Genomic DNA, 110,880 nt, shown 5'->3' on the forward strand with positions numbered 1-110,880 from the left:
GTCATGTTCTGGCTATGACGATCAATGAGTCTGGAGCCTAACCATAGGTTACTCTGGCATTGTAAAGTATAAAAACAACTTATGCTTGTCTATACTTTTGAATTGTAGTGACCTTCAAAGCCTTTTCGCCATGCGTTTCAACGGCCTGCCGCCACAGCGCAAATTCTTCTTCTGACAAGGCGTACCGTTCCAGCGCCTCTGCCTCGGTGATCAGACCATGAATTACCGCGCGCACCACCACCGCTTTGCGACTGGCAACCCAGCGCCGTGTGTCAGGCCCGGGCAAATCGGCGCGGGTCAGAATGCTGCCATCCGGCAGGGTCACCTGACGCGGGCCATCAACACGTTTGAGATACATGGCCATGTCTTTCCATCTTCGTCCTTATTTGGACTGACCGTGCCCGATCAGACTTAAGTCAAGGTGAAGGCTGCGCGACAGAAGGGGTTGAGACTGCCGCGTATTTTCCTATATTACGCGCCATTCGTGAAAGGTTTGATCATGCTGGACCACCCGCTCAATTCGCTGGGGCTGCCAAAGCCGCCGTCCGCCACGCGGGTCGTGGTGGCGATGTCGGGTGGTGTCGATTCCTCGGTTGTGGCCGCGATGCTGAAGGACGAGGGCTATGACGTGGTCGGCGTCACGCTGCAGCTTTATGATCATGGCGCGGCACTGGCGAAAAAGGGGGCCTGCTGTGCGGGGCGCGACATTCACGATGCCCGGCGCGTGGCCGAAACCATGGGCTTTCCGCATTACGTGCTGGATTACGAAAACACCTTCCGCGAAGCCGTGATGGAGGAGTTTGCCGATGCCTATCTGGCGGGCGCCACCCCGGTGCCGTGCATCCGCTGCAATGAGCGGGTGAAGTTCAAGGATCTGCTGGCCACCGCCCGCGATCTTGATGCCGATTGCATGGCGACCGGGCACTATATCCAGCGCAAAGCCGGTGCGGCCGGTCCTGAACTGCATGCCGCTGCCGATGCAGGCCGTGATCAAAGCTATTTCCTGTTCTCCACCACGGCAGAACAGCTGGATTACCTGCGTTTTCCCCTTGGCCATCTGCACTCCAAGGCCGAAACCCGCGCATTGGCGGCGAAATATGGCCTGATGGTGGCAGACAAGCCCGACAGTCAGGACATCTGCTTTGTGCCCAATGGCAATTACGCGGCAGTGATCGAAAAACTGCGCCCGGGTGCCGCCGATCCGGGTGAGATTGTCGATCTGGAGGGCCGCGTGCTGGGCCAGCACCGTGGCGTGATCCATTACACCATCGGCCAGCGCAAAGGTCTTGGCATCGGGGGTCTGGGCGATCCGCTTTATGTGGTGCGGCTTGATCCCGAAACACGGCGCGTCATCGTGGGGCCACGCGAATCGTTGGCCACCCGCACCATCCCGGTGCGCGAGGTGAACTGGCTGGGGGATGTGCCCTTTGATGCGCAGCCCGAATGGCAAGTGCATGTCAAGGTCCGCTCCACCCGCCCGCCGCGCCCGGCGGTGATCCGGCCGCTGTCAGCGACCGAGGCCGAGGTCGAACTGCTGGACCCCGAAGATGGCGTCAGCGCCGGGCAGGCCTGTGTGTTCTATGCGCCCGAGGGCAGCCGGGTGCTGGGCGGCGGCTGGGTCTGGCGGGGGCGCTGAGTTTTTACAGATAATTCGTCCTATTCAGCCGCCTGAGCCGCTTCCGCTTCCGCCTCTGCCGCCTGAATTTCGGCGGCCTTGGCCTCGACCAGCTCGACAATATGGTCGATCATCGCGTCATTGCCCAGCTTGTGGCTTTGCTTGCCGGCCAGATACACCATCCCCGACCCTGCCCCGCCGCCGGTGAAACCGATATCGGTCATCAGCGCCTCACCGGGACCGTTGACCACGCAGCCGATGATCGACAGGCTCAGGCTGGTCGTCACATGCGCCAACCGGTTTTCCAGCGCGGTCACCGTCTTGATCACATCAAACCCTTGCCGCGCGCAGGACGGGCAAGAGATGATCGTCACCCCCCGGTGCCGCAGGCCGAGCGATTTCAGGATCTCGAACCCGACCTTCACCTCTTCGACCGGGTCCGCTGACAGCGACACCCGGATCGTGTCACCGATGCCCATCCACAACAGGTTGCCCAGCCCGATGGCCGATTTCACCGTACCCGACTGCAGCCCCCCGGCCTCGGTGATCCCCAGATGGATCGGCGCGTCGGTCACCTCGGCCAGCTGCTGATAGGCCGCCGCCGCCATGAACACATCCGACGCCTTCACCGAAATCTTGAATTCGTGAAAATCGTTGTCCTGCAACAGCATGATATGGTCCATGCCGGATTCGACCATCGCATCCGGGCAAGGCTCGCCGTATTTGTCCAGCAGGTGCTTTTCCAGTGACCCGGCATTCACCCCGATGCGGATGGAACAGCCGTAGTCTTTCGCCGCCTTCACCACCTCGGCCACGCGCCGCGCGTCGCCGATATTGCCGGGGTTGATCCGCAGACAGGCCGCCCCCGCCTCTGCCGCCTCGATCGCGCGTTTGTAGTGGAAATGGATATCCGCCACGATCGGCACCGGGCTTTCCGCGCAAATCTCGCGCAGGGCCGCCGTGCTTTCCGGGTCGGGGGTCGAAACGCGCACGATATCGGCCCCGGCAATCGCCGCGCGCCGGATCTGGTCCAGCGTGCCCGCCACATCGGTGGTCAGCGTATTGGTCATGGTCTGCACCGAAATCGGCGCATCGCCTCCCACAAGCACCTTGCCGACGCGGATCTGGCGCGAGGCCCGGCGATAGATGTTGCGCCAGGGGCGGACGGAATTCAGGCTCATCTTGCGGGGCTCCTCAAAGACCTGTGCCTTGATAAGGCTACAAGGCCGCCCCGGCAATGCCAAGGGCGGCCTTGTCAGCGTTGATTGACAGAGTCTTGTAACGGTGGGATGCGCGCTGTTGCCCGATTATTGCGACGGCGCGGCAATAACCTGCGACGCATCGGCCATACTGACGATGGCAGCCAGATCGGCATCGCGGTTCAGATCGGCGACAGCGAAGCTTTCGGTCAGCGCTTCGGGCGACAGGGCGACGTTCTTGACCACCTGCGCACCGGGGGCAGCCGGACCATAGGTCTGGCCGTTCACCGCAAAATAAACCGACCCGGAATTGCCCGCGCGCAGAACTGGCGGCTCTTCCAGTTGCGGCACGGCCCAGCGTTCGCCGGCATCCAGGATCTTTTCGAACAATACCGTGCCATCGGCCGAAGACACCCGCACCCAGGACGGGCGCACGGCCAGAATCTCGACCCCCGGCTGCGCATTGGCAACCACCTGAACCAGCTTGTCCGTGGTGCCCAAGGCTTCGGCCAACGCAGCCTCCACCGCCTCGGGAGAGGCCGCCGCCGCCGCCAGACGCGGGTTGATCGCCGCAATCGGGCCATCGCGCGAGGTCAGAACCGGCACATCAAGCGCCTGCGGACGATACAGGCGATCCATCTGTTCGGCCTGTTGCTGAACCGGATCGGCGCCGGCCAACTCGGTTGCCGCCACCGGGGCCGACCGCACCAAGGGAGCCGAGCCGCTGACATTGCCCAGCGGATCGATTTCCGCCACCACCGTCGGGGCCTGATCCACCGGCGACAGCTGCACGCGCTGCACTTCCTGCAGCACCGACCAGCCGCCATACCCAATTGCCCCGATCAGCGCGACCAGCACCAGAAGCGATCCGACCGCCCCCGGTTCCACCTGCGAAAACAGGCTTTCGCTGCGGGGGATGAAGGTGGCGTTCGGATTGGCGAGCGGGTCGCTGAACACCTGCGTGCTGCGGCTGCGCGCGGCGGTCATCCCCGAAGACGAGGCTGCCGCACTCATCCCATGCGCCACTTCGAAATTCGCTTCCTTGGAAAACCGGGCAAAGGCCATATCCGGGTCCATCCCCAGATAGCGCGCGTAGGACCGCACGTAGCCGGCGACAAAGCCTTGAGTTTCAAAGGCAGAGATATCGGCGTTTTCGATGGCGGCGATGTAGGCGGCCTTGATCTTCAACTCGCGCTGCACATCCAGCAGCGATTTGCCCATGGTGGCGCGTTCGCCCCGCATAAGGTCGCCCAGCAGCAGATCGAAGTCATCAAAGCCCTTTGGCCCCTCTGTCTCCGGCATCGAAGGTTTCGCCCTCCGCCCGATCATGCGCGCTGCCCCATGACTGTCCCCAAGTCCCTCTAGCCGTTTTTACCACGACTCATTTTGTTCGTATTAGGGATTCGATAACACAGCACAAGGTCTTTTGCACCTGCGAGAACGCCCCTACGCGGATACCTCGGCGCGATTTAGCGCACAGTGCCGCCAGAGATGATCCATAGCCGTTACCAAAGCATTAATTTCCACAGAGTCATGCACAGGCGATGGTGTAAATCTCAGGCGTTCGGTGCCGCGGGGCACAGTGGGATAGTTGATCGGCTGCACATAGACGCCGAACTGATCTAGCAGCATGTCAGACAGCATCTTGCAATGGGTGGGGTCGCCGACATGCACCGGCACAATATGCGAGCCATGGTCGATGATCGGCAGGCCCAGCCCCTTGAGGCGCATCTTCAGAGTTTTCGCAAAACTTTGCTGCAAATCGCGCAGTTTTTGCCCTTCCGCGGTTTTCAGAAACTGCACGCTCGCCGCCGCCCCGGCCGCAACCGCGGGTGGCAGCGACGTGGTGAAAATGAACCCCGGCGCATAGGACCGCACCGCATCGACCATCTTCGCACTTGCAGCAATATAGCCGCCGAACACGCCGAAAGCCTTGGCCAGCGTGGCGTTGATGATGTCCACCCGGTGCATCTGGTTGTCGCGTTCGGCCACCCCGGCCCCGCGCGGGCCATACATGCCAACGGCGTGCACCTCGTCCAGATAGGTCAGAGCGCCGAATTCATCCGCCAGATCACAGATCGCCGCAATCGGGCCGAAGTCGCCGTCCATCGAATAGATCGACTCAAACGCGATCAGCTTGGGTGCCTCGGGATCATCCGCCGCCAGCAGTTCGCGCAGATGGGCCACATCATTGTGGCGGAAAATCCGCTTCACCCCCCCGCCGCGCCGCACGCCTTCGATCATCGAGGCATGGTTCAGCGCGTCGGAATAGATGATCAGGCCGGGGAAGATCTGGCGCAGAACCGACAGGGTGGCATCATTGGCGATATAGGCACTGGTGAACACCAGCGCCGCCTCTTTGCGGTGCAGATCGGCTAGCTCTGCCTCCAGCCGTTTGTGATAGACCGTGGTGCCAGAGATGTTGCGCGTGCCGCCCGATCCGGCCCCGGTAGCCTCAAGCGCCTCGTGCATCGCGGTCAGCACCACCGGGTGCTGGCCCATGCCCAGATAATCATTGCCGCACCAGACGGTGATATCTTTCTTGCTGCCATCAGGCCGGGTCCAGACCGCATGCGGGAACTGGCCGTTCTGCCGTTCAATGTCGATAAAGGTGCGGTAGCGCCCTTCATCATGCAGGCGTTGCAGGGCGATATCGAGGTCAGTGTCATAGCGCATGGGTCTTCTCCGTATCCCCCCTGCCTAAGGGTTGCAGGGGGTGTTGCGTGCAGATCCGCCTGACAATCAGGCAACGGGCTGCGGCTTGCCTTGATGTGCATCAAGCCGGGGGCAAAGGGAAACAGGGCAATTTGACGCCCCTGCCGCCCGGACGCGCGCCATCACGGGCCGCGTCACGGCGCCGGCGCGACGTCCAGCACCACCACACAGGGTTCTTGCCCCACGCGCGCCTGATCACAGGCGGCCAGGGCCGCTGCGCGTGCCGCCGCCGCATCGGGCAGATCGCCAAGGGCCACGGCCGAGGGCACCGGCGATCCGTTGCGCACAAACCCGTCCTGCGGCGAGACGGCAAGTGCCGCATGGCCCGCGCGACTGGTCACGAACAGCGACAGCGCCTGATCATTCGTGGCCACCAGCCGCAGCGTGGTCAGCTCTTCCGGCGTCAGGAACGGGTGCAGATACAGGTTCACCGCTGATCCGGCGCTCACCCCGGCCTCAACCGGAACGCTTGGTGCCTGAACCTGCGCCTGTGCCATCATGCCGGCGAAAACCAATCCGCCCGCCAGAATGCCTGCTTTTGTCATGGCTGTGCTGCCCATATATCCTCCAGCACCGGACAGTCCCTGCCCGGCTATGTCAAAGTCCCCCGCTGCGATTTAGCGCAAAGCCAGCCCTCTGGACAGTGCCTTGCATCCTGTTAACGTCCGTTTCAAGTTCACATTAAGTAGAGAAATGGAAAGAAATCATGTCTCTGGACACAGTCCTTGCCCGTATCGACGCCGATCTGGACCAGTCGCTGGACCGGCTGCTCGATCTGCTGCGCATTCCGTCCATCTCGACCGACCCGGCCTATAAGTCTGATTGCACCCGCGCCGCCGACTGGTTGGTGGAGGAGTTGGCATCGCTGGGATTTGACGCCTCCAGCCGCCCGACGCCGGGGCATCCGATGGTGGTGGCCCATGGTGGCACCGGCGACAAGCACCTGCTGTTCTACGGCCATTATGACGTACAACCGGTTGATCCACTGCATCTGTGGGACCGCGACCCGTTCGATCCGCAAGTGCAGGACACCCCCAAGGGCCGGGTGATCCGCGGGCGCGGGGCATCGGATGACAAGGGCCAGCTGATGACCTTTGTCGAGGCCTGCCGCGCTTGGAAAGCGGTGCACGGCACCCTGCCCGGCAAGCTGACGATCTTTCTGGAAGGCGAAGAAGAATCCGGCTCGCCCAGCCTGATTCCCTTCATGCAGGACAATGCGGCGGAGTTGCGCGCCGACGTCGCCCTGATCTGCGACACCGGCATGTTCGAAGACACCACCCCCGCGATTGTGACCATGCTGCGTGGGCTCTTGGGCGAGGAACTCACCATCCACGGCCCCGACAAGGATCTGCATTCGGGCAGCTATGGTGGGGCCGCGATCAACCCGATCCGGGTGCTGTCGCGCATTCTTGGCAATCTGCACGACGCGTCCGGCCGCATCACCATTCCGCATTTCTATGACGGCGTGCAGGAACTGCCCGATGCCATCCGCGCACAATGGCAGTCGCTGTCTTTTGACCACGCGAAATTCCTTGGCGATGTCGGCCTGTCAGTCCCGGCAGGCGAGCAGGACCGCACGCCGCTTGAAATGCTGTGGTCCCGCCCGACGGCGGAAGTGAACGGCATCTGGGGCGGCTATACCGGCGACGGGTTCAAGACCGTGCTGCCGGCGCAGGCCCATGCCAAGATCTCGTTCCGTCTGGTGGCAGGACAAGACCCCGACGCGCTGCGCGACCACTTCCGCGCCTGGGTGCAGGCGCAACTACCCCCCGATTGCCGGGTGGAGTTCAATGGCCATGGCAACAGCCCCGCAGGCGTCATGTCGGTCGAGGCCCCGGCCTTTGATGCCGCGCGTCAGGCGCTGTCAGATGAATGGGGCAAACCCGCCGCCTTTGTCGGCTGCGGCGGGTCAATCCCGATTGCGGGGTATTTCAAGACCTATCTGGACATGGATGCCATGCTGATAGGCTTTGGCCGCGACGATGACCTGATCCACAGCCCCAACGAGAAATATGATCTGGAGTCGTTCCACAAGGGCATCCGCTCGTGGGCGCGGGTGCTCGACCGGCTGGCATAGATCTGGCGGACAGGCCGGGGGGCTGTCTGCCCCCCCGGCAATTGGGTTCTCGTGCCGATGGCGAAGCCAATCGGCACCCCCGAGGATATTTCAAGACTGAAAATGGAGGCGGGCTGTGAACATTTCCATTCGGAGCGCCACTGCTGGGGACGAAGCGGCGTGGCGTGGGTTGTGGCAGGATTACCTGACATTTTATGAGGTGACGCTGCCCGACGAAGTCACAGCAGCAACTTGGGCGCGCTGTCTGGACCCGGCGCACCGTATGCAGTGCCGACTGGCGTTTGACGGGGCCGAATTGCGCGGCTTTGCCATTCACCATGCCCATTGCTCGACATGGGTGGTGGCAGAGGATGTCTATCTGGAAGACCTGTTCGTAACAGCCGACTCGCGCGGTCAGGGCGTGGGGCGGGCGCTGATCGAAGATCTGGTCGCCCTTGGCAAAGCACAGGGCTGGCACCGGCTGTACTGGCACACCCACCGTGACAATGCAGTGGCGCGGCGACTGTATGACACGTTCTGCGAAGAGGATGGCCACATCCGCTATCGCGTGACGCTATAGGTCGCCATAGCTGCCGGCGCGGGTAAAGCCGCTGTCTTCCCGAAACCGCAGGCCCGGACCGTCACTGTCCACCTGCGCGCAGATCGGGCGCTTGCCGGACCAGATTTCGCAATACAGGTCGCCGTCGACCCGCCACTCGCCCCAGCCCCCGGCCCGGACCGTGCGACCGTCGTCGAGGAAGTATTGCGCCACGCCATCGGGGAACACCACAAGGCGAGAGGTCAGCGCGTCGGCGATCTGATCCCCGGTCAGCTGCTGCCAACCGTCGGCCAGCACCACCCCGGGCCAGAGCATCAGGATCATCGCCAATTCCCGCATCTGGCCCCCTTTGCCTTGCGTCACACACGTCCGCAGTTTAAGGGGGCCGCGCACCCCCTTTCCAATGATAGGTTCGTGATGATCCCGCGTTATTCCCGCCCCGAGATGGTTGCCCTGTGGTCTCCGGCCACGAAATTCCGCATCTGGTTCGAGATCGAGGCCCATGCCTGCGACGCCATGGCAGACCTGGGGGTGATTCCGAAGGCCAATGCCGAGGCGGTGTGGCGCGCGAAGGATGTGGAATTCGACGTGGCGCGGATCGACGAGATCGAGGCGGTCACCAAGCATGACGTCATCGCCTTCCTGACCCATCTGGCCGAACATATCGGGGCCGATGATGCGCGTTTTGTGCATCAGGGCATGACCAGCTCCGACGTGCTGGACACCACGCTGAACGTGCAACTGGTGCGCGCGGCGGACCTGCTGCTCGCGGGCGTCGACCGGGTGCTGGCGGCGCTGAAGGCGCGCGCGCTGGAGCATAAGGACACCGTCCGCATCGGCCGCAGCCATGGCATCCATGCCGAACCGACCACGATGGGCCTGACCTTCGCGCGGTTCTATGCCGAAATGGCGCGGGGTCGTGCGCGGCTGATCAATGCCCGCGCCGAAGTGGCGACGGGGGCGATTTCCGGTGCTGTTGGCACCTTCGCCAACATCGACCCGCGCGTCGAGGAACATGTCTGCGCGCAACTGGGCCTGACGCCCGAGCCCATTTCCACCCAAGTCATCCCGCGCGACCGGCATGCGATGTTCTTTGCCACGCTGGGGGTGATCGCCAGCAGCATCGAGAACATCGCGACCGAATTCCGCCACATGCAGCGCACCGAAGTGCTGGAGGCCGAAGAGTTTTTTTCCCCCGGTCAGAAGGGGTCGAGTGCCATGCCGCACAAGCGCAACCCTGTGCTGACCGAGAATCTGACAGGCCTTGCACGGCTGGTCCGCATGGCCGTGGTGCCCGCGATGGAGAATGTGGCGCTGTGGCATGAACGCGATATCAGCCACTCATCCGTTGAACGCGCGATCGGGCCGGATGCAACCATCACGCTGGATTTCGCCCTGCACCGTCTGGCGAATGTGGTAGAAAAACTGGTGGTTTACCCGGAAAACATGATGCGGAACATGAGCAAGTTCCGCGGTCTGGTGATGAGCCAGCGGGTGCTGCTGGCGCTGACCCAAGCGGGCGTGTCGCGCGAAGACAGCTACCGTCTGGTTCAAAGAAACGCCATGAAGGTCTGGGAACAAGGCGCTGATTTCAAAACGGAATTGCTGGCCGACCCCGAAGTTCTGGCCGCCCTTTCCCCGGCGCAGATCGAAGAAAAATTCGATCTTGGCTATCACACCAAACATGTCGACACGATTTTTGCCCGGGTGTTCGGGGCCTGACGCCTGAAAGTCCGGCAGCTCACGAAAGTGTGACCGGCGGGGTTATGCCCCCGCCGGCATGCCTTCTTGATGTGCTGCAATCCGTGCTACCCTTGGATTCCAGACATTTTACCATGGGAAGGACGCCTGATGAAAACAACGCTTACCGCCGCCGTCATCGCGCTCATGCTGCTGCCATCGGTAGCGATGGCCCAATGCTCCGGGGCAAAAGAGATCACCGCCTCCTCTTGCAAAGAGGGCATGACCTGGGATCAGGCCAAGGGCGAATGCACCCTGACGCCCACCACCTGAACCGAAAACCACGGTTGGCTGTAACCCGGCGTTAATTCTGGCGTGACACTCTGTCTTGGCAGGATCACCAGAACGGGACACATCATGCCGGACGACTTTGGCCATGCTCTGGCGCGCATCACCCCGGTGCAGCGCGCCGTTTCTTTCGGCGGTTCGTTGGGCGAACGCCGCCCCCCCACCGCGCGCGAAAAGGCGGCGATCATCGTGCGCTTGATGCTGGCAGAGGGCGGGTCTTTGCCGGTCACCTCGCTGCCAGACCACATGCAGGCAGCGCTGACCGAACAGATCGGCCAGATGCGCCTGGTGGATCGCAACACCCTGTCACAGGTGGTTGAGGAATTTCTGTCCGAGCTGGAAGAGGTGGGCCTGTCGTTCCCCGGCGGAATCGACGGCGCGCTGACCATGATGGATGGCCATATCAGCGCCACGGCGGCCAGCCGCCTGCGCCGCCTTGCCGGGGCGCTTGGCAATGGCGACCCGTGGGAGCGGCTGACCACCCTGCCGGTTGACCGGCTTTTGCCGGTGCTGGAGGCGGAGAGTGTGGAGGTGGCCGCTGTCATGCTGTCCAAACTGCCGGTGCCAAAGGCGGCCGAACTGCTGGGCCGCCTGCCGGGGGACCGGGCGCGCCGGGTGGTCTATGCGGTGTCGATGACCGGCAAGGTCGGCCCCGACACCGTGCGCCGCATCGGCCAGTCGCTGGCCATGCAGTTGGATGCGCAGCCCGCCAGCGCCTTTGACGCGGGCCCGGTAGAGCGGGTGGGGGCCATCCTCAACATCTCTACTTCGGCCACGCGCGATGACGTGCTGACCGGGCTGGATGCCGAAGATGCCGCCTTTGCCGAACAGGTGCGCAAGGCGATTTTCACTTTTGCCCATATCCCCGCCCGCATCATGCCGCGCGACATCCCCAAGGTCGTGCGCATGATTGATCTGCCGGTGCTGGTGACGGCGCTTGCCGCGGCACAGACCAACCCGCGCGAAGCCCCGGCGGTGGAGTTCATTCTGGCAAACATGTCGCAGCGCATGGCGCAATCCATCCGCGACGAAATGCAAACCCGTGGCAAGGTCAAGGACAAGGACGCCGAAGAAGCGATGACAAGCATTGTCACCACCATCCGTCAGCTGGAAGGGGCCGGTGAAATCGTCATGAACCGCGACGAGGAGTGATCTGCCCTCCTGACCACGGGGCCAAGGCCACGGCCTTGTGAACCCCGGACAGGCAAGATAGCGTCCGCCGCAAAAGGACGCCTCATGACCCTGCCCCCGACAGCCCTGCCCACAATCAAAGACACCAAAAGCGGCATCTTGTTGATGGTGCTTGCCATTTTCTGCTTTGCAGCGATGGATGCCGTGGCCAAGGGGCTGATCGCGCGCTATCCGGTGCCGCAGGTGATCTGGGCGCGCTTTGCCGGGCAGGTGCTGATCGTGGCGGTGCTGCTGGGGCCGCGTCTGCCTGCCATGCTGCGCACCCGCTGGCCCCTGCTGCACCTGATCCGAGGGGTGTGTCAGCTGGGTGCGATCGGCTGTTTCTTTTCGGCCCTGCCCCATATCGGGCTGGCCGAAGCGACGGCGCTTGGTGACCTGAACCCGGTGCTGATCACGCTGGGGGCGGCGCTTTTCCTGGGCGAACGCCTTGGGCCGCGCCGGATTGCGGGCGTGGTGGCCGCACTGATCGGCGCGCTGATCATCATCCGCCCTGGCCTGTCGGTGTTTACCCCCGCCGCCCTGCTACCGCTGGCTGCCGCCGTGTTCTATGCCATCAGCGCCCTGCTGACCCGCCATCTTGGCCCGCAGGAAACCGCCTGGACGCCGCTGATCCTTGGCGCGTTGTTCGGCATGGCGGCCACAAGTGTCACCCTGCCCTTTGTCTGGGTGCCGGTGCCGATGGCCGACTGGCCGCTGTTCGCGCTGATCGGCGCGCTTGGCACCGCGGCCAACCTGTTCCTGATCCGGTCGTTCACGCTGGCGCAGGCGGGATCTGTCGCACCTTTCGCCTATGCCGGGCTGATTTTCGCCACCGGCTGGGGCTATATCCTGTACGGTGAGGTGCCTGATCTGCCCACCATCATCGGTGCGCTTGTGATCGTGGCGGCGGGTCTTTATGTCTGGCACCGCGAAACCCGGGTGCATGGCGCATCCAAGACCCAGTAAACGGACCGGATGACCGAACCTGACGCCCACATATCTGGCACCTGGCGGCAATGGCTGACCGACCGCAGCATCCGCGCGGTGCTGTGGCTGCTGTTGGCGCTGCCCTACCGCTGGCGCGTGCCGCTGTGTGGCTGGATCATGGCGCGTCTGATTGCGCCCATGGCCGGCTGGCCACAGCGCATCCGTGACAACCTTTCGCACACCCTGCCCGACCTTCCCGAAGACCAGATCGCCCGCATGGTGGCCCGCGTGCCGGAAAACATCGGGCGCACGGTGATCGAGATCTATTCGGGGGCCGAATTCATCGCCCGCACCACCGAACTGCCGCTGACGGGAGGCGGTGTTGCGGCGCTGGAGGCAGCGCATGCCGCCAGCCAACCCGTCATCCTCGCCACCGGGCATTTCGGCAATTACGATGCGGTGCGTGCGGCGCTGATCGCGCGCGGCTACAAACTTGGCGCGCTGTATCGTCCGATGTCGAACCCCTGGTTCAATGATCATTATGTGCAGGCCATCGGCACCATCGGCCAGCCGCTCTTTGAACGCGGGCGGCAGGGCATGGGGCAGATGCTGAAACATCTGCGCGCAGGCGGCATGCTGGGCATCCTGCCCGATCAGCGCATGCACAAGGGCGTCAAGCTGACCTTCTTCGGGCAAGAGGCGCTGACCGCGCTGTCCGCCGCCGACATGGCGCTGAAGTATAACGCGGTGCTGATCCCGACCTATGCCATCCGCCAGCCGGATGGCTTGTCGTTTCAGATCATCGTAGATCCCCCGATCCCGCACTCGACGCCGGAAATCATGACACAGGCGCTGAATGACAATCTGGAACGGCTGATCCGGCAATATCCCGAGCAGTGGTTCTGGATCCACCGCCGGTGGAAGCCGTAAGGTCTATTTGGCTTGCGCCGCTGCCAGCACATCTGCCGGGCCTTCGGTCTGAACCACCACCACCACCGGATCGGGGCCAGAAACCTCAGCCGTCATCTCGAACGGGGCCTGCCCCGGCCAGTCGGCCACCGACTGCCAGTCGGTGACGATATTGGTATAGGTCACCTCGCGCCCCTCATTCTCGCCCCGGCCGATGGCCACGGTGGCTTCGGGCAGATAACGGATCACCTGAATGCGTGCCGGTTTGGTCAGCGGCGGGTCCGCCTCGGCGCGAATGACAATCTGATCACCGTCACGCGTCACCGTAAGCCGCACCGGGCTGGCCTGCGCCTGATGCCGGCGGATCGCCGCGGCCACCTGCACCGGATCATTGCCCTCTACGCGGTCCAATCCCCCGACAATCATCTGCGGGGTGTAAATCATCCGGCTGCCAACCGCCTTGGCATAGGCTTTTTGCCGCTGGGTGAAGGCAGGGCTGGCGAAGGTATCGCGCCAGCCGATGTAATCCCAATAGTCCACATGCAGCGACAGGGCGATGACATCGGGGCTTTTGACCAGTTCCACCATGAATTCATCGGCGGGGGGGCAGGAAGAACAGCCCTGAGATGTGTAGAGTTCCACCAGAACCGGCGACGTCTGCGCCTGTGCTGCACCGGCAATGCCGATCCAAAGCCCGAAAGTCGCGCTGACCAATAACCGCATCGTCACGTTGTCATCCCCAAATCTGCCCTTTCGTTCTACAGACAGGACCCGTGCGCTGCCAATCAAGGTTTTGCGAGGGCAAGACCATTTCCCATCACGGTTCTGTCGTGCCAAGATGCAATCAAGTTGACTGAAACGAGGACTGGATTATTGGCATACAATTGTATACAAAGCCAGCGATTCCCCGGCCCATGCGGCTGGACACGACCTTAAGCCATTCCCAATCCAATAGCCAAGAGGCCCAAAATGACCGTCACCGTCGGACATGACAGCCAGAAAACCCGCAAATCCCTGACAGCAGGCGGCCAGACCGTCAGCTATTATTCGATCCCCGCCGCTGAAGCGGCTGGCTTGGGCGAATTCTCCAAACTCCCCGCCGCGCTCAAGGTGGTGCTGGAAAACATGCTGCGGTTCGAGGATGGCAAAACCGTCTCGGTCGACGACATCAAGGCGTTTTCCGACTGGGGCAAGATGGGCGGGCAGAACCCGCGTGAGATTGCCTATCGCCCCGCCCGCGTGCTGATGCAGGATTTCACCGGCGTTCCCGCCGTGGTCGACCTTGCCGCGATGCGCGATGGCATCCTTGGCCTTGGCGGCGACGCGCAAAAGATCAACCCGCTGAACCCGGTCGATCTTGTCATCGACCATTCGGTGATGATCGACGAATTCGGCACCCCGCGCGCGTTTCAGGCCAACGTGGACCGGGAATATGAACGGAACATGGAGCGGTATGTCTTCCTGAAGTGGGGTCAGAACGCATTCAACAACTTCCGCGTGGTGCCGCCGGGCACCGGCATCTGCCATCAGGTGAACCTGGAATATCTGGCGCAGACCGTCTGGACCGATACCGACCAGCACGGCAACATGGTGGCCTACCCGGATACGCTTGTCGGCACCGACAGCCACACCACCATGGTCAACGGCCTTGCCGTTCTGGGCTGGGGTGTCGGCGGGATCGAGGCCGAGGCCGCGATGCTGGGCCAGCCGGTGTCGATGCTGATCCCCGAAGTGGTCGGCTTCCGCCTGACCGGCCAGATGATGGAAGGCACCACCGCCACCGATCTGGTGCTGAAGGTTGTGCAGATGCTGCGCAAACATGGCGTGGTTGGCAAGTTCGTCGAATTCTACGGCGACGGGCTGGACCGTCTGCCGCTGGCAGACCGCGCCACCATCGCCAACATGGCGCCGGAATATGGCGCCACCTGCGGTTTCTTCCCGATCGATGACGAAACCATCCGCTATCTGCGCGGAACGGGGCGTGAGGAGTCGCGGATCGCGCTGGTCGAGGCCTATGCCAAAGAAAACGGCATGTGGCGCGGCGCGGACTACGCACCGATCTACACCAGCACGCTGGAGCTGGACATGGGCACCATCGTGCCCGCCATCTCGGGCCCGAAGCGTCCGCAGGATTATCTGCCGCTGACCAGCGCCTCCACTGCGTTTGGCGAATACATCCGCGGCATGCGCAAGGCGCCCACTGTGCCCAAGATGGAAAAGGCCGAGATGACAGCCGAAGGCGGCGCGCCCGCCCCGGCCCCGGAGGATATTCCCGGCGATCACCTTGGCATGTCGACTGCATCGGTCGAAGGTCAGGACTACACCCTGCGCGACGGGTCCGTGGTGATTGCGTCGATCACGTCCTGCACCAACACGTCTAACCCTTACGTGCTGATAGGCGCCGGTCTGGTGGCGCGCAAGGCGCGTGCGCTGGGTCTGAACCGCAAGCCATGGGTGAAAACCTCGCTCGCCCCTGGAAGCCAGGTCGTGTCGGAATATCTGAACGCCGCTGGCTTGCAGGAAGACCTTGATGCCGTCGGCTTCAACCTTGTCGGCTATGGCTGCACCACCTGCATCGGCAACTCCGGCCCGCTGGCGCCCGAAATCTCCAAGGCGATCAACGATGGCGATCTGGTTGCCACCTCCGTGCTGTCGGGCAACCGCAACTTTGAAGGCCGGATCAGCCCCGATGTGCGCGCCAACTATCTGGCATCGCCGCCGCTGGTGGTGGCTTATGCACTGGCCGGCGACATGAACATCGACTTGACCACCGAACCGCTGGGCACCTCCAAGGACGGCAAGCCGGTCTATCTGAAAGATATCTGGCCCACCAACAAGGAAATCGCCGACATCGTGCATGCGGTGGTGACGCGCGAGGCGTTCCAGAAGAAATACGCCGATGTCTTCAAGGGTGATGAAAAATGGCAGGCCGTGAAGGTGACGGATTCGGAAACCTATGACTGGCCGACATCATCGACCTACATCCAGAACCCGCCCTATTTCAAAGGCATGTCCAAAACACCGGGCGTGATTTCGAACATCGACGGCGCGCGTGTTCTAGCTCTGCTTGGCGATATGATCACCACCGATCACATCTCGCCCGCCGGGTCGTTCAAAGGATCAACGCCGGCTGGCAAGTATCTGACAGACCGTCAGGTTCCGACATCCGAGTTCAACTCCTACGGCTCGCGGCGTGGCAACCATGAGGTGATGATGCGCGGCACCTTCGCCAATATCCGCATCAAGAACGAGATGCTGGATGGGGTCGAGGGCGGCTATACCAAAGGCCCCGATGGCGCGCAGACCAGCATCTATGATGCCTCGATGGCCTACCAGGAGGCTGGCACCCCGCTGGTGATCTTTGGCGGCATCGAATACGGCGCAGGCTCAAGCCGCGACTGGGCGGCCAAGGGCACGGCGCTGCTGGGCGTCAAGGCGGTGATCGCGGAATCGTTTGAACGCATCCACCGGTCGAACCTCGTCGGCATGGGGGTGATCCCGTTCGAGTTCACCGAAGGGATGACCCGCAAATCGCTGAACCTGACGGGGGATGAAACCGTCAGCATCCACGGCCTTGACGGTGATCTGAAACCGCTGAGCCTCGTGCCCTGCACGATCACCTATGCCGATGGCACCGCGAAAACCATCCAGATCAAGTGCCGCATCGACACCGAGATCGAGATTGAATACGTCGAGCACGGCGGCGTGCTGCATTACGTGCTGCGCGATCTGGCGAAGGCCTGATCAGGGCGCTTTTCTGGGGTCTTTACGGATCAAAGACCACGTGAGACGCAGATTGAAAAGCCCGGACCGCAAGGTCCGGGCTTTTTGGCCGCAGTGCCGCGGACAGGAACGTTTGGACGGTCTTGTTAACTCCTTGTTCAGACTTTGCCGGCAATGCTGATGAGTGTTGTAACCAGTGCCAAAAGTTTTTTCATGCCATCCCGCTCCCCCCAGATCGCGCCGCATCATGCGCCAAAGGCCCGAAAGACGCACGGCGCCATGTGCCTGCCGTGGGGAGAGCTGATGGTGTTTGTGCTGTTGGGACTGATGCTGTTGGAGTAAGCGGCGGGTGTCAGCCCGCCGCTTGCGCGGCCAGGGCTGCGGCCAGGGCGGGTACGAACCGGTTTTCGTAATCGGTCCCGATCAGCGGCCCGATGAACCGCATTGCCACCGTGCCATCGCCACGCAGGATGAACGTCTCTGGCGGCGCGGTCACGCCCCATTCCACCCGGTTGCGACCCTGCGGATCGGTTGCCACGCCAAAGAACGGGTTCCCTTCCTCGGCCAGATAGGCAATCGCCTTGGCGTCATCATCCATGATGTTGATGCCTGCCACCCGCACCCCATCGGCCGCCATCTGCATCAGCACCGGATGTTCCGCCCGGCAGGGCGGGCACCAGGTGGCGAAGAAATTCACCACCGTCACCTGGCCCGTGCGTAAATCGGCATCGGTCAGCTGCGGCACACCTGCAAGCCCGGTCACCGGCACCACCGGAGCGGCGCGATCCTGAAACGCGGTCGGCATGTCATTGGGGTTCTTCTGCATCATCTGCACGTAAAACGCCCCGGCCAGCCCGGCAAAAATCAGCGGCGGCAAGGCCATCAACCACTTAGCCATTTGTCTTCGCCTTTCCCTGCCGCGCCTCAACCTCTTGCAACTGCCGCTTGACCCGTCGCCCCTGCCACAGGGTCAGCGCAACCACCGCCGCCACCAGCACAATCGTCGCCCCATAAGATGACAGCACCGCCACCGCATAGCGGCCCAGATCGGGGATCATGCCAGACGCTCCTGTGCCAGCAGCGCAGACAGACGTCGCGCGCGAATCTCGGTTCGGGTTCGCATCAGCACCAGCGCCACGAACAGCAGCACAAATCCCAAGATGCACACCACCAGCGGCACGTAATAAGCCACGTCGATCGGGTCTTTTTCGCCCACCTTCAGAATGGTCGAGTCCTGATGCAGCCCCTGATTCCAGAACTTCACCGCATACCGCGACAGCACCGCAAAGACCGACCCGACCATGCACAGCACGGCTGTCAGATCGGCAGCGGTATCGGGGTCATCCACCGCCTGCCACAGCGCGATATAGCCAAGGTAGAACAGCGCCAGAATCAGGAACGCGGTCAGGCGCGGGTCCCAGGCCCACCAGGTGCCCCACATCGGCTGCCCCCACAGCGCGCCGGTCACCAGCGCGATCAGGGTGAATGTCAGCCCCACAGGCGCCGCTGCCTTGGCGGCAAGCGCGCTCACATGATGGCGCCGGATCAGCCAGATCAGGCTGGCCACCAGCATCATCACCCAGGCATTGATCGCCATCATCGCGGTCGGCACATGCAGGAAGATGATCTTCACCGTGGACCCTTGCCGGAAGTCATCCGGCGTAAAGAAGAACCCCCAGATCAGCCCGGTCACCAGGCTGACCACAGTCAGCCCGACCACCACGGGCAAAACCCGGGCAGATACCTGCATGAACCGTTTTGGATTGGCATATTCCCAGACTGACATCAGGCTGCCCTACCCTCTCTTGCGAACCGTCTCAAGTCACACTCCCGTCAAAGCTCAGCGAAGATTGACGCGGAGCGCCGCCGCCGCCGCAAAGGGCAGCAGCGCCACCGCCCCCGCGGTGATTCCCGCCAGCAGCAACAGCGGCACCAGCGCTTCGGCCCCGGTGGCCCCGCGCTTCACCACTTCCGCGCCAAAGATCAGCGTCGGCACATACAAGGGCAGCACCAGCAGCGACAACAGCAGCCCGCCGCGCTTGATGCCCACCGTCAGCGCCGCGCCAAAGGCCCCGATCACCGACAGCGCCGGTGTACCCGCCGCAAGGCTGACCACCAGCCACAGATAACCCGGCCCCGGCAGGTTCAACAATACCCCCAGCATCGGGGCACACAGCGTCAGCGGCAGGCCCGTCACCAGCCAATGGGCAAGCGCCTTGACCGCCACCACCCCTTCCAGCGGAATGGGCGAAGTCGCCAGCAGGTCCAGCGAGCCATCCTCGAAATCCAGCGCAAAGATCCGGTCGAGCGACAAAAGGCAGGCCAGCAACGCCCCCACCCACAGGATACCGGGCGCAATCTTCGCAAGCGTCGCCGGTTCAGGCCCCACCCCCAACGGCACCAGCACCGCCACCAGCAGGAAAAACGCAAGGCCCAGCCCAAAGCCCCCTCCGGCGCGGAACGCCAGCCGCAGATCGCGGATCAGCAGGGCATTCATGTGAACGCCTCGTCAAAGCCGCCGCCGGTCGCGACCGGAGCCTTGGCCTTGAATGGCCCGAGGTCCAGCACCGCAGCCTCGGTCAGCCCCAGATCAATATGGGTGGCGATCAGCACCATACCGCCCGCCCCCAGATGCGCCCGCACCACGCCCGCAAACAGTGCCACGGATGCGGTATCAAGCGACACCGTCGGCTCGTCCAGCACCCAGATGGCGCGTCCCGTCACCAGCAGCCGCGCCAGCCCCAGCCGCCGCTTCTGCCCGGCCGACAGGTTGGCCGCCCTTCGCGCACGCAGATCGGTCAGGTTCATCTGCGCCATCGCGTCCGTCACCCCGCCAACCCCGTGGATCGCGGCCCAGAACTGAAGATTCTCCTCCACCGTCAGCACCGCTTTCAGCCCGTCGGCATGGGCGGCGTAGGTCAGGCTTTCGGGCGGCGCGCTGATGCTGCCAGCCACTGCCGGCTGCAACCCGGCCAAGGTGCGCAACAGCGTGGTCTTGCCCACCCCGTTCGGTCCGCGCAGGATCAACGCCTGCCCGGGCTCCACCGAAAAGCTCACGCCCTCCAGCACCGTCAGGCCACCGCGCGCCACCGCCAGATTGTCCACCACCAGATCCATGCCCCCAGCCCTATCCCAAGCCATGCGACACGAAAAGACCCCGTAACGGCCTGCGGCACCATGGCAATCCACTGCTCCCGGCCTTACGTTGCTGCAAACACACAAAGGATACCCCATGCAGACCCACCCTTTTGGCCGCACCGGCAGCACGACCACCCCCATCGGCTTTGGCGCCTGGGCCATCGGCGGCACCTGGGGCGAGGTGACGTGGGAGGATGCGAAAGCCACCCTGAACGCCGCCCTTGATGCCGGAATGACCTTCATCGACACCGCCGATGTTTACGGCGATGGCCGCAGCGAACAGATCATCGCCGAGGTTCTGGCGGAACGCGGTGGCGCGCGCCCCTTTGTTGCCACCAAGGCTGGCCGCAGGCTCGATCCGCACAGTGCCGAAGGGTACACCGGCGCAAATATCGAAGCCTTCATCGACCGAAGCCTGAAGAACCTGAAGGTTGACTGCCTCGATCTGGTGCAATTGCATTGCCCGCCGACGCCGGTCTATTCCGACGCCACGATGTTCGCGGCACTGGATGCCATCAAGGCCAAGGGCAAGATCGCCGATTACGGCGTTTCGGTCGAAACGGTGGAAGAGGCGCGCGCGGCCATTCAGCATCCCGGCGTCGTTTCGGTGCAGATCATCTACAACATGTTCCGCATGAAACCCGCCGACACCTTCTTTGCCGAGGCGCGCGCGAAAGGCGTGGCCATCATCGCCCGCGTCCCCCTTGCCTCGGGCCTGCTGACCGGAAAGATGAGTGCCGACAGCCAGTTTGCTGCCGACGACCACCGCGCCTTCAACCGCAACGGCGAGGCGTTCGACAAGGGCGAAACCTTCAGCGGCGTGCCCTTCGACGTGGCGCTGGAGGCGGTAGAGGCGCTGCGCGCAGCGGTCCCGCAAGGTGTGCCGATGGCGGCCTTCGCGCTGCGCTGGATCATGATGGAACAAGCGGTCACCGTGGTCATTCCCGGCGCAAAGACCCCTGCGCAAGCGCAGGCCAATGCCGCCGCAGCCGATCTGCCCGCGCTCACCGCCGATCAGATGCAGGCCGCGCGCGATGTCTACACCCGCCTGATTGCGCCACACGTCGCCCATCTGTGGTAACGCAAAAGGGCGGCGCATCCTCTGCGCCGCCCCCTATCCGCGTGAAAGCCAGTTCAGCCCAGAATCGCCTTCACGTAATTCACTGTCTCAGGGTACGGCGGAATGCCGTTGTGCTTTTCCACCGCCCCCGGCCCCGCGTTATAGGCCGCCAGCGCCAGCCGCCAGCTGCCGAACTTGGCATACATCATTTTCAGATAGCGCGCCCCGCCTTCCAGATTCTGGTGCGGATCGTTGATATCCACCCCCAGTTTCTGTGCCGTGCCCGGCATCAGCTGCGCCAGACCCGTGGCCCCCTTGTGTGACACCGCGCCGGGGTTCCAGCCCGATTCCTGCTGCACCAGCCGCAGGAACAGGTCTTCGGGAATCCCATGCTTGCTGGCCATTGTGCGCGCCACAGCCAGATATTCGCCCTTGTAGCGCCCGGCATAGCGGGGTGCTACGGTCGCCTCCGCCGCCCCGGTCTTGCCCTTCGGCGTCAGCCGCACCGATGCCTCGTATTGCTTGGACAAACGGCCATCGAGCAGCTTTTTCTGCGAATTGAACACCGAAGCCCGGTTCTTGGACGACCCCGACAGGGTCAGCGGCTCGGCCTGCACTACAGCGGGGGCAATGCCGCACAGCGCAAACGCAAGGGTGGTGGACAGAACCGTGGCAGTCAGCTTCATGAAACCATTCCGGGTTGCCTCAGACCCGGCGATTATAGGGATTTTTCGTCGCTAATCCAGTGCCCACATGCCCCGGCTTGCGCCAGATCCGGCTTCGGCGGTTTTTTGCTACCGGCTTTCGCCGCACAAGCCCCGCCTGCACATTGCAGCCCCGCCCTCCGGCCGTTATAGGATTTCTTTAACCAAGACCGGGGATGCTCCGGTCGATCAAACCCCTGCACAGCGCCGGGGCAGACCCATAGCGGAGGGATTCCATGGCAGGCTCGGTCAACAAGGTCATCATCGTCGGCAATCTGGGCCGCGACCCCGAGGTGCGCAGCTTTGCCAATGGCGGCAAGGTGGTCAACCTGCGGATTGCCACCTCGGAAAACTGGCGCGACAAGCAGACGGGTGAAAAGAAAGAACGCACCGAATGGCACTCGGTCGCGATCTTCAACGAAGGTCTGGCCAAGATTGCCGAGCAATACCTGCGCAAAGGTTCCACCGTCTATATTGAAGGCCAGCTGGAAACCCGCAAATGGCAGGATCAGTCCGGGGCCGACCGTTACACCACCGAAATCGTGCTGCGCCAGTTCCGGGGTGAAATGACGTTGCTCGGCGGCCGTGGCGAAGGCGGCTCGGGCGGCGGTGGGGGCGGCGGTCAGGGCGGCTACGATGACCGCGGCGGCTATGACGATTATGGCAGCGCGCCATCAGGCGGCGGCTCTGGCGGCGGCTCGGGCGGCGGGTCTCGCGGTGGCGATCGCGCGCCCTCTGGCGGGCGGTCCGACCTCGACGACGAAATCCCGTTCTGATCAGAGCGCGTCACACGGCAAAAGGCCCCGGTCCACAGGACACGGGGCCTTTTTCATGCCCGCCGCCCTGTGCCACCCGCCAAACGAAAAAGGCACCCGCAAAGGGGTGCCCGTTCCGCATCTCTGCCTGATCCGCAGATCAGGCGGCTTCGGTGATGAACTTCACAGCATCGCCAAAGGTCTGGATGGTTTCGGCGGCGTCATCGGGGATTTCGATCCCGAATTCTTCCTCGAACGCCATGACCAGTTCGACAGTGTCGAGCGAGTCCGCGCCCAGATCGTCGATGAAAGAGGCGGTCTCGGTGACCTTGTCCTCTTCGACGCCCAGATGCTCAACGACGATCTTCTTCACGCGGTCAGCGATGTCGCTCATGTCACTTCCTCTTATATCCAGCGGGAGGATTTCCCGTCTCTTGTCTGTACCCCTTGCGGGGGCGATTCCATCGCAACGGGGCGACGACACCAGCACCGCCAGTGATTTCCAGCGCGCCTATAGCAAGGGCGGCACGCTTAGGCAAACGCTTTCACAAAACCGTGCCCGGCGTGGTGTCCAAGCATGTCATATCATGGCCATCCCGCCATTCACATGCAAGGTGGCGCCGGTGACATATCCGGCTTCGGATGAGGCCAGATACAGCACCGCCGCCGCAATCTCGGGCGGGGTGCCCATGCGACCAGCGGGCACATTGCCCAGAATCGCCGCACGCTGCGTGTCATTCAGCTTTTCGGTCATCGCGGTTTCGATGAACCCCGGGGCCACACAGTTCACCGTGATTCCCCGGCTGGCCACTTCCACCGCCAGCGATTTCGACATCCCCACCATCCCGGCCTTGGAGGCGGCATAGTTCACCTGCCCCCCGTTGCCTGTGGTGCCGACGACCGAACTGATGTTCACAATGCGCCCCCAGCGCGCCTTCATCATGCCGCGCACTGCCGCCCGGCACAGCCGGAACGTCGCGGTCAGGTTGACGTCGATCACCGATTGCCAGTCATCATCCGACATCCGCATCATCAGCCCGTCGCGGGTGATCCCGGCATTGTTGACCAGCACATCAACCGATCCCATGGCTTCCGCTGCGCGCTTCACCAGCCCCTCGACCTCGGCCACGTCCGACAGGTTGCAGGCCAGCACATGCGCCCGCCCGCCCAGTTCCGCCACAAGCCGCTCCAGCGGCTCCAGCCGCGTGCCCGACAGCGCTACCATCGCCCCCGCGCCGTGCAGAACTCGCGCAATCTCGGCGCCGATTCCGCCCGACGCCCCCGTGACCAAAGCCGTCTTCCCGGTCAGATCAAACATGACCCACCTCCTCATCACCTGTTAAAAAATATCCTCGGGGGGTCCGGGGGGCAGACAGCCCCCCGGGGTCAGCCCCCGGTGCCACCCTCAGCCCTTCAGCGCCAGCACATCGCCGGGCAGGCCAATCGCCCGCACCTCCGCCCCCGGCACGATCCGCTTGATCATGCCCGACAGCGCCTTGCCGGCCCCGATTTCCCAGTACTCCGTCACCCCAGCCCGCTCCATCCACTGCATGCTCTCGCGCCAGCGCACGGCACCCGTCACCTGCGCGATCAGCAGGTCGCGAAAGCGGTCGGGTTCCTCCACCGCTTCGGCCCGCACGTTCACCACCACCGGGCAGACCGGTTTGCTGATCACCACGGCTGCAAAGGCCTCGGCCATCACATGGGCGGCGGGCGCCATCAGCGCGCAATGGAACGGGGCCGATACCGGCAGCAGCAGGGCGCGTTTGGCCCCGCGCTCCTTTGCCAGCACCATGGCGCGGTCCACCGCGTCCTTGTGGCCGGAAATCACCACCTGGCCTGGGTCATTGTCATTGGCGGCCTGACAGACCTCATCTCCCGCGGCTTCGGCGGCGATCGCCACCACTGTCTCGAAGTCCAGCCCCAGAAGGGCCGCCATCGCGCCCACACCCACAGGCACCGCCTCTTGCATCGCCACGCCACGAATGCGCAGCAGCCGCGCGGTATCGGAAAGTGTCAAAGCCCCCGCCGCGCACAGCGCCGAATATTCGCCCAAGGAATGCCCGGCCACGAAATCGGCGTGGTCGATGCCAAAGCCTTCGGCTTCCATCGCGCGCAGCGCCGCGATGGATGTTGCCATCAGCGCAGGTTGCGCGTTCTGCGTCAGCGTCAGATCGGCGATGTCACCTTCCCAGATCAGCGTTGACAGCGGTTCGCCCAAGGCGTCATCCACCTCGTCGAACACGGCTTTTGCCGCCGGATAGGCCTCGGCAAGGGCGCGACCCATGCCGATGGTTTGGGCCCCCTGACCCGGAAATACGAATGCGCGGCCCATAGTGCCTCCCGTCTGATGTCTGCCTCCAGATACCGCGCTGCCGCCCCCAGCGCAATCACCGCGCCGGATTGCGCGCTTTGCACAGCATATGTGCGCGGGAACAGGCTGCTTTTGCCCGGCGAAGCCGTTAGTTTGCCGCCAGAGCGGCGGCACAGCGCCGTCACACCCCAGACCGGAGAAGACCCCCATGTCCGCCCGCAATTCGCAGCGCTCTTACGGACGCATCGCCCGCCTGTTCCACTGGGCCACAGCCGCCTTGATCCTGATCGCCATTCCCTTGGGGCTGGTCGCCAACCGTCTGCCCTATGACACCGCGCAGCAACTTGCGCTCAAGGCGCAGGTGTTTTCCGTGCACAAGACGCTGGGCGTCGTGGTGTTTTTCGTGGCCCTTGGCCGCATACTGTGGACCCTGTTCGAGGCCCACCCCGTGCCCCTGCACCCTGACCGGCGGCTGGAACTGTGGTTGGCCCGCCTCGTGCACTGGATGCTTTATATCTCCCTCGTCGCCGTGCCGCTGACCGGCTGGGTGCATCACGCCGCCGTCACAGGTTTTGCGCCGATCTGGTGGCCCTTCGGTCAGGGCCTGCCCTTCGTGCCGCAGTCCGAAGCGGTGGCGGCGACTGCGGGAGCCGCGCATTGGGTGTTCACCAAGCTGATGATCGGGTCGATCCTGCTGCATGTCGCGGGCGCGCTGAAGCATCATGTGGTCGACCGCGACGATACCCTGCGCCGGATGACGCGCGGCATCAACGCGCCTGCCATGCCGGTTCTCGCACGGCGATCCCCCCTGCCGCTGCTCACGGCGGTGGCGCTGTTCGGCCTTGGCGCGGCCGTGGCTGCCATGCCACGGGGCGAGCCGGTGACGCAGGCCATCGCCACCCCAACCGTCCCGGCTGCGGGCAATTGGCAGGTCAGCGAAGGCACGCTTGGCCTTGCGGTCACCCAGATGGGCCAGCAGGTCAGCGGCAGCTTTGCCAACTGGACCGCCGACATCACCTTTGATGAGGTGGCCACCAACGGCACCAACGGCAGCGTCACCGTCAGCATCGACACCGGCTCACTGACGCTCGGCTCGGTCACAAGCCAAGCCAAATCCGCCGATTTCTTCGACGTGACCGCATTCCCGCAGGCCATCTTCACTGCCGACATCCTGCCTGCCGCCACAGGGTATGAGGCGACCGGCACCCTTGCCTTGCGCGGCACAGCGGTGCCGGTCACCCTGCCCTTTACCCTTGTCATCGATGGCGACATCGCCACCATGACCGGCCAGGCCAGCCTCGACCGCCGCGATTTCGGCATGGGGGCCACCTATACAGATGAGGCCTCGGTCGGCTTTGGCGTCACCGTCGATGTGGCGCTGACCGCCACGCGGCAGTAAGCCCGCGTCTGACCCGCACGGGAAACAAAAAGGCCGCCGGATCGCTCCGGCGGCCTTTTGCTGTGCTTTGGGACAGAAGGCTTATTCGGCCTTCATCGCTTCCAGCGAGATCTCGATCTGCACTTCATCGCTGACGAACGGCGCGAAGGCACCGACGTTGAAGTCAGACCGCAGCACGGTGGTGGTCGCGCTGAACCCGGCCCAGGGCTTGTTCTCCATCGGGTGGTCGCCCACCTGGTTCAGCACTGCATCCAGCACCACCGGCTTGGTCACACCGTTCAGCGTCAGATCACCGGTGATCAGCGCCGTGGTCTCGCCGGTCACTTCGATCGCGGTCGAGGTGAAGGTGACCATCTCGTCATCGGCGGCATCAAAGAAATCGGCCGACATGAAATGCTCGAACCGGGCTTCCCAGCCGGTCAGCATCGAACGGACCGGGAAAGACACGGTCACCGAAGAATTCGCAGGCTCGGCCTGATCAAAATTGATCTCGCCTTCATAGCCCGAAAACATGCCATAGCCGGTGGAAAAGCCAAGGTGGTTGTAGCTGAAGATGATCTGGGCGTGGCTTGCATCAACCGTGTATTTTTCGGCTTCGGCAAAGGCGGGGGCGGCGGCAAGGGCTGCAATCAGGGCAAGGGGGGCAATGCGGGTCATTCGAACTCTCCAGTCAGGCGGGTCACCATGACCCACAATAGGACGCAGACCCTGCCCCAATTGCTGCATCCGCACAATTCGCGGCCCGCGAACAAAACCTGCGCGCATACGCACACAACAGCTGCGCGTGGCGCACAATTGCGCTGTACAGTCACACTGCACAGCCTCAGGCACCGCCCACCCGCTCTGCGCTTGCATCCGCACGCGCGATCTGTATAACGCACCATCCTTTCCGCATCCCTTTTAATGGCGATGCCTCTCGTGACCCGGCCGCGGAAAGGCCAAATGCCGATGGTCTTTGAAGCCGCCCGAGACGAAAAGGACGATACATGCCTTTGTATGAGCATGTCTTTATTGCGCGTCAGGATCTTTCCAACACGCAGGCCGAAGGCCTTGTCGAACATTTCACCGCAGTGCTTTCGGACAACGGCGGCAAAGTCGTTGAATCGGAATACTGGGGCGTCAAGACGATGGCCTACAAGATCAACAAGAACCGCAAGGGCCATTACGCCTTTCTGAAATCGGATGCGCCCCCCGCAGCCGTGCAGGAAATGGAACGTCTGATGCGCCTGCACGACGACGTGATGCGCGTGCTGACCATCAAGGTCGACGTGCACGGCGACGGCCCGTCGGTGCAGATGCAAAAGCGTGATGACCGCGACGGCGACCGTGGCGAACGCCGCGACCGTCCTGCCTTCGGTGGCGGCGACCGTCCTGACCGTGGTGGTGACCGCGGCGGCTTCGGTGGCGACCGTGGCGGCGAGCGCTCGGGCGGTTTTGGTGGCGACCGCGGTGCAGACCGCGGCCCGCGTCGTTGATCAACAGCCTCAGGAAAGGACCATAAACCATGGCGAACAAACCATTTTTCCGCCGCCGCAAGGTTTGCCCCTTCTCGGGCGACAATGCACCGGCGATCGACTACAAAGACACCCGTCTGCTGCAGCGCTATATCTCGGAACGCGGCAAGATCGTGCCATCGCGCATCACCGCCGTTTCGGCCATCAAGCAGCGTGAGCTGGCCCGCGCGATCAAGCGCGCCCGCTTCCTCGCCCTGCTGCCCTATGCTGTGAAGTGAGGACAAACCGATGCAAGTGATCCTTCTTCAGCGCGTGGCCAAGCTGGGCCAGATGGGCGAAGTCGTCAACGTCAAGGACGGCTATGCCCGCAACTTCCTGCTGCCGCAGGGCAAGGCGCTGCGCGCCAATGATGGCAACATCAAATCCTTCGAGGCCAAGAAGGCCCAGTTGGAAGTGCAGAACCTTGAAACCAAGAAAGAGGCCGAATCCGTCGCAGCCAAGCTCGATGGTCAGACCTTTGTCATCATCCGCTCCGCCTCCGATTCGGGTGCGCTTTACGGTTCCGTCACCACCCGTGACGCCGCCGAAGTGGCAACCGATGGCGGCTTTACCGTGAACCGTGGTCAGGTTGTCCTCGACAAGCCGATCAAGGATCTGGGCATCCACTCGGTTTCGGTGGTGCTGCACCCCGAAGTCACCGTGCGGATCAACCTGAACGTGGCCCGCTCGGCTGAAGAAGCCGAACTGCAGGCTTCGGGCAAGTCGATCCAGGCTCTGGCTGCCGAAGCCGAAGCCGCCGCCGATTTCGAGATCGCCGAACTGTTCGACGATCTGGGCGGCGCTGCACAGGAAGACTGAGGTCTTCAAGATCAGGTCTGGCCTTGCCGCCGGACCCAAAGGCCGCGCAGATCCCTCTGCGCGGCCTTTTCTTTGGCGGCCACCCTGGCGCCAAACAGCTGCCGTATTGCCGCGCCATAGCCGTTCCATCCCCGCAGACGGAGCCCGCCATGCGCAAGATCCTGTTGATGACCGGTCTTTGCCTGTTCAGCACCGCGCTCTTTCTGGCCGTGCTGCAGGTCCGCACCGGCAGCACAATGGCTCCGGTCACCGCCCAAACGGCGCCTGTCGCGCAGTCCATTCCCTCTGGCCCGGCTACCCGTCAGCTGGAACAGGCGCTGGCCGCCGCGCCTGACCCAGCCTCCGCCCCGGCAGCACCTTTGGCCGAGGCGACCGCCACCAGCGCCCCGCGCATCAGCCTTGCACCGCGCAACCCGCCCAAAGGCGCCCGCTTCGTCAAGGCTCCGACCGCCGACTGACGCACCGGCCCAATCCGACACCGTCATGTCGGTGCCGGGGGCGCGGGCGGGTCCGCCACATGCTCAGGTCGGTCCAGATCAGATCAGGCCCGACGATGACAGCCCTGCCCAGCCCCCGCCATGACTCCGCCCTTGGCATCCTGTGCCTTTGTGCCGGGCTAGGCCTGTTTTCGGTGCAGGATCTGATCCTGAAGCTGCTGTCGGGCAGCTACCCGCTGTCACAGGCCATGGTGTTCCGCAGCCTGACCGCCCTGCCGCTGCTGCTGCTGCTGGCGCACCGCGACGGCGGGCTTGGCACCTTGTTCACCCCGGGCACGCGGGCGATGATTGCGCGCGGGCTGGTGATGTTCGTGGCCTATGCGGCCTATTATCTGGCGCTTCCGGCCCTGCCTTTGGCGACGGCGGTCGCGCTGTACTTCTCGGCCCCCCTGTTCATCACCCTGCTGTCGATCCCCATGCTGGGTGAAACGGTGGGCTGGCGGCGCGGGCTGGCGGTTCTTGCGGGGTTTGGCGGTGTGCTGATCATCCTGCGTCCCGGCGCGGGCGTGTTTGATATCGCGGCGCTGCTGCCGGTGTTGTCGGGGTTCTGCTATGCGGTATCGATGATTTCGGCCCGCCGCCTGGGCCAGCGCGAAAGTGCGCCCGCCATGGCCTTCTGGGGCAATCTGGTGTTTCTGGGGATTGCAACCGCCATGGCCCTTGGCTTTGGCGGGGCCACCGCGCCCGACCTGCACCCGTCGCTGGCCTTCCTGATGCGCGGCTGGGTCTGGCCCACACCGCTGGATGCGACGCTGATGGCGGGCTGCGGCGTCATCGCCGCCCTTGGGCTGACCCTGCTGACGCAAGCCTACCGCATTGCCGACGCCAATGCCGTCACCCCGTTCGAATACAGCGCCATGCTCTGGGGCATCCTCTGGGGCTGGGCCTTTTTTGCCGAATGGCCCGATGCGTTGGCATGGACGGGCATTGCCACCATTGTGGCGGCGGGGCTGTTTGTGCTTTGGCGTGAAAGGGTTACGCGGCAAAGTTCCTGAGCCACCTGAACCCGACTGCCCCCTCAGGCGGGTTTTCGCCACCCCCGATCACACGGTCTTTCAACCGCTGAAACATGCGTTACAACACCGGGAAACAACCGTGGGGATGGTTCACCGTGACGCTGACACAGATGACGCAGGGCCTTGCCCGCACCACCTTGCTGTGCGCCAGCCTGGCGCTGCTCACCGCTTGCGGGGACACCCTTACCAAATCCTCGATGGGTGCCCCGGCCCCCACGACGCTGAACCCCGACCTGAAGGCCAAAGCCATCGCCGAGGTCCGCGAAAAGCAGGCCAAAGGCGCGCGCGTCTGGTGCGTGCCCTTTGCCCGCACCGCATCGGGCGTTGATCTGAAAGGCAATGCAGGCACCTGGTGGACCGCCGCGAAAGGCACCTATTCGCGCGGGAAAGAGCCGGAAGCCGGGGCCGTCATGGTTTTCGCCCCGCATTCCAGCAGCCGTCTGGGCCATATTGCGGTGGTGTCCGAGGTGGTGTCGGACCGCGAGGTGCTGATCGACCATGCCAACTGGGAGCGCAACAAGCTCTCGCTGAAAATGCCGGTGATCGATGTCTCGGCCAATAACGACTGGTCGAAAATCCGCGTTGAAGGCACGCCCGGCGTACTGGGCAATGCGCGTCCGATGCTCGGCTTTGTCTATCCCCGCAAGATCGGCGACGACGCCACTGAGAGCTGAGGCGAGGCCCCCGAAGGGTCAGCCCAGATCGCCAAACCGCGCCCGCAGCGCCGCGACATGCTGGCTTAACTGCGGCACCTGCGCCCATTGCCGCAGAAGATCGCCCCAGCGTAGCGGCACGAAGACCACGTCATCGCCCGCGACAGCCGCGCCAAACCGCGCAACCTCTTCGCGGTGCCGCGCCTTGGCAGCCTGATCCACCGGCTTGCCAGAGGACCAATGCGCAGGTTCGGCATACAGATACACAAGCACCGACCCCAGCCCCCGCTTTGAGGCCCGCGTGCGGATGCCATAGGCGTGTTTGACCAGTTGTACCGCGTCCAGAACCCGGAAATCCGCCGTACCCGCAATCAGCCCTTGGGCAAGTGCCGTGTAGCGCGCCATGTTCGGCCCCCAGACGGGGCGGTCGTAAACATCGGAAAACCCGGTCTGTTTGGCGGGGCGGAACGGCTCGAACCGCTTGCTTTCGACGCCCACCAGCGTGGTGTGGGTCACGAGTCCCACATCCAGCCAGGGGTGGCGCCCGCCCGACCAGGGAAAGCGCATTTCGACCTCCAGATCCACCGTCTCTACCGCGCCCGCAGGCACGCCGGGTAAAGGCGGCAGGCTAGCGGGGCGGTCCAAAAACCAGCCAAAGGCATTGGCGACCAGCGCGGCAGAAGACTCGGCGCTGTCAAACTTGCCCGACCGCAGCTCATTGCCCGGCGCACGCGACAGGGCCTCCAGCACGCGGGCCTCGGGCAGATCGGGCAGGAAGTTCGGCATGCAACGGGCTCCTTCGCGCTTTGGCACGCCCCGGCCCTATCATGGGCCGGGGCGAAACGCCATTGGCGCGCGCCCCGCGCGGCAGCCCTATTTGACCGTAACGGTCACACAGCCCGACAGGGTCTCTCCCTTTACCTTCGCCGAGGTGTTGCGGGTACAGAACTTGTCCTTACCCTTGAAGCCGGGATTGGGCGTATAGACCATGCCTTTTGCAGATACCCCCAGCTTGCCCGATTTCGGTGCCGTGGTCAGCCTGATCTCTGTCGCCGGAATGCGTTCCGAATTGCCACCGCCAAAGCCCGTAAAGCCCATGGTGCAGGCCTTGTCCGCCGCCTGCATCTCGAACGCCCCGTTGCCCTTGCCACTGGCCCAGCCCCGGCCAAAGCCGCCCGAACAGTCGGCAAGGGCCGAAGTGGCAGAAAAGGCACCAATCGCCAGACCGGCAAGCCCCGTTGTCATAATCTTCATCCGCCGTCTCCAATCGCATCGAAAAAATGAAACGTCACGCCGGACCGTCCGGTCATGACCCAGACAGCCTGCCACAGCCCCGCCTGCCGGCAAAGCCTTGCCTGATGCTCGGGTCCAAATCAGCTGTGCAGCCAAGGTGCACCAACGAAAAAGGGCCGCACCTTTCGGCACGGCCCCATTGTCGGCGCTGAAATAGTGGTCAGATCTCGTCCAGCGCGTCGATCGCCTTTTGCAGATCGTCCTTGCCGACCTCTTTCTCGGTCACGGTGGCCTGTGCCACGATGTGATCGACCACCTTGTCCTCGAACAGCGGCGCGCGCAGTTGCTGCTGCATCTGCGGGTTCTTCTGCACGAATTCGAAGAACTGGCGCTCTTGCCCCGGGTACTGGCGCGCGGCGTTCAGCACGGCTTGGGTCATCTCGGCGTCGGTCACGGTGATCTCGGCCTTGCGACCGATTTCGGCCAGGAGCAGGCCCAGACGCACCCGGCGCTCGGCCAGCGACTTGTGCTCGTCGGTCGGCTCGATGGCGTCGTGGTTGTGGCCCTGCACATCCGGGTTTTCTTCATGCCACAGCTGATGCGCGATCTGGTTGGCTTCCGCCTCGACCAAGGCCGCCGGAAGGTCGAACTTCACCAGACCGTCCAGCTGATCCAGCAAGGACCGCTTCAGGATGGCCCGGCTTGCGCCCTGGTATTCCACGCCCAGACGCTCGGCGATCTGGGTTTTCAGACCGGCCAGATCTTCGGCGCCATACTTCTTGGCCAGCTCGTCATCCAGTTCGGCAGCTTTCGGCTCTTTGACAGCCTTGACGGTGCATTCGAACACCGCAGCCTTGCCTGCCAGATGTGCCGCACCGTATTCGGCGGGGAAGGTCACGTCGACCTTCAGCTCGTCACCGACCTTGGCGCCCACCAGCTGTGCCTCGAACCCCGGAATAAAGGAGTTGGACCCCAGAACCAGCGGGTAATCTTCAGCCGTGCCACCTTCAAAGTAGTCGCCGTCGACCGAGCCTTTGAAGTCTATGGTGATCTGGTCGCCGTCCTTGGCCTTGGCACCCTTCTTGCGGTCGTCAAACGACTGCGCGGTGGCGGCAAGGTTTTTCAGAGCCTCATCAACCGAGGCGTCATCGGCCTTTACCACCAGACGGTCCAGCGTGATTTTGGTCGCATCCAGCTCTGGGATCGGCGGCAGGCAGTCATAGGTCATCTCGACCACAACATCGCGGCCCTCGGCCCATTCGTGGCCGCCCTGCATCTGCACGGCAGGCTGCAGCGCCGGACGGTCGCCGGTCGCCTCGAAATGGTCTTTCATCGCGCCGTCAATGGCGTCCTGCATCGCGTCGCCCAACAGGCGCGGGCCAAACTGCTTGCGCAGGATCGCCATCGGCACCTTGCCCTTGCGGAAACCCTTCATCTCGATCTCGGGCTGCGCCTCGACCAGTTTTTCCTGAACCTTGGCTTCCAGTTCGGCAGCGGTCACGGTGATGGTGTAGCCGCGCTTCAGCCCTTCGTTCAGGGTCTCGGTGACTTGCATATTTTCCCCATATCGGTTGGGCCGCCGGAACAGGCGGCAGTCAAAACTTTCCCGCCTCCCATATTTATCACAGAGCGCGCTTGCAAGCCCGAATGGCGGCACCGCGCCCGAAACTTCGGCATCCCGGGGAATTTCCGCCTGAAGTGCCGGTCGGCACAAGAGGGCTTGGTGCGGGTGGAGGGACTTGAACCCCCACGCCTTGCGGCGCCAGAACCTAAATCTGGTGCGTCTGCCAATTTCGCCACACCCGCATCGGCAGCAGGCTCCCCTGCTGCGCGCAGGTCTTCTAGCAAAGCCCTGCGCGGGTGGCGAGGGCAAAAAGCGCGCGCCATCGCGCTTTGCCGCCCGGTTTGCGCGGACACAGCGCATCATTCCCGCCACGCATGTTCACAATTGTTAACGCAGCATGCGTGATTGCCTCGCCCCCGCCCTGATCTTGCCATAATCAGGAACAAAAAAAACAATGAGGCAGCGTCATGTTGGCAATGGAGATCACGATGGCAGAGCTTTCCTTTGGCCCCAGCGCGGGCACGGTAGACGCCGGCACTGTGATGCCGGATTGCGGCATCGGTGCTGGCACGCAGATCCTGACCCTGTCGGGTGCCAAGCCCGTCGAATTCATCGCCCCCGGTGACCGGGTCATCACCCGCGCCGGTGCACGCACCGTGACCGGGGTGGAAATCGCCGTCGTCAAGAATGCACACGTTATCCGCATTTCCGCGGGTGTGCTGGGCAAGGACCGGCCAGAGGCCGACATGGTCGTCCCCCCCACCCAGCCCCTGTTGATCCGCGACTGGCGTGCCCGCGCGCTGACCGGCGTGGATCAGGCGGTCATGCTTGCAGGGCGTCTGGTCGATGGCGATTACATCCGCGCCGAGATCGTGGCCGAAGCGCGTCTGGTCACCCTGCGCTTTGCCGAGCCGCAGGTGATCTATGCCGGCGGGCTGGAACTGGGCTGCGACCCCGTCATACCCGGCGCCTGAGCAGCGTTCGACAGACCGCCTTTGGGCGGTCTTTTTCATCGCTGGCCGTGTCTACAGCCCCAGCGAGCGGAACACCTTCGGCACCTCCTCGGGCAGATCCTCGGCAATCAGCCCGGGGCCAAAACTGCGCGCGCAGTCCACATGCAGCCAGGCCCCGGTGCAGGCGGCCTCAAACGGCGCACAGCCCCGCGCCAGCAGCCCGCAGATGAACCCCGCCAACACATCCCCCGCCCCTGCGGTGGCCAACCAGGGGGCCGCGCGGTCGTAATCGGCGGAATGGATGGCACAGCGCCCGTCCGGGGCCGCAATCACCGTATCCGGCCCTTTGAACAGCACCACACAGCCCGCACGCTTTGCTGCCGCGCGTGTGGCATCGACCTTGGAACAGGCGGGACCAGCGGCTGCAGGTGCCGCCAGCTTTGCCGCAAGATCAGGAAACAGCCGCGCAAACTCCCCCGCATGCGGCGTCAGCACACAGCCCTCGTGCAGCGCGTCAAACAGCACTGCATCCCGCGCAATCAGCGTCAGCGCATCGGCATCCAGCACCAGCGCCCGGCGGGGTAACCCCCGCCCTCCCCCCTCCAAAGGCCCGGCGTTTTCGCCCCCCGCATCCGTAGGGCGGGGTTCACCCCGCCATGCGTTATTAACCAACGCCACCCCAACCAGCCCAGCCTCCCGCGCTCCCAATCCCATCCCCGGCCCCAGACACAGCGCAGTGATCCGGCCATCCTCCAGCACCGCCGCCAAAGCCGCGGCATCTGCAACCTCGCGCAGCATCACCGCATCCAGACGGGCCGCATGCTCGGCCACAGCATCCGGCGGGCAGGCAACCGTCACCAGCCCTGCCCCGATCCGCAGCGCCCCCCGCGCGGCCAGCCGCGCCGCGCCGCCGCGCCCCGCAGGGCCAGACAAGATAAGTGCATGGCCATGGTCAAACTTGTGCCCACCCGCTTTGCGCAGCCGCTCCGGATCAACGCCCACAAGTCCGACCGCCCCCGCCCCTGCCCCTGCCAGCCCAATATCCTTTACCACCAGCCTGCCGCAAAGCGCCGGCCCCTCCTCCAGAACGTGCCCGATCTTTGCCCGGTGAAATGTCACGGTCAGATCAGCCCTGAACCGCGCAAGCGTCGATCCCTGTGCCGCAAGCACCCTGCCACTGTCCGCGCACAGGCCCGTCGGCACATCCACCGCGACCAGATGCCCTTCCCCCAGACCTTGCCACGCGGCGATATCGGCCAGCACCTGCGCCGCCACCCCGTCAACCGGGCGCGACAGCCCGGTGCCGAACAGCGCATCGACCACCAGATCCATATGATCCCAGGGCAGCCCGGCAAAGCGCTCGCCCTCCAGCTGCCTCACCTCCCCCATTGCAGACCAGCGCGCACAGGTCACGCGCGCATCCGGCGGCAGCCGCCCGGCATCGCCATACACAAACACCTCCACCGTCCAGCCCAACCCCTTGAGCAACCGCGCCACCACAAACCCGTCGCCGCCATTGTTCCCCGGCCCGCACAACACCGCCGCCCGGTGCGACCCTGCCGCCAACGCCGGCCATTCCTCCATCACCGCCGCCACCACGCCCGCCCCGGCGCGCTCCATCAGTTCCAGCCCGGTGACCGCTTCGCTGGCAATCGCCGCCGCTTCAACGGCGCGCATTTGTGCAGATGTAAGAAGTTCTGTCATATCACCGCCCAAACCGTTCTCAAACCGCACAATATCACACCACTTTGCACAATAATTAATCACCACCCGCAGAATCCGCCGCTTCTTTGCATCGCTTAAACCTTAGTCAATTGTCCCCGCCCGCTGGAAATGGTCGAACAGCAAGGAATGCAGAAAGACGTCGAAGACCGGGGGAGTTGGCCATGAAGAAGATCGAGGCGATCATCAAGCCTTTCAAGCTCGATGAGGTCAAGGAAGCCCTGCAGGAAGCAGGCATTCAGGGCCTTTCCGTCACCGAAGTCAAAGGTTTCGGCCGTCAGAAGGGCCACACCGAGCTGTATCGTGGTGCCGAATATGTCGTGGATTTCCTGCCAAAGGTGAAGATCGAGGTCATCCTGACCGACGATATGGTCGATGCCGCCGTGGCCGCGATCATCGCCGCCGCGCGCACCGACAAGATCGGCGACGGCAAGATTTTCGTCAGCTCGGTCGAACAGGCGATCCGCATCCGCACCGGTGAGACCGGCGACGACGCGGTTTAACCCATTTTCCGAACATCAGGCCCACCCGGCCTGCACTGTAAACACCCAAGAAACCGAAAGGCAGCATGATGAGCGCGATCAAGAAAGCTCTGAAACTGATGAAGGATGAAGAGGTCGAATATGTCGACATCCGCTTCACCGACGTCAAAGGCAAGCTCCAGCACGTGACGCTGGTGAACGATCTGGTGGACGAGGACTTCTTTGAGGAAGGCTTCATGTTCGACGGGTCAAGCATCGCCGGCTGGAAATCCATCGACCAGTCCGACATGAAACTGATCCCCGATGCAACTTCGGTCTATATTGATCCGTTCTATGCGGAAAAAACCATGTGCGTGCATTGCACCGTGGTCGAACCTGACACCGGCGAAGCCTACAGCCGGGACCCGCGCGGCACCGCGCTGAAGGCCGAAGCCTACCTCAAGTCATCGGGTATCGGCGACACCTTCTATTGTGGTCCCGAGGCTGAGTTCTTCCTGTTCGACGACGTGCGCTACTGCGTCACGCCGCAGAAAGTGTCGTTTCAGATCGACGCCGAAGCCGCCGCCTGGAACACCGACACCGAAATGGAAGGTGGCAACCTCGCCCACCGCGCAGCCCACAAGGGCGGCTATTTCCCGGTCAACCCGGTGGATGAGGCGCAGGACATCCGCGGTGAGATGCTGTCCACCATGAAGCGCATGGGCATCAAGGTCGACAAACACCACCACGAGGTTGCGACCTGCCAGCACGAATTGGGCATGATCTTCGGCGGTCTGACCGAACAGGCCGACAACATCCAGAAGTACAAATACGTCATCCACAACGTGGCGGCAGCCTACGGCAAGACCGTGACCTTCATGCCAAAGCCGATGAAGGGTGACAACGGATCGGGCATGCACGTGAACATGTCGATCTGGAAAGACGGCAAGCCTTTGTTTGCAGGCGACAAATACGCTGACCTGTCCCAAGAGGCGCTGTATTTCATCGGCGGTATCCTCAAGCACGCCAAGGCGCTCAACGCCCTGACCAACCCGGCGACCAACAGCTACAAGCGCCTGATCCCGGGCTTCGAGGCACCGGTTCTGCGCGCGTATTCTGCCCGTAACCGCTCGGGCTGCGTTCGTATTCCGTGGACGGAATCGCCCAAAGCCAAGCGTGTGGAAGCCCGCTTCCCCGATCCGGCGGCCAACCCCTATCTGGCGTTTGCCGCGCTGCTGATGGCCGGTCTTGACGGCATCAACAACAAGATCGATCCGGGTCCGGCGTCGGACAAAGACCTGTATGATCTGCCGCCTGAAGAACTGGCAGCGATCCCGACTGTTTGCGGTTCCTTGCGCGAAGCGCTGGAAGAGCTGGAAAAGGATATGGATTTCCTGCTGGCCGGTGACGTGTTCACCCGCGACCAGCTGGAAGGCTACATGGCGCTGAAATGGGAAGAGGTCTATGCCTATGAGCATACGCCGCACCCGATCGAATACGCGATGTACTATTCCTGCTGATCCCAGCGATCCCGACACAAAAGGCCGCCCCTCGGGGCGGCCTTTTTTTCAATCCAGCCAACACCTTGAAGCGCTGCATTAAAGCGCCCTGTGAATTGGAAATTCAGCCAGCGCCGCCGCCTGCTCTGCCGTCAGATCTTCCAGCCGCACCAGATAGGTGTGGATCGAAAACAGCACCGCCCGGCTGACCGGTAGCCGGATCAGGCATTGCCGTTCCGAGCGGATGTAAGGCATGTCGCCTTGCGCCACGGTGTCCTTGGGTGCCTCTTCCGAGAGCGGGTTGAACAGCGGCGCGCGCGAATGATGCGCATTGGCCCGCCACAGCGGGGCCTCAACCCGCACTGCATCCATCAACCGCTGCACCCGCCGCGCCATATCCTCGGTATAACCGGGCACGGGCTGATGCATCCGCATCAACGGCCGCCCCAGTTTTTCCGCCAGCGTCCACCCCGCCGGAAAGCACAACACCGCTGCCGTCAGCATATGCTGCCCCGCTCCATCCGGCTGCATCAGGCACAGGTCTTCCTGCACCAGCCGCCCCAGAGTCTGCAACGGGAGCCCGGCGTCCAAGGCCACTGCAACGCCATCCGGTCGTACAACGGTATCGCGCAAGCGCTCAAACCCCGCAGGCAGACGTGCCAGAACATATTCATACATCTCTTCAATGGCCTGCGTGGCAATGCTCATCTGCCCAACGACCTCGGCCTCGCGCGTCGCAAGCAACCGGTCGCGCAGTGCCATCTGCGCGGCGTACACCTCATCCACTCGCAGCCAATCTGCCATATCCAGCGGCACTATCCCCGGCAACCGCCGCGTGCGTGCATCGGCCCAGGGCGCAAAGGGCAAAGACGGTTGCAAAACCTCGTTCATTCCCGGCTCTCCCATCCCGTCAGATCAGACCACCCGCCCCTTCACGCGGCACCGCCAGGGTCAGCCCATCTGCCGCGTGATCAGCGCGCCAAGCCGCCGGATGCCTTCGTCAATCGCCGCCTCATCCGCGCGCGAAAAGCTCAGGCGGATGGTGTTCCCGCCCGACCCGTCGGCAAAGAAGGCCCGCCCCGGCACGAAGGCCACACGTTCGGTTTCCAGCGACCGTGCCAGCAGGTCGGCACCATCCATGCCCTCGGGCAGGGTGATCCAGACGAACATGCCACCCTCGGGCCGGGTCCAGTCCACCCCGGCAGGCATTTCGCGCGTCAGCGCCGCCAGCATATGGTCGCGCCGCGCACGGTACACATCGCGCAAGCCCGCCACATGGGCGTCGAACGACGCGGCCGCCACTTCGGCGATCGCCATCTGGTTCAGCGTGCTGGAATGCAGATCTGCCGCCTGTTTCATCAGCACTAGCCGCCCGATCACAGGGCTGGCCGCACAGACCCAGCCAACCCGCAGCCCCGGAGCGAGGGTTTTCGAAAACGAGCCGCAATAGATCGTCCGGCAGTCTTCGATGCTGCCTTTCCGTGCGATTTCCAGCGCCAGAATCGGCGGCACCGGCTCACCGTCAAAACGCAGCGCCTGATAGGCGGCATCCTCGACAATCGCGCAGCCCAGATCATCGGCCAGATTCAGCACCCGTTCGCGGTCGGCGCGCGCGATCGTCTCGCCGGTCGGGTTGGCGAAATCGACCGACAGATAGGCAAACTTCACCCGGCCCCCGGCCTCGGCGGCCTTGGCGGCAAACTCTTCGGCCCCCCGGTTCTCGCGCGGGTCCAGACGGTCATAGACCGGCTCATAAGCGTTGAACGCCCCCAGCGCCCCCATATAGGTGGGCCAGTTCACCAGCACGGTGTCGTTTGCCCCGATCATCAGCTTGCCCAGATAATCCAGCGCCTGCTGTGAGCCTGAGGTGATCAGAATGTTCTCGGGTCCGCAGGGAATGCCAAGGCCTGTCATGTGTGAAGCCAGCCAGTCGCGCAGCGGCAGATAGCCTTCGCTTACCGAATATTGCAGCGCGGTGTCGGCCCGACCGGGGGCCAGCGCACTGGTCAGCGCCGCCTGAAATGCCGCCACCGGAAACAGCGCCGGGTCCGGAATGCCGCCCGCAAACGAGATGATGTCAGGCTGATCCAGCAGTTTCAGCAACTCGCGGATTTCCGATGCCTTCATCCGCCCCATGCGCGGCGCCAGAACCTCTTCCCATTGCATTGCATCCTCCTCTGGCCATATCCCGGCCAAATGCCACTTTGGTCCGCACCCTGCCGCGCCGCTTCAGGCAAGTCAATAATGCTGACCAATGCCCGATCCGGCGGCACCTTTGCCGGCCCTGCGACACTACAACTTGATCCAAATCAATTTCCCCCGTTGCCGCGACCGGCACGGAAAGCTATTACAAATGTTGAATGTCCGACTCCGAAGCCGGTCAAACGCACTTAACAAATACGGGAGACGCCAATGGCGGACGCAGCCATCCATGGCAACGACCATGATCAGCGCGGGTTCTTCACCCGCTGGTTCATGTCGACCAACCACAAAGACATCGGGATTCTCTATCTGTTCACCGGCGGCATCGTCGGCCTGATCTCGGTCATCTTCACCGTCTATATGCGGATGGAGCTGATGGAACCCGGTGTGCAGTACATGTGTGCCGAAGGCGCGCGGCTGTTTCCGACCACCACCGACCAATGCTCGCCCAACGGGCATCTGTGGAACGTGCTGATCACGGCGCATGGCATCCTGATGATGTTTTTTGTCGTGATCCCGGCGCTGTTCGGCGGGTTCGGCAACTATTTCATGCCGTTGCAGATCGGTGCGCCGGATATGGCGTTCCCGCGTCTGAACAACCTCAGCTACTGGCTGTTCGTGGCCGGGACTGCGCTTGCCGTAGCGTCGGTGTTCTCGCCGGGCGGCAATGGGCAGATGGGGTCCGGCGTGGGCTGGGTTCTGTACCCGCCGCTGTCCACCAATGAGGGCGGCTATTCGATGGACCTTGCGATCTTCGCGGTCCACCTGTCGGGGGCGTCGTCCATTCTAGGCGCGATCAATATCATCACCACCTTCCTGAACATGCGCGCGCCGGGCATGACAATGCACAAGGTGCCGCTGTTCGCCTGGTCGATCTTCATCACCGCCTGGCTGATCCTGCTGGCGCTGCCGGTTCTGGCCGGTGCGATCACCATGCTGCTGACCGACCGCAATTTCGGCACCACCTTCTTCCAGCCCGAAGGCGGCGGCGACCCGATCCTGTACCAGCACATCCTGTGGTTCTTTGGCCACCCGGAAGTGTATATCATCGTGCTGCCAGCCTTCGGCATCATCAGCCAAGTCATCGCCACCTTCTCGCGCAAGCCGATCTTCGGCTACCTGCCGATGGTTTATGCGATGGTCGCCATCGGCGTGCTGGGTTTTGTCGTCTGGGCGCACCACATGTACACCGTCGGCATGTCGCTGACCCAGCAATCCTACTTCATGCTGGCCACCATGGTGATCGCGGTGCCGACCGGCATCAAGATCTTCTCGTGGATCGCAACAATGTGGGGCGGTTCGATCGAGTTCAAGACGCCGATGCTCTGGGCCTTCGGCTTTCTGTTCCTGTTCACCGTCGGCGGTGTGACCGGTATCGTGCTGTCGCAGGCCGCCGTCGACCGCGCCTATCACGACACCTATTATGTGGTGGCGCACTTCCACTACGTGATGTCGCTGGGCGCTGTGTTCGGTATCTTCGCGGGCATCTACTACTGGTTTGGCAAGATGTCGGGCCGGGAATACCCGGAATGGGCCGGCAAGCTTCACTTCTGGGCCATGTTCATCGGGGCCAACCTGACCTTCTTCCCTCAGCACTTCCTGGGCCGTCAGGGCATGCCGCGCCGCTACATCGACTATCCCGAGGCGTTTGCCTACTGGAACTATGTCTCGTCAATCGGTGCCTTCCTGTCCTTTGCCTCCTTCGTGTTCTTCATCGGCATGATCTTCTGGGCGATGAAATTCGGGCGTCGGATCACCCAAAACAACTACTGGAACGAATACGCCGACACGCTGGAATGGACCCTGACCTCGCCGCCGCCTGAACACACGTTCGAGCAGCTGCCCAAGCGCGAAGACTGGGACAAGGCTCCCGGGCACTGAAAAGAACAGACCAAAATCAAGGTCTTGCCATTATGTTGCCTCAGTCAGGCCCCGGGAAACCCGGGGCCTGATTTGTTTCCAGACAGGTAACAAAAAACGGTAAGTACTCACTATTTCGGCACTAAAAAGAATGCTGTTGAACAGCATTGCCTGCATCTTCCAACGTACCGAGGTTCTAAATGTTTCGTTTCACTGCCCTCGCCGCTGCCGCCCTGCTTGCAGGCGCGCTTTCGGCCCAAGCCGCCACTGTGACCCTGTTCGATGACACGTTCGAAGCCGATTCTGCCGGTGTTTCGAATTTCATAACAGTCAACAACCTGACCAACTGGAATGTCACACAAGGAAATGTCGATATCCTTGGCGCTGGCTTTAATTGCACCGGCTGCATCGATCTTGATGGCACCGGCGGGGGCGTGCCCGCCAAGCTGGAAACCAAGCAGTCTTTCAGCTTTCTTGACGGCATCACCTACACGTTCAGCCTGTTCTTCAGCGCTGGCTCTGCCGAGGAAACCGTCACGCTTGGCGCAATCGGGTCCAGCTTCAGCTTTCTGGCAGGAAAGGTCCCCAGCGTGTACACGACCAGCGTTGTCGGTTCTGCTCTGACCTCGCCCGTGTTCATTTCCCTTTCCGGACCGGTTAACAACATCGGCCCCTATCTGGACCGGGTGCTGATCACCTATGATGCGCCGTCGCCCGTCCCGCTGCCTGCTGCTGCCCCGCTGCTGCTGGCGGCTCTGGGCGGTCTGGGTCTGGTCGCGCGCCGGCGTCGCCGCGCGTGATCCGGACCTGAGTTTTGACATTGGAATGGGCAGCACTGCCCATTCCGGTTGCCAGAAACCTGCGCATCACCCATTGCTGATCGCCGCGGGCTTTGCCCTTGCGCCCGGATTGCGTTAAGACTTTCGCATGTCCAGTTGCACCCCAATGCCAAAGATATCGCCCCACCTGTGCCTTCTGGCGGCGGTCTTCCTTGCCGCCTGCGTCCCGCCGCCCACCTACAGCGGCGCGCAGGGCACCGCCCCGGCACCCGGAACCCTGCACAGCTTTACCATTGACCGCGCCTACACGCTGACCGACCCGCGCGAACTGGCGTTCCGCGACCAGATCGCGGCAGAGGCACGGGCGCGCTGTGGGTTTGGCGACTACAGCCTGTATTCCTCGCGCCCGGTGGGGACCGAGGTGGTGCGCGATGATTTCCTCTATCGCCAGCATGAGGTGCAGATCACCTGCGACAGCTGAGCGTCGGCGGGGGGCTGGATATGCCCTGCCCCCGCCTTACCTTCAGGTCAGACCATAAGGACCGCCCCACGCCATGCCCTATCAATGGCTTCCCCCCGACCCCGCGCCCGACCTGTCGCAGCCTGACACCAGCCACCTGCGGCTTTGGCCGTACCGGTCGTTGCCGCGCCGGGGGTTTGTCTGGTTCATCGGCGGCACCTCGGCGCTGATCGCGCTGCCGCTGATGGCCGTGCTCGGCTCGCCGGTGCTCTGGGGGTTGCTGCCGTTTCTGGTGCTGGCGGTGGCGGGCATCTGGGCCGCCCTGCAACGCAGCTACCGCGACGCCGAGATTGTTGAAGACCTGACCCTGACGCCAGCCTTGGTGACCCTGACCCGGCACGGCCCGCGCAACCGCCATGCGCAGTGGCAGGCCAACCCGCATTGGGTGCGGGTGGAACTGTATGCCACAGGCGGCCCGGTGCCGCAGTACCTGACTTTGCACGGTGGCCCGCGCCCGGTGGAAATCGGAAGTTTCCTGTCGGAAGACGAACGCGTCGCCCTGTCGGCCGAACTGCGCGCCGCCTTCGCGCTCCACAAGGGCTGACGGCGCAGAGCCACGGCTTGCCCTCCCCCTTATGGGGGGCGGGGGCCGGCATAGCCCGCTTACGACAACCGCGCCTTGACCATCGGGCCGACCGCGCCGAAATCCATCTGGCCAGTGTATTGGCCCTTCAGCACTGCCATGACCTTGCCCATGTCGCGGATGCTGTCCGCACCCACCTCGGCCACAGCGGCCACGATTGCGGCCTCGACCTCGGCGGCAGACAACTGGCGCGGCAGGAATTCCTCGATCACCCGGACCTCGGCCAGTTCCTTTTCGGCCAGCTCCAGCCGGCCGCCCTCTTCGTAGGCGCGGGCCGATTCCTGGCGTTGTTTCACCATCTTGCCAAGGATGGCCAGAATATCGCCCTCGCCCACCTCAACCTCGCCGCCCTCGCCACGCACCGCGATTTCGCGGTCCTTGATGGCGGCGTTGATCAACCGCAGCGTCGACAGCCGGTCTGCCTCTTTTGCCTTCATCGCTTCTTTCAGGGAAATCTGCAGACGGTCTCGCAAAGACATCGACACGGACATAGGGTTTGCCTTCCTTCAGGGATCGGGTGCGCGCACAATACAGGGGATCGCGGTCAAGGACAACCGGCCAAGCTTTCGCCAAGCCATTGTATTTGCGCCATATTCCTTTTGGGACAAAGCCTTGACCCCGCGCCTCTTCCCCCGTAGGTTCCGCGCAATTTACCGATAGGAGTCGCCGCCATGCCTGCTCAGCAGAAAGCTACCGCCTGCCTTGCTCTGGCCGATGGCACGGTGTTCTACGGCAACGGCTTTGGCGCGGTCGGGGAAACGGTGGCCGAACTGGTATTCAACACCGCGATGACCGGCTATCAGGAAATCATGACCGACCCCAGCTATGCCGGGCAGGTCGTCACCTTCACCTTCCCCCATATCGGCAACACCGGCGTGACGGATGAAGATGACGAAACCGCTGACCCCGTCGCCGCCGGGATGGTGGTGAAATGGGACGTGACCGAGCCGTCGAACTGGCGTGCCACCGGAGAGCTGACCGACTGGCTGGTGAAAAAAGGCCGCATCGGCATCGGTGGTATCGACACCCGCCGCCTGACCCGCGCCATCCGCCAGCAGGGCGCGCCGCATGTGGCACTGGCCCATGACCCCGAGGGCAATTTTGACATTGAGGCGCTGGTCGCCCGCGCCCGTGCGTGGAAGGGTCTTGTCGGCCTTGATCTGGCGAAGGGCGTGTCCTGCACCCAATCCTACCGCTGGGACGAACAACGCTGGGCCTGGCCAGAGGGCTATACCAAGCGGGAAGGCCCCGGCCTGCGCGTGGTTGCCATCGACTATGGCGCCAAACGCAACATCCTGCGCTGCCTTGCCTCGGCTGGCTGCGAGGTAACCGTCCTGCCCGCCACTGCCACTGCCGACGACGTGCTGGCGTTGAACCCCGAAGGCGTGTTCCTGTCCAACGGCCCCGGCGATCCGGCGGCCACCGGGGAATATGCGGTTCCGACAATCAAAGGCATTCTGGCGCGCGAGATTCCGGTGTTCGGCATCTGCCTTGGCCATCAGATGCTGGCGCTGGCCCTTGGCGCGAAAACCGTCAAGATGAACCACGGCCATCATGGTGCAAACCACCCGGTCAAGGATCTGACGACCGGCAAGGTGGAAATCACCTCGATGAACCACGGTTTTACCGTGGACAGCCAGACCCTGCCCGCAGGCGTGACCGAGACCCATGTCTCGCTGTTCGACGGGTCGAATTGCGGCATCGCCCAGACCGGAAAACCTGTATTTTCCGTGCAGTACCACCCCGAGGCCAGCCCCGGCCCGCAGGACAGCTATTATCTGTTCGAGCGTTTTGCCCGCGAAATGCAGGCCCGCCGCCCGACCTGAGCCACAGCGCAAGGCAAAGCGGCGTCAGCCCTCCGCCAGGCGTGGGGCTGATGACCAGCCTGCCCAGGTTTCGCACGCGCGTTTAACCCACAATTAACCAAGTTCAGGCACGCTCGGATCAAGGTATCCAAGGGTCCATGGCAATGTATAACCCGCCCCCATCCTCCGGGCAGGCCGCTGTTGCCCCCGTTCCGGTCGCGGCATTTCCGGCACCGACCAAGGCAGAAACGCTGGGCGTGGTCCTGTTGCGCGACGGGCTGGTGCAGGGCGACGCACTGGTCAATGCGCTGGCGCAGCAAAAGCGGCGGCACGGGCGGGTCACTGATGTTTTGCTGTCACACGCCGCCCTGCCGCCCGATCAGATGTATGCCGCCGTTGCCGCGCATTGGGAAACCTCGGTGATCGACCCGGCACAGAGCCCGCCGGACCTGCATCTGATGGATCATCTGGGCGCCGGGGCCTGCCTGCGCAAATCCATGCTGCCCTGGCGCAATGTGGGCGGGGCCACCGTCATCGCCACAGCAGAACCCGAGGATTTCGACACGCACCGCGCCCACCTGACCGCCTTGTTCGGCCCGGTCGCCATGGCGATCACCTCGCGGTCGGCGGTACAGCACACGGTTCTGGCGCTGCGTGGCGCCCAGCTGGTGCATGCGGCGGAAACCCGGGTTCCGGGCAGCGAAAGCTGCCGTACCTTTGGCGGCGCACGTCTGCTGGTGCCACTGCTGGCCACAGCGGCGCTGGCGGCGGCCCTGTCGCTGGTCTGGCCCATGGCGATGCTCTGGCTGCTTACCGGCTGGACCTTTCTGTCGCTGCTGGCGCTGACCCTGCTCAAGGCGGGGGCCGGGCTGGCCGCTGGGCTGCGCCCGCCGCCTGCGCCGCCACCGACGCTGATCGCGCGCCTGCCCATCGTCTCTGTCATCGTCGCCCTGTTCGGCGAAAGCGATATCGCCCCCCGCCTTGTGCGCCGTCTGGGCAAGCTGGATTATCCGCGCGAACTGCTTGACATCGTGCTGGTGACCGAAGCCGATGATCACCAGACCCAGGCCGCGCTGGCCGAGGCCGACCTGCCACCCTGGATGCGCATCGTGGTGGTGCCCGAGGGGCGGATCAAGACCAAACCGCGCGCGCTGAACTTTGCGCTGGACCATTGCCGCGGCTCGATCATCGGGGTCTATGATGCCGAAGATGCACCCGAATCCGACCAGATCCGCCGCATCGTCCACCGCTTTTACCAGCGCGGGCCGGACGTCGCCTGCCTGCAGGGCGTGCTCGATTTCTACAACCCCACCACCAACTGGCTGTCGCGCTGCTTTACCATCGAATATGCCACATGGTTCCGCCTTGTCCTGCCGGGCCTGCAACGGCTTGGCCTGCCGATTCCCCTGGGCGGCACCAGCCTGTTCTTCCGCCGCGCCGCACTGGAGGAACTGGGGGGATGGGACGCCCACAACGTGACCGAAGACGCCGATCTGGGCATGCGCCTGTATCGTCACGGCTACCGGACCGAGCTGGTCTGCACTGTCACCGGGGAAGAGGCGAACTGCCGCCCCCTGCCATGGATTCGGCAACGCTCCCGCTGGCTCAAGGGGTATATGATGACCTGGGCCACCCATATGCGCGCGCCGCGCCTGCTGTGGCGCCAACTGGGGCCATGGAAATTTGCCGGGTTTCAGGTGCTGTTCCTGTGCACCCTGTCGCAATTCGTGCTGCTGCCGGTGCTGTGGTCGTTTTGGCTGCCGATGCTTGGCCTGCCCCACCCGATTGCCGACGCGCTGCCCGTGGCGGCGACCTGGGCGCTGATCGGGCTTTTGGCTCTGACCGAAGTGGTGAACCTGACACTACACCTGAGCGCGCTGCACCTGTCGGGGCATCGGTTCAGCCGCTGGTGGGTGCTGCTGATGCATCTGTACTTCCCGCTTGGCGCATTGGCGTCCTACAAGGCCGGGTGGGAGGTGCTGCGCAAACCCTTCTTTTGGGACAAGACCGCGCATGGCCATTTCGACCCGCGCGATGGCTAGACCGTGGCACCCGCCAGTCGCCTGTTCCGACCGTGCGGTGCTATTCCCTCAGCCGCAACTCTCCGGCATCCACCCGCAGCCGCGTCTCGAAGGCCCGGCTGATATGCACGCGCAACGCCTCATAGGCGGCATTGCCGTCGCGCGCCTCGATCGCGGCCACGATCCGGTCATGCTCGGCCAGCGCCACCTCGCTGCGCCCCTCGGCCGCCAGCGAGGAATTGGCCATCAGCGCCATCGACCGGTGCACCAGATCCAGTTGCTGCACCAGAAACCGGTTGTGGCTGGCCAGATGGATCTGCCGGTGAAACCGCTTGTTCGCCCGGCTGAGCACGCGCGGATCACCGCTCAGCAACCGGCTGTCATCTTCCACCATGCCGCGCAGCACCCGGATCTCCTCATCGGTCGCATGCCGTGCCGCCAGCCGTGCCGCAAGCCCCTCCAGCTCGCTGCGCACGGCATAAAGCTCAGCCAGTTGGTTGTGGTCCAGACTGGCCACAATAAGGCTGCGCCCGTCGCGCGTCAGCATCGCCTGCGTCTCCAGCCGCTGCAACGCCTCGCGCACCGGGGTCCGGCTGACGCCCAGCCGCTCGGCCAGTTCCGATTCCACCAGACGGTCTCCGGGTTTGTATAACCCGGCCTCGATCGCCTCCAGGATCAGCGTATAGGCATCCTTTTGCACCGCCACGTCCCTGTTTCTCCCCATCTCCAATGGGTTAAGCTACAGCCCTGCCCCCGGCTTTGGCAAGCAGCCATAACACGCAGCCCCGGACCCGGCGGCAGGTGCCTCTGGCGGGAGTATTTCAGAAAGGTGCAGACCACAGCGCAGCACGCCCTTGCCGGTGCGGGAACGGCGGATTAGATGCCTTACATGGTCCGCAGCAGCTTTTCACACGTCGACACCTGGGTCTTTGACCTCGACAACACGCTCTACCCGCCGCAGATGCGCCTGTTCGACCAGATCGAGGTGCGGATGACCCATTGGGTGATGCGCGAACTGGGGGTGGATCAGGCCCGCGCCAACCATTTGCGCGGGCATTACTGGCAGCTATACGGCACCACTTTGGCCGGTCTGATGCGCGAACATGGCATCGATCCGGCGGGCTACCTTGCGGATGTGCATGACATCGACTTTTCGGTGCTTCAACCCGATGCGCAGCTTGCGGGGCGGATCAGGGCGCTGCCCGGGCGCCGCATCGTCTATACCAATGGTGATGCGCCCTACGCGCAAAAAGTACTGGCCGCGCGCGGTCTGTCGGACCTGTTCGACGCGGTCTACGGGGTGGAACATGCGGGCTATTTGCCCAAGCCCGAGGCTGGTGCCTTCCAGACCGTGTTCGGGCTGGACGGGCTGAACCCGAAATCCGCCGCGATGTTCGAAGATGACCCGCGCAATCTGGCCGTGCCGCATGCCATGGGCCTGCGCACCGTTCATATCGCACCGCAGCCCGAACCCGCGCCGCACATTCACCACCATGCAAACGACCTGTCGGCCTTTCTGGGCCTGCTGACACAAGACTGAGCGGCGCTGCGACCCAAATGCTGCATTCTGGATGCGTCATTTCGCGCGTGGCCCGAAGGGGCCGCCCCCGCTATCTTACAGTCAGGTTAGCAAAGGTTTCCCGGATGACCCAGACCACCCCCACCATCACACGCCTGCCCCTTGGCCAGCGTATCCTTTACGGCACGCCCCTCATTGGCCGCATCGCGCGCGAGGTGTCGCAGGATGTGAACAACGTCTTCTATCTGCTGGTCGTAGTGATCACCCTCGAAATCCTCGCCTTTCTGACCTGGGGTCCGGTGGTCTTTACACTGACCGCGCTGGTGCTGGTGCCACTGATGTTTCTGTTCTTCATCGCCATCAGCTGGCCCGGCCGGTCGCGCCCCAAAAGCTGACGCCAAATACGGGAACGGGGCACTTTGCCGCTTCGACTTCCCCGCCGCAGGGTCTATCTTGTGTGCGACAGGAGAGCCCCATGACCCGCACATCCACCGATATTCTGATTTCCGGCGGCGGTGTCGCCGGGCTGACCGCTGCCGCCGCCTTTGGTGCTGCCGGGTTCAGCGTGATCTGTGTCGATCCCAGCCCTCCAGTCACCTCTGATACCGCAGAGGGTGCCGATTTGCGCAGCACGGCCTTTCTGCACCCCTCTATTCCGGTGTTGCAGGACGCAGGCCTTTGGGCGCGGCTGGAGCCGCATGCCGCCGCCCTGCAGGTGATGCGCATCATCGACGCGGGCGGCGAGGTTTCCGAACCCCGCCTGACCAAGGATTTCAATGCGGCCGAACTCTCAGGCCTGCCCTTTGGCTGGAACCTGCCGAACTGGCTGCTCCGGCGCGAAATGGTGGCCAGGCTGGCCGAATTGCCCAACGTTGATTTCCGCCCCGGCATCGCCACACATCGGCTGATGACCCGCACCACCGAGGCGCTGGTCACCCTGTCGGATGGCGCACAGATCCGCGCCCGCATGGTCATTGCCGCTGATGGCCGCAATTCGCCCGTGCGCCAGGCGCTTGGCATCCCGGTCATAACCCTGCGCTACGGGCAGAAGGCGCTTGCCTTTGCCGTAACGCATCCGGTGCCGCATGAAAACGTCTCGACCGAGATCCACCGCACGGGCGGGCCGTTCACGCTGGTGCCGCTGCCCGACCGCGATGGCAGACCCCGCTCTGCCGTGGTCTGGATGGAAACCGGCCCCGAGGTGGCACGGCTGCAAGCGCTGCCAGTGCCGGATTTCGAAGCAGAAATGTCCACCCGCTCTTGCCATATCCTTGGCCCACTGACGCTCGACAGCCGGTTGACGGTCTGGCCGATCATCACCCAGATCGCCAGCCGCATGGCGGGTGAACGCTGCGCCCTGATGGCCGAGGCTGCGCATGTGCTGCCGCCCATCGGCGCGCAGGGGCTGAACATGTCCCTCGCCGATCTGACCGTGCTGCTCAATCTGGCCCGTGACGACCCGGACACTATCGGATCGGCGCAGATGCTCGACGCCTATCACCGCAAACGGCATTGGGAAGTGCAGGCCCGCATCACCGGCATTGACGCGCTCAACCGGGCCTCGATGATGGGGGCCCAGCCGCTGCGCGACCTGCGGGCGACAGCGCTGAACGCGCTGTACTCTGCCGCCCCGGTGCGCCGCACGCTGATGAAGGCCGGGCTTGGCCTGCGGTAGGGGGCGGTGCGCTACAGCACCGCTTCCACCGCCCGCTCCAGCCGCGCGACCGTACCCGGCACGTCCTTCAGCTTGTCCAGACCGAACAGCCCGATGCGGAAGGTCTTGAACGCCTCACCCTCGCCCACCTGCAACGGCACGCCTGCAGCAATCTGCAAGCCCTGTTCGCGGAACTTCGCTCCGTTTTGCACGGCAGAATCGTCGGTATAGCTCACCACCACACCGGGGGCCTGGAACCCCTCTGCCGCAACAGACCGCACGCCCTTGCCCGCCAGCAGGGCGCGCACCGCATAGCCCAGCTCCCATTGCGCGGCCTTGGCGGCGTCGAACCCCATGTCGCGGGTTTCGACCATCGCATCGCGGAACCCGAGAATGGCATCCGTCGGCATGGTGGCATGATAGGCATGCCCGCCCGCCTCATAAGCCGCCATCATCGCGCGCCATTTCTTCAGGTCGATGGCAAAGCTGTTCGACGTTGTCTCGGCCAGCCGCGCCTCGGCCAAAGGCGACATCACCACCACGCCAGCGGAAGGCGACGCCGACCACCCTTTCTGCGGGGCCGAGATCAGCACATCGACGCCGACAGCCGCCATATCCACCCAGATGCAGCCGCTCGCGATGCAATCGAGCACCATCAGCGCCCCCACCTCATGGGCGGCCTCGGCCACGGCACGGATATAGTCGTCGGGCAGGATGATCCCGGCGCTGGTTTCCACATGCGGCGCGAACACCGCCTCGGGCCGGGTCTCGCGGATGCGGGCCACAACCTCCTCTACGGGCGGCGGTGCATAGGGGGCGCGCGCATCATTGCCGGTCTGCCGCGCCATCACCACAGTGACATCCTTGGCAAACCCGCCCGCGTCAAAGATCTGGCTCCAGCGATAGGAAAACCAGCCGTTGCGCACCACCAGCACGCGACCTTGCCCGAACTGCCGCGCCACCGCCTCCATCGCATAGGTGCCGCCCCCCGGCACCAGTGCCACCGCACTGCCGTTGTAAACCTCGCGCAGCATCCCCGACACATCGCGCATCACGCCCTGAAACCGCGCCGACATGTGGTTCAGACTGCGATCGGTGAACACCACCGAAAACTCCTCCAACCCGTCGGGGTCTACGTCAGCATGCAGTCCGGCCATGATGTCTCTCCTCTTTTGACAGACCATAGCCCAAGCCCGCCGCAAAGAAACCCTCCCCATCATCTGTTCAAAAATATCCTCCGGGGGTCCGGGGGTGGAAAACCCCCGGCGGCCAGCCCCCTAGCCCAACGGCCCCGGCCTGCGCTCTTCGGTCAGCAGCACATTGGCCTCTACGTTGCCCACCCCCGGAAGGGTCATGATCCGACGCCGCAGCACCCGCTCGAAGTCGGCGATGTCGCGCGCCACCACGCGCAAGCGGTAATCAAACAGCCCCAGCACATGCTGCACCACCTGTACCTCGGGGATCGCCATCACCGCGCGCTCAAAGTCCTCCAGCGGCACCCGGCCGCGTGTGGCCAGTTTCACCCCCAGAAACACCGTCACGCCAAACCCCAGTGCTGCGCGGTCCACCTCCACCCGCCGCCCCGCCAGCACGCCCGCCTCCTCCAGCCGCTTCACCCGGCGCCAGGCGGCGGGCTGGCTCAGCCCCAGCATCCGCCCCAGTTCCCCGGCCCCCACCGTGCCATCACGCGACAGGATGCGCAGAATGCCCCGGTCCAGATCATCCAAATCCATCATATCGGCAACCCATCCGCATCCTTGATGGTGGCAATCAGCATCAACGCCTCCAGCTCAGCAATATGCGGCAGGGTCAGGATGCGGCGGCGGTAAATCTCCTGATACTGCACCATATCGCGCGCGATCACCGTCAGCCGCACATCGACCCGGCCCAGAAATGTCTCTATCGTTACCACCTCCGGCACCTCGCGCGCGGCGGCAATGAACTCGTCAAACGCGCGCGGGTTGGTCTTGTCGAGCGTGAAGCGCAACGACACCTCCACCCCATACCCCAGCGCCCGCCAGCCGATCACCGCCGACTCCGTCCGGATCACCCCGCCTTCCCGCAACCGCTCCAGCCGCCGCCATAGCGTGGCAGGCGTCACCCCGGCGCGCTCTGCCAGCACTGCCCGCTCCAGCCCCGGTTCGGCCAGATAATGGCGCAATATCCGCCGGTCCGCCTCATCCAGTTGCATGATAAATTCACCTAATCAAAGTTTGACGAATGGATTTTTGCATAATACGCGCCATCCGTCAAACAATGTACGGCATCACAGCCGAAACCTCCTATTGTGGCCGCATCAACCAAAGGAGACCGCCATGCGCGTGTATTACGACCGTGACTGCGACATCAACCTGATCAAGGACAAGAAGGTCGCCATCCTCGGCTACGGCAGCCAAGGCCACGCCCATGCGCTGAACCTGCGCGATTCGGGTGCGAAAAACCTCGTCGTGGCACTCCGCGAAGGCTCGCCTTCCGCCAAGAAAGCCGAAGGCGAAGGCCTCAAGGTCATGGGCATTGCCGAGGCCGCCGCCTGGGCCGACCTGATCATGTTCACCATGCCCGATGAATTGCAGGCCGAAACTTACCGCAAATACGTGCATGACAACATCCGCGAAGGGGCCGCAATCGCCTTTGCCCACGGGTTGAACATCCACTTCGGCCTGATCGAGCCAAAGCCCGGCGTCGACATCATCATGATGGCCCCCAAAGGCCCCGGCCACACCGTGCGCGGCGAATACACCAAGGGCGGCGGCGTGCCCTGCCTTGTGGCCGTCCACCATGACGCCACCGGCAAGGCGATGGAAATCGGCCTCAGCTACTGCTCGGGCATCGGCGGCGGCCGCTCGGGCATCATCGAGACCAACTTCCGCCAGGAATGCGAAACCGACCTCTTCGGCGAACAGGCCGTGCTGTGTGGCGGTCTGGTCGAGCTGATCCGCATGGGCTTTGAAACCCTTGTCGAAGCCGGATACGAGCCAGAGATGGCCTATTTTGAGTGCTTGCACGAAGTGAAGCTGATCGTCGACCTGATCTATGAAGGCGGCATCGCCAACATGAACTACTCGATCTCGAACACTGCTGAATACGGAGAATACGTTTCGGGCCCGCGCATCCTGCCCTATGACGAGACGAAAAAGCGCATGAAGGAAGTTCTGACCGACATCCAGACCGGCAAGTTCGTGCGTGATTTCATGCAGGAAAACGCTGTTGGCCAGCCGTTCTTCAAGGCGACCCGCCGCATCAACGACGAACACCAGATCGAGAAAGTCGGCGAAAAGCTGCGCGCCATGATGCCGTGGATTTCCAAAGGCAAAATGGTCGACAAGGCCCGCAACTAAGGCTGCGATCCAAGCCATCCGCACAGCAAAAAGCCGGGGGAAACCCCGGCTTTTTCATCTGCAGGCACCGAACGGGCCGCAATGGCCCGCCAGCCCAGCCCCTTACTGAACGATCCGGTCAGGGCGCACCATCCCGGTTTGCCGGGCGCGCAGCGCCATGACCTGTGGCCGCTCGTGGGCCGGGATCAAGAACCCCACGCCGCCATATTTGCCATCCCTGGCCAGCGTCGATTTCGGCGCGTTCGGGTCGTGGCGGCGTTCTTCGACGCGCGCCTTGCTGATCAGCGCAAAGACCAGCACGGCCAGCATCGTAATCAGCGAGAGAAACGGAATCAGGGCTCCGGCAATCATCGGACTTCCTTTCGGGATGGGCCTGCGCAACGGCCTTGCCGCGCGAGGGACTGTTGCATGTGTCTCTGAGGTAACCCACCCGCTACCGATTGGTTCCGTGACCCGCTGTCGCAGGCCCCGCCGCCCCAAAGCCGCCGCCCGCACTGGCGCCCCCTCGCGCCGCCCGCTACACCGCAGTCATGACCGCACCCATCCCCACCCCCACCCGCAGCGACTGGCTGTCGATCCTCGCCCTTGGCCTGATCTGGGGCGGGACGTTTATTGTCATCAGCCTTGCCCTGCGCGGCTATGGCCCGGTCACGGTGGCCTGCGCGCGCACCACATTCGGCGCGCTGACCGTGCTGGGCCTGCTGTGGCTGACCGGGCGGCAGTTGCCGCGCGACGCGAGGGTCTGGCGCTCTGCGGTGCCGATTGGCCTTCTGTCCACCGCCCTGCCGTTCTTCCTGCTGTCCTGGGGCCAGCAATCGGTGCCCTCGGCCTTTGCCGGGCTGTCGATGGCCGCCGTGCCACTGTTCGTGCTGCCCCTCGCGCACCGCTACTCGGATGAGCCGCTGACCACGCGACGCGCCATCGGCTTTGCGCTTGGCTTTGCCGGGGTGCTGGTGCTGCTGGGGCCAGCGGCGGCCGCGGGCGACGGGGCCACGCTGGCGCAGCTGGCCTGCCTTGGTGCCGCGCTCTCTTATGCCGTGTCGTCTGTGCTGACCCGCCGCTGCCCGCCGGTTGATCCGGTGGCCCTCGCGGCGGCCACGCTGATGGTGGGGGCGGTGGTGCTGATCCCGGCCATGCTGCTGGTCGAGGGCGTGCCGGCTTGGGCCGGCACCGTGCCGGGCGTAGCCATCATCTTCCTTGGCCTCGTGCCAACCGCCTTCGCCGCCCTGCTGCGGGTAACGGTGATCCGCAGCGCCGGGTCGGGCTTCATGACGCTGACCAATTATCAGGTACCGCTGTGGTCGATGGGCTTTGGTGTGGTGTTTCTGGCCGAAACACTGCCCAGCACGTTCTTCGCAGCTCTCGGCCTGATCCTGACCGGGCTGGCGATCAGCCAAAGCCGGCGGCGGAAAATGGCAACAGCCTCCTAAAGCTGCCCCATCAACGCATTGATATCATTTACGTCTAAAGGCTGCAACATGGTGCCCCCCTCTTACACCACCGCCTCGACCGCCTCTACAATCTCATCCACCACCTGCACCAGCATGCGCTCATCCTCACATTCCGCCATGACCCGGATCAAAGGTTCGGTGCCCGATTTCCGGATCAGGATGCGGCCCTTGCCCTCGATCCGCGCGGTATTCGCCCTGATCACCGCCTGAACCGACGCCTGCTCCAGCGGGGCCTTGCCATCGGCAAAGCGCACGTTCTTGAGCATCTGTGGCACCGTCTCGAACTGCCGGACCAGGCCGCTGGCCGGTTGGCCCGTGCGCGCCATCTCGGCCAGAAATTGCAGCCCCGCGATCAGCCCGTCGCCGGTGGTGGCATAGTCGGTCATCACGATATGCCCCGACTGTTCCCCGCCCAGATTGAACCCCCCGGCCCGCATCCGTTCGACGACATAGCGGTCGCCTACCGCCGTCCGCTCCAGCCCGATGCCCTGCGCGTCCAGAAACCGCTCCAGCCCAAGGTTCGACATGACCGTGGCCACCAGCGCCCCGCCGCGCAATCGCCCGTCCGCCGCCCAGCGGGCCGCCATCAGCGCCATGATCTGGTCGCCATCCGCCACCCGCCCGGTTTCGTCCAGAATCATCACCCGGTCGGCATCGCCGTCAAGGCAAATCCCCACATCTGCCCCATGCGCCACCACCGCCTCGGCTGCAGTCTGGGTATAGGTGCTGCCGCAGCGGTCGTTGATATTGGTCCCGTTGGGCGACACCCCCACCGGCACAACCGTTGCCCCCAACTCCCACAGCACCTCGGGCGCGGCCTTGTAGGCGGCCCCGTTGGCACAGTCGATCACCACCTTCAGCCCGTCGAGCCGTAGGCCCGCAGGAAAAGTGGTCTTGACGAACTCCTGATACCGCCCGCGCCCGTCTTCGATCCGTTTGGCGCGGCCAATGTTCTGGGCCTGCGCCAGTTGAATCTCGCTTTCCACCAGCGCCTCGATCTCTGCCTCGGCCTCATCCGACAGCTTGAACCCGTCGGGGCCAAAGAACTTGATGCCGTTGTCCTGATGCGGGTTGTGGCTGGCGGAAATCATCACCCCCACATCGGCCCGCATGCTGCGGGTCAGAAACCCCACCGCAGGTGTCGGCACGGGGCCCAAGAGCAGCACATTCATGCCGGTGCTGGTCAGCCCCGCCGTCAGCGCGTTTTCCAGCATATAGCCCGACAGCCGTGTGTCCTTGCCGATCACCACCCGGTGGGCCGAACCACCATCGCGGCGAAAGAACCGCCCCGCAGCCGCGCCCAGCTTCAACGCCATCTCGGCGGTCATCGGATAGGTGTTGGCGCGGCCGCGCACGCCATCGGTGCCAAACAGTTTGCGCGTCATGGGGTTATCCCTTCTTGTTGGTTTTGTGTGGCGGCCTGCCACAATGTCAGCGCCGCCCGCGTCTCGGCCACGTCATGCACGCGGATCATCTGCACGCCTTGTGCGACCCCAGCCAAGGCCACGGCGATGCTGCCCGGCATCCGCTTGGCTGCGTCCTCCTCACCTGTCAGCGTGCCGATGAACCGCTTGCGGCTGGCACCCAGCAGAACCGGCAGGCCAAGGCTGTGAAACAGGCTCAGCCGTGCCAGCAGCGCAAGGTTATGCGCCAGCGTCTTGCCAAAGCCGATGCCGGGGTCGATGGCGATGCGGTCGCGGGCAATGCCCGCCGCCTCTGCCGCCGCCACACGCGCGGCCAGCGCGTCATACACATCCAGCAGCACATCGTCGTATTCGGGCGCATCCTGCATCCGGTCCGGCGTCAGGATCGAATGCATCAGGATCACCGGCACCCCGGCGCGTGCCACCAGCGCGGCCATGTCGGGGTCAAACTGCAAGGCGGTCACATCATTGACGATCCCCGCCCCGGCCTTCAGCGCGGCCTGTGCGACCGCCGACTTGCGGGTGTCGACCGACACCGCCCGATCAATCCCCGCCGCGCGCAGGGCCGCGATCACCGGCACCGCCCGCGCAATCTCCTCCTGCACCGAGACCTCAACCGCCCCTGGACGGGTGCTTTCGCCGCCTACGTCCAGAATATCGGCCTGCGCTGCCATCGCGCGGGCCTGCATCATCGCGGACTCGGGCTTCAGGAACAGCCCGCCATCCGAAAAGCTGTCAGGCGTCACGTTCAGAATGCCCATCAGCCTGGGCTGGTCCATGCTCAGGCCCGCAAAACCCGCACGCGGGGCCATCAGCGGTGACAGCAGGCTGGGCGACGCCTCGGATGCGGGCACCACCACCGGCGCGCGGCCACGCTCCAGAATCTCAAGGTGGGTAAAGCGACACCAGCCCCCGGCCAGCACAATGGCGTCAGTGGGGCGGGCGGCATCATGCAGCGGGATGGGGCGGATATATGTCATCCGCCCGGATTAGGCCCCAATGCGGCGTTTTGGCAAGCAGATCGGTTAACCCTGCTCCACCGGAACGCGGCTTCCCGCCGGAAGTGCAACATTCCCGTGAACGATAAGACCAAGCGCCGCCATTTCCTCGGCCAGCCACAGCGCAAGCGCCACCGCATCCGCCGATTTCGGCCCATCAACCGCATCGAGCACCATCTTCGACGGGGCCCAGACCACCGATTGTCCGCGCTTGATGGCCCAGTCAATCTCGGTGCGGGTGGCCACCACGACACAGCGCGGATCGCGCGCGGCCAGTGTCCAGGCGTTCTGCTCAATCGCCAGCAGGTCGATCCGGCGCTGCGTCGGGCGGTGCCCGGTCTGCGGGCGGGGCGCGTCGGGCAGGCCCACGGTCAGGATCAGCGGCGCACCGCGTGCCAGCAAGCCGTCCAGCCGCGCGGCCAGATTGCTGGCGGCAATGACCGCATTGTCCAGATGCACCACCAGCGGATGCACCGCCGCCTCCAGCCCGTCCTGCCCCACCACGCGCAACGGCACCTCGGCGCGGGACCGCACAATCTCGACCCCCAGCTTGTACGGCCCGATATCCAGCTTTTCGATCCGCACAAAGGCGCGCATCGCCTGCGGTTCGGCCAGAATACGTTCTGCCACCCGCTCGGCCAGCGTTTCCAGCAGGTTCAGCCGTTCCGCCGCCAGTTCATGCGCGATGGCCCAGGTGATCCGGTCGTAAGACAGAATGCGATCGACATCATCATTCAGGGGTGCCGTCACCGGGGCCACTTCGACCACCACATTGAACATCACGCGCTGTTTATGGCCGCGTTCCTGCTGAAACGCGCCGATATCCACCTCGACCACATGGTCGCGCAGCGATATCCGGTCGCGCGGGTCGGCACTGGCCGAGGCCTGGCTGCGCTCTTCGGGGTGGGCAAAGGCGAGGCGGATGTCGCTGGTCATCTGGCCCCCCATCGGCCCTAAAGGGATCGGGGGCAGGTTACACCCCGCCCCCACATCCGATTGCCCTATGGCGACATGGGGTGCAAGGCCCGCGACATCAGGGCTGGCGGTAAAACAGATGGGCGCCGATCGCCGCCGTGCGCGGAAACTGGCGCGCCCAACGCGGGTTTACGGCGCGGGTGTGGAAATGCGTGGCCCCTGCGGTCAGCCCACGCGGCGCGCCGTTCAGCATGATTGCCGCGATCCGCCCCGCCTTGTCGGCGGCCTGACGGTCGCGCATCACGTCACTGTGGCCGTCACAGACATAGCTGAACTGGCAACCACCGCCGCCGCTTTGCTTGACGACGCCGCAAACGGAATTGGGATATTCCCGGCTATCCACCCGGTTCAGAATAACCTCGGCCACCGCAAACTGACCTTTCAGGCTTTCGCCCCGGGCCTCGAAATAAAGGGCGTTCTGAAGACATTGCCATTGCTGGTCGCCCTTGGCGGCGGGCTGTGCGGCAAGGAATGTCTCTTCATAGCGGATCAGCACCGGTTGGGCGGGATCTTCTGCTTTGGTTGCTTTGGTCGCCTTTGCAGGCTTTTGTGTCTTCGGCCCGGTTGCCAGGGCGGCCAGACGATCTTCGGTCACCGCCCCGACCGTCGCATGTTCCGCCCCCATGAGCGAAGCCAACTGGTCTGCCAGGCCCAATTCCGGGCTGTTGGAATGGCTCACCGTCACCTCGGCGAAGGCCGCTCCACCCGTGGCACAGACTGCCACCGCAGCCGAGGCCATGATTTGTCGCAAGCGCATTGTCTCGTGTTCCGTTCTGTTGCCTTTATCTGCACAACCCCGCAAGACGCGCCAGGTCACGCAACAGCCGCTGCACTTACTGCAGGGTCAGGGCTCGAGTCCATCATAGTGGCAAAAATGCAACGTCTTTCGGCCCGCAATCGGCGGATTCTTGCGCAAATCTTAAGAAACAATCTGAAGAACACCGCCCATACACATGATATTGGGCCATATTCTTGGTTAACAACTAGGGTCGATCAGCGCCAGATGCGCCGCCGCCAACCGCGCCAAGGGAACGCGGTAAGGCGAACAGGACACGTAATCGAACCCTGCTTTCCGACAAAAGGCGATTGATTCGGGGTTGCCACCATGTTCACCACAAATGGAAACGGTCAGATCCGGCCGGGTCTTGCGGCCGCGCTCGGCCCCGATCAGCAGCAGTTCGCCCACGCCGTCCACATCCAGAATATGGAACGGATCTTCGGGGAACACGCCTTGCTGCACATAGGTGTTCATGAACCGCCCAGCGTCATCGCGCGACAGACCATAAGTCATCTGCGTCAGGTCATTGGTGCCAAAGGACAGAAACGCCGCATGCTGCGCGATCTCGCCCGCCCGCAGGGCGGCGCGCGGGGTTTCCACCATCACGCCCAGTTTGTAGTCGAAATCCATCCCCGCCCTGACCCGCACGGCGGCTGCCACCGCATCGACGCGGGTTTTCACCAGTTCCACCTCACGCCGGGCGCTGACCAGCGGGATCATGATTTCCGGCACCACCGCAGCACCGCGCCGGGCCACCTCGACCGTGGCCTCAAAGATCGCCTGCGCCTGCATGTCATAAATCTCGGGCAGCACCACCCCCAGCCGCACGCCGCGCATGCCCAGCATCGGGTTGAATTCGGTCAGCGCCTCGGCCCGCCGGGTGACTTCCGACAAGGGTTTGTCCAACGCCTCGGCCAGTTCGCGCAGACCCTCGCGGCTATGGGGCAGAAATTCGTGCAACGGCGGGTCGAACAGGCGGATACAGACCGGCAAACCCGCCATGATTTCAAACAGTTGCACAAAGTCGGCTCGCTGCATCGGCAACAGCCGCGCCAAAGCCGCGGCGCGGTCTTTCGATGTGTCGGCAAAGATCATCTCGCGCATGGCGACCAGACGGTCTTCTTCAAAGAACATATGCTCGGTCCGGCACAGTCCGATGCCTTGCGCCGCAAACTGCCGTGCGGTGGCGGCATCAGCGGGGGTGTCGGCATTGGCGCGCACGCCGATGTCGCGGAACTCATCCGCCCAGCCTAGCAGGGTCTGGAAATGGCTGTCGAGCGCCGGGGCCAGCATATCAACCGCGCCCGCCAGCACCTGCCCCGTCGTACCATCGACCGTGATCACATCGCCTTCGCCGAAACTGCGGCCTTCTGCATGGATGCGCTTGTTCTTGCCGTCCAGCCGCAGATCGGCCCCCACCACGCAGGGCAGGCCCAGGCCCCGCGCGATCACCGCCGCATGGCTGGTGACGCCGCCACGTTCGGTCAGCACGCCGGCACTGGAATGCATGCCGCGAATATCCTCGGGCGCGGTTTCGCGCCGCACCAGAATGCAAGGCTCGCCCCGCGCCGCACTGGCCTGTGCCGCATGGCTGGAAAACACGATCCGCCCCACCGCAGCCCCCGGGCTGGCGGCAATGCCGCGTGCGATCACATCGCGCGCCCCGCGCGGGTCGACCTGCGGGTGCAAGAGTTCCGACAGCGCGCGCGGTTCCACCCGCAGCACGGCCTCTTCGCGCGGAATCACCCCGTCTTCGGCCAAGGCCACCGCAATGCGCAACCCCGCCCGGGCCGAGCGCTGCACCTTGATCGCATCCAGCACCGCCAGACGGCCATCCTCGATGGTGAACTCGATCTGCATCTCTTCGCGCAACCGCATCCGGCAGGCAGCCCCGTGGCGGATCAGATCTTTGATCAGATCGGGCGCGATTTCCTCCAGCGAAGGCCCGCGCGCATCGCGGGTCAGGAACATCGCCTGCGACGCGTTCAGCGCATCCCGCCCCTGCCCCTGCCCCAGATAGCGCCCGGTGATCTGCGGCTCGCCGGTCACCGGATCGACGAACTGCACCACGCCGGACCCGGAAATGCCCTGCCCCAGCCCCTGCGCCATCGCCTGCACCACCAGCCCCAAGGGCGCATCCACCGGCGCGCCCTTGGCCTGCCGCAGCAGGCGGGCGGTCGTGCCCTCCCACGCGCGGGCCATCGACCGCAGCACTTCGGACAGTTGTTTTGCCGGGTCTTGCGGAAACTCCTCATCCATTTCGGTGGCATAAACCTGCAACGCTGCCGCAACCGCCTCGGGCGAAGGCGCAGTGGCGGCGAACATGTCGGGGTCCAGCCGGGCCACATGGGTGGCGTAGGATTGCACAAAGCGCAGATAGATCGCATCCGCCGCCTGCTGGCCGTGCCGCTCTGCCAGCGCCTTGTGCCGCGCGGCGTTCAGCCCGATGTTGAGCACGGTCGCAGGCCCGCCCCAATCGGGGTTTTCAGGGCTGGGCCGGACCGAGATCAGGGGCGCAGGGCCGAAATGCGCCATGATCGCCGCACAATCGACCGGGGTGCCGGCGGCAATGCCCCGCACGGTCAGCGCGGGCAGAGCCACGGTCTGCGGCACCGGCAGGTCCAGCCGCACCAGCCGTTGCAGGCATTTTGCCCGCCAGCCATGCGCCACCCGGTCGATCCGCGCCGTAGGCGTCACCTCGGAAAAGGCGACCTGCGGGTCAGCTAAGGGGGCGTCACGTTTCTGCACTGCGGCAATCCTTCTGTTGTGCAGACACTACACCGATTCCCCGCTCTGGCAAGGTTTGGGGGCTGGTAAGTTTTGGGGTCTGGCACGCGACACATCCGGTTGATGTGGCGCAGGTGGCAGATGTGGAAAGGGGGGCTGTCTGCCCCCCTTCAAAGCTTACGCGCTTCACCCCCCGAGGATATGTCCGGACTGAAAATCTCAGCCGTCGAGTCTGGTCAGGTCGGCGACCGACAGGCAAATCGTGCGGATGCGGTGCAGCAGGTTCAGCCGGTTGCGGCGGACGATCGCGTTGTCGGTGTTGATTTGCGTCGCGGTGAAGAAGGCGTCGATGGGGGCGCGCAGGGCCGCCATGGCCTGCATGGCGGTTGCGAAGTCTTCTTTTGCCATCGCCGGGGCGATGACCGTTTCCGCTGCGTCGAGGGCGACGAACAGGGCGCGTTCTTCGTCAGTCTCGGCGAATTTCGGGTCGGCCCCGAAGGAATATTCGACGCCATCCTTCTGTTCGGCTTGGCTCAGGATATTGCTGGCGCGTTTGTAGCCCTGCACGAGGTTCTGGCCGTCTTCGGTCTGCAACGTGGCCTGCAGCGCGGTGGCGCGCTTGACCAGCAGGGTCAGATCGTCGTTGCCGGGCATGGCGAGGCAGGCGTCGATGACATCGTGGCGGATGCCTTGATCCTTGAGGAAAACCTTGAGGCGGTCGTGGAGGAAGCTGAGGAGGTCAGCAGACGAATTCTCAAAAATGGGAAGAAAGCGCGCTTCTGCTTTGGCATGCTCGTCATCGCTCCACATCGGCACTGAATCACCCGTTAAAAGATACGCAGTGTGTGCCGCGTAGCAGAAGAAGCTATCAATTAAGTCAAAAGCAGCTTTCTTCTCCGATTCATAATCAGTCTGGTCTTTAAAATATGCTCCTGATCGAGTGTGTTCAAAAAAAACCTCAAATGCCCGATCAGTTCTTAGAACAAGTGCAAGAGCACCTTTTCTCGGGACACTCTCTACAGCAGCCAATTCATCCTCTCGGCAAGTGGCACTGTCATATTTATCGAGATCGTTGTATATTAATTTCACATTTGCCGAGAGACAAACGTGTGAATTGATCAGCACTTTAATGAGTTCAGTCCGAACCCCATTCCCCAACACCAACCTCAACACCCCCAACGCCGCCCGACGCAGCGCAAACGGGTCTTTCGACCCCGTGGGTTTCTCGTCAATCGCCCAGAACCCGGTCAGCGTGTCGATCTTGTCGGCCAGTGCCACGGCGACGGACACAGGGTCGATCGGCACCGCGTCGGATGGTCCCAGCGGGGAATAGTGGTCGCGGGCGGCGTTGGCCACCGCGTCCGGCTCACCTGCCGCTGTCGCGTAGTACATGCCCATCAGCCCCTGCAATTCGGGGAATTCGCCGACCATGGCGGAGCGCAGGTCGAGTTTCGCCAGCCGTGCCGCACGTTCTGCAAGGTCAGGATCGGCCCCGACCATCGGCGCGATTTCGCGCGCGAGGGCTGCAATGCGGGCAATCCGGTCGGCCTGAGACCCCAGCTTGTTGTGGAAGGTGACCGCTTTCAGCCCCTCTTCCCACTCGCCCATGCCCGCATTTGCCACGCGCAGGTCGTTTTCCCAGAAGAATTTCGCATCCGACAGCCGGGCCGCCAGAACCTTCTGGTTGCCCTTCAGGATCGTCTCGCCATGGTCTGCCGTCACCGTATTGGCGACGGTCACAAAGCCTTCGATCCGGCCCGTCTTGGGGTTGCGGACCGAGAAGAACTTCTGGTGTTCCTTCATCGAGGTCTGCAACACCTCCGCAGGCAGGCCGAGGAAATCGTCAGCAATGCGGCCCATCAGCGGCACAGGCCATTCGACAAGGCCCGCCACTTCCGCAAGCAGGCCCTTATCCTCGACCAGTTCCATCCCGGCGGCAAAGGCAAGCGTCTGCGCCTCGGCGCGGATGGCGTCTTCGCGTTCGGCCGAATCCAGAATGACATGGGCGCGCTTGAGCTTTGCCGCGTAATCCTCGAACCCGCTTACAGAAAATGCCGATGGCGACAGGAAGCGGTGGCCGCGCGTGGTGTTGCCCGACACAATCCCATCGACCGTCAGGGGCACCACTTCTGCGCCGCCCTCATCCGACAGCAGGCACAGGATGGAATGCAAGGGCCGCACCCAGCGCAAACTGCCGTTGCCCCAACGCATCGACTTGGGCCAGGGGAAATTCCGGATCACGCCTTCCAGCACCTCGGCGATGATCTCGGGCGCCTTGCGGCCCGGCTTCTCGATTACCGCAAAGTAAACCTCGCCCTTCTTGTCGGCGCGCTTTTCCAGCTGGTCCAGCGTCAGCCCGGCGGCGCGCAAAAACCCCTCCACTGCCTGCGCAGGCGCAGAGGTGTTCGGCCCCTTGCGCTCTTCGCGCACCGCGCGGGACTCAGCCGACAGCCCCTCAACCGCCAGCGTCAGGCGGCGGGGCGTCGAGAAGGCACCGGCATGGGCATAGGTCAGCCCCGCCTCGACCAACCCGTCGGTCATCAGCTTTTTCAGGTCATCGCGGGCGCGGGCCTGCATCCTTGCCGGGATTTCCTCGGAAAACAGCTCGATCAGCAGATCAGACATCGGATCAATCCTCGGCAGCGGGGTTCAGCTGATGCCAGGCAAAGGCCCGGCCATCGGGGAAGACGGCGACCACGCGGTCGATATCGGTGGCAATGTTGGATTGCGACAGGAACGCAAGCGCCTCGCCGCGTTCCAGCGCGGTGCCGATTTCCATAGCGTCAAAACAGTCGAACCAGCCGGGTGCGATCAGCGGCACCGCCCCTTCATAGGCGACATAGGTTTCCGACAGCATGGCATGGCTCAGCGGCGTGGTGAAACAGGCGCGGAACCGCAGCGGGCTGCTGTCTGCGTCGATGCCGGTGACGCCTTCGGCCAGGATCGGTTCAGGCTGGCCCGAGTCGATGGTGGTGAGCAGGATTTCCTGCCCCGGAGTAAAGCTGACCGGCTCATAGAAGGCATAGATCTGCAGATACCAGATTGCCACGCCCGCCAATGCTGCTGAAATCACGATTGCCCCCGCTGCTATCTTGCCGTTCATACGCTTGCGTCCACGGCATCTGCCCCGGCTTCGGTCATCCGGAAAGCGTCAGCGCATTTCTTCGCCAGCGCCCGCACCCGCCCGATATAGGCCTGCCGTTCGGTGACGGAAATCACGCCGCGCGCGTCGAGCAGGTTGAACAGATGGCTGGCCTTGATGCACTGGTCATAGGCCGGATGCGCCATGATGATGCGCATTTTGGTCTTCGGATCGTCGGGTTCAAACCCGAGCAGCCGGTCGCATTCGGCCTCGGCATCCTTGAAGTGTTGAAACAGCATGTCGGTGGAGGCGGCATCAAAGTTATGGCGGGAATATTCTTCCTCGGTCTGGCGGAAGATGTCGCCATAGCTGAGCGCGATCGGTGATTGCGGGTCATTGAACGGCATGGTCATCACATGGTCGATGCCAAGGACATACATCGCCAGACGCTCCAGACCGTACGTCAGCTCGCCCGAGACGGGGCGGCAGTCGTGGCCGCCGACCTGCTGGAAATAGGTGAACTGGCTGACTTCCATCCCGTCGCACCAGACCTCCCAGCCCAGACCCCATGCGCCCAGCGTGGGGGATTCCCAGTCATCCTCGACAAAGCGGATGTCATGCAGGGCGGGGTCCAGCCCGATGGCGCGCAAGCTGCCCAGATACAGCTCTTGCAGGTCGGGGGGCGAAGGTTTGATGATCACCTGATACTGGTAGTAATGCTGCAAGCGGTTGGGGTTGGTCCCATAGCGCCCGTCGGTCGGGCGGCGCGACGGCTGCACATAGGCCGCGGCCCAAGGCTTGGTGCCAAGGCTGCGCAGCGTGGTGGCCGGGTGAAAGGTGCCGGCCCCCACCTCCATGTCATAGGGTTGCAGGATCGCACAGCCGCGCGCTGCCCAATAGGATTGCAGGCGCAGGATAATCTCCTGAAACGACCGTGGTGTGGTGATGGCACCCTGACCGGCAAGGAGATCGGGGCGAGACTGCGGTGTGTCTGACATGATGGTGACCCCAGATGGCACGTAAAAGCCTTGAAATGCCCGGCTGTCATAGGCAAGAGGCACGACAGGGTCAATGCGCCGCTGCGCGCCTTTGGGGGCATGCGGCGCTTTGCGCAGGACAGCCAGGGCTTTGCGCCCCGGGAAAGCACAGATCGCAGCGCCACCCGGCGGCTTGCGGGAACGAAGGGAACGGAACGGAATGCTGCGCGCGACACTCTGGATCTGGATGATGACGGCGGCAGTCTGGGCCGGGATGGCCACCGCACAACAACAATCCTGGGTGCAGGTCGAGGCGCAGCCTACTCTGGCCGAAGCGCAGGAGCGGGCAAGCGCCTATGCTGCCGCCTTTCCCGATGTGGTCGGCTATCAGCTGGGGTCACGCTGGTATGGCATCGCGCTCGGGCCCTATGACGCGGCAGAAGCGGCACAGCGGCTGGCCGACCTGCGGCGCGAAAACCTGATCCCGGGTGACAGCTATCTGACCGATGGCACCAATTTCCGCGAGCAGTTCTGGCCGGTGGGTGGTGCCCAAACCGTGCCAATGGCCACCCCGCTGGCCCCTGATGTCCCGGTCGAGGTGGCACCGCTGGCCGACCTGCCCCCGCAGGCAGCCCCCGCCACGCCCACAGCCCCGGCAATCGACACCCTGCCAGAAGAAACCGTCGCCGAGGCCCGCCGGTCCGAGGCGGCGCTGTCGCGCGAAGAGCGGCAGGATCTGCAGCGTGCCCTGCAATGGGACGGCTATTACACCGCCGCCATCGACGGCGCGTTCGGCCCCGGCACCCGCAGTTCGATGGCCGCCTACCAGTCTGCCATGGGGCTGGAACCGACCGGCATCCTGACCATGCGCCAGCGCGATATGCTGGTGGCCAACTGGCGGGCCGATGCGGCTGAATACGGGTTCGAGACGCTGTCGGAACCCGAATCCGGCATCGAGATCACCCTGCCGCTGGCTCTGGTTCAGTTTGACCATTACGAGCCGCCCTTCGTGCATTATGCGCCCAAAACCCCTGGCGGAATGCAGGTGATCCTGATCTCGCAGCCGGGCGACAGGGCTGCACTGTCTGGCCTGTATGATGTGTTGCAAAGCCTGACCATTGTTCCGCAGGACGGTGCGCGCGCTCTGTCCGAACAGTCGTTCGAGATCAACGGCGACTCGAGCACCACCCGCAGCTATGCCTATGCCGAAACCCGCGCCGGGCTGGTGAAAGGCTATATTCTGGTCTGGTCGCCGGATCAGGCCGATCTGGCCAGCCGCGTGCTGGCCCAGATGCAAAGCAGTTTCCGCGCCATCGGCAGCCGCGTCCTGGACCCCGGCATGGTGCCGATGACCGATGCCACCCGCCGCGGCCTGCTGGCCGGGCTGGATGTGCGCCGCCCGAAGCTGACGGGTTCGGGCTTTTATGTCGATGCGACGGGGCGCGTCCTGACCTCCGCAGACACCGTGGCGACCTGTGGCCGCATCACGCTGGACGGGGTGACAGAGGCAAGCGTGACCTTTGCCGATGCCGCCACCGGCACTGCCCTGCTGAAGCCCGGCACCCCGCTTGCCCCGCCGGCCTTTGCCGGGTTCCAGACCGCACCTGACCGGGTAGGATCGCAGGTCGCGGTGGCGGGCTACACCTATGGCGACAGTCTGCCTGCCCCGGTCATCACCTTTGGCCTCCTGGAAGACGTGCAGGGCCTGAACGGCGAACCGGGGGTGAAACGCCTTGGCATCCGCACCCTGCCCGGCGATGCCGGCGGCCCGGTGCTGGATGGCACGGGGGCCGTTCTGGGCATGCTGATGCCGCGCGCCGCAGACCCGGCCCGCGTGCTGCCCGAGGGCGTCGAATTCGCCCGGTCCGCCGCCACATTGCAACAGATGCTGGTCGCACGCGGCATTGACCTTGCAGCGTCGGCTCCGGGCGGCGCACTGGCACCCGAAGCCCTGACCCGCAAGGCCACCGGCATGACGGTTCTGGTCAGCTGCTGGGAGTGATCCAAGGTGTGCGCCCGGGGGTTACCGCGCGTGTGCGCCGGGCGTTGCGGGGGGCCAGCCCCCCGGAATAACAGATGATGGACGAAAACGTGGCGCTTCAGGTCTGCCAAAACCGGCGCATGAACAGGACGTAGACCGACAACAGCTCCAGCCGCCCGACCAGCATGCCCGCCATCATCATCCATTTGGCCGATGTGGGGAAACCTGACACCGCCCCGGTGGCCCCCACCTCGCGGCCAAAGACCGGGCCTACGTTGGCGATGCTGGTCCAGGCGGCGGTGACGGCGGTCTTGAACTCCAGCCCGGTCAGCGACAAAGCCACCGACAGCACGCCAAAGGTCAGGATGAACAGCGTGAAAAACACGATCACCGAGTCCACCACATCCTGCCCCACCGTGCGCCCGGCATAGCGCAGCGGGTTGACCGAGGACGGGTTGTGCAGCCGCTTGATCTGTACCTTGATCGCCTCGAACAGGATCAGATAGCGGAACACCTTGACCGAACACCCGGTCGACGAGGTACAGCCACCGATCAGCCCGACGATGATCAGGATGACAAAGGGAAAGCTGCCCCAGCCTGACAGATCGACGGATGAATATCCGGTGCCCGAGAAGGTCGACACCACGTTAAACGCCGACTCGCGCAGCGCCATTTCAAACCCCATGCCATGGGTCGTCACCTCGTACACTGCCACCGCCAGCACGGCATAAAGATTCCAGCGCAGATAGGCCCGCACCTGCGGGTCCTGCCAGATCGGCAGGAAAATCCCCTGCGCCAATTGCACAAAGCGGATGAACGGCAGGCTGCCCAGCAGCATGAAGGCCACCGCCGCATATTCCAGCGGCCCCTGGAACATGCCGAACGATGCATCATGGCTGGACATGCCCCCGGTCGACACCGTGGTCAGCGCATGCATCACCGCGTCAAACCCGCTCATCCCCAGCGCGAAATAGGTCATCGCACAGGCCACCGTCAGCCAGACATAGATCTGGACCAGCGCCGCAGAGATATCCAGCGCGCGCGGCAACACCTTGCCCAGCGTGTCGAACCCTTCGGAGCGGAAGAACTGCATCCCCCCCACCTTCATCACCGGCAGGAACAACAGCGCCACAATGACAATCCCAAGGCCCCCCAGCCATTGCAGGATGCCGCGCCACAGGTTCGCCCCCAGCGGCAGCGCATCCAGCCCGACAATGACGGTGGTGCCGGTGGTGGTCATGCCCGACACCGATTCAAACAGCGCATCGGTCATCGACAGGTCAGGTGCCCCCATGATCAGCGGCAATGCCCCAAAGGCCGGCATCGCCACCCAGACCCCGGTGGTCAGCAAAAAGATCTGTTGCAGGCTCATTGACCCGCCCGCCCCATTGGCCGAGGCAAGCGCCGTGCCCCCCCCCGCCACCAGGCACACAATCGCGGCCTGCGCAAAGGCCTGCCAGTTCGGATCGCCCGCCGCCCGGTCCAGCGCCAGCGGAAACAGCATGAACACCCCCATGGCTGCCACCAGAAGGCCGATCACATAAGTCACAGGGCGCAGGTCGCTCATGGCCCGAGCCTTGGCGAAGCCCCGGTCCCGAGTCAATCAGGCAGGAGGCAGCCAGCGGCATCAGGGCCGCCAGAACGACGGCAAAGCCACAACCAGCACCGCAAGCAACCCCAGCCGCCCCAGCAGCATTGCCAATGTCATCAGCCATTTGGCAGCATCCGGAAAATCGCGGAAGGTGCCGGTTTCTGCCAGCATCGGGCCGTAACCGTAGCCGATGTTGCCAAGCGCGGTCCATACCGCGAACAGCGCCGATATCATATCCACCCCGGTCAGCGACATCGCCACCGTCAGCACGCCGATGATCAGGATATAGCCGGTCACATAAAGCATCAGGGCGTTGATCACCTCACCGGCAGAAAGATCATCGCGACAAAGGCGATGCCAAGCCCGCCGATCCAGTTCAGCATACCGCGCCACAGGTTCATGCCGGGCGGCAACACATCCAGCCCCACAATCACCGTGGCCCCGGTGGTGGTCATGCCCGATGCGGCCTCGAAATAGGCGTCGGTAAAGCCAAGCCCGGGCGCGCCCAGCACAAAGGGCAGGCAGGCAAACAGCGGCAACCCGGCCCAGATCCGCACGGTCAGCAGATAGGCCTGCCGGGTGTTCAGCCGCGCAAGGTCTGCATTCGGCAGTTTGGCCCAATAATCACCAGAGCCGGAACCAGCATCATGGCGGCCACAAAGATCAGCAGGTTGCCGATCACATTTGCAAGGGGCCGGATGTCGACCATAACGGCCGTGTTCTCTGCCCCCTTTTGCGGATCGTCAAAGACGATCCGCAAAAGGCAAAAGCGTCAGCCGATGTGGAACAGCGACTGGAACAGGCGCGGGTCCAGACTGTCCTGCGCGAAGGTTTCGCCTTCGGTCAGCAGGCTGACCGCGTCATGGCTGTGCAGGCTTTCCTGATGGCTGGCGAGCACCCGGAAATCACCGATCCGCGGGTCGCGTTTCAGCACGGCACAGAACAACCGGGCCGCATCCTCGACAAAGATCGGGTTGGCGGCGTTCAGCTCGGCAAAGGCTTGTTCATCCTCGCGCTTGACCATCACCTGCGTTTCCGTAACCACGGCGGCGCGGGCGCATTCAACCAGATCCTCGACCGACAGCGCATCATCCAGCACCTCGACCGAGATGCGCGCAACCGACCGCTGCGAATGCGGCGTGGCCAGCTGGCCACGGGTGTTGCGGGCATGTTCCGACAGTTCAAGGCTGCAGGGGCAGGTGCTGGAATAGACATAATCCAGATGCACGATCTTCTTGCGCACCCCGGCCTGTTCCACCAGTTCGAACGCCGCCTCATAGTACTGCCAGCCCGACAGCCCGGACCGCAGCGAGGCCACCTTCATCGGATAGGAAAACCGCATCTGGATGCGCGCGTCAAAGCTGCCCAGATCGGCTTTGTAATCCTCCAGCGCGTCTTCGATCACCGCAAAGCCAAAAGCGCGGTCGGCATGGGCGTAGAACGACCGCATGATGCGGCTCATGTTGATGCCCTTCTTCCCGGCCTCAAGGCTGACCGTCCCGGTCACGCTGGTTTCCAGCAGCACGGGGGCACCATCGCGGGTCTGATAGCGGATCGGCAGGCGGAAGTTGGAAATGCCCACATGCTGAATCCGCTGCCGTTCGCCGCGGATCAGGCTGGATGGCCCGTTCTGCAGATCGGGCAGGCTGTCTTTGTAGGCTGGCGTCACCACAAAGCCCTGCGGATAGGCGCGGCTGAACGCCGGGCCATCCGCATCGGGCAGCAGATAGCCGACCGAGGGTTCCAGCGTGGCAATCTCGTCATCCGACGAGCGCGTCGCCCATTGCCGCAGCAGGGCCAGTGCGGCCTCCGCTTCGTCACGGCTGGGCTTGCGGTCGATTTCGGGCGTGTGAATGTTCATGAGGCTTGGTCCTTCCGGTTCAGGCAGGGCGCGGGGTCCATGCCGTCAATGTCAACAGGTATACGCAGACTGGCCTTGGTCGGATCAGTCGCCCGATCATTGCGGGGTGCGACACTTGCACCCCGCAACAGCGTCATTTGAATATAAGATCATCCCCCCGGCCCGACAAGCCTTTGGCGCCGGTGGCTCAGGCCTGTTCCAGCCCGTGCATCAGGTCGGCGATCAGATCGCCGGCATCCTCCAGCCCGACCGACAACCGGATCAACCCCGGCGTGATGCCAAGGCTGTCCTTCTGCTCTTGCGGCAGGCGCTGGTGGGTGGTGGTGGCGGGATGGGTGACGATGGTCTTGGCATCGCCCAGATTGTTGGAAATCTTGGCAATCTGCAGCGCATTCAGGAACCGGAACGCCGCCTCTTTGCCCGCCGCGATGTCAAAGGTCACCAAGGTGCCGCCCGACCCCATCTGATCCATGCACAGTGCGTGCTGCGGGTGGCTGTCCAGCCCCGGATAGATCACACGGCCCAGTTTCGCATGTCCCTGCAACGCCTGCGCGATCTTCAACGCCGACTCGGCCATCGCCCGGCACCGCAGATCCAGCGTCGCCATGCCGTTCAGCATGATCCACGACGTGAATGGCGACATGCTGCCGCCGGTGTGCTTCATGTAGGGTTCCAGCACCTTGCGGATGAACGCGGTCGTGCCACAGACCACGCCGCCAAGGGCACGCCCCTGCCCGTCAATGTGCTTGGTGGTGGAATAGACAATCACATCCGCACCCTGATCGACCGCGCGCGAAAAGATCGGCGTGGCAAACACGTTGTCCACCACCACCAGAGCCCCTGCTGCATGGGCGATGTCCGACACGGCGCGGATATCCACCAGTTCCAGCGTCGGGTTCGACATCGACTCGAAAAACACCGCCTTGGTGCCCGGTGTCACCGCCGCGCGCCACTGATCCAGATCGGCCCCGTCCACAAAGGTGACCCTGACGCCATAGCGGGTCAGCACCTCTTCCAGCACATAAAGGCACGACCCGAACAGCGCGCGCGACGACACCACGTGGTCGCCTGCCCGCAGCATCGCGGTCAGCGCACCCGACACCGCCGCCATGCCCGATGCGGTGGCAAAGGCGTCTTCGGTGCCTTCAAGGGCTGCGATCCGTTCTTCGAACATCCGGGTGGTCGGGTTGCCATAGCGGGCATAGATGAACTCATCCGCCCCCGCCTGCACAAACCGCGCCTCCGCCGACTCGGCGGTCGGATAGACAAACCCCTGCGTGAGGAAAATCGCCTCGGCCATTTCGCCATACTGGCTGCGGCGGCTGCCCTCATGCACCAGTTTCGTGCGCGTGTTCCAAGTCTCAGACATGCCGTTATCCTCAGGCAAAAGAAAAACCCCGAAACCGGCAAAGGTTTCGGGGCATCATCCCGAGACCCTTTTAGCGGAATGTTTAACGTGGCCCGCAATCCGGTAACAAAGCGCCACGAAGTGCGGCATACGCCTTTGCCCCGCGCCGGTCAACGCCCTTGCGCCTGTCAGGCACGGCGCGGAACGCTCCCGCAGCTGCCGCAAGCGCTATGCCTTGCTGTCATCCTCGGGCTCGATCAGGAACCGTTGCAGCGCAAAGATCTGCCACCACAGGAATGCCATCAGTGCGGCGGGCATGGCGAATGTTTCCAGCTTGACCCAGGTATCGGTCGACATGGTGCGCCAGATGAATTCATTCGCGAGTGCCAGCGCCACAAACATCGCACACAACCGCCGGGTCAGGATCATCCAGCCCTCCCGCTGCATCGGAAGAAGATCCCCGATGACATATTCCAGCCAGCTCTGCCCGCGCAGCAACCCGATGCCCAGAAGAGCCGCAAGGCAGCCATAGACAATGCTGGTCTTCATCTTGAAAAACCGCTCGTCATTGAAATACGCGGTCAGCCCGCCGAAGAAGATCACCATAAAGGCGGTAAACACCTGCATCCGGCTGATGGTGCCGGTCAGCGCCCACAGGATACCCATGGCCAGCAGCAGGATCGGCACAAACACCAGTGCCGCGATGATGAACCCCGAATAGTCGGTGCCGGCGATGGTGAAGGTGTCTTCCTTGATCCACAGATAAATCACAAAGAACGCGAGCGTCGGCCCCAGTTCCAGCACCTGTTTGGTCACTGCATTGATCTTGCGTTCTGCCATCTTCATCCTGCCTGCACCATGATTGCCCCGCCCGCCACGCCAACCATCAAGGCCGCGCGCGTAAGGCCTACCTTTTCACCCAGTATCGCCCAGCCGATCACTGCCGCAAAGACCGTAGAGGTTTCGCGCAGCGCCGCAACCTCTCCGACTTTGCCCAGCCGCGTGGCCAGCATGACCCCGCCAAAGCTGACGAAGGCCACCAGCGCCCCGATCATCCCCCGCAGCACCAGCGGCCCTGCGGGCGGCAAGGGCGCGCCAATTCCGCGCCACTGCCGGTATGCGACAAGAACCGGAAAGTCGATGGCGGTAATCAGGAAAAACCACGCCAGAAAGGTGAACGGGTCCGGCGTCAGCCTTATGCCCCAGGCGTCATAGGTGGTGTAGACCGCCACCAGCAACCCGCCCGCAAAGGCCCAGGCCAGCCCGGTCTTCAGCGCAGCCTGCGCCACCACCCCGCCCCGCAGGTTCAGCGCCGCCAGGGCAAGGATAGAGGCCGACAGGATCGCCACCCCCAGCCATTGCAACGCGCCGTAACCTTCCCCCAGAAAAATCGCCGCAAACGCCAGCGTCGCCAGCGGCCCGGTGCCCCGAACCACCGGGTAAACCACGGTGAACGCCGCCCGCTCATAGGCCAGTGCCATCGTCAGCTTGTAGGCAAAGTGAATGCCAAGTGCCCCCAGCAGCACCAGCCATTCCACCCCCTGCGGCCAGGGCACCACAAACAGCGCCACCGGGGCCGAGAACACGGCGATCCACAGATCAATCGACCCGCGCGTGACCCAAGGATCATGCCGCCCCTTCTGCAGCGCGCCGAACACCGCATGCGCCAGGGCAGAGGTCAGCGCGAGGATCATGGCAAGGCGCAGGCCTTCGGGCGTGCCTTCGAGGGAGATGAGCCAGTCTGACATGAAAGCTACGTCCTTGCTGGACCCGCCGGGGGCTTTGCCCCCGGACCCCCAGGATATTTAGGAACAGATGATAAGGTTAAGTATCGAGCCCGACGAGGGCGCGGGCGAAATCTTCGGGGTCGAAGGGGGCCAGATCGTCAATCTGTTCGCCCACCCCGATGGCATGGATCGGCAGGCCGAACTTGTCGGCAAGGCTGACCAGCACGCCGCCCTTGGCGGTGCCGTCGAGCTTGGTCATCACAAGGCCCGAGACATCGGCAATCTTGCGGAAGATCTCGACCTGCGCGATGGCGTTCTGCCCCGTGGTGGCATCGAGCACCAGAAGCGTGTTGTGCGGCGCTGTCGGATCGACCTTGCGCAGCACGCGCACGATCTTGGCCAGTTCCTCCATCAGGTCGGCCCGGTTCTGCAACCGGCCTGCGGTGTCGATCATCAGAAGGTCGGCACCATCGGCCCGCGCCTTGGTGAAGGCGTCAAAGGCCAGGCTGGCCGGGTCCGACCCTTCGGGCGCGGTCAGCACCGGCACGCCCGCGCGCGTGCCCCAGACCTGCAACTGCTCTACCGCAGCCGCGCGGAAGGTGTCGCCTGCGGCAATCACCACCGACTTGCCCGCCGCCTTGAACTGGCTGGCCAGCTTGCCGATCGTCGTGGTCTTGCCCGAACCGTTGACGCCCACCACAAGCACCACTTGCGGTTTGGTGGGGTAAAGCGGCAGGGGCTGCGCCACCGGGGTCATGATCCGGGCCACCTCGGTGGCCAGCGCGCGGCGCAGTTCAGAGGCCGAGATTTTCTTGCCATAGCGGCCTTCGGCAATATTGGCGCTGACCCGCAGCGCGGTATCGACGCCCATATCGGCCTGGATCAGCACATCCTCAAGGCTTTCCAGCATCGCATCGTCCAGCTCGCGCCGGGGCTCATCGGCCCCCGGCGCGCTGAACAGACGCCCCAGCAGGCCGGGCTTGGCGCTGTCAGGCTGGGATGGTGCCGGGGCAGATGAAGCCTGTGGCGCGCCGCCGGTTGCCGCCGGAACAAACGGATCCGCCGGTGCCGCGTCAGACACAAGCGCGTCCAGCCCTTCGCCGATCTTGTCTGACGAGCGGAACATCTTGTCGCGCAGCTTTTTGAAGAATGACATCGGGGCCCCGGTCCTGTGACGGCACTTTCTCTCCAACTAAGCCCAAACACGGCCCGATGGAAGGCGGCGCGGACAGATCGGCGCGGCAAAGCCCGCAAAGGCCCGGAAAATCAGTGCGGCAAGCCCCTCCCTGCGACCGCAGCGCGATGGAATGGCCACAAACCTGTGCTAGAAGCCAAGGCATGACCAACCGCCCGCTGCCCATGCCCGTCTTTGCCGCCGCCGCCCTGTCGCCCGCCGCTTTGCTGTGCCTTGGCGTCTGGGCCGGGGGCGGATGGCTTTGGGCCGGGGTGCTTTACATGGCGGTTCTGGTGATCGTGCTGGACCAGTTGATCCCCTACGTTGCCGGCAGTGCGCCGGAAGGGGCGGAATTTCCCGCCGCCGATGCGGTGTTGGTGGCGGTCGGGCTGGCCGTGGTGGCGCTGATGCCGCTGACAGTCTGGGCCATCACCTTTGAGCATCTGCGCACGGGCGAGAAGCTGCTGCTGCTGTTTGGCACCGGCGCCTTTCTGGGTCAGGTCGGGCATCCGGCCGCGCATGAGCTGATCCACCGCCCGGGTCGCTTGCTCTACCGGCTAGGGGTGCTGGTGTACGCGATGATGCTGCTGGGCCACCACGCCTCGGCCCACCGGCTGGTGCATCACCGGGCCGTTGCCACGCCGGAAGACCCCAATTCGGCCCGCGCAGAGGAGAGTTTCTGGCACTTTGCGCCGCGTGCATGGATTGGTGGCTTCCGGGCGGGCAAGGCGGCGGAAGATGCGCGGCGGACACGGCGTACCGGGGCAAAGGGGCTGCACCCCTACACGGTGTATCTGGGTATCAGCCTTGCCAGCCTATGTGCGGCGGCCCTGATCGGCGCGTCCTCTGGCACATTGGCGGGCGCCGGACTTGGCGTGCTGGTCTGGCTGGCGCTGTCGGCCCATGCACAGCTGCAGCAATTGCTGGGCGATTATGTGCAGCATTACGGGCTGACCCGTGCACGCCTGCCTGACGGGCGATACGCCCCGGTCACGGCCCGACATTCATGGAACATGCCGCACTGGTTTTCCTCGGCACTGATGCTGAACGCGCCGCGCCACTCCAACCACCACGCCCATCCGTCACGCCCCTATCCGGCCTTGCTGCTGGAGGACGACTCCCCGATTCTGCCCTGGCCGCTGCCAGTGGCTTGCGGCATGGCGATGGTGCCGCGCCTGTGGCGACGCCGCATGCGCCCGCATCTGAAACGCTGGCACAGCTTGAACGCGCAGGAAGCCGCGCAGTAACAGTGCTGTCACTGGCGTTCACGTGCCCGGCATGCGACGCTGCGCCTGACCGAGACCGGAGGTTTCCCAATGCGCCGCCTTGCCCCGAAATTAGCCGCGAAACTTGCCCTGTGCCTGACCCTTCTGCCCACGCTCCTGGGTGCCGCCGAACCGCCGGTGCCGATGACCGCGGCCGAGTTTGAGGCCTATACAACCGGCAAGACCCTGACCTTCAGCCAGCGCGGCGAGGTTTACGGGGCCGAGCAATACCTGCCGGGCCGCGCCGTCCGCTGGGCGTTCAAGGGCGATGTCTGCCGCAATGGCACGTGGTATGAAGAGGCAGAGCTGATCTGCTTTGTCTATGACCACGACCCCGGCCCGCAGTGCTGGAACTTCTGGCGCCAGGACGGGCGGCTGACAGGGCTGTTCATCGGCGACGGCTTCGGGTCGGAACTGTCCGAGGTGGCGCAATCCCCCGACCCCCTCGCCTGCGCCGGACCCGATCTGGGGGTTTAGATCCAGACTTCGCGCATCGGCTCAACGCAAGGATGCAGCCTGCGCGGGAGTATTTCAGAAAACTGCACTGCAGATCGGCGTGGCCGGATTGCACCTTTTGCAAATACCCTCAGCAGAGCATCCGCTGGTAAACCCAAAGCACAAGGGGGCCAGAATCAACGCAAACGCAGCTTGCCAAAACTTTTCATTTTCGAACATTTTTGGGATGATAAACCCCCAAAATGGCCCACTTATTAAAGTTTCAGAACAACGATCCCTGCGTCGGTGGCTTTGTTCCGCCGCCCTTGCGCGGCGCGGCTTTTGCCGCTGGTCCGCCCAGTGCCAGCCGCCCGTCGTGGAACTCCACCTCCAGCGCCTGCGCCTTTTCTGCCGCCGCGCGCGAGGTGACCACCTCACCATCGCCGCGCACCACCGCATAACCGCGCCGCAGGGTCTGGGCATAGCCCAACGTCTGCCGGGTGCGGTCCAGCGCCTCCAGCCGCCGCGCGAGGTCCGTCAGACGCTGCGCCGGGGCCTTGTCCAGCCGCACTGATACGGCGTGCAGGCCCTTGCGCTGCTCGGTGATCTTCACCCCGGCCTGCGTGACCAGCCGCGCCAGTGACGGCGCAAGGCGCGACGCCCATTTGTCAAACTGGCCATGCCACAGGTCGCGCCGACGTGCCAGACGCGCGTCCAGTGCTTCGGCCCGCCGCGCCAGCGCCTCGCGCCGCCGCGCCACCAATCCGGCCAGCGTTGTGGCCGACAGGCGCCCCGCCTGCCGCTCGTACCCGCCGCGCTTGCGGCTGACCGCCAGCGACAACCCACCGGCCAGCCGCCCCGTCGCCGTATCCAGCCGCTGCGAGGGCGTGGCCAGCAATGTCTCCAACCGAGGCAGCGCGCGGGCCAGATCGCGCAATCGCTGGCCCCGCAACGCCACGCCCTGCGCCAGTGCCCGGCTCAGCCGTGCCCCAAGCGCATCGACCGCTGCCAGCAGTTCCAGCCGCACCGGCACCGCCATTTCCGCCGCCGCCGTGGGCGTCGGCGCGCGCCGGTCCGCCGCATGGTCGATCAGCGTGGTATCGGTCTCATGCCCAACCGCCGAGATCAGCGGAATGCGCGACTCTGCCGCCGCCCGCACCACGATTTCTTCGTTGAACCCCCACAGATCCTCCAGCGATCCGCCGCCACGTGCCACGATCAGCACATCGGGGCGCGGCACCGGACCACCCGCCTCCAAGGCGTTGAATCCCCGGATCGCCGCCGCCACCTGCGGCGCGCAATCCTTGCCCTGCACCGCCACCGGCCAGATCAGCACATGGCAGGGAAATCGGTCGCGCAGCCGATGCAGGATATCGCGGATCACCGCACCCGAAGGCGAGGTGACCACCCCGATCACACGCGGCAGATAGGGAAGCGGCTGCTTGGCGGCCGCATCGAACAGCCCTTCGGCCTGCAGCGCGGCACGCCGTTTCTCAAGCATCGCCATCAGCGCGCCCGCGCCTGCGGGGGCCACATCCTCGACAATCAGCTGATATTTCGACTGGCCGGGAAACGTGGTCATCCGCCCGGTGGCGATCACCTCCATCCCCTCATCCGGCCGGACCTGCATCTTGGCGACCTGGCCTTTCCAGGAAATCGCCGCAATCACACTCCGGTCATCCTTGAGGTCGAAATACAGATGCCCCGAGGCCGGGCGCGACACCCGCCCCACCTCACCGCGCACCCGGACAAGGCCGAACTCCCCCTCGATCACGCGTTTGACCGCACCGGACAGTTCCGACACGGTGTATTCCGGGCTGTTGCCGGGGGGTGTGGGAGTATCGTCCAGCAGGTCCATAGCGCTTGCCTCCATCAGGCGCTGACCTTATGACGCCCGGGAACGAAGGCCAAGGGGGCGCGCCCATGAACATCCTGATCCTCGGTTCCGGCGGGCGCGAACATGCCCTTGCCTGGGCGGTGAAACAGAACCCCAAGACCGACCGGCTGATCGTGGCCCCCGGCAATGCCGGGATCGCACGGGTGGCGGATTGTGCCGATATCGACATTCTGGATGGCAGCGCGGTCGTGTCGTTCTGCGTGGAAAACGCCATCGACTTCGTGATCATCGGGCCGGAAGCGCCGCTGGCCGCAGGTGTTGCCGATGCCACCCGCGCGGCGGGGCTGCTGACCTTCGGCCCAAGTGCCGAGGCGGCACGGCTGGAGGCATCGAAAGCCTTCACCAAGGAAGTCTGCGACGCCTGTGCCGCCCCGACCGCCGCTTATGCGCGGTTCACCGAAAGCGCCCCCGCCCGCGCCCATGTGCAGGCGCAAGGCGCGCCGATCGTGGTCAAGGCCGATGGGCTGGCCGCCGGCAAGGGCGTGATCGTGGCGATGAGCGTGGACGAGGCGCTGGCCGCCATCGACGACATGTTCGGCGGTGAATTCGGGGCCGCCGGGGCCGAGGTGGTGATCGAAGACTTCATGGCAGGCGAAGAGGCCAGCTTTTTCATCCTGACCGATGGCGTGAACGCATTGCCCATCGGCACGGCGCAGGACCACAAGCGGGTCGGTGAGGGCGACACCGGCCCCAATACCGGCGGCATGGGGGCCTATTCCCCCGCCCCGGTGCTGACACCCGCCCTGCAACAACAGGCGATGGAGCAGATCGTACTGCCCACCATTCGGGAGATGGCGCGGCGCGGCACGCCCTATCAGGGCGTGCTCTATGCCGGTCTGATGATTGATCAGGGCCAGTGCCGGCTGGTCGAATACAACGCCCGGTTCGGCGACCCTGAAACCCAGGTCCTGATGATGCGCCTTGGCGCACAGGCGCTCGACCTGCTTTTGGCCTGCGCCGAAGGCCGGCTGGACCAGAGCCGCGTGACATGGGCCGAGGATCACGCCCTGACCGTGGTGATGGCAGCAGATGGCTACCCCGGCGCCTACACGAAAGGCAGCGCCATCCGGGGTCTCGAAGCCCTGCCCGAGACCTCGTCTCAGATGGTGTTCCATGCCGGCACCGCGTCGCGCGACGGCCAGATCCTTGCCAATGGCGGCCGCGTGCTGAACGTGACCGCCCGCGGGGCCAGCCTTGCCGAGGCGCAGACCCGCGCCTATGCCATGGTCGATGCCATCGACTGGCCCGAAGGCTTCTGCCGCCGCGACATCGGCTGGCGCGCGCTCTGACCACCGCCAGCCCCTGTTCGGGCTGCGGGAGCCTCCGGCGGGGATATTTAAGAACAGATGAATGGCAAACATCGCCCCTGATTTTTCATCTGTTCATAAATATCCTCGGGGGGAGCGCGCCCTTCGCGCGCCGGGGGGCAGACAGCCCCCCGTGGACATCAGCCAAAGGCAGAACATGGCAGGGCTTGCGCCGCCCCCCGGCCCGGCCTATGACACGCGCGATTGTTTTGGGGGCCGTGGGAAGGAACTGATCCATGCCGCTTCTGGTGATGAAATTCGGCGGGACATCGGTGGCAGACCTGTCACGGATCGAAAACGCCGCGAAAAAGGTGCAGGCCGAGGTCGCGCGCGGCTATGACGTGATCGTCATCGTCAGCGCCATGTCGGGCGAAACCAACAAGATGGTGGGCTATGTCGAGGGCACGTCAAAGCTGTATGACGCCCGCGAATATGATGCCGTGGTGTCGAGTGGCGAGAATGTCACCGCCGGGCTGATGGCGCTGCGCCTGCAGGAAATGGACATCCCCGCCCGCAGCTGGCAGGGCTGGCAGGTGCCGATCAATACCACATCCGCGCATGGGTCGGCCCGGTTCATCGACATTCCGCGCACCAATATCGATGCGAAGTTTGCCGAAGGCTTCAAGGTGGCCGTGGTTGCAGGCTTTCAGGGGATCTCGGCCGAGGGCCGCGTTACCACGCTGGGCCGGGGCGGGTCGGACACAACGGCCGTTGCCTTTGCCGCCGCCTTCGGGGCGGAACGCTGCGATATCTACACCGATGTGGACGGCGTCTACACCACCGACCCGCGGATTGCATCGAAGGCCCGCAAGCTGGACCGGATCGCGTTCGAGGAGATGCTGGAACTGGCTTCCCTCGGCGCCAAGGTGCTGCAGACCCGGTCTGTGGAACTGGCGATGCGCTACAAGGTGCGGCTGCGCGTCCTGTCTTCCTTTGAAGATACCGATGAGAACTCTGGAACCCTGGTCTGCGACGAGGATGAAATCATGGAATCGAAAGTCGTCTCTGGCGTGGCTTACAGCCGCGATGAAGCGAAAATGACGCTGGTCACTGTCGAGGACCGCCCCGGCGTCGCCTCTGCCATCTTCGGCCCGCTAGCCGATGCCGGGGTGAATGTCGACATGATCGTACAAAACATCTCGGAAAAGAACTACGGCACCCATGCCGGGGCGGTGACCGACATGACCTTTTCGGTCCCGGTCAATCAGGTCGCCCGCGCGCAAAAGGCGATGGAAGAGGCCCGCGCCGCCGGGATCATCAAATATGACGAGCTGATTTCCGACACCGATGTCGCCAAGGTTTCGGTCGTGGGCATCGGCATGCGCAGCCAGGTCGGCGTGGCCGCCCGGATGTTCAACGCGCTGGCCGCCGAGAACATCAACATCAAGGTCATCGCCACCTCCGAGATCAAGATCTCGGTGCTGATCGACCGTAAATACATGGAACTGGCGGTGCAGGCGTTGCACGACTGCTTCGAACTCGACAAGGGCTGACAGAGGGGCCTGATAGCGGGGCCTGACGGCTCAGCCCCGCCGCCCAACCCTCCGGAAAGGTGCACTTTCCGGGGGAGACCCTTCGCAGCCGCCCCTTTTTTGCGGCACTGCGCCGCGCGCACCGTCGATGCCGCACTGCGGCGTCTTTCTTCCCTCCCCATCCGGCGCGGCCTCGCCTATAGAGAGGCAAGCCAAAGGATGCTCCGCAATGCCAGAACGGTCAGACAGCGACAGCCGAAAACTTCTGCGCCGCCTGCGCGATGTGCTGGGCGCGCAGTCCAAGGGGCAGGAACGGCTGGACCAGATCACCCATCTGATCGCCGATTCGATGCTCACCGAAGTCTGCTCGATCTACCTGTTTCGTGACCCCGAAACGCTGGAGCTGTGCGCCACCGAGGGGCTGAAGCCCGAGGCCGTCCATCAGACCCGGATGAAGCTGGGAGAGGGTCTGGTCGGCCGGGTTGCGCGCAGCAACGCGCCCGTCAACACCGCTGATGCGCCGGCCGAAAAGGGCTTTCGCTACATGCCCGAAACCGGCGAAGAGATCTACTCCAGCTTCCTCGGCGTGCCGATCCAGCGGGTCGGCGAAAAGCTGGGCGTGCTGGTGGTGCAATCCAAAACCGCCCGGCAGTTTTCCGATGACGAGATCTATGCGCTGGAAGTCGTCGCCATGGTGCTGGCCGAAATGACCGAACTCGGGGCCTTCACCAGTGATGATGATGGCATGCGCGCCCTGCACCGCCAGCCGGTGATGTTTCACGGCGCCACCGGGCAAGAGGGCGCGGCCGAAGGCCATGTCTGGCTGCACGAACCGAGGGTGGTGGTCACCAACCCGGTCGCCGATGACCCGCTGACCGAGATTGACCGCATCCGCGAGGCGGTTGGGCAACTGCGGGTGTCGGTCGATGATCTGTTGTCGCTGCAAAGCCTCGACAAGGATCAGAAACAGGTGCTCGAAGCCTACCGTATGTTTGCCAATTCGCGCGGCTGGCTGCGCCGGATGGAGGAAGACATTCAAAGCGGCCTGTCCGCCGAGGCTGCGGTGGAAAAGGAACAATCCGCCGCCCGCGCCCGGTTGGAAACGGTGCCCGATGCCTACCTGCGCGAACGGCTGCAGGATCTGGATGATCTGTCGAACCGGCTGTTGCGCATCCTGACGGGTCAGGGTGCCGATACCGGGGCCGCCATGCCGGACAATCCGGTGCTGGTGGCACGCAACATCGGCCCGGCCGAACTGCTCGAATATGGCCGCAAACTGCGCGGCGTGGTGCTGGAGGATGGCTCGGTGGGCAGCCATGCCGCCATCGTCGCCCGCGCGCTGGCGATCCCTCTGGTGATCCACGCCCGGCGCGTCACGACCGAGGCGTTGAACGGCGACCACATTCTGGTTGACGGCGATCAGGGCATCGCGCATTTGCGGCCCGAGGAAACCGTGGCCCGCGCCTTCCGCGACAAGATCGCGATGCAGACGCAGGCGCAGCAGCGCTACGCATCACTGCGCGACCTGCCCGCGCTCACCCGCTGCGGCACCACCATCGCGCTGCACATGAATGCGGGGCTGATGGCCGACCTGCCCAGCCTTGAGGGGTCGGGCGCAGATGGCGTCGGCCTGTTCCGCACCGAGCTGCAGTTTCTGGTGCGCAACAAGATGCCGCGCCGTGCCGAACTGGCCACGCTTTATGCCCGGGTGATGGATGCCGCCAAGGACAAGCGCGTGGCCTTCCGCACGCTGGACATCGGGTCAGACAAGGTGCTTCCCTACATGAAGCCGAATGACGAACCCAACCCGGCAATGGGCTGGCGCGCCATCCGGGTGGGTCTGGACAAACCGGGCGTGCTGCGCATGCAGATTCAGGCGCTGCTGCGCGCGGCCAATGGCAGGCCGCTGACGGTAATGTTCCCCTTCGTCTCGGAATTTTCCGAATTCCAGAACGCCCGCGCCCATGTCCTGCGCGAGGTGCACCGCGAACGCTCGCTCGGCCATGTGGTGCCCGATCAACTGGAAATCGGGGCGATGCTGGAAACCCCCAGCCTTGCCTTTGCGCCCGATGCGTTTTTCCAGCTGACCGATTTCGTCTCGATCGGCGGCAATGACCTCAAGCAGTTCTTCTTCGCCGCCGACCGCGAAAACGAACGGGTCCGCCGCCGCTATGACATGCTCAACCTGTCGTTCCTCGGCTTCATCGAGCAGATCATCGCCCGCTGCGCCGCCACCGGTACGCCCTTGTCTTTCTGCGGCGAAGACGCGGGCCGGCCGATCGAAGCACTGGTCCTGGCCGCGCTGGGGTTGCGCAGCCTGTCGATGCGCCCGGCCTCGATCGGCCCGGTCAAGGCCCTGCTCCGCCGCGCAGATCTGGGCCAGATCCGCGCCGTGGTCGACGCCGCCCGCGCGCGCGGCGACGACAGCGCCCGCCCCGCCCTGATGGATCATCTGTCCACGCTAAGTGACTGACACAGAACGGGTACGATAGTCCGGCCAGGCACCCCGCACTGTCCCATCACCTGTTCCCAAACATCCCCGCCCGAGGCAGCGGCGCGGGCGGGTTGGCCGCAGGCCAGACGCCCGCTCAAAAACCGTGCGGCGTAGCCGCTCTTTCAGATCCCCGTCCGCAAACGTGGTGAGTCGATGGCCGTGCGGAAATCGGCCAACACCTGTTCCGCGCCATGCGTCTGCGACAGGCGCAGCAAGGCAAAGCGCACCCGGGCAATTTCGGAATAATAGGTCAGAAACGCCGCATTCAGCGCCGCGCCGGTAACGGCCCCGATCACCGGAATCGCCTGCGCCGCCAGCTTCTGCCCCAGCGCTGTCGCCAGTTTCGGGGCCACACTGGCAATCACCTTGTGCACCGCGGGCCCGGTCAGCGTCAGCCGGGCCGAGACGAAACTGGTGTTGATCCCGTCATCTTCCGCCAAGGGGCTGCCTGCCCCGAACACCCGGATACATTCGGCCCGGATGGCCGGATCGTCGGGGTCAAAGCCTTCGGCCCGCGCCGCCTGCCGGATCGCGTGCAGGATCACCGTCACCGCCACCGGCAGTTCGGCCAGCGCTGTGGGCAACCCGCCCGCCCCGCCCGCAGCCCCGCTGGCCATCGCGGCAAACAGCGGCCCGCGCGTGCCGGTATCGGGCAGCCGGTCGCCCTGCCCCGCCACAGTCATCGCCGCCGACAGCGCTTGTGCCACCACCCGCTCGATCTGGGTCCGGTAGACCTGCGGCACCATGGCCATCTGCCGCTCCAGCGTGCCGCCCAGCCGGTTCACCAAACCCATCACCGGCCCGTTGGCACGTCTGTGCCGCGCGGCCAACGCCCGGATTTCCGGTGACAGATCACCGGGGGGCACAACGGCAGACAGATCGGTGGGCAAGGATTCCATATCACATGATATGGGGCCGAACCGCTGCCGCGCAATGGCCCACCGCCCACCGTCAGGTGGCTTTCGTCACTGCACCCGTCACCCCGTTCCAGGCCCCGGCCTTCAGGGCAAGGCCCAGCACCCGGTCGGGGTTGGTCGGCGGGGGCATCACCACGCCGTCCAGCCTGCGGAAGCCGAACCGCCCGTAATAGGGCGCATCCCCCACCAGCAGCACCCTCTCCCAACCAAGACGCCGCGCCTCGGCCACGCTTTCGTTGATCAATAGCGCCCCCAACCCCTCACCCTGCCGTGTCGGGTGCACCGCTATCGGCCCCAAGAGCAGCACATCCTGCCCGCCCACCAGCGCCGGCCAATAGCGGATCACCGCCGCCAGTGTGCCATCGGCATCGCGCAGCGTCAGGCACAGCGCCGCCACCGTCGGCACGCCCTCGCGCAACCGGTAGGACGACAGCGCCGTGCGCCCGGGGGCAAAGCACAGATCATACAGCGCCTCGACCTCCCACCAGTCGTCCTCGGTCTCTTCCGCCAGCCTGTACACCCGGACCAACCCCCCGCTTAACCACCTGCAACCACGGGTGATTCTCCGGCACGACCCGCAAAGGGCCGCGCGACAAAGCCGCGTGACAAGTGCGGGTAACATGCGTTTATGTCAGGTTCAAATACCTGTTCCTGCAAAGCAGCTTTTCCCCCGATTCCCGCCGAAAGGACCAGCGCCCGATGTTCTACCGCCCCGAGGATGGCCACGGCCTGCCGCACAACCCGTTCAACGCCATCGTCACCCCCCGGCCCATCGGCTGGATCTCCTCCACCGGATCGCAGGGCGACAATCTGGCCCCCTATTCCTTTTTCAACGCCGTGGCTTACGTGCCGCCGCAGGTGATGTTCGCCAGCACCGGGGCCAAGGACAGCCTGCACAATATCCGCGAAACCGGAGTCTTCGCCGCCAACATCGTCGCAGCCAGCCAGTTGCAGGCAATGAGCGCAACCTCTGCCGCCCTGCCCCCCGGCACCGATGAATTCGAGGCCGCCGGGGTGGAAAAAGCCGCCTGCACCACCATCACTTGTCCCCGCGTGGCGGATGCCCCCGCAACGCTGGAATGCGTGGTCACCCAGATCATCGAGCTGAAGGGCCACAACAATTTCCTGATCCTTGGCGAGGTGACAGGCATCCACCTGCGCGATGATTGCGTGGTGGACGGCCGTTTTGACCCCGGCCGCTATCACCCGCTGGCCCGGATGGGCTACCGCGACTATACCATCGTGTCAGAGGTGTTCGAACACCTGCGCCCCGACGACGCCTAGGCACCAAAGAACAAGGCAGGCAGCACGGGCGGGTTGACCCACCAAGGCGCAACGCTCCACCGTCCACCCCAACAACAGCTTAATCCCACAGATCCAACCCATTGATTTTAATCACACTACCCCTTTGCAACACAGCGGGAACCCGCCCCCTTCCCCCCGCCCGCCGCCCGGCCTAAGATTAGGTCGGGCACGTACAGGGGCGCACAGGCATGGATACCATGATCGGCATCATCGGGGGTTCCGGCCTCTATCAGATCGACGGGCTGGAGGGGGCAAGCTGGGTGCAGGTCAAGACCCCGTGGGGGCGGCCGTCGGACGATGTTCTGGTGGGTCGGCTGCACGGCGTCGCCATGGCCTTTCTGCCTCGCCACGGGCGCGGCCATGTGCACTCCCCCAGTGCGGTAAACTACCGCGCCAATATCGACGCGCTCAAACGGCTGGGCTGCACCGATCTGGTGGCCCTGTCCGCCGTGGGGTCGCTGCGCGAAGATTTCGTGCCAGGAGATTTCGTGGTGGTGGACCAATACATCGACCGGACCTTCGCGCGTGAAAAGTCGTTCTTCGGCAGCGGCTGCGTCGCCCATGTCGGCTTTGCCCACCCCACCTGTCCGCGCCTGTCCGGCCATGTGGCGGCGGCCGCCCGGGCGGCTGGGGCAAAGGTGCATAACGCGGCCACCTATGTCGCGATGGAGGGGCCGCAGTTTTCCACCCTCGCCGAATCGCGCCTGTACCGGCAATGGGAGGCAGACCTGATCGGCATGACCGGCATGCCCGAAGCCAAACTCGCCCGCGAGGCCGAGCTGTGCTACGCCAGCCTCGCCATGGTGACCGATTTCGACTGCTGGCACCCGTCGCATGGCGCGGTGGATGTGGCGCAGGTGGTGGCGACCATGGGGCGCAATGCGAAGGTGGCGCGCGAAACGGTGGCCCGCCTGCCCGCGCTGCTGGGTACCAGCCGCGCGCCCTGCCCGCATGGCTGCGACCGGGCGCTGGACCATGCGATCATGACCGCACCTGCGCAGCGCGATCCGGAGCTGCTGGCAAAGCTTGACGCCGTGGCCGGGCGGGTGCTGTGACGCGACCCCTGCCCCTTGCCGCTGCCCTGCTGTTTTGCCTTGCCGGGATGGCCCGGGCGTTTGACGGCGTGCCGGTGGACGGCATCCTGCCGGACGCGGACTTCTTCCGCACCGCCACCTGCGGGGCAGAGCCCGGGCAAGACTGCCAACACCCGCCCGTGACATGGGCAAAGCGGAACCTGACCCTTGCCGTTATCCCGTCTGATGCCGAATCCGGGCTGCTCTTCTGGATGCTGCTGTCGGCCAGCGTGGATTATGCGATTGCCCAGATCAACGGCGCCGGATCAGGCCTGACCATCACCCGCATTGCGGGGCCAGAGGCTGATATCCGCCTGTCCCTGACCGATGCCACCGACGGCAGTCAGGTCGTCGACGTGCCCGGCGTGTCGGGTGCCGGGGTGATGGGGGTGGGTTATGCCACCCTGTGGTGGACGCCTGAACACAAGATCACCGAAGCCTCGATCCTGATCTCCACCGCAATCACCCCGGGAGAGATCGTTTCCGTCGTGCTGGAAGAAATTTTCCAGACCACCGGCCCCCTGTTCGACATCGACAGCCCGGCATATGAGGGGGTGTCGATCCTGTCGCAAACCTCGAACGCCACCGTCACCATTGCCGGTCAGGACGCGCGCCTGTTGCGCCATCTGTACCCGCCCGAACCCTGAAGGCCCGCCATGCACGTACAAAAGCCCGCACAAAAGACGGTCAAGGACTACATCCGCACGATTCCGGATTTCCCGCATGACGGCATCCTGTTCCGCGATGTGACCACGCTGTTTGCCGATCCGCGCGGCTTTCGCATGTGTGTCGACCAGCTGCTGGCCCCCTATGCGGGGATGCGGATCGACAAGGTGGTGGGTCTGGAGGCGCGGGGGTTTATCCTTGGCGGGGCCGTGGCGCATCAGCTGTCGACTGGGTTCGTGCCTGTGCGCAAGAAAGGCAAGCTGCCGGGGCAGACCATCAGCCAGGCCTACACGCTGGAATATGGCGAGGCGGTGGTCGAGGTGCATGACGACGCGCTTCAGCCCGGCGAGGCGGTGCTGATCGTGGATGACCTGCTGGCCACCGGCGGCACCGCCGAGGCCGGGATCAGGCTGATCGAACGGTTGGGCGCGCGGGTGGTGGGCTGCGCGTTCGTTGTGGACTTGCCCGACCTGGGCGGGCGCAAAAAGCTTGAGGCCATGGGCATGGACGTGCATGCGCTTTGTGCGTTCGAGGGACTGTGACAGGTCTGGTTAACCTTAACTTAGAGAATCGCACATAAAAAAGGTTTTGCGCGGCCTTGGTCGCGTTGCTGCTTGTAAGGGCACATGCCCTTTGTTGACGTGCTGCTTGCAAATCACACGTCAAAAACCGCCCCGCCGGCTCGCGAGGGCCGGCGGGGTTTCCGTATTGCTGTTGTCACCCGGCTCCCCTAGCCTGCGCGCATGACAGCCAGCCTTGCCGACCTGACCCGCACATTCGCCCGCATCGGCATGCTGTCCTTTGGCGGGCCCGCCGCGCAGATTGCGCTGATGCACAAGGTGCTGGTGGATGAGCGTAAATGGCTGACCGATAAACAGTATCTGTCTGCCCTGTCATTCTGCATGCTGCTGCCGGGGCCAGAGGCGATGCAGCTGGCGACATGGGCCGGGTGGCGGTTGCAGGGCACAAAGGGCGGGTTGATTGCGGGCGGGCTGTTCATGCTGCCCGGTGCGCTGGTGGTGCTGGCGCTGTCGATGGCCTATGCCGCCTGGGGCGCGCTGCCGCTGATGCAGGCGCTGTTTTTGGGGGTGCAGGCCGCAGTGATCGCCATCGTGATCGAGGCGCTGATCCGGGTCGCGCGGCGCGCATTGCACGGACGGGCGGCCTATGTGATTGCGGTGGCCGCCTTTCTGGGCCTGTTCGTGCTGAACCTGCCGTTCCCGGTGATCATCCTTGCCGCCGGGATCTGGGGTCTGATGACCGCGCGGGGCAATCGCGCGGCAGTGCCCGAGGCAGCATTGCCCCGCACAAGGGCAACGCTGATGCTTTGGCTGGCGATCTGGCTGGTGCCGTTGGCGCTGCTATGGCTGCAGGGCGGCATCCTGTTCGATGTCGGCTGGTTCTTTTCCAAGCTCGCCGTGCTGACCTTTGGCGGGGCCTATGCGGTGCTGGCCTGGATGACGCAAGAGGTGGTGGCGGTGCAGGGCTGGCTGACCACACCGCAGATGATGGCGGGGCTTGGCTTGGCCGAAACCACGCCCGGCCCACTGATTCTGGTCAATGAATTTGTGGGTTTCATGGCCGGCTATGGCGCGGGCGGCTGGGCACTGGGCCTTGCCGCAGCGGTTGTCACGCTGTGGGTGACCTTTGTGCCCTGCTTTTTATGGATCTTCGTGGCCGCCCCGTACCTGGCGCGCATCACCGCAGACCCGCGGCTTGCCGGGGCGCTGGCGGCGATCATGGCGGCAGTGGTCGGGGTGATTGCGAATCTGTCGCTGTGGTTTGCACTGCATCTTTTGTTCGCGCGCGTGACCCCGCAGGGCTTTGGCCCGGTGCAGCTGATGGTGCCCGATCTGGCCAGCCTGAACCCGACAGCGCTTGGTCTTGCGGCTGTCTCCGCGCTGCTCCTGCTGTGGTTTCACCGCCCGTTGTGGCAGGTTCTGGTCGCTTCGGCACTGCTCTCGGTTGCAATCAGTGTCGCCTGACCCCTTTTCATCGGGGGCAAAACCCCTATGCTGGCGGGACAGAAGATTGAGGGTTCGGAATGGCGCGGTCGATCGACTATGGAAATCTGATGCATCGCGCGATGCGCAGCCTGATCCAGTCCGTGCTGGAGGATGTGGGCCAGAACGGCCTGCCCGGCGCGCATCATTTCTTCATCACCTTTGACACCACCCACCCCGAGGTGGAGATGGCCGATTGGCTGAAAGCCCGCTATCCGGCGGAAATGACCATTGTGATCCAGCACTGGTTTGAAAACCTGACCGTAACGGATGAAGGCTTCACCATCACGCTGAACTTCGGCAATCAACCGGAACCGATGGTGATTCCCTTTGATGCGGTGCGCACCTTTGTCGATCCGTCCGTCGAATTCGGCCTGCGCTTTGAAAGCCATGTCGAAGATGATGAGGATGACGAAGACGAAGATGACGGCGATGATGATCCGCCGCCCCAGCACGACGCCGAAGTCGTCAGTCTGGACAAGTTCCGCAAGCAATAGGCCGAAGGGTCAGGAACCGGGTTTTCGCAAAAAGCGACAGGCTTTGCCTTCGTATGCAACGGTATGCCGATTGATTTTTCTGCGCCCGCAGCGTAAGGACGGGGCAGCAAATTCAGGAGGCTTGCCGATGTCCGCCACCCGTACCGAAACCGACAGCTTTGGCCCGCTGGAGGTTCCTGCCGACAAATACTGGGGCGCGCAGACCCAGCGGTCGATCATCAACTTTCCGATCGGCTGGGAAAAACAACCCGTCGCAATCATCCGCGCCTTGGGTGTGATCAAGAAGGCTTGTGCGCTGGTCAACATCGATCAGGGCGATATCCCGGCCGAGCTGGGCCACGCCATTGCCGCCGCCGCAACTGAAGTGATCGACGGCAAGTTCGATGACAACTTCCCGCTGGTGGTCTGGCAGACCGGGTCGGGCACGCAAAGCAACATGAACGCGAATGAGGTGATTTCAAACCGCGCGATCGAAATGCTGGGCGGGGAAAAGGGGTCGAAGAAACCTGTTCACCCCAACGACCATGTGAACATGGGGCAATCCAGCAACGACACCTTCCCCACCGCGATGCATGTCGCTACCGGCATGATGGCGCGCGATGTGCTGCTGCCGGGGCTGGAAAAGCTGCACGCAGCGCTGGTGGCCAAATCGGAAGAGTTCAAGGATATCATAAAGATCGGCCGCACCCATACGCAGGATGCCACACCCCTGACCCTTGGGCAGGAATTCGGCGGCTATGCCAAGCAGGTCGAAAAGGGCATCGCGCGGGTGAAGATGTGCCTGCCCGACATCTATGAGCTGGCACAGGGCGGCACTGCCGTCGGCACAGGGCTGAACACCCGTGTCGGCTGGGATACCCGCGTGGCGGCGCGCATTGCCGAGATCACCGATCTGCCGTTTGTGACCGCGCCGAACAAGTTCGAAGCGCTCGCCGCGCATGACGCTATGGTCATGTTCTCGGGCGCGCTGAAAACCGTCGCGGCAGCGCTGTTCAAGATCGCCAATGACCTGCGGCTTCTTGGCTCTGGCCCCCGCTCCGGTCTGGGCGAATTGATCCTGCCGGAGAATGAACCGGGGTCGTCCATCATGCCGGGCAAGGTCAACCCGACGCAGGCCGAGGCGCTGACCATGGTCTGCGCCCATGTGATGGGCAATGACGCCGCCATCGGCTTTGCCGGGTCGCAGGGCCATTTCGAGCTGAACGTCTACAACCCGATGATGTCCTATAACCTGCTGCAATCCATGCAGCTTTTGGGTGATGCGGCGGGGTCGTTCACCGACAATATGGTGGTTGGCACACAGGCCAATGTGGCGCGGATCGACAAGCTGATGAAGGAATCGCTGATGCTGGTCACAGCACTTGCCCCCACCATCGGCTATGACAATGCGACCAAGGTGGCCAAAACCGCCCACAAGAACGGCACCACCCTGCGCGAAGAAGCCATCGCGCTTGGGTTTGTCGACGCCGAAACCTTCGACCGCGTGGTGCGGCCCGAAGACATGATCGGCCCCAAGGGCTGATCCGGGCTAATGGCCGAAATCGTCAACCTGGCCCGCGTGAAAAAGCAGGCCGCCCGCAAGGCGGCCCGCGCGAAGGGCGATGAGAACGCAGCAAAATTTGGCCGCACCAAGGCCGAACGTGATGTGCAAAAGGCCGAGGCCGAGAAATCGGCCCGCGATCTGACGGGACACAAACGCGAACCGTAGGGCGGGGTTTACCCCGCCTTGTCACGCCGAAGGCGGGGTAAACCCCGCCCTACCCTTGTGGGCTTGCCCTTCGCCTGCTAGGGCAGTTTCATGCTGTCATACCAACACCTCTATCACGCCGGAAATCTGGCCGATGTCCACAAGCACGCGCTTCTGGCCACCACGCTTGATTACCTGACCCGCAAGGACAAACCGCTTACTTACGTGGAAACCCACGCAGGCCGGGGGCTGTATGACCTGACCGCGCCGGAAGCGGTGAAAACGGGTGAGGCCGCCAAGGGCATCGCCATTGCCGAGGGCTGGTTTCCAACGACCCACCCCTATGCCCGCGCCCTTGCGGCGACGCGCGACCAACGCGGCGCCACCTTCTATCCTGGCAGCCCGCTGATCGCCGGGCATCTGCTGCGCGAGACCGACAGCATCCACCTGTGCGAACTGCATCCGCAGGAACATGCGGCGCTGGACTATGCCTCTGCCCCGTTCGGCGCGAAAGTTTATCATGAAGATGGTCTGGCCAAGGCGCTGTCAATCTGCCCGCCCACGCCCCGGCGCGGCATGGCGCTGATCGACCCGTCCTATGAGGTGAAGACCGATTATGAGACGATCCCGAGGGTGGTCGGCCAGTTGCACCGCAAATGGAATGTCGGGATCATCTACCTGTGGTATCCAATCCTGCGCGAAGGCTATCACAAGCCAATGCTGGCCGAGATCAAGGCCGTGGCACCCGAGGCCCTGATCCACGAGGTGCGCTTCCCCCCGGTGCGCGACGGGCACCGGATGGAAGGCTCTGGCATGGTGATGATCAACCCGCCTTACGGCATCGAGACCGAGACGAAGCGCCTGACCGGACTGTTCCGCAAACTCGGCTGACGGAGCTTTTCCCCGGGTACAGCCGAAAATTCGCGCCCCGTTGGCGCCCCTAGTCCCCCAGCATGCGCCCCGCCATTTCGGTCAGATCCCGGCTTAGGCCGTCGGTCGCCAACATCCGCTGCAAGACCTCACGCACCATGGCCTGCCGGTCAGCGTCATAGCGTGGCCACGTCTCGAAGGCGGTGGACATTCGCGCCGCCGTTTGCGGGTTCAGCGGGTCCAGCCGCAACAGCCACTCCGCCACCAGCGCATAGCCCGCACCCCTGCTGTGGTGAAACCCGGCATGATTGCCTGACAAGGCCCCGATCACCGAACGAAAGCGGTTGGGGTTCTTCCAATCGAAATCGGGGTGCGCGGTCAGGTCGCGCGTCACCTCTGCCGCCCGGTCGGGGGCTGCATAGGCGATCTGCAACGCAAACCATTTGTCCATCACATTGCGGTCAGCGTGCCAGCGGGTCTCGAACCGGGCCAGTTCCTCTTGCCCTGCGCCGCTGTCGAGAAGGCAGGACAGCGCGCCCACCTCTTCGGTCATGTTGTCCGCCGCCGCAAAGGCGGCCCGGGCCGCCGCGCCACCATCCACCCGAGACAGAAGCGACAACGCCGCCAGCCGCAACGCCCTGCGCCCGGCGGCGCGGGCATCGGGGCTGAATGGCCCCGGTTCGGCCAGCGATGCCATCAACCCCGGCAATACCCCGGCCAGCCGTTGCGCAAGTGCCGCGCCCATCCGGCGGCGGGCGGCGTAAATCCCCGCCGGATCAGGCACATGTCCCGCTGCGTGCAGGGTCTGCGCCATGTCATCATCCGATGGCAGCCGCAGGCACAGCGCGCGGAACGCCGGGTCAAGACTGTCATCCTGCGCCACGCGGGCCAAGGCATCCAGCCAGTCCGGCCCCGGCGATGCGCCTTCGATCACCATCCGCGCCAGCAAGTCCTTGGCAAGCGCCCGCCCCGCCTCCCATTTGTTGAACGGGTCGGTGTCATGCGCCAGCAGAAAGGCCCGTTCTTCGGCACTGACTGCGTGGTCCAACACCACCGGTGCGGAAAACCCGCGCAGGATCGACGGCACCGGCCGCGCGGACAGCCCGTCAAAGCGGAACGATTGCCGGGCCTTGGTCATCTCCAGCACCGTGGTCGGCACCACTTCATCGCCATTGGGGTTCAGCAGGCCCACAGCAATCGGCAGCACCTTGGCCCCTTTGACCGGCTGGCCAGGCGTTTCCGGATTTTCCTGTTCGAAATGAAGCGTATAGGTGCCGTCTTTAAAGTCATCTGTCACCTTCAGCCTTGGCGTTCCCGCCTCGGAATACCAGCGTTTGAACTGGGTCAGATCGCGGCCCGTGGCATCCTGAAACACCACCAGCCAATCCTCGATCGTCGCTGCCTGCCCGTCATGCCGGTCGAAGTACAGGTCCAGCGCGCAGGCATAGCCTTCATCCCCCACCAGACGCTTCAGCATGCCGATCACCTCGGCACCCTTATCGTAGATCGTGGCGGTGTAGAAATTGTTGATCTCGACGTAAGCCTCGGGCCGCACCGCATGGGCCAGCGGCCCTTGATCCTCACGGAACTGGCGGGCGCGCAAGCTCAGAACGTCCTCGATGCGCTTTACGGCGTGGCTGCGCATGTCGCCGGAAAACTGCTGGTCGCGGTAAACGGTCAGCCCTTCCTTCAGGCACAACTGGAACCAGTCGCGGCAGGTGATGCGGTTGCCGGTCCAATTGTGGAAATATTCATGCGCAATGATTGCCTCGATCCGGGCGAAATCATCGTCGGTGGCGGTGTCAGAGCTGGCCAGCACGAACTTGGAGTTGAAAATGTTCAAGCCCTTGTTCTCCATCGCACCCATATTGAAGTCATCAACGGCAACAATGTTGAAAATGTGCAAGTCGTATTCGCGGCCGTAAACCTGTTCATCCCAGCGCATCGACCGGATCAGGCTGTCCATCGCATAGGCGCAGCGCCCTTCATCCCCCGGGCGTACCCAGATGTTCAGCGCGACGTCGCGGCCCGAGCTGGTGCGGAACGTCGCGGAATGGGCGCGCAGATCACCAGCCACAAGGGCAAACAGATAGGCGGGTTTGGGCCAGGGATCATCCCATTCCGCCCAGCCCGGCCCTTGAGACAACAGATTGCCGTTGGACAAAAGCACCGGCAGATCCCCCTCTACCCGCACCCGGAACCGAGCCATCACATCGGGGCGGTCGGGGTAAAAGGTGATCTTGCGAAAACCCTCGGCCTCGCACTGGGTGCAATACATGCCGCGCGACATATACAGCCCTTCCAGCGCGGTATTGCCTTCGGGCGCAATCTCGACCTCGGTTTCCAGCACGAAGGGGGCGTCGGGCAGATCCGCCGCTGGAATCGTCAGCCCGGTGGCATCGGGCTGCGCGCTTAACGCCCGACCGTCGACCGTGAGGGACAAAAGCCGCAGCCCTTCACCATCCAGCCGCAGGTCAAGCCCCGAACCGCGAGCCGGGTTGGGCCACATCTCCAGCCGCGCCTGCACGCGGGTTGCCTGTGGCGACAGGCGAAAGGTCATGGCAACCTGACCGATCAGGTGCGAAAACGGCTGGTAATCGGCAAGGTGGATGGCGCGGGCTTCGGTCATGGCAATGGTCTCCTGTCCCGGCCCAAGCTAGGCGCTTGGACGGCACACGCAAGCCCGAAGGCTTTGACGCGGGGCAAAAATCAGATGTCGGGGCGGAACAGGCCTTTACGAATCTGCGCCAGCCGCTATCTGTTTGTTCCATGAATGTTCTTGTCTGGTTCAAGCGCGATCTGCGGGTCCATGACCACCCTGCCCTGACCCATGCCATGGGCCTCGGGCCGGTGCTGCCGCTGTATATTGTCGAGCCGGAGTATTGGGCGCTGCCCGATACCTCGGCCCGCCAATGGGATTTCACCGCCGAATGCCTGACCAATCTGCGTCAGGATCTGGGGGCGGCGGGGGCACGGCTGGTGGTGCGGGTGGGCGACGCGGTGGAGGTGATGGAGCGGCTGTGCCGCCAGCACCGCATAACCCAGATCATCAGCCATGAAGAAACCGGTAATCTGTGGACCTTTGCGCGTGACCGCCGGGTCGGTGCCTGGGCACGGGCGGCGGGGGTCGATTGGACCGAACTGCCACAGTCGGGCGTGGTCCGCCGGCTGGCCGGGCGCAATGGCTGGGCGCGCAGGCGCGACAGCTTCACCGCGCAGCCGCAACTGCCTGCACCGGCTGGTCTGACCCCCGTTTCGGGCGTCGAGCCGGGGGTGATCCCATCGGCCCGCGCGCTGCGACTGGCCGAGGATCGCTGCGCCCACCGGCAGTCAGGCGGCCGGCAGCACGGGCTGCTGGCGCTGGACTCGTTTCTGACCAAACGGGGCGAGCCGTATCGCGCCGCCATGTCCTCGCCGCTGACCGGGGAGCGGGCCTGTTCGCGGCTGTCGCCCTATCTGGCGCTTGGCGCGCTGTCGGGGCGCGAGGTGGCGCAGGCGACCACCGCGCGGCTGGGCGAACGCCCCGGCGGGCGCTGGCCGGGGGCGCTGAGCAGTTTTCAAAGCCGTCTGGCCTGGCGCGACCATTTCATGCAAAAGCTGGAGGATGAGCCGCAGATCGAGGCGCGTTGCCTGCACCGCGCCGCGGAGAATTTGCGCCCACGCGACCCCGACACCGCGCGCCTGGCGGCATGGACAGCGGGGGAAACCGGCCTGCCCTTTGTCGATGCCTGCATGCGCTATCTGGCGGCGACCGGTTGGCTGAATTTCCGGATGCGGGCGATGGTGACGTCGGTAGCCTCTTATCACCTGTGGCTCGACTGGCGGGCCACCGGGCCAGTGCTGGCCCGGCTGTTCACCGATTATGAACCGGGCATTCACTGGCCGCAGGTGCAGATGCAGTCTGGCACGACGGGCATCAACACGCCACGCATCTACAACCCGGTCAAGCAAGGCACAGATCAAGACCCGACCGGCGCCTTCACCCGCCGCTGGGTGCCGGAACTGGCCGAGGTGCCGGACGCCTTGCTGCAAAGCCCTTGGCGGTGGGAGGGCGCGCGGGGGCTGCTGGGACGGCGCTACCCCGAGCCGGTGGTCGATGTGGTGGCCGCGCAGCGGGCGGCGCGCGATGCCATCTTTGGCTTGCGCAAGACTGCGCCGCGCGCCGAGATCGTGGAGATCATCGAACGCCATGCCAGCCGCGCGGATGCGCGCTTTGTCAACGACCGCGCCCCGCGCAAGCGCGCCCCGGGGTCGTCGGCGCAAGTGAGCAGCGCGCCAGCGGCGCAACTGAGCTTCGAGTTGTAAACCATGGGAAAGATGGTCAAAAAGGGCGATCTGCCCAGCAAGACTTGCGCCCAGTGCGGCAAGCCCTTTGCCTGGCGCAAGAAGTGGGAAAAGGTCTGGAATGAGGTGCGCTTTTGTTCTGACCGTTGCCGGGGCGAGGCAAAGCGCAAGCCCGGGTAACGCGCCCGGTCACTGGCTCTGCGCCATCGCCGACAGTTTCGCAAGCGTCTGGTGCCCAAGGTCCACCGCGCCGAACCCCACCGCCATGCTTCGTGCGGCCAGAGTGGGAAAGGTCATCTGATAACGGATGCGGGTGGCATTGCCCTCGGCGGTCAGGGTCACCACCACCTCGCTCGCCGCTTCATCGCCCGCGCCCGCGTCGAGCAGGAAGTCCACCCGGTTCGGGGGTTCCATCCGCGTGTAGCGGTGGCGGTTGGGCCAGACCTTGCCATCGGGGCCGGTCATGTCGAACAGCCAGTGCCCGCCCGCCCGCAGGTCGATGTCATGGGTCTGGCAGCTGAACCCCTCTGGCCCGAACCATTGCGGCAACAGCGCGGGGTCGGTCCAGCAGCGCCAGACCTTTGCCACCGGGGCGCCGATCAGGCGCGACAGGGTGATGCTGCGCCCGGTCACAGTGGTGCCACGCTGTACAGGCGTACGGGGTCAGGATCAGCGCAAGAGGGAAATGTCATCATCTTTCCGCGTGATGGCAAGGGGTTGAGCATGCCGGTCTGCCGGCACCGCCGCAGCGCGACGGGGAGGACGGATCAGGCGCGCAGCAAAGCTAAGTTAATGCAATCGCCACGAAACACCATGATAATCCCGAATGATCTGCGTGGCTTCTACACTCTTTTGCAAATGCGAAAGCTGTCATCCGAATTTTTTGGTAAAATAACCTGACCGCTTTTGTTGCCTCTGGCGTCATTTCTGACTATCTCTGCCCGCAGCATACCACGGCATCCCATCGGACACCGACCCCAGAAGCGAGGACACCCATGACAGACCGCATCGCCATCACCGGGCTGAAGGTTGACGCCCGTCTTGTGGATTTCGTCGAAAAACACGCGCTTCCCGGCACCGGGATCGACGCCGCCAGCTTTTGGCACGGCTTTGCCGGGGCGGCGGCCGATCTGATGCCGAAAAACATGGCGCTGCTGGCCAGACGTGCCGATCTGCAGGCGCAGATCGACGCCTGGCACAAGGCGCACCGGGGGCAGAGCTTTGACGCGGCCGCCTACCGCGTCTTTCTGACCGAGATCGGCTATCTGGTGCCGGAAGGCCCCGATTTCACGATTGAAACCACGCAGACCGACCCGGAAATCGCCCTTGTTCCCGGCCCGCAGCTGGTGGTTCCGGTGATGAATGCGCGCTATGCGCTGAATGCGGCCAATGCGCGCTGGGGCAGCCTGTATGACGCTTTGTACGGAACAGACGCTTTGGGCGATCTGCCCGCCGGCAAGGGCTACGACGCGGCCCGCGGCGCGCGGGTCATTGCCTGGGGCCGGGCGTTTCTGGATGAGGCCGTGCCGCTTGCGCGCGGGTCGTGGTCCGAAGCACGCGGCTTTCGCGTAGACGCGGGCCAGCTTTGGGTGACCGGGGCAGAGGATGCTGTGGGGCTAGCCGATCCGTCACGGTTTGCAGGCTTTGTGGGCAATGCGACGGCCCCCACGGCATTGATGCTGAAAAACAACGGCTTGCACATTGAAGTTCAGGTAGACCCTACCACGCCGACCGGCCGGGATGATCTGGCGCATGTGTCGGATATCCGGCTGGAATCGGCGATGTCGGCGATCATGGATTGCGAGGACTCGGTCGCGGCGGTGGATGCGGAAGACAAGGTTCTGGCCTATGGCAACTGGCTGGGGCTGATGAAGGGCGATCTGGCCGAGGTGATCGTCAAGGGCGGCAAAGAGTCGGTGCGGCGGCTGAACCCGGACCTGACCGTGACCGCCCCGGATGGCGGCACGCTGACGCTGAGATCGCGCGCGCTGCTGTTGGTGCGCAACGTAGGGCATCTGATGACCAACCCGGCGATCCTGACCGAGGATGATCGGGAGATCGGGGAGGGCATCATGGATGCCTTTCTGACCACGCTTTGCGCGATGCATGATCTGCAAAAGTCCGAAGGCACCCGCAATTCCACCCAAGGCTCGGTCTATGTGGTCAAGCCAAAGATGCACGGCCCGGATGAGGTGGCCTTTGCCTGCGAGATTTTCGACCATGTGGAAAAGGTGCTGGGCCTGCCCCGCTTTACCGTCAAGCTGGGCATCATGGATGAAGAGCGCCGTACCAGTGCCAATCTGAAAGAATGCATCCGCGCCGCCAAAAACCGGGTGGCCTTCATCAACACCGGGTTCCTCGACCGCACCGGGGATGAAATCCACACCAGCATGGAAGCTGGCCCCATGGTCCGCAAGGGCGACATGAAGGCAAGCGCCTGGATCAAGGCCTATGAGGATCGCAACGTCGATATCGGGCTGGCCTGCGGGTTGCGCGGCCGCGCGCAGATCGGCAAGGGCATGTGGGCCGCACCCGACCTGATGGGCGACATGCTGGCGCAGAAAATGGCGCATCCGCAGGCCGGGGCAAACTGCGCCTGGGTGCCCTCGCCCACCGCCGCCACGTTGCATGCCACGCATTATCACCGGGTCGATGTGCTGGCCCGGCAGGTTGAGATTGCGCGCGGCGGGCCGCGCGGCACGCTGGACGCGCTGCTGACCATTCCGCTGGCGCAAGGGGCCAACTGGTCGGACGAAGACATCCGCCAAGAGGTGGAGAACAACGCGCAGGGCATTCTGGGCTATGTGGTGCGCTGGATTGACCAAGGGGTTGGCTGCTCCAAGGTGCCGGACATTCATGATGTGGGCCTGATGGAAGACCGCGCCACCTGCCGGATTTCATCGCAGGCCTTGGCAAACTGGCTGCACCATGGGGTGATCACCGAAGATCTGGTGATCACCGCCATGCGCAAGATGGCCGCCGTGGTGGACCGGCAGAACCAAGGTGATCCGCTGTATCAGCCGATGGCACCGGGCTATGACGGGGTTGCCTTCCGCGCTGCCTGTGATCTGGTGCTCAAGGGGCGCGCGCAGCCGTCAGGCTATACCGAGCCGGTGTTGCACGCCCGGCGCCTTGAAAAGAAAGCAGAAGCTATATGACCATCACCATTGCACAAGCCCGCACGATCATCGCGACCGCCCTGGCCAACGGGGATGAGGCGGGCATGAAACCGCTGTCGGTGGTGGTGGTCGATGCCGGGGGCCACACCATCGCCTTTGAACGTGAGGATGGGGCCGCGCCGGGCCGCTATGCCCTGGCGCATGGCAAGGCCAATGGCTGCATCATGCTGGGCCTGCCGGGCAGCGCCATTCACGCACGGGCCGAGAGCCAGGCCTATTTCGTGCAGGCGATGAACGGGCTGTATGGCGGCGATTTCGTGCCGGTCAAAGGCGGGGTTCTGGTGCGCGACGCCGGGGGCACCGTGCTTGGTGCTGTCGGGGTGACCGGCGACACGTCAGACAATGACGCTTTGGCCGCCTGTGCGGGGATCGAGGCGGCAGGGTTGGTGGCCGAAAGCTGACCCGCCGCCCCTGCCCTCAGCCGATATCCAGCGCAATCGAATGAACCCGCGTGTTCAGATCGCCAAGCGCCGCATGAACCGCGCGGTGGCGGGCAACGCGGCTTAGCGCGGCCAGACTGTCTGCCCGCAGCAGGATGCGGAAATGGCTCTCTCCGGTGCCGTCATCGCCGGAGTGACCCGCATGCATATGGCTTTCGTTCACGATTTCAATCTGTTGCGGCGCGAATGCCGCAATCAGGCGCTGTTCCATTTCGGTCTTCACAGTCATTTTTGATCTGCCCCCTTCAATCTGCCGCCCAAACCCCTAAACTGTGCCGCCCGAGTCGGAAAGACGCAGGGACGCAAGAAAGGCAGACCATGGTCACGAAACCCCCCTTTGAATTCGACATCCGCGTCTCGGCGGACAAGAAGCGCAAGAAAACCACACGGCGGGGGATGTCTGGCGCGTTCGAGACCTCGAACAAACCCTGCGACTTTCCGGGCTGCACCGAGGCGGGTGCCTACCGGGCCCCGAAAAGCCCTGATCTGCTGGATGAATTTTTCTGGTTCTGCAAGGATCACATCCGCGAGTATAACCTGAAGTGGAACTTCTTTCAGGGCACATCGGACGACGACTTTCAGAAATTCCTCGACAAGGACCGGGTCTGGGAGCGCCCCACCAAACCGTTCAGCCGCAAGGATGACGGACGGGCCTGGGCACGGCTGGGGGTGGATGATCCGCTGGCGCTGCTTGGCGAGAAGGCCACGCAGAACCCCGGCAGCCGGCCTGCCGGCACCTCGACCCGCAAACTGCCGCCGACCGAACGCAAGGCGATCGAGATCCTGGACGCACGGGATACCTGGACCAAGACCGAAATCCGCAAGCAATACAAATCCTTGGTCAAGGATCTTCATCCGGACATGAATGGCGGGGACCGCAGCGATGAAGAGCGGTTGCAAGAGGTGGTCTGGGCGTGGGACCAGATCAAGGACAGCCGCTTTTTCAGGGAATGACGCCAGGGCTGCCCATCGTGCCGAATGTCAAAACAGCGGGCCAAGGCCCGCTGTTTGTCTGATCTGACCGGGCGCACAAACGCGGTATCACGCCATCCGGAAGGTCAACGCCGCGCCGTTCATGCAATAGCGCTTGCCGGTCGGTTGCGGCCCATCGTCGAACACATGGCCGAAATGCCCGCCGCAGCGGCGGCAATGCACCTCGGTCCGTGTGCCGAACAGGCTGCGGTCCGCCTTGGTGCCGACGGCATTCTGCAACGGCTGCCAGAAGCTGGGCCAGCCGGTTCCGCTGTCGTATTTGTGCTCGGACGAGAATGCCGGCAGATCGCACCCCGCGCAGTGATAGGTGCCGGCCCGGGTTTCAGCGTCCAGCGGGCTGGTAAAGGCACGCTCTGTCGCCTCTTCGCGCAGCACGCGGTAGGGCAGATCGCCCAGCTTTGCGCGCCATTCCGCCTCGGACAACTGATATTCAAAATTGCCCTCGGCAGACCATGCCGCCCGGCCCATGACAAAAAGGGCCACGCCCCCCAATACAACCGCACGTCTGTTCATGATCGCCTCCATCTACGCAAACCCTTGTACTGTGCATTACGCGAGGGCGGGGACAAAGGTTTCACGCTCACGCAAACGGGAACGCATGCCCTTGCCCTTGAACCCCCCGGTATTATGCTCCACAACTCCACGGAACCTCACCAAACGACCGGAACAGGACGAAGCACGATGCTGGATCACGCCATGAAGCCAACAGAAGAAATCAATGTGCGGGATGTGTTCGGCATCGACACTGACATGAAGGTCAAGGGCTTTGCCGAAGCCACTGACCGCGTGCCGGCGATTGATCCGACCTATAAGTTCGATCCTGACACGACTTTGGCGATTCTGGCAGGCTTTGCCTACAATCGCCGGGTGATGATTCAAGGCTATCACGGCACGGGCAAGTCGACCCATATCGAGCAGGTCGCGGCCCGGCTGAACTGGCCTTGCGTGCGGGTCAACCTGGACAGCCACATCAGCCGGATCGACCTGATCGGCAAGGATGCGATCAAGCTGCGCGATGGCAAGCAGGTGACCGAATTCCACGAAGGCATCCTGCCCTGGGCGTTGCGCAACACCGTGGCCATCGTGTTTGATGAATATGACGCGGGCCGCGCCGATGTGATGTTCGTGATCCAGCGCGTGCTGGAAACCGATGGCAAACTGACGCTGCTGGACCAGAACGAGATCATCACGCCGAACCCCTATTTCCGGCTGTTTGCCACGGCAAACACCGTCGGTCTGGGCGACACCACCGGCCTTTACCACGGCACCCAGCAGATCAACCAGGCGCAGATGGACCGGTGGAGCCTTGTGGCCACGCTGAACTACCTGAGCCATGATGCCGAGGCGGCGATCGTTCTGGCCAAAAGCCCGCATTACAACACCGAAAAAGGTCGCAAGCAGATTTCCCAGATGGTCACCGTGGCCGACCTGACCCGCACGGCCTTCATGAACGGCGATCTGTCCACGGTCATGAGCCCGCGCACCGTGCTGAACTGGGCGCAGAATGCCGAGATCTTCCGCAACGTGGGCTACGCCTTCCGGCTGACCTTCCTGAACAAATGCGACGAGCTGGAGCGGCAGACGGTTGCCGAATTCTACCAGCGCTGCTTTGCCGAGGAACTACCCGAGTCGGCGGCAAGCATGGCGATGAAATAAGTCGGCAGGGCGGGGTTCCCCCCGCCCTTGCCGCAGCGGCGGGGGGAACCCCGCCCTACCGGGGCGTGACATGACCAAACCCAACGACAACCCAGCCGATCCGTTCAAGAAGGCGCTTGCCGACGCCACGCGCGTCATGGCCGACGACCCGGAAATGACCGTCACCTATTCGGTGGACCCGCCGGGTATGAACCGCGATGGCGTGCGGCTTCCACAGGTCAGCCGCCGGATGACGCGCGACGAGGTGCTGCTGGCGCGTGGCACCGCCGATGCCTTTGCCCTGCGCCGCAAGTTCCATGACGAGGCGGTGGCGACCCGCTATGCGCCCTCTGGCCAGATGGCGCGCGACATCTATGACGCGATGGAGACCGCCCGCTGCGAGGCGGTGGGCGCGCGCGCGATGCCGGGCACAGCGGGCAACATCGACGCCAAGATCGGGCATGAGGCCGACCGCAAGGGCTATGCCCAGATCACCAATGCGCAGGATGCGCCCTTGTCGGTGGCGGCGGGTTACCTTGTGCGGCATCTGGCCACCGGGCGCGATCTGCCTGCCGGGGCCGCCAATGTGATGAACCTGTGGCGCGGCTTTATCGAAGAGCAAGCCAGCGGCACCTTGGAAAATGTCGATCATGTGCTGGCCGATCAGGCCGCCTTTGCCCGCCTGACCCGCAAGGTGATTGCCGACCTTGGCTATGGCGACCAGCTGGGCGATGACCCCGACGCGCCCGATGATGACCAGGCCGATGATCAGGCGCAGGAAGACGAAGACAGCCCTGAAAGTCAGGGCGAGGAGCAGTCCGAACAGGACGAGTCCGAAGCCAACCCCGAGCGCAGTCAGGAAGATCAGCAGGACCAGTCGCAGGCCCAGGTCTCGATGGAAGACAGCGCCGATATGGAGCAGGGCGACGAGGCCGAACTGCCCGAGGGCGAGGCCCCGCTGGAACCACCGCCCCCTGCCCCGCATTCGTCTGCCGATCCGAACTACACCGTCTATACCACCGATTTCGATGAGGAAATCCGGGCCGAGGATCTGGCAGAACCGGCAGAGCTTGAACGGTTGCGCGCCTATCTGGATCAGCAGCTGGAACCGCTGAAAGGCGCCGTCAGCCGGTTGGCCAACAAGCTGCAACGTCGCTTGCAAGCTCAGCAGAACCGGTCATGGGATTTCGATCTGGAAGAGGGCACTCTGGATGCCGGCCGTCTGGCGCGGGTTGTGGCGAACCCCACCACGCCGTTGTCGTTCAAGCAGGAAAAGGACACCGAGTTCCGCGACACCTGCGTGACGATCCTGCTCGACAATTCCGGCTCGATGCGCGGGCGGCCCATCAGCATTGCGGCGATCTGCGCCGATGTGCTGGCCCGCACGCTGGAACGCTGTTCGGTCAAGGTGGAGATCCTGGGCTTCACCACCCGCGCCTGGAAAGGTGGGCAAAGCCGCGAACGCTGGCTGGCCCAAGGGAGGCCGCAACAGCCGGGGCGGCTGAACGATCTGCGCCACATCATTTACAAGGGGGCCGATGCGCCGTGGCGGCGCGCGCGGCCCAATCTGGGGCTGATGATGAAAGAGGGCCTGTTGAAGGAAAACATCGACGGCGAGGCGCTGGAATGGGCGCACCGCCGAGCGGCGGCCCGGCCCGAGGCGCGCAAGATCCTAATGGTGATTTCCGACGGCGCGCCGGTGGATGACAGCAGCCTGTCGGTCAACCCGGCGAACTTTCTGGAAAAACACCTGCGCGACGTGATCGCGATGGTCGAACGCAAGCGGGCGGTGGAACTGATCGCCATCGGCATCGGCCATGACGTGACCCGCTACTACCAGCGTGCCGTCACCATCACCGATGTCGAGCAGCTGGCAGGCGCGATGACCGAACAACTGGCCGGGCTGTTCGACACCGATCCGCGCAAGCGGGCGCGGGTGCTGGGGATGCGCAAGACGGGCTGAGGTTGGGCCGGTCATGCCGGTCAGAGGGGGGGCGCGGCCCCCCGCCTTTGCCCCCCCCGGAGTATTTCAAAAAGGTGCAAGCGATGTTTCAGAGCTTTGACAGCCACGCCACGCCGGAACAAGGGCCGCCACGGCTGGCCGCGCTGCGCGACGTGATGACGCATGAAGGATTGGCCGGGTTCATCGTGCCGCGCGCCGATGCGCATCAGGGCGAATACGTGGCGGCGCGGGATGAACGTCTGCAATGGCTGACCGGGTTTACCGGCTCGGCCGGGTTTGCCGTGGTGCTGCCCGGTATCGCGGGGGTGTTCATCGACGGGCGGTACCGCGTGCAGGTCAAGGCGCAGGTAGACCTGGATTGCTTTACCCCCGTACCCTGGCCCGAGATCAAGGCCGGTGACTGGATCAGGCAGCATCTTGACGCCGGGGAGGTTGGCTTTGACCCCTGGCTGCAGACAGCGGATGAGATTGCCACCTTGCGGGCCGTGCTGGAACCGGCAGGGATTGGCCTGCGCCCCACGCGCAATCTGGTTGATGCGATCTGGCCGGATCAGCCGCCTGCCCCCTGTGGGCTGGCCTTTGCGCACCCGGATGCTCTGGCCGGGGAGAGCAGCGCCGACAAACGCGCGCGGCTGGCCGAAGGGTTGCGCAACGCCGGGCAGCGCGCGGCGGTGATCACGCTGCCGGATTCGATCTGCTGGCTGTTGAACATCCGGGGCGCGGACGTGCCCAAGAACCCGGTGCTGCAGGGATTTGCCATTCTGCATGACGATGCGCGGGTGACGCTGTTCACCGATCCGGCCAAGCTGGACGAGGCCACCTGCGCCCATCTGGGCCCACAGGTGACCTTGCGCCCGCCCGCTGCCTTTGTGCCCGCGCTGCGCACGCTGACCGGGCCGGTGCGGGTGGACCGCGGTACGGCACCGCTGGCGGTCAGTGACGAGATGGCCGAAGCGGGGATTGACGTGGCATGGGGCGATGACCCCTGCCGCCTGCCCAAGGCGCGCAAGACCGCCGCCGAAATCGCAGGCATGCGCGAGGCCCATCTGCGCGACGGGGCGGCGATGGTGGAGTTCCTGTGCTGGCTGGACCGCCAGACGCCGGACACGCTGACCGAGATTGATGTGGTCACGGCGCTGGAAGGTTTTCGCCGCGCCACCAATGCGCTGCATGACATCAGCTTTGACACCATCTGCGGGGCCGGGCCCAATGGCGCGATCATGCATTACCGCGTGACGCGCGACACCAACCGGGCGGTGCGGAACAATGAGCTGCTGCTGGTGGATTCAGGCGCGCAGTATCGCGACGGCACCACCGACATCACCCGCACCGTTGCGGTGGGCAATCCGCGGGATGAGGCGCGCGCCTGCTATACAAGAGTGCTGCAGGGGATGATTGCCATCTCACGCGTGCGTTTTCCCAAGGGGCTGGCGGGGCGTGATCTGGACCCGCTGGCGCGGTATCCGCTTTGGGTCGCGGGGTTCGATTTCGACCATGGCACCGGGCACGGCGTGGGCGCGTTTTTGTCTGTTCACGAAGGGCCGCAGCGGCTGAGCCGGGTGTCAGAGGTGCCGCTGGAGCCGGGCATGATCCTGTCGAATGAGCCGGGATATTACCGCGAGGGGGCGTTTGGCATCCGGCTGGAGAACCTGATCGTGGTGCAGGTCGCTGAGGGTCTGGGTGACAACCGGGCGCAATACAGCTTCGAGACGCTGACATTCGTGCCGCTGGACCGTCGGTTGATCGTGACCGCGATGCTGTCACCGTATGAAGCGGCTTGGCTTGATGCCTATCATGCGCAGGTGCTGGCACAGATAGCACCGCGCGTGTCGGGTGACGTGCTGGACTGGCTGAAAGCCGCCTGCGCGCCGCTTTAGGCGGTTGCCGCGACCGAGCGGATGCGGTCCACCATGGCCCGCACGCCGTTGGACCGTTGTGCCGACAGGTGGTCGTTCAGCCCCAACCGCCCCAGTTCGGCGGGGGCATCCACCGCCACCACCTGATCGAGCGGCACCCCGGAATACAGCGCGTGCAGGATGGCGATCAGCCCGCGCACGATCATCGCATCGCTGTCGCCTTGAAAGTCGAACCGCCCCTCGGCAACTACCGGGCGCAGCCAGACCTGGCTGGCGCAGCCATCCACTTTCAGCGCGGGCACCCTGAATTCGTCGGGCAAGGGCGGCATCGCCTTGCCCAGCTCGATCACATGGCGGTAGCGATCTTCCCAATCGTCGAGAAAATCGAAGGTTTCGGCAATGTCTTCAAAGGCGGGGGTGGCCATGGGCAAGGCTCCTTTGCTTGTGGAGGTAATGCCCTGCCCCGCATTGGTCCAGCCCCTTTGCTGCAAATCAACACCCGCCCTTTTCAAAAGCAGGCTGATCGGCTACCCAAGATCAAAGCCAAGATGGATGGACCGATGAAACGCCCGCCGATTAAAAGTCCTGCGACCGCCGCCCTTGTTGCCGTTCTGGTTCTGACATCCTGCGGGGCCGTGCGCGACTCGCGGCTGAACCCGTTCAACTGGTTTGGCCGGTCCGAGCGGGTTGAAACCATCGCGCCGTTGCAGCGCGCCGTTGATTCGCGCCTGCTGGTGGCAGATGTGGTGGCGCTGGACATTGAACCCTATACCAGCGGGGCCATCGTGCGGGCCACCGGAGTCATGGAAAGCCAGGGCTGGTGGCAGGCTGAACTGGTCGAGGTCGAAGGCGATGATCCGACGCATCTGGTGCTGGATTTCCGCATCCTGCCGCCGGTATCGCAAACTGCCGTTGGCAGCCAGCGCACGCGCGAGGTAACGGCCGCGATGACCGTCAGCCCCCGCCGGCTTGAGGATATCACGCGCGTGACCGTGCAGGGCGAGCGCTCGGCACGCATGACGCGCCGCTGAGGGTTCGGGGCACCGGCAAGCCTACAGCCGGATCACCCGCACCTCGCTGCCCTTGGCCGACAGGGCAATCTCGCCCCGGCACAGGGCCAGCGCGTCATTGCCAAAGGCTTCCTTGCGCCAGCCGCCCAGAGCTTCGACCTCGCGGCCCCCGGCAGCGATTGCATCCAGATCCGACGATGACGCGATCAGTTTGGGGGCCACACCCAGACTTTCCGACTTGGCCTTGAGCAAAACCCGAAGCAGGTCGGCCAAGGCCGGGTTCACCTGAATCTGTTCACGCTCATCCGCGACCTTCGGCATGTCTTCCGGCTTCATCGCCAGCCCGGCCTTGACGGCGGCAAGAATGCCATCGGCGATTTCGGGCTTGCGCCCTTCGCGCATCAACAAGCGCGACCGGCCCAGTTCTTCCACGGATGTGGGCCGGGTAGAGGCCAGCTCCAGCAGGGCGTCATCCTTCATCACCCGGCTGCGTGGCACGTTGTTTTTCTGGGCATAGTCCTCGCGGAAACGCGCCAGTTCTTTGACCACCGCCAAAAACCGGCCCGAGGTGGTGCGGGTCTTGATCCGCAGCCAGGCGTCATCGGGGGTGGTGGTGTATGTTTCGGGGTTGACCAGAACCGCCAGCTCTTCGCCCACCCAATGCGAGCGGCCATTCTTGGCCAGTTGTGCCGCCAGCCATTCGTAGATCACCCGCAGATGGGTGACATCGGCCAGCGCATATTCCTTTTGCGCATCGGTCAGCGGGCGGCGCGACCAGTCGGTGAAGCGGCTGGTCTTGTCGAGGTTTTCCTTGGCAATCTTGCGCACCAGCGTTTCATATCCGACCTGTTCGCCAAAGCCGCAGACCATGGCGGCGATCTGGGTGTCGAACAGCGGTTCGGGAAAAACATTGCCCTCGACAAAGAAAATCTCCAGATCCTGCCGGGCGGCGTGGAACACCTTGACCGTCGCCTTGTGGCGAAAGAGGTCATAGAGCGGCTCCATGCTCATCGCCTCGCCCTCGATCGGGTCGACCAGAACCGCATCGCCGGTCTTGCCGGGCAAGGCCATCTGGA

110 protein-coding genes, 1 tRNA gene and 1 riboswitch (1 of these 112 only partly in view) are annotated in these 110,880 nt (G+C 64.1%); of the genes, 56 read left to right on the forward strand and 55 right to left on the reverse strand.

Annotation, left to right across the window (positions count from 1 at the left end; genetic code table 11):
• Positions 1-79 precede the first annotated feature (79 nt).
• Positions 80-358 (reverse strand): CtrA inhibitor SciP, encoded by a 279-nt coding sequence (gene sciP, locus EEB11_RS13565; protein ID WP_135432155.1) that lies wholly within the window; start codon positions 356-358, stop codon positions 80-82.
• Between the two features lie 141 nt (positions 359-499).
• Here sciP and mnmA point away from each other — a divergent pair, with 141 nt between their 5' ends.
• Positions 500-1,636: a tRNA 2-thiouridine(34) synthase MnmA gene (gene mnmA, locus EEB11_RS13570; RefSeq protein WP_135432157.1), complete on the forward strand. Its 1,137-nt coding sequence runs from the start codon at positions 500-502 to the stop codon at positions 1,634-1,636.
• 20 nt (positions 1,637-1,656) lie between these two features.
• Here the strand turns inward: mnmA and ispG are convergent, their stop codons facing one another.
• The 4 genes from ispG to EEB11_RS13590 form a co-directional block, all read right to left on the reverse strand.
• Positions 1,657-2,796: a flavodoxin-dependent (E)-4-hydroxy-3-methylbut-2-enyl-diphosphate synthase gene (ispG, locus tag EEB11_RS13575; RefSeq protein ID WP_135432159.1), complete on the reverse strand. Its 1,140-nt coding sequence runs from the start codon at positions 2,794-2,796 to the stop codon at positions 1,657-1,659.
• 126 nt (positions 2,797-2,922) lie between these two features.
• On the reverse strand, positions 2,923-4,143 hold the full coding sequence (locus tag EEB11_RS13580) for a helix-turn-helix domain-containing protein (RefSeq protein ID WP_135432161.1): 1,221 nt from the start codon (positions 4,141-4,143) through the stop codon (positions 2,923-2,925).
• A 117-nt stretch (positions 4,144-4,260) separates the two neighbouring features.
• Entirely contained in the window at positions 4,261-5,490 is a 1,230-nt protein-coding gene (gene hemA, locus EEB11_RS13585; protein ID WP_135432163.1) for a 5-aminolevulinate synthase, read from the reverse strand.
• 173 nt (positions 5,491-5,663) lie between these two features.
• Positions 5,664-6,074, reverse strand: a complete 411-nt coding sequence (locus EEB11_RS13590; protein WP_135432165.1) for a hypothetical protein — start codon at positions 6,072-6,074, stop codon at positions 5,664-5,666.
• Positions 6,075-6,235: 161 nt separating this feature from the next.
• On the opposite strand from EEB11_RS13590, the gene EEB11_RS13595 reads away from it, so the two are divergent.
• Both EEB11_RS13595 and EEB11_RS13600 read left to right on the forward strand, forming a co-directional pair.
• Positions 6,236-7,606, forward strand: a complete 1,371-nt coding sequence (locus EEB11_RS13595; protein ID WP_135432167.1) for a M20/M25/M40 family metallo-hydrolase — start codon at positions 6,236-6,238, stop codon at positions 7,604-7,606.
• A 115-nt stretch (positions 7,607-7,721) separates the two neighbouring features.
• Complete coding sequence (locus tag EEB11_RS13600) at positions 7,722-8,165, forward strand: GNAT family N-acetyltransferase (protein WP_135432169.1); 444 nt, start codon at positions 7,722-7,724, stop codon at positions 8,163-8,165.
• On the opposite strand, the gene EEB11_RS13605 is transcribed toward EEB11_RS13600, so the two are convergent.
• Positions 8,160-8,483, reverse strand: coding sequence for a hypothetical protein (locus tag EEB11_RS13605; RefSeq protein ID WP_135432171.1), 324 nt, complete (start codon positions 8,481-8,483; stop codon positions 8,160-8,162). The two genes, EEB11_RS13600 and EEB11_RS13605, sit on opposite strands and share 6 nt — an antisense overlap.
• Positions 8,484-8,561: 78 nt before the next feature.
• Here EEB11_RS13605 and purB point away from each other — a divergent pair, with 78 nt between their 5' ends.
• The 5 genes from purB (at position 8,562) to EEB11_RS13625 (ending at position 13,199) form a co-directional block, all read left to right on the forward strand.
• Entirely contained in the window at positions 8,562-9,866 is a 1,305-nt protein-coding gene (purB, locus tag EEB11_RS13610; RefSeq protein WP_135432503.1) for an adenylosuccinate lyase, read from the forward strand.
• Between the two features lie 129 nt (positions 9,867-9,995).
• Complete coding sequence (locus EEB11_RS19580) at positions 9,996-10,157, forward strand: hypothetical protein (RefSeq protein ID WP_167852746.1); 162 nt, start codon at positions 9,996-9,998, stop codon at positions 10,155-10,157.
• 84 nt (positions 10,158-10,241) lie between these two features.
• Complete coding sequence (locus EEB11_RS13615) at positions 10,242-11,324, forward strand: flagellar motor switch protein FliG (protein ID WP_135432173.1); 1,083 nt, start codon at positions 10,242-10,244, stop codon at positions 11,322-11,324.
• A gap of 84 nt (positions 11,325-11,408) precedes the next feature.
• On the forward strand, positions 11,409-12,308 hold the full coding sequence (locus EEB11_RS13620; protein WP_135432175.1) for a DMT family transporter: 900 nt from the start codon (positions 11,409-11,411) through the stop codon (positions 12,306-12,308).
• Positions 12,309-12,317: 9 nt separating this feature from the next.
• On the forward strand, positions 12,318-13,199 hold the full coding sequence (locus EEB11_RS13625; protein ID WP_135432177.1) for a lysophospholipid acyltransferase family protein: 882 nt from the start codon (positions 12,318-12,320) through the stop codon (positions 13,197-13,199).
• A 3-nt stretch (positions 13,200-13,202) separates the two neighbouring features.
• Here EEB11_RS13625 and EEB11_RS13630 read toward each other — a convergent pair whose 3' ends face one another.
• Positions 13,203-13,907, reverse strand: a complete 705-nt coding sequence (locus EEB11_RS13630) for a DUF1223 domain-containing protein (protein WP_435531111.1) — start codon at positions 13,905-13,907, stop codon at positions 13,203-13,205.
• Between the two features lie 240 nt (positions 13,908-14,147).
• On the opposite strand from EEB11_RS13630, the gene acnA reads away from it, so the two are divergent.
• Complete coding sequence (gene acnA / locus EEB11_RS13635; RefSeq protein ID WP_135432179.1) at positions 14,148-16,922, forward strand: aconitate hydratase AcnA; 2,775 nt, start codon at positions 14,148-14,150, stop codon at positions 16,920-16,922.
• A gap of 331 nt (positions 16,923-17,253) precedes the next feature.
• On the opposite strand, the gene EEB11_RS13640 is transcribed toward acnA, so the two are convergent.
• The 5 genes from EEB11_RS13640 to ccmA are packed head-to-tail and all read right to left on the reverse strand — an operon-like array spanning position 17,254 to position 20,018.
• The gene (locus EEB11_RS13640; RefSeq protein ID WP_135432181.1) at positions 17,254-17,799 is read right to left on the reverse strand and encodes a DsbE family thiol:disulfide interchange protein; all 546 of its coding nucleotides are present in this window, start codon (positions 17,797-17,799) and stop codon (positions 17,254-17,256) included.
• Entirely contained in the window at positions 17,792-17,959 is a 168-nt protein-coding gene (gene ccmD / locus EEB11_RS13645) for a heme exporter protein CcmD (protein ID WP_135432183.1), read from the reverse strand. Before ccmD ends, EEB11_RS13640 begins: the two co-directional genes overlap by 8 nt.
• Positions 17,956-18,687, reverse strand: coding sequence for a heme ABC transporter permease (locus tag EEB11_RS13650; RefSeq protein WP_135432185.1), 732 nt, complete (start codon positions 18,685-18,687; stop codon positions 17,956-17,958). The genes ccmD and EEB11_RS13650 overlap by 4 nt, the downstream gene beginning before the upstream one ends.
• Positions 18,688-18,741: 54 nt before the next feature.
• A complete protein-coding gene (ccmB, locus tag EEB11_RS13655; RefSeq protein ID WP_135432187.1) occupies positions 18,742-19,398 on the reverse strand; it encodes a heme exporter protein CcmB in 657 nt (218 codons plus the stop codon).
• The gene (gene ccmA / locus EEB11_RS13660) at positions 19,395-20,018 is read right to left on the reverse strand and encodes a heme ABC exporter ATP-binding protein CcmA (protein WP_135432189.1); all 624 of its coding nucleotides are present in this window, start codon (positions 20,016-20,018) and stop codon (positions 19,395-19,397) included. The genes ccmB and ccmA overlap by 4 nt, the downstream gene beginning before the upstream one ends.
• Positions 20,019-20,133: 115 nt before the next feature.
• Here ccmA and EEB11_RS13665 point away from each other — a divergent pair, with 115 nt between their 5' ends.
• Entirely contained in the window at positions 20,134-21,120 is a 987-nt protein-coding gene (locus EEB11_RS13665) for an aldo/keto reductase (RefSeq protein WP_135432191.1), read from the forward strand.
• 53 nt (positions 21,121-21,173) lie between these two features.
• Here EEB11_RS13665 and EEB11_RS13670 read toward each other — a convergent pair whose 3' ends face one another.
• The gene (locus tag EEB11_RS13670; RefSeq protein WP_135432193.1) at positions 21,174-21,785 is read right to left on the reverse strand and encodes a lytic transglycosylase domain-containing protein; all 612 of its coding nucleotides are present in this window, start codon (positions 21,783-21,785) and stop codon (positions 21,174-21,176) included.
• 254 nt (positions 21,786-22,039) lie between these two features.
• Here EEB11_RS13670 and ssb point away from each other — a divergent pair, with 254 nt between their 5' ends.
• The gene (gene ssb / locus EEB11_RS13675; RefSeq protein WP_135432195.1) at positions 22,040-22,579 is read left to right on the forward strand and encodes a single-stranded DNA-binding protein; all 540 of its coding nucleotides are present in this window, start codon (positions 22,040-22,042) and stop codon (positions 22,577-22,579) included.
• Positions 22,580-22,718: 139 nt separating this feature from the next.
• Here the strand turns inward: ssb and EEB11_RS13680 are convergent, their stop codons facing one another.
• The 3 genes from EEB11_RS13680 to fabD all read right to left on the reverse strand — a co-directional run bounded on the left by EEB11_RS13680 (position 22,719) and on the right by fabD (position 24,893).
• Positions 22,719-22,952 (reverse strand): acyl carrier protein, encoded by a 234-nt coding sequence (locus EEB11_RS13680; RefSeq protein WP_013067402.1) that lies wholly within the window; start codon positions 22,950-22,952, stop codon positions 22,719-22,721.
• Positions 22,953-23,138: 186 nt separating this feature from the next.
• Positions 23,139-23,876 carry a 3-oxoacyl-[acyl-carrier-protein] reductase gene (gene fabG / locus EEB11_RS13685; protein ID WP_135432197.1) on the reverse strand — a complete coding sequence of 246 codons (738 nt, stop codon included), beginning with the start codon at positions 23,874-23,876 and terminating at the stop codon, positions 23,139-23,141.
• Between the two features lie 87 nt (positions 23,877-23,963).
• Entirely contained in the window at positions 23,964-24,893 is a 930-nt protein-coding gene (gene fabD / locus EEB11_RS13690; RefSeq protein WP_135432199.1) for an ACP S-malonyltransferase, read from the reverse strand.
• A 187-nt stretch (positions 24,894-25,080) separates the two neighbouring features.
• Between fabD and EEB11_RS13695 the strand changes: the two genes are divergently transcribed.
• Entirely contained in the window at positions 25,081-26,271 is a 1,191-nt protein-coding gene (locus tag EEB11_RS13695; RefSeq protein ID WP_135432201.1) for a cytochrome b/b6 domain-containing protein, read from the forward strand.
• A gap of 81 nt (positions 26,272-26,352) precedes the next feature.
• Here EEB11_RS13695 and EEB11_RS13700 read toward each other — a convergent pair whose 3' ends face one another.
• A complete protein-coding gene (locus EEB11_RS13700) occupies positions 26,353-26,928 on the reverse strand; it encodes a YceI family protein (protein ID WP_135432203.1) in 576 nt (191 codons plus the stop codon).
• Positions 26,929-27,257: 329 nt separating this feature from the next.
• On the opposite strand from EEB11_RS13700, the gene rpsF reads away from it, so the two are divergent.
• The 6 genes from rpsF to EEB11_RS13730 all read left to right on the forward strand — a co-directional run bounded on the left by rpsF (position 27,258) and on the right by EEB11_RS13730 (position 30,770).
• The gene (rpsF, locus tag EEB11_RS13705; protein WP_135432205.1) at positions 27,258-27,746 is read left to right on the forward strand and encodes a 30S ribosomal protein S6; all 489 of its coding nucleotides are present in this window, start codon (positions 27,258-27,260) and stop codon (positions 27,744-27,746) included.
• A gap of 29 nt (positions 27,747-27,775) precedes the next feature.
• Positions 27,776-28,003, forward strand: coding sequence for a 30S ribosomal protein S18 (gene rpsR / locus EEB11_RS13710; protein ID WP_100198517.1), 228 nt, complete (start codon positions 27,776-27,778; stop codon positions 28,001-28,003).
• Between the two features lie 10 nt (positions 28,004-28,013).
• Positions 28,014-28,583 carry a 50S ribosomal protein L9 gene (rplI, locus tag EEB11_RS13715; RefSeq protein WP_135432207.1) on the forward strand — a complete coding sequence of 190 codons (570 nt, stop codon included), beginning with the start codon at positions 28,014-28,016 and terminating at the stop codon, positions 28,581-28,583.
• Positions 28,584-28,732: 149 nt separating this feature from the next.
• A complete protein-coding gene (locus tag EEB11_RS13720; RefSeq protein WP_135432209.1) occupies positions 28,733-29,041 on the forward strand; it encodes a hypothetical protein in 309 nt (102 codons plus the stop codon).
• A gap of 95 nt (positions 29,042-29,136) precedes the next feature.
• Positions 29,137-30,075: a DMT family transporter gene (locus EEB11_RS13725; protein ID WP_135432211.1), complete on the forward strand. Its 939-nt coding sequence runs from the start codon at positions 29,137-29,139 to the stop codon at positions 30,073-30,075.
• Between the two features lie 116 nt (positions 30,076-30,191).
• Positions 30,192-30,770 carry a CHAP domain-containing protein gene (locus EEB11_RS13730; protein ID WP_245298911.1) on the forward strand — a complete coding sequence of 193 codons (579 nt, stop codon included), beginning with the start codon at positions 30,192-30,194 and terminating at the stop codon, positions 30,768-30,770.
• Positions 30,771-30,788: 18 nt separating this feature from the next.
• Here EEB11_RS13730 and EEB11_RS13735 read toward each other — a convergent pair whose 3' ends face one another.
• The 4 genes from EEB11_RS13735 to EEB11_RS13750 all read right to left on the reverse strand — a co-directional run bounded on the left by EEB11_RS13735 (position 30,789) and on the right by EEB11_RS13750 (position 33,788).
• Positions 30,789-31,535: a PGN_0703 family putative restriction endonuclease gene (locus EEB11_RS13735; protein ID WP_135432213.1), complete on the reverse strand. Its 747-nt coding sequence runs from the start codon at positions 31,533-31,535 to the stop codon at positions 30,789-30,791.
• An 87-nt stretch (positions 31,536-31,622) separates the two neighbouring features.
• Positions 31,623-32,003 (reverse strand): hypothetical protein, encoded by a 381-nt coding sequence (locus tag EEB11_RS13740; RefSeq protein WP_135432215.1) that lies wholly within the window; start codon positions 32,001-32,003, stop codon positions 31,623-31,625.
• A gap of 199 nt (positions 32,004-32,202) precedes the next feature.
• Positions 32,203-33,537: a trigger factor gene (gene tig / locus EEB11_RS13745; RefSeq protein WP_135432217.1), complete on the reverse strand. Its 1,335-nt coding sequence runs from the start codon at positions 33,535-33,537 to the stop codon at positions 32,203-32,205.
• Between the two features lie 166 nt (positions 33,538-33,703).
• Positions 33,704-33,788: transfer RNA gene (locus EEB11_RS13750), tRNA-Leu, on the reverse strand.
• Positions 33,789-34,034: 246 nt separating this feature from the next.
• Here EEB11_RS13750 and EEB11_RS13755 point away from each other — a divergent pair.
• Positions 34,035-34,520, forward strand: coding sequence for a Hint domain-containing protein (locus EEB11_RS13755; protein ID WP_167852747.1), 486 nt, complete (start codon positions 34,035-34,037; stop codon positions 34,518-34,520).
• A 51-nt stretch (positions 34,521-34,571) separates the two neighbouring features.
• Here EEB11_RS13755 and EEB11_RS13760 read toward each other — a convergent pair whose 3' ends face one another.
• Positions 34,572-36,203: an NAD(P)H-hydrate epimerase gene (locus EEB11_RS13760; RefSeq protein WP_135432221.1), complete on the reverse strand. Its 1,632-nt coding sequence runs from the start codon at positions 36,201-36,203 to the stop codon at positions 34,572-34,574.
• Between the two features lie 182 nt (positions 36,204-36,385).
• On the opposite strand from EEB11_RS13760, the gene EEB11_RS13765 reads away from it, so the two are divergent.
• Together EEB11_RS13765 and glnA are read left to right on the forward strand one after the other, a co-directional pair.
• Complete coding sequence (locus tag EEB11_RS13765; protein WP_135432223.1) at positions 36,386-36,724, forward strand: P-II family nitrogen regulator; 339 nt, start codon at positions 36,386-36,388, stop codon at positions 36,722-36,724.
• A 68-nt stretch (positions 36,725-36,792) separates the two neighbouring features.
• Entirely contained in the window at positions 36,793-38,202 is a 1,410-nt protein-coding gene (gene glnA / locus EEB11_RS13770) for a type I glutamate--ammonia ligase (protein WP_135432509.1), read from the forward strand.
• Positions 38,203-38,280: 78 nt separating this feature from the next.
• On the opposite strand, the gene EEB11_RS13775 is transcribed toward glnA, so the two are convergent.
• Positions 38,281-39,072: a heme-dependent oxidative N-demethylase family protein gene (locus EEB11_RS13775; RefSeq protein ID WP_135432225.1), complete on the reverse strand. Its 792-nt coding sequence runs from the start codon at positions 39,070-39,072 to the stop codon at positions 38,281-38,283.
• Positions 39,073-39,132: 60 nt separating this feature from the next.
• Positions 39,133-40,347, reverse strand: a complete 1,215-nt coding sequence (locus EEB11_RS13780; protein WP_135432227.1) for an aminotransferase-like domain-containing protein — start codon at positions 40,345-40,347, stop codon at positions 39,133-39,135.
• A gap of 246 nt (positions 40,348-40,593) precedes the next feature.
• On the opposite strand from EEB11_RS13780, the gene ctaD reads away from it, so the two are divergent.
• The 4 genes from ctaD (at position 40,594) to EEB11_RS13800 (ending at position 44,086) form a co-directional block, all read left to right on the forward strand.
• Positions 40,594-42,264, forward strand: a complete 1,671-nt coding sequence (gene ctaD / locus EEB11_RS13785; RefSeq protein ID WP_135432229.1) for a cytochrome c oxidase subunit I — start codon at positions 40,594-40,596, stop codon at positions 42,262-42,264.
• A gap of 179 nt (positions 42,265-42,443) precedes the next feature.
• Positions 42,444-43,043: a VPLPA-CTERM sorting domain-containing protein gene (locus EEB11_RS13790; protein ID WP_135432231.1), complete on the forward strand. Its 600-nt coding sequence runs from the start codon at positions 42,444-42,446 to the stop codon at positions 43,041-43,043.
• Positions 43,044-43,170: 127 nt separating this feature from the next.
• On the forward strand, positions 43,171-43,503 hold the full coding sequence (locus EEB11_RS13795; protein WP_135432233.1) for a hypothetical protein: 333 nt from the start codon (positions 43,171-43,173) through the stop codon (positions 43,501-43,503).
• Positions 43,504-43,576: 73 nt separating this feature from the next.
• On the forward strand, positions 43,577-44,086 hold the full coding sequence (locus tag EEB11_RS13800) for a DUF2244 domain-containing protein (RefSeq protein WP_135432235.1): 510 nt from the start codon (positions 43,577-43,579) through the stop codon (positions 44,084-44,086).
• Between the two features lie 59 nt (positions 44,087-44,145).
• On the opposite strand, the gene EEB11_RS13805 is transcribed toward EEB11_RS13800, so the two are convergent.
• Positions 44,146-44,604, reverse strand: coding sequence for a GatB/YqeY domain-containing protein (locus tag EEB11_RS13805; protein ID WP_103334082.1), 459 nt, complete (start codon positions 44,602-44,604; stop codon positions 44,146-44,148).
• 192 nt (positions 44,605-44,796) lie between these two features.
• On the opposite strand from EEB11_RS13805, the gene carA reads away from it, so the two are divergent.
• On the forward strand, positions 44,797-45,951 hold the full coding sequence (gene carA / locus EEB11_RS13810) for a glutamine-hydrolyzing carbamoyl-phosphate synthase small subunit (RefSeq protein ID WP_135432237.1): 1,155 nt from the start codon (positions 44,797-44,799) through the stop codon (positions 45,949-45,951).
• A gap of 143 nt (positions 45,952-46,094) precedes the next feature.
• The gene (locus tag EEB11_RS13815; RefSeq protein ID WP_245298912.1) at positions 46,095-47,972 is read left to right on the forward strand and encodes a glycosyltransferase; all 1,878 of its coding nucleotides are present in this window, start codon (positions 46,095-46,097) and stop codon (positions 47,970-47,972) included.
• Between the two features lie 40 nt (positions 47,973-48,012).
• Here the strand turns inward: EEB11_RS13815 and EEB11_RS13820 are convergent, their stop codons facing one another.
• Positions 48,013-48,651: a GntR family transcriptional regulator gene (locus EEB11_RS13820; protein ID WP_135432511.1), complete on the reverse strand. Its 639-nt coding sequence runs from the start codon at positions 48,649-48,651 to the stop codon at positions 48,013-48,015.
• 189 nt (positions 48,652-48,840) lie between these two features.
• Here EEB11_RS13820 and EEB11_RS13825 point away from each other — a divergent pair, with 189 nt between their 5' ends.
• The 3 genes from EEB11_RS13825 (at position 48,841) to EEB11_RS13835 (ending at position 51,145) form a co-directional block, all read left to right on the forward strand.
• Positions 48,841-49,491: a pyrimidine 5'-nucleotidase gene (locus EEB11_RS13825; protein ID WP_135432513.1), complete on the forward strand. Its 651-nt coding sequence runs from the start codon at positions 48,841-48,843 to the stop codon at positions 49,489-49,491.
• A gap of 104 nt (positions 49,492-49,595) precedes the next feature.
• On the forward strand, positions 49,596-49,865 hold the full coding sequence (locus EEB11_RS13830) for a hypothetical protein (RefSeq protein WP_135432241.1): 270 nt from the start codon (positions 49,596-49,598) through the stop codon (positions 49,863-49,865).
• 80 nt (positions 49,866-49,945) lie between these two features.
• A complete protein-coding gene (locus tag EEB11_RS13835; RefSeq protein WP_135432243.1) occupies positions 49,946-51,145 on the forward strand; it encodes a UbiH/UbiF family hydroxylase in 1,200 nt (399 codons plus the stop codon).
• Positions 51,146-51,156: 11 nt separating this feature from the next.
• On the opposite strand, the gene EEB11_RS13840 is transcribed toward EEB11_RS13835, so the two are convergent.
• The 3 genes from EEB11_RS13840 to EEB11_RS13850 form a co-directional block, all read right to left on the reverse strand.
• A complete protein-coding gene (locus EEB11_RS13840) occupies positions 51,157-52,281 on the reverse strand; it encodes an aminotransferase class V-fold PLP-dependent enzyme (protein ID WP_135432245.1) in 1,125 nt (374 codons plus the stop codon).
• Between the two features lie 120 nt (positions 52,282-52,401).
• Positions 52,402-52,860, reverse strand: coding sequence for an Lrp/AsnC family transcriptional regulator (locus tag EEB11_RS13845; protein ID WP_135432247.1), 459 nt, complete (start codon positions 52,858-52,860; stop codon positions 52,402-52,404).
• A complete protein-coding gene (locus tag EEB11_RS13850) occupies positions 52,857-53,315 on the reverse strand; it encodes an Lrp/AsnC family transcriptional regulator (RefSeq protein ID WP_135432249.1) in 459 nt (152 codons plus the stop codon). Before EEB11_RS13850 ends, EEB11_RS13845 begins: the two co-directional genes overlap by 4 nt.
• A 124-nt stretch (positions 53,316-53,439) precedes the next feature.
• Between EEB11_RS13850 and ilvC the strand changes: the two genes are divergently transcribed.
• Positions 53,440-54,462 (forward strand): ketol-acid reductoisomerase, encoded by a 1,023-nt coding sequence (gene ilvC / locus EEB11_RS13855; protein WP_135432251.1) that lies wholly within the window; start codon positions 53,440-53,442, stop codon positions 54,460-54,462.
• A gap of 102 nt (positions 54,463-54,564) precedes the next feature.
• Here ilvC and EEB11_RS13860 read toward each other — a convergent pair whose 3' ends face one another.
• Positions 54,565-54,813 carry a hypothetical protein gene (locus EEB11_RS13860; RefSeq protein WP_135432253.1) on the reverse strand — a complete coding sequence of 83 codons (249 nt, stop codon included), beginning with the start codon at positions 54,811-54,813 and terminating at the stop codon, positions 54,565-54,567.
• A 179-nt stretch (positions 54,814-54,992) separates the two neighbouring features.
• On the opposite strand from EEB11_RS13860, the gene EEB11_RS13865 reads away from it, so the two are divergent.
• Entirely contained in the window at positions 54,993-55,892 is a 900-nt protein-coding gene (locus tag EEB11_RS13865; RefSeq protein ID WP_135432255.1) for a DMT family transporter, read from the forward strand.
• Positions 55,893-55,954: 62 nt separating this feature from the next.
• Here EEB11_RS13865 and glmM read toward each other — a convergent pair whose 3' ends face one another.
• The 8 genes from glmM to EEB11_RS13905 form a co-directional block, all read right to left on the reverse strand.
• Positions 55,955-57,298 carry a phosphoglucosamine mutase gene (gene glmM / locus EEB11_RS13870; RefSeq protein ID WP_135432257.1) on the reverse strand — a complete coding sequence of 448 codons (1,344 nt, stop codon included), beginning with the start codon at positions 57,296-57,298 and terminating at the stop codon, positions 55,955-55,957.
• Positions 57,295-58,317 (reverse strand): dihydropteroate synthase, encoded by a 1,023-nt coding sequence (gene folP / locus EEB11_RS13875; RefSeq protein WP_135432259.1) that lies wholly within the window; start codon positions 58,315-58,317, stop codon positions 57,295-57,297. Before folP ends, glmM begins: the two co-directional genes overlap by 4 nt.
• 45 nt (positions 58,318-58,362) lie before the next feature.
• The gene (locus EEB11_RS13880) at positions 58,363-59,271 is read right to left on the reverse strand and encodes a dihydroneopterin aldolase (protein ID WP_135432261.1); all 909 of its coding nucleotides are present in this window, start codon (positions 59,269-59,271) and stop codon (positions 58,363-58,365) included.
• 97 nt (positions 59,272-59,368) lie between these two features.
• Positions 59,369-60,067, reverse strand: coding sequence for a cell wall hydrolase (locus EEB11_RS13885; RefSeq protein WP_135432263.1), 699 nt, complete (start codon positions 60,065-60,067; stop codon positions 59,369-59,371).
• 219 nt (positions 60,068-60,286) lie between these two features.
• Positions 60,287-62,836, reverse strand: coding sequence for a pyruvate, phosphate dikinase (ppdK, locus tag EEB11_RS13890; protein ID WP_167852748.1), 2,550 nt, complete (start codon positions 62,834-62,836; stop codon positions 60,287-60,289).
• A gap of 198 nt (positions 62,837-63,034) precedes the next feature.
• Positions 63,035-65,440, reverse strand: a complete 2,406-nt coding sequence (gene glyS / locus EEB11_RS13895; protein WP_135432265.1) for a glycine--tRNA ligase subunit beta — start codon at positions 65,438-65,440, stop codon at positions 63,035-63,037.
• Positions 65,441-65,444: 4 nt separating this feature from the next.
• On the reverse strand, positions 65,445-65,918 hold the full coding sequence (locus EEB11_RS13900) for a DUF6446 family protein (RefSeq protein ID WP_135432267.1): 474 nt from the start codon (positions 65,916-65,918) through the stop codon (positions 65,445-65,447).
• Positions 65,915-66,895: a glycine--tRNA ligase subunit alpha gene (locus EEB11_RS13905; RefSeq protein WP_135432269.1), complete on the reverse strand. Its 981-nt coding sequence runs from the start codon at positions 66,893-66,895 to the stop codon at positions 65,915-65,917. The genes EEB11_RS13900 and EEB11_RS13905 overlap by 4 nt, the downstream gene beginning before the upstream one ends.
• A gap of 199 nt (positions 66,896-67,094) precedes the next feature.
• On the opposite strand from EEB11_RS13905, the gene EEB11_RS13910 reads away from it, so the two are divergent.
• Complete coding sequence (locus EEB11_RS13910; RefSeq protein WP_135432271.1) at positions 67,095-68,876, forward strand: trypsin-like peptidase domain-containing protein; 1,782 nt, start codon at positions 67,095-67,097, stop codon at positions 68,874-68,876.
• Between the two features lie 97 nt (positions 68,877-68,973).
• Here EEB11_RS13910 and EEB11_RS13915 read toward each other — a convergent pair whose 3' ends face one another.
• The 8 genes from EEB11_RS13915 to ftsY all read right to left on the reverse strand — a co-directional run bounded on the left by EEB11_RS13915 (position 68,974) and on the right by ftsY (position 76,538).
• Complete coding sequence (locus EEB11_RS13915) at positions 68,974-70,422, reverse strand: TrkH family potassium uptake protein (protein WP_135432273.1); 1,449 nt, start codon at positions 70,420-70,422, stop codon at positions 68,974-68,976.
• Positions 70,423-70,482: 60 nt separating this feature from the next.
• On the reverse strand, positions 70,483-70,752 hold the full coding sequence (locus tag EEB11_RS13920; protein WP_135432275.1) for a potassium transporter TrkG: 270 nt from the start codon (positions 70,750-70,752) through the stop codon (positions 70,483-70,485).
• An 11-nt stretch (positions 70,753-70,763) separates the two neighbouring features.
• Positions 70,764-71,003, reverse strand: a complete 240-nt coding sequence (locus EEB11_RS13925; protein WP_245298913.1) for a potassium transporter TrkG — start codon at positions 71,001-71,003, stop codon at positions 70,764-70,766.
• Between the two features lie 215 nt (positions 71,004-71,218).
• Positions 71,219-72,307, reverse strand: coding sequence for a GTP cyclohydrolase FolE2 (gene folE2, locus EEB11_RS13930; protein WP_135432279.1), 1,089 nt, complete (start codon positions 72,305-72,307; stop codon positions 71,219-71,221).
• Positions 72,308-72,494: 187 nt separating this feature from the next.
• The gene (gene metZ / locus EEB11_RS13935) at positions 72,495-73,676 is read right to left on the reverse strand and encodes an O-succinylhomoserine sulfhydrylase (RefSeq protein WP_135432281.1); all 1,182 of its coding nucleotides are present in this window, start codon (positions 73,674-73,676) and stop codon (positions 72,495-72,497) included.
• A 49-nt stretch (positions 73,677-73,725) separates the two neighbouring features.
• A riboswitch (SAM riboswitch) is annotated at positions 73,726-73,803 on the reverse strand.
• 80 nt (positions 73,804-73,883) lie between these two features.
• Positions 73,884-74,495: an inner membrane-spanning protein YciB gene (locus EEB11_RS13940; RefSeq protein WP_135432283.1), complete on the reverse strand. Its 612-nt coding sequence runs from the start codon at positions 74,493-74,495 to the stop codon at positions 73,884-73,886.
• A gap of 2 nt (positions 74,496-74,497) precedes the next feature.
• The gene (locus tag EEB11_RS13945) at positions 74,498-75,403 is read right to left on the reverse strand and encodes an EamA family transporter (protein WP_135432285.1); all 906 of its coding nucleotides are present in this window, start codon (positions 75,401-75,403) and stop codon (positions 74,498-74,500) included.
• Between the two features lie 76 nt (positions 75,404-75,479).
• The gene (gene ftsY, locus EEB11_RS13950) at positions 75,480-76,538 is read right to left on the reverse strand and encodes a signal recognition particle-docking protein FtsY (protein WP_135432287.1); all 1,059 of its coding nucleotides are present in this window, start codon (positions 76,536-76,538) and stop codon (positions 75,480-75,482) included.
• A 182-nt stretch (positions 76,539-76,720) separates the two neighbouring features.
• Between ftsY and EEB11_RS13955 the strand changes: the two genes are divergently transcribed.
• The gene (locus EEB11_RS13955) at positions 76,721-77,803 is read left to right on the forward strand and encodes an alkane 1-monooxygenase (protein ID WP_245298914.1); all 1,083 of its coding nucleotides are present in this window, start codon (positions 76,721-76,723) and stop codon (positions 77,801-77,803) included.
• A gap of 69 nt (positions 77,804-77,872) precedes the next feature.
• Positions 77,873-78,298 carry a hypothetical protein gene (locus tag EEB11_RS13960; RefSeq protein ID WP_435531112.1) on the forward strand — a complete coding sequence of 142 codons (426 nt, stop codon included), beginning with the start codon at positions 77,873-77,875 and terminating at the stop codon, positions 78,296-78,298.
• A gap of 241 nt (positions 78,299-78,539) precedes the next feature.
• Here EEB11_RS13960 and xseA read toward each other — a convergent pair whose 3' ends face one another.
• Positions 78,540-80,114, reverse strand: a complete 1,575-nt coding sequence (gene xseA, locus EEB11_RS13965) for an exodeoxyribonuclease VII large subunit (RefSeq protein WP_135432521.1) — start codon at positions 80,112-80,114, stop codon at positions 78,540-78,542.
• A gap of 65 nt (positions 80,115-80,179) precedes the next feature.
• Here xseA and purD point away from each other — a divergent pair, with 65 nt between their 5' ends.
• From purD to ptsP, 3 genes are all read left to right on the forward strand, one after another.
• Positions 80,180-81,442 carry a phosphoribosylamine--glycine ligase gene (gene purD / locus EEB11_RS13970; RefSeq protein WP_135432289.1) on the forward strand — a complete coding sequence of 421 codons (1,263 nt, stop codon included), beginning with the start codon at positions 80,180-80,182 and terminating at the stop codon, positions 81,440-81,442.
• A gap of 254 nt (positions 81,443-81,696) precedes the next feature.
• On the forward strand, positions 81,697-82,953 hold the full coding sequence (locus tag EEB11_RS13975) for an aspartate kinase (RefSeq protein ID WP_135432291.1): 1,257 nt from the start codon (positions 81,697-81,699) through the stop codon (positions 82,951-82,953).
• A 208-nt stretch (positions 82,954-83,161) separates the two neighbouring features.
• Positions 83,162-85,405, forward strand: coding sequence for a phosphoenolpyruvate--protein phosphotransferase (gene ptsP, locus EEB11_RS13980; protein ID WP_135432293.1), 2,244 nt, complete (start codon positions 83,162-83,164; stop codon positions 85,403-85,405).
• 143 nt (positions 85,406-85,548) lie between these two features.
• Here ptsP and EEB11_RS13985 read toward each other — a convergent pair whose 3' ends face one another.
• Together EEB11_RS13985 and EEB11_RS13990 are read right to left on the reverse strand one after the other, a co-directional pair.
• On the reverse strand, positions 85,549-86,325 hold the full coding sequence (locus EEB11_RS13985; RefSeq protein WP_135432295.1) for an EcsC family protein: 777 nt from the start codon (positions 86,323-86,325) through the stop codon (positions 85,549-85,551).
• Positions 86,326-86,377: 52 nt separating this feature from the next.
• On the reverse strand, positions 86,378-86,863 hold the full coding sequence (locus EEB11_RS13990) for a GNAT family N-acetyltransferase (RefSeq protein WP_135432297.1): 486 nt from the start codon (positions 86,861-86,863) through the stop codon (positions 86,378-86,380).
• Between the two features lie 179 nt (positions 86,864-87,042).
• On the opposite strand from EEB11_RS13990, the gene EEB11_RS13995 reads away from it, so the two are divergent.
• From EEB11_RS13995 to EEB11_RS14035, 9 genes are all read left to right on the forward strand, one after another.
• A complete protein-coding gene (locus tag EEB11_RS13995; RefSeq protein WP_135432299.1) occupies positions 87,043-87,627 on the forward strand; it encodes a flavin reductase family protein in 585 nt (194 codons plus the stop codon).
• Between the two features lie 209 nt (positions 87,628-87,836).
• Positions 87,837-88,703 carry an S-methyl-5'-thioadenosine phosphorylase gene (locus tag EEB11_RS14000; RefSeq protein ID WP_135432301.1) on the forward strand — a complete coding sequence of 289 codons (867 nt, stop codon included), beginning with the start codon at positions 87,837-87,839 and terminating at the stop codon, positions 88,701-88,703.
• Complete coding sequence (locus EEB11_RS14005) at positions 88,700-89,368, forward strand: hypothetical protein (protein WP_135432303.1); 669 nt, start codon at positions 88,700-88,702, stop codon at positions 89,366-89,368. The genes EEB11_RS14000 and EEB11_RS14005 overlap by 4 nt, the downstream gene beginning before the upstream one ends.
• A 9-nt stretch (positions 89,369-89,377) precedes the next feature.
• On the forward strand, positions 89,378-89,929 hold the full coding sequence (locus tag EEB11_RS14010) for an adenine phosphoribosyltransferase (protein ID WP_135432304.1): 552 nt from the start codon (positions 89,378-89,380) through the stop codon (positions 89,927-89,929).
• 201 nt (positions 89,930-90,130) lie between these two features.
• On the forward strand, positions 90,131-91,372 hold the full coding sequence (gene chrA, locus EEB11_RS14015) for a chromate efflux transporter (protein WP_135432305.1): 1,242 nt from the start codon (positions 90,131-90,133) through the stop codon (positions 91,370-91,372).
• A 59-nt stretch (positions 91,373-91,431) separates the two neighbouring features.
• Positions 91,432-91,887, forward strand: coding sequence for an SspB family protein (locus tag EEB11_RS14020; protein WP_135432307.1), 456 nt, complete (start codon positions 91,432-91,434; stop codon positions 91,885-91,887).
• A gap of 127 nt (positions 91,888-92,014) precedes the next feature.
• Positions 92,015-93,409: a class II fumarate hydratase gene (gene fumC / locus EEB11_RS14025; RefSeq protein WP_135432309.1), complete on the forward strand. Its 1,395-nt coding sequence runs from the start codon at positions 92,015-92,017 to the stop codon at positions 93,407-93,409.
• A gap of 9 nt (positions 93,410-93,418) precedes the next feature.
• Positions 93,419-93,595 (forward strand): DUF4169 family protein, encoded by a 177-nt coding sequence (locus EEB11_RS14030; protein ID WP_135432311.1) that lies wholly within the window; start codon positions 93,419-93,421, stop codon positions 93,593-93,595.
• A gap of 90 nt (positions 93,596-93,685) precedes the next feature.
• On the forward strand, positions 93,686-94,465 hold the full coding sequence (locus EEB11_RS14035) for a 23S rRNA (adenine(2030)-N(6))-methyltransferase RlmJ (RefSeq protein ID WP_135432313.1): 780 nt from the start codon (positions 93,686-93,688) through the stop codon (positions 94,463-94,465).
• Positions 94,466-94,514: 49 nt separating this feature from the next.
• Here EEB11_RS14035 and pepN read toward each other — a convergent pair whose 3' ends face one another.
• On the reverse strand, positions 94,515-97,073 hold the full coding sequence (gene pepN, locus EEB11_RS14040; RefSeq protein WP_135432315.1) for an aminopeptidase N: 2,559 nt from the start codon (positions 97,071-97,073) through the stop codon (positions 94,515-94,517).
• Positions 97,074-97,213: 140 nt separating this feature from the next.
• Between pepN and EEB11_RS14045 the strand changes: the two genes are divergently transcribed.
• Together EEB11_RS14045 and EEB11_RS14050 are read left to right on the forward strand one after the other, a co-directional pair.
• A complete protein-coding gene (locus tag EEB11_RS14045; RefSeq protein WP_135432317.1) occupies positions 97,214-98,749 on the forward strand; it encodes an FAD-binding domain-containing protein in 1,536 nt (511 codons plus the stop codon).
• A gap of 12 nt (positions 98,750-98,761) precedes the next feature.
• Positions 98,762-98,908, forward strand: coding sequence for a DUF2256 domain-containing protein (locus EEB11_RS14050; protein WP_135432523.1), 147 nt, complete (start codon positions 98,762-98,764; stop codon positions 98,906-98,908).
• A 9-nt stretch (positions 98,909-98,917) separates the two neighbouring features.
• Here EEB11_RS14050 and EEB11_RS14055 read toward each other — a convergent pair whose 3' ends face one another.
• Positions 98,918-99,361, reverse strand: coding sequence for an SRPBCC domain-containing protein (locus tag EEB11_RS14055; protein WP_135432319.1), 444 nt, complete (start codon positions 99,359-99,361; stop codon positions 98,918-98,920).
• A 362-nt stretch (positions 99,362-99,723) separates the two neighbouring features.
• Between EEB11_RS14055 and EEB11_RS14060 the strand changes: the two genes are divergently transcribed.
• Positions 99,724-101,886 (forward strand): malate synthase G, encoded by a 2,163-nt coding sequence (locus EEB11_RS14060; protein WP_135432321.1) that lies wholly within the window; start codon positions 99,724-99,726, stop codon positions 101,884-101,886.
• Positions 101,883-102,308, forward strand: coding sequence for a GlcG/HbpS family heme-binding protein (locus EEB11_RS14065; protein WP_135432323.1), 426 nt, complete (start codon positions 101,883-101,885; stop codon positions 102,306-102,308). The genes EEB11_RS14060 and EEB11_RS14065 overlap by 4 nt, the downstream gene beginning before the upstream one ends.
• Positions 102,309-102,324: 16 nt before the next feature.
• On the opposite strand, the gene EEB11_RS14070 is transcribed toward EEB11_RS14065, so the two are convergent.
• A complete protein-coding gene (locus EEB11_RS14070; protein WP_135432325.1) occupies positions 102,325-102,576 on the reverse strand; it encodes a BolA family protein in 252 nt (83 codons plus the stop codon).
• 89 nt (positions 102,577-102,665) lie between these two features.
• Between EEB11_RS14070 and EEB11_RS14075 the strand changes: the two genes are divergently transcribed.
• Entirely contained in the window at positions 102,666-103,301 is a 636-nt protein-coding gene (locus EEB11_RS14075; protein ID WP_135432327.1) for a J domain-containing protein, read from the forward strand.
• Positions 103,302-103,388: 87 nt separating this feature from the next.
• Here the strand turns inward: EEB11_RS14075 and msrB are convergent, their stop codons facing one another.
• Entirely contained in the window at positions 103,389-103,853 is a 465-nt protein-coding gene (msrB, locus tag EEB11_RS14080) for a peptide-methionine (R)-S-oxide reductase MsrB (protein ID WP_135432329.1), read from the reverse strand.
• Between the two features lie 168 nt (positions 103,854-104,021).
• Between msrB and cobS the strand changes: the two genes are divergently transcribed.
• The 3 genes from cobS (at position 104,022) to EEB11_RS14095 (ending at position 108,815) form a co-directional block, all read left to right on the forward strand.
• Complete coding sequence (gene cobS, locus EEB11_RS14085) at positions 104,022-104,996, forward strand: cobaltochelatase subunit CobS (RefSeq protein ID WP_135432331.1); 975 nt, start codon at positions 104,022-104,024, stop codon at positions 104,994-104,996.
• Positions 104,997-105,066: 70 nt separating this feature from the next.
• On the forward strand, positions 105,067-106,938 hold the full coding sequence (gene cobT, locus EEB11_RS14090) for a cobaltochelatase subunit CobT (RefSeq protein WP_135432333.1): 1,872 nt from the start codon (positions 105,067-105,069) through the stop codon (positions 106,936-106,938).
• An 83-nt stretch (positions 106,939-107,021) separates the two neighbouring features.
• Positions 107,022-108,815, forward strand: a complete 1,794-nt coding sequence (locus tag EEB11_RS14095; protein WP_135432335.1) for an aminopeptidase P family protein — start codon at positions 107,022-107,024, stop codon at positions 108,813-108,815.
• Here EEB11_RS14095 and EEB11_RS14100 read toward each other — a convergent pair.
• Complete coding sequence (locus EEB11_RS14100; RefSeq protein ID WP_135432337.1) at positions 108,812-109,219, reverse strand: SufE family protein; 408 nt, start codon at positions 109,217-109,219, stop codon at positions 108,812-108,814. The two genes, EEB11_RS14095 and EEB11_RS14100, sit on opposite strands and share 4 nt — an antisense overlap.
• Before the next feature lie 135 nt (positions 109,220-109,354).
• Here EEB11_RS14100 and EEB11_RS14105 point away from each other — a divergent pair, with 135 nt between their 5' ends.
• Entirely contained in the window at positions 109,355-109,825 is a 471-nt protein-coding gene (locus EEB11_RS14105; RefSeq protein ID WP_135432339.1) for a hypothetical protein, read from the forward strand.
• 21 nt (positions 109,826-109,846) lie between these two features.
• Here EEB11_RS14105 and rnd read toward each other — a convergent pair whose 3' ends face one another.
• On the reverse strand, positions 109,847-110,880 hold the 3' portion of the coding sequence (gene rnd, locus EEB11_RS14110; protein WP_135432341.1) for a ribonuclease D. 124 nt of this gene lie beyond the right edge of the window; 1,034 of the gene's 1,158 nt are visible here — the last part of the coding sequence; the start codon falls outside the window, past its right edge; it ends in the stop codon at positions 109,847-109,849.

This window comes from Pseudotabrizicola sediminis, from assembly GCF_004745575.1.
In the GTDB taxonomy this organism is placed as follows: Bacteria; Pseudomonadota; Alphaproteobacteria; order Rhodobacterales; family Rhodobacteraceae; genus Pseudotabrizicola; species Pseudotabrizicola sediminis.

What these genes read in the sequence shown, in the direction of transcription:
- sciP (WP_135432155.1), bottom strand. Translation starts at nt 358, where the DNA reads ATGTATCTCAAACGTGTTGATGGCCCGCGTCAGGTGACCCTGCCGGAT.
- mnmA (WP_135432157.1), top strand. Translation starts at nt 500, where the DNA reads ATGCTGGACCACCCGCTCAATTCGCTGGGGCTGCCAAAGCCGCCGTCC.
- ispG (WP_135432159.1), bottom strand. Translation starts at nt 2,796, where the DNA reads ATGAGCCTGAATTCCGTCCGCCCCTGGCGCAACATCTATCGCCGGGCC.
- EEB11_RS13580 (WP_135432161.1), bottom strand. Translation starts at nt 4,143, where the DNA reads ATGATCGGGCGGAGGGCGAAACCTTCGATGCCGGAGACAGAGGGGCCA.
- hemA (WP_135432163.1), bottom strand. Translation starts at nt 5,490, where the DNA reads ATGCGCTATGACACTGACCTCGATATCGCCCTGCAACGCCTGCATGAT.
- EEB11_RS13590 (WP_135432165.1), bottom strand. Translation starts at nt 6,074, where the DNA reads ATGACAAAAGCAGGCATTCTGGCGGGCGGATTGGTTTTCGCCGGCATG.
- EEB11_RS13595 (WP_135432167.1), top strand. Translation starts at nt 6,236, where the DNA reads ATGTCTCTGGACACAGTCCTTGCCCGTATCGACGCCGATCTGGACCAG.
- EEB11_RS13605 (WP_135432171.1), bottom strand. Translation starts at nt 8,483, where the DNA reads ATGCGGGAATTGGCGATGATCCTGATGCTCTGGCCCGGGGTGGTGCTG.
- purB (WP_135432503.1), top strand. Translation starts at nt 8,562, where the DNA reads ATGATCCCGCGTTATTCCCGCCCCGAGATGGTTGCCCTGTGGTCTCCG.
- EEB11_RS19580 (WP_167852746.1), top strand. Translation starts at nt 9,996, where the DNA reads ATGAAAACAACGCTTACCGCCGCCGTCATCGCGCTCATGCTGCTGCCA.
- EEB11_RS13615 (WP_135432173.1), top strand. Translation starts at nt 10,242, where the DNA reads ATGCCGGACGACTTTGGCCATGCTCTGGCGCGCATCACCCCGGTGCAG.
- EEB11_RS13620 (WP_135432175.1), top strand. Translation starts at nt 11,409, where the DNA reads ATGACCCTGCCCCCGACAGCCCTGCCCACAATCAAAGACACCAAAAGC.
- EEB11_RS13625 (WP_135432177.1), top strand. Translation starts at nt 12,318, where the DNA reads ATGACCGAACCTGACGCCCACATATCTGGCACCTGGCGGCAATGGCTG.
- acnA (WP_135432179.1), top strand. Translation starts at nt 14,148, where the DNA reads ATGACCGTCACCGTCGGACATGACAGCCAGAAAACCCGCAAATCCCTG.
- EEB11_RS13640 (WP_135432181.1), bottom strand. Translation starts at nt 17,799, where the DNA reads ATGGCTAAGTGGTTGATGGCCTTGCCGCCGCTGATTTTTGCCGGGCTG.
- ccmD (WP_135432183.1), bottom strand. Translation starts at nt 17,959, where the DNA reads ATGATCCCCGATCTGGGCCGCTATGCGGTGGCGGTGCTGTCATCTTAT.
- EEB11_RS13650 (WP_135432185.1), bottom strand. Translation starts at nt 18,687, where the DNA reads ATGTCAGTCTGGGAATATGCCAATCCAAAACGGTTCATGCAGGTATCT.
- ccmB (WP_135432187.1), bottom strand. Translation starts at nt 19,398, where the DNA reads ATGAATGCCCTGCTGATCCGCGATCTGCGGCTGGCGTTCCGCGCCGGA.
- ccmA (WP_135432189.1), bottom strand. Translation starts at nt 20,018, where the DNA reads ATGGATCTGGTGGTGGACAATCTGGCGGTGGCGCGCGGTGGCCTGACG.
- EEB11_RS13665 (WP_135432191.1), top strand. Translation starts at nt 20,134, where the DNA reads ATGCAGACCCACCCTTTTGGCCGCACCGGCAGCACGACCACCCCCATC.
- EEB11_RS13670 (WP_135432193.1), bottom strand. Translation starts at nt 21,785, where the DNA reads ATGAAGCTGACTGCCACGGTTCTGTCCACCACCCTTGCGTTTGCGCTG.
- ssb (WP_135432195.1), top strand. Translation starts at nt 22,040, where the DNA reads ATGGCAGGCTCGGTCAACAAGGTCATCATCGTCGGCAATCTGGGCCGC.
- EEB11_RS13680 (WP_013067402.1), bottom strand. Translation starts at nt 22,952, where the DNA reads ATGAGCGACATCGCTGACCGCGTGAAGAAGATCGTCGTTGAGCATCTG.
- fabG (WP_135432197.1), bottom strand. Translation starts at nt 23,876, where the DNA reads ATGTTTGATCTGACCGGGAAGACGGCTTTGGTCACGGGGGCGTCGGGC.
- fabD (WP_135432199.1), bottom strand. Translation starts at nt 24,893, where the DNA reads ATGGGCCGCGCATTCGTATTTCCGGGTCAGGGGGCCCAAACCATCGGC.
- EEB11_RS13695 (WP_135432201.1), top strand. Translation starts at nt 25,081, where the DNA reads ATGTCCGCCCGCAATTCGCAGCGCTCTTACGGACGCATCGCCCGCCTG.
- EEB11_RS13700 (WP_135432203.1), bottom strand. Translation starts at nt 26,928, where the DNA reads ATGACCCGCATTGCCCCCCTTGCCCTGATTGCAGCCCTTGCCGCCGCC.
- rpsF (WP_135432205.1), top strand. Translation starts at nt 27,258, where the DNA reads ATGCCTTTGTATGAGCATGTCTTTATTGCGCGTCAGGATCTTTCCAAC.
- rpsR (WP_100198517.1), top strand. Translation starts at nt 27,776, where the DNA reads ATGGCGAACAAACCATTTTTCCGCCGCCGCAAGGTTTGCCCCTTCTCG.
- rplI (WP_135432207.1), top strand. Translation starts at nt 28,014, where the DNA reads ATGCAAGTGATCCTTCTTCAGCGCGTGGCCAAGCTGGGCCAGATGGGC.
- EEB11_RS13720 (WP_135432209.1), top strand. Translation starts at nt 28,733, where the DNA reads ATGCGCAAGATCCTGTTGATGACCGGTCTTTGCCTGTTCAGCACCGCG.
- EEB11_RS13725 (WP_135432211.1), top strand. Translation starts at nt 29,137, where the DNA reads ATGACAGCCCTGCCCAGCCCCCGCCATGACTCCGCCCTTGGCATCCTG.
- EEB11_RS13735 (WP_135432213.1), bottom strand. Translation starts at nt 31,535, where the DNA reads ATGCCGAACTTCCTGCCCGATCTGCCCGAGGCCCGCGTGCTGGAGGCC.
- EEB11_RS13740 (WP_135432215.1), bottom strand. Translation starts at nt 32,003, where the DNA reads ATGAAGATTATGACAACGGGGCTTGCCGGTCTGGCGATTGGTGCCTTT.
- tig (WP_135432217.1), bottom strand. Translation starts at nt 33,537, where the DNA reads ATGCAAGTCACCGAGACCCTGAACGAAGGGCTGAAGCGCGGCTACACC.
- EEB11_RS13755 (WP_167852747.1), top strand. Translation starts at nt 34,035, where the DNA reads ATGGCAGAGCTTTCCTTTGGCCCCAGCGCGGGCACGGTAGACGCCGGC.
- EEB11_RS13760 (WP_135432221.1), bottom strand. Translation starts at nt 36,203, where the DNA reads ATGACAGAACTTCTTACATCTGCACAAATGCGCGCCGTTGAAGCGGCG.
- EEB11_RS13765 (WP_135432223.1), top strand. Translation starts at nt 36,386, where the DNA reads ATGAAGAAGATCGAGGCGATCATCAAGCCTTTCAAGCTCGATGAGGTC.
- glnA (WP_135432509.1), top strand. Translation starts at nt 36,793, where the DNA reads ATGAGCGCGATCAAGAAAGCTCTGAAACTGATGAAGGATGAAGAGGTC.
- EEB11_RS13775 (WP_135432225.1), bottom strand. Translation starts at nt 39,072, where the DNA reads ATGAACGAGGTTTTGCAACCGTCTTTGCCCTTTGCGCCCTGGGCCGAT.
- EEB11_RS13780 (WP_135432227.1), bottom strand. Translation starts at nt 40,347, where the DNA reads ATGCAATGGGAAGAGGTTCTGGCGCCGCGCATGGGGCGGATGAAGGCA.
- ctaD (WP_135432229.1), top strand. Translation starts at nt 40,594, where the DNA reads ATGGCGGACGCAGCCATCCATGGCAACGACCATGATCAGCGCGGGTTC.
- EEB11_RS13790 (WP_135432231.1), top strand. Translation starts at nt 42,444, where the DNA reads ATGTTTCGTTTCACTGCCCTCGCCGCTGCCGCCCTGCTTGCAGGCGCG.
- EEB11_RS13795 (WP_135432233.1), top strand. Translation starts at nt 43,171, where the DNA reads ATGTCCAGTTGCACCCCAATGCCAAAGATATCGCCCCACCTGTGCCTT.
- EEB11_RS13800 (WP_135432235.1), top strand. Translation starts at nt 43,577, where the DNA reads ATGCCCTATCAATGGCTTCCCCCCGACCCCGCGCCCGACCTGTCGCAG.
- EEB11_RS13805 (WP_103334082.1), bottom strand. Translation starts at nt 44,604, where the DNA reads ATGTCTTTGCGAGACCGTCTGCAGATTTCCCTGAAAGAAGCGATGAAG.
- carA (WP_135432237.1), top strand. Translation starts at nt 44,797, where the DNA reads ATGCCTGCTCAGCAGAAAGCTACCGCCTGCCTTGCTCTGGCCGATGGC.
- EEB11_RS13815 (WP_245298912.1), top strand. Translation starts at nt 46,095, where the DNA reads ATGTATAACCCGCCCCCATCCTCCGGGCAGGCCGCTGTTGCCCCCGTT.
- EEB11_RS13825 (WP_135432513.1), top strand. Translation starts at nt 48,841, where the DNA reads ATGGTCCGCAGCAGCTTTTCACACGTCGACACCTGGGTCTTTGACCTC.
- EEB11_RS13830 (WP_135432241.1), top strand. Translation starts at nt 49,596, where the DNA reads ATGACCCAGACCACCCCCACCATCACACGCCTGCCCCTTGGCCAGCGT.
- EEB11_RS13835 (WP_135432243.1), top strand. Translation starts at nt 49,946, where the DNA reads ATGACCCGCACATCCACCGATATTCTGATTTCCGGCGGCGGTGTCGCC.
- EEB11_RS13840 (WP_135432245.1), bottom strand. Translation starts at nt 52,281, where the DNA reads ATGGCCGGACTGCATGCTGACGTAGACCCCGACGGGTTGGAGGAGTTT.
- EEB11_RS13845 (WP_135432247.1), bottom strand. Translation starts at nt 52,860, where the DNA reads ATGATGGATTTGGATGATCTGGACCGGGGCATTCTGCGCATCCTGTCG.
- EEB11_RS13850 (WP_135432249.1), bottom strand. Translation starts at nt 53,315, where the DNA reads ATGCAACTGGATGAGGCGGACCGGCGGATATTGCGCCATTATCTGGCC.
- ilvC (WP_135432251.1), top strand. Translation starts at nt 53,440, where the DNA reads ATGCGCGTGTATTACGACCGTGACTGCGACATCAACCTGATCAAGGAC.
- EEB11_RS13860 (WP_135432253.1), bottom strand. Translation starts at nt 54,813, where the DNA reads ATGATTGCCGGAGCCCTGATTCCGTTTCTCTCGCTGATTACGATGCTG.
- EEB11_RS13865 (WP_135432255.1), top strand. Translation starts at nt 54,993, where the DNA reads ATGACCGCACCCATCCCCACCCCCACCCGCAGCGACTGGCTGTCGATC.
- glmM (WP_135432257.1), bottom strand. Translation starts at nt 57,298, where the DNA reads ATGACGCGCAAACTGTTTGGCACCGATGGCGTGCGCGGCCGCGCCAAC.
- folP (WP_135432259.1), bottom strand. Translation starts at nt 58,317, where the DNA reads ATGACATATATCCGCCCCATCCCGCTGCATGATGCCGCCCGCCCCACT.
- EEB11_RS13880 (WP_135432261.1), bottom strand. Translation starts at nt 59,271, where the DNA reads ATGACCAGCGACATCCGCCTCGCCTTTGCCCACCCCGAAGAGCGCAGC.
- EEB11_RS13885 (WP_135432263.1), bottom strand. Translation starts at nt 60,067, where the DNA reads ATGCGCTTGCGACAAATCATGGCCTCGGCTGCGGTGGCAGTCTGTGCC.
- glyS (WP_135432265.1), bottom strand. Translation starts at nt 65,440, where the DNA reads ATGTCTGATCTGCTGATCGAGCTGTTTTCCGAGGAAATCCCGGCAAGG.
- EEB11_RS13900 (WP_135432267.1), bottom strand. Translation starts at nt 65,918, where the DNA reads ATGAACGGCAAGATAGCAGCGGGGGCAATCGTGATTTCAGCAGCATTG.
- EEB11_RS13905 (WP_135432269.1), bottom strand. Translation starts at nt 66,895, where the DNA reads ATGTCAGACACACCGCAGTCTCGCCCCGATCTCCTTGCCGGTCAGGGT.
- EEB11_RS13910 (WP_135432271.1), top strand. Translation starts at nt 67,095, where the DNA reads ATGCTGCGCGCGACACTCTGGATCTGGATGATGACGGCGGCAGTCTGG.
- EEB11_RS13915 (WP_135432273.1), bottom strand. Translation starts at nt 70,422, where the DNA reads ATGAGCGACCTGCGCCCTGTGACTTATGTGATCGGCCTTCTGGTGGCA.
- EEB11_RS13920 (WP_135432275.1), bottom strand. Translation starts at nt 70,752, where the DNA reads ATGCTTTATGTGACCGGCTATATCCTGATCATCGGCGTGCTGACGGTG.
- folE2 (WP_135432279.1), bottom strand. Translation starts at nt 72,307, where the DNA reads ATGAACATTCACACGCCCGAAATCGACCGCAAGCCCAGCCGTGACGAA.
- metZ (WP_135432281.1), bottom strand. Translation starts at nt 73,676, where the DNA reads ATGTCTGAGACTTGGAACACGCGCACGAAACTGGTGCATGAGGGCAGC.
- EEB11_RS13940 (WP_135432283.1), bottom strand. Translation starts at nt 74,495, where the DNA reads ATGGCAGAACGCAAGATCAATGCAGTGACCAAACAGGTGCTGGAACTG.
- EEB11_RS13945 (WP_135432285.1), bottom strand. Translation starts at nt 75,403, where the DNA reads ATGTCAGACTGGCTCATCTCCCTCGAAGGCACGCCCGAAGGCCTGCGC.
- ftsY (WP_135432287.1), bottom strand. Translation starts at nt 76,538, where the DNA reads ATGTCATTCTTCAAAAAGCTGCGCGACAAGATGTTCCGCTCGTCAGAC.
- EEB11_RS13955 (WP_245298914.1), top strand. Translation starts at nt 76,721, where the DNA reads ATGACCAACCGCCCGCTGCCCATGCCCGTCTTTGCCGCCGCCGCCCTG.
- EEB11_RS13960 (WP_435531112.1), top strand. Translation starts at nt 77,873, where the DNA reads ATGCGCCGCCTTGCCCCGAAATTAGCCGCGAAACTTGCCCTGTGCCTG.
- xseA (WP_135432521.1), bottom strand. Translation starts at nt 80,114, where the DNA reads ATGGACCTGCTGGACGATACTCCCACACCCCCCGGCAACAGCCCGGAA.
- purD (WP_135432289.1), top strand. Translation starts at nt 80,180, where the DNA reads ATGAACATCCTGATCCTCGGTTCCGGCGGGCGCGAACATGCCCTTGCC.
- EEB11_RS13975 (WP_135432291.1), top strand. Translation starts at nt 81,697, where the DNA reads ATGCCGCTTCTGGTGATGAAATTCGGCGGGACATCGGTGGCAGACCTG.
- ptsP (WP_135432293.1), top strand. Translation starts at nt 83,162, where the DNA reads ATGCCAGAACGGTCAGACAGCGACAGCCGAAAACTTCTGCGCCGCCTG.
- EEB11_RS13985 (WP_135432295.1), bottom strand. Translation starts at nt 86,325, where the DNA reads ATGGAATCCTTGCCCACCGATCTGTCTGCCGTTGTGCCCCCCGGTGAT.
- EEB11_RS13995 (WP_135432299.1), top strand. Translation starts at nt 87,043, where the DNA reads ATGTTCTACCGCCCCGAGGATGGCCACGGCCTGCCGCACAACCCGTTC.
- EEB11_RS14000 (WP_135432301.1), top strand. Translation starts at nt 87,837, where the DNA reads ATGGATACCATGATCGGCATCATCGGGGGTTCCGGCCTCTATCAGATC.
- EEB11_RS14010 (WP_135432304.1), top strand. Translation starts at nt 89,378, where the DNA reads ATGCACGTACAAAAGCCCGCACAAAAGACGGTCAAGGACTACATCCGC.
- chrA (WP_135432305.1), top strand. Translation starts at nt 90,131, where the DNA reads ATGACAGCCAGCCTTGCCGACCTGACCCGCACATTCGCCCGCATCGGC.
- EEB11_RS14020 (WP_135432307.1), top strand. Translation starts at nt 91,432, where the DNA reads ATGGCGCGGTCGATCGACTATGGAAATCTGATGCATCGCGCGATGCGC.
- fumC (WP_135432309.1), top strand. Translation starts at nt 92,015, where the DNA reads ATGTCCGCCACCCGTACCGAAACCGACAGCTTTGGCCCGCTGGAGGTT.
- EEB11_RS14030 (WP_135432311.1), top strand. Translation starts at nt 93,419, where the DNA reads ATGGCCGAAATCGTCAACCTGGCCCGCGTGAAAAAGCAGGCCGCCCGC.
- EEB11_RS14035 (WP_135432313.1), top strand. Translation starts at nt 93,686, where the DNA reads ATGCTGTCATACCAACACCTCTATCACGCCGGAAATCTGGCCGATGTC.
- pepN (WP_135432315.1), bottom strand. Translation starts at nt 97,073, where the DNA reads ATGACCGAAGCCCGCGCCATCCACCTTGCCGATTACCAGCCGTTTTCG.
- EEB11_RS14045 (WP_135432317.1), top strand. Translation starts at nt 97,214, where the DNA reads ATGAATGTTCTTGTCTGGTTCAAGCGCGATCTGCGGGTCCATGACCAC.
- EEB11_RS14050 (WP_135432523.1), top strand. Translation starts at nt 98,762, where the DNA reads ATGGTCAAAAAGGGCGATCTGCCCAGCAAGACTTGCGCCCAGTGCGGC.
- EEB11_RS14060 (WP_135432321.1), top strand. Translation starts at nt 99,724, where the DNA reads ATGACAGACCGCATCGCCATCACCGGGCTGAAGGTTGACGCCCGTCTT.
- EEB11_RS14065 (WP_135432323.1), top strand. Translation starts at nt 101,883, where the DNA reads ATGACCATCACCATTGCACAAGCCCGCACGATCATCGCGACCGCCCTG.
- EEB11_RS14070 (WP_135432325.1), bottom strand. Translation starts at nt 102,576, where the DNA reads ATGACTGTGAAGACCGAAATGGAACAGCGCCTGATTGCGGCATTCGCG.
- EEB11_RS14075 (WP_135432327.1), top strand. Translation starts at nt 102,666, where the DNA reads ATGGTCACGAAACCCCCCTTTGAATTCGACATCCGCGTCTCGGCGGAC.
- msrB (WP_135432329.1), bottom strand. Translation starts at nt 103,853, where the DNA reads ATGAACAGACGTGCGGTTGTATTGGGGGGCGTGGCCCTTTTTGTCATG.
- cobS (WP_135432331.1), top strand. Translation starts at nt 104,022, where the DNA reads ATGCTGGATCACGCCATGAAGCCAACAGAAGAAATCAATGTGCGGGAT.
- cobT (WP_135432333.1), top strand. Translation starts at nt 105,067, where the DNA reads ATGACCAAACCCAACGACAACCCAGCCGATCCGTTCAAGAAGGCGCTT.
- EEB11_RS14095 (WP_135432335.1), top strand. Translation starts at nt 107,022, where the DNA reads ATGTTTCAGAGCTTTGACAGCCACGCCACGCCGGAACAAGGGCCGCCA.
- EEB11_RS14100 (WP_135432337.1), bottom strand. Translation starts at nt 109,219, where the DNA reads ATGGCCACCCCCGCCTTTGAAGACATTGCCGAAACCTTCGATTTTCTC.
- EEB11_RS14105 (WP_135432339.1), top strand. Translation starts at nt 109,355, where the DNA reads ATGAAACGCCCGCCGATTAAAAGTCCTGCGACCGCCGCCCTTGTTGCC.